Genomic DNA, 115,343 nt, shown 5'->3' on the forward strand with positions numbered 1-115,343 from the left:
GGTGATGCTGGGCGTCAGAGCCGAGTTCAGCTTGGCGTTGGGGAAAGCGAATTGCACAACGTCGGAGCCAGCGTAGATGGCGTCGCCGGTGGCAGCACCGAAGGCGTCATACGTGGCGGTCGTCAGCTTTTGCAGTTCGCCGGCGATCACAGCACCGTTGGCGGTGGGCAGGCCCAGGCCAGCAGCGGCAGCAGCAGCGCTGGTTGCGTCAGCCTGGGTGTAGCCCAGACGTGCGCCGATGGAGTTGGCCACGGTCGACACGAAGGAAGCCTTGTTCAGGATGTCCACGGTCATCACGAACATGCCCTTGATGCCGATGTCGTTGAACGACACGGAACCGCCGGTGGCGTCGGTGTCGGTGTACTTGAACGAACCGATGTTGATGTTCAGGTCACCAGCGATCGACACGCCGTCCTGGCCGCTGACTTGGCTCAGGGCTGCGTCGTCGATGGACGACATGGCGGAAGCAGAAGCGGCCACGGCGGTCAGAGCCAGGGCGATGACGGACAGTTTGAAAGCTTGCATGTAGAACTCCAGGTATGTGTGTATGTGAGTCAATGTCTCTCGCCGGCCTTGTCATGCAACCTGCCAGGTGATCAATCCGTTCGGTTGGCCCGATGCGACGTCTGCATCGAAACCGCGACGACAAGGCTGCGGCGTGGACGAATCATCGGGCTTTGTTACAAGCACCTGACTGGCCCAGCAGGCCAAGCGCATGACCCTTCAAACCACCCTAATGAAGGGCGAGGAAACCCCTTAAGTGACAGCCCTTAGGGAACCGTTCACGACTAGGCTGAAGGCGACAAAAAAGGGGCCTCGGCCCCTTGAAATCGCGTGGAAACCCGCTCATCGGGTTGCGTTCAAGCCGCGCGCAACAGCCTTTTTCGGACCCACCAAAAAACAACGCCCAGCAGAACCACGCATGCGGCCAAGGCCACGTAGCTGCTAGTGCCTGGTGCACGCCAGGCCTCGGCCAGGCGGTCCATGAACAGGGAGATCATCACCGTGCCGGGTAAGAGCCCGAAAAAGGTCCCCAGCACGTAGTCGCGCAGGCGCACGCGCAAGGCCCCGGCCACCATGTTGACCACGATAAAAGGCGCCACCGGCATCACCCGCACCGCCATCATCGTGAGCAGGCCGCGCCGCTGCATGTGGCGAGAGAGCAGCGCCAGGCGCCCCTTGGTCCACCGGTCCATGGTTTGCGCGCCGGTATAGCGGCCAATGCCGTAGGTCACCGTGGCGCCTGCCACCATGCCGAAAAGCGCGTAGGCCATGCCCGGCCAGGGCGTGAACACCAGGGCACCCACCGTGATCAACACGAGCACAGGCATGCCCAGCAGCACCGCCACGACATAACCCCCCATCACGGCCAGCGGCCCCAAAGGCGTGGCCAGCAATTGCCTGCCCTGCTCACTGAGCGACTGAGGATCAAGCCAATGGCGCATATCGGGTTGCCGCCAGAGCAGCGCCAACCCGATCAGGATCGACACATACACCGCCAGCACCAACCAACGCCAGGCCAGCCCTGAGGCTGCAACAGGCTTGTCACTCACAACGAACTCCGTCTCACGTGGGGCGCCTGCCACCCCGTCCTTGCCACAGGCAGCAGCATCTTGAGGCAAGATTTGGCGCAAGTCAGCCGGTGCTTACCTTGGCGTTCGGTGAGATCCCCCGGGACTTGGGGGGTAGCGTGGGCTCAGGAGACGCGCTGGCCCAGCAGCCATCGGCCCACACGCACCGCCACGGCCTCGGCCGTCACGGGCAGGCGCATCACTTCGGCAGACCTGGGCAGCCCACCGCGACGCGCAAGTTCATGCTCGCCGCTGTCGGTCAGCGCCAGGATGCGCATGTTGGCAATGGATTCGCAGCGCTCCAGAGTCCGCAACATCGCCATGCCGTCCATGCCCGGCAATTCCAGGTTCGTGATCAACAAGTCCGGCACCTTCTGCCCGATCTGCAGCAAAGCCAGGTAGCCCGTCTCCGCGAAACGCAGCTTGACCGCCGCCCCATAGGGCTCCATGGCCTGCGCACAGCGGGCCTGCCAATCCTGGTCATCGGCCACCAGCAACACATCCATCGGGGCGCCGGAACGGCCCAGCTCAGGCAGAGAAGGCACCGGCGCGTCGTCCAGCAAGGGGCGCTCGTTGTGCCGGTTGAGCGCACTGCGCGGTACCGGCTCGCCACCCAGGCCGGTGCTCAAGGCCAGGGCCTCCACCGCGTTGTAGGGAATGCGGCGATGCCCGCCTGGCGTGCGCGCAGCAGGCAGGATGTTGGCTTCCACCCAGAGTTGCACGGTGCGCAGCGAAACACCCAGGCGCACGGCGGCCTCACGTGTGGTCAACATGCGGGCAGCGGGGCCCAGAGGGATCACTTGCGACATCTCGCGCCTTTCAGGGACTCAAACGGGCGGTTGAAATGGGGTTGTTATCGGCAGCCATTTCATTTTTGCGAGTTCAAATGCGCTTCGGTACACGCGCTGGCGAACAAAGGCGAGACCCTCGTGAAGAAATGACGCTTTCCCCTCGGTCAGAGGATTGGGCACAATCGCGTTCCATGAGCAAAGCCTTCACCAAGGAAACCGAGAGCGATGACGATGACGATCTGTCATTGCCCCCCCTGCCAGCCGGCGGCAAGAACTACATCACGCCGCAGGGTTACCAACGCCTGCGCACGGAATTGCTCAACCTGATCGACATCGAGCGCCCCAAGATCGTGGAGATCGTGCACTGGGCCGCCTCCAACGGCGACCGCTCGGAAAACGGCGACTACATCTACGGCAAGAAGCGCCTGCGCGAAATCGACCGCCGCATCCGGTTCCTGACCAAACGGCTGGACATCGCCGAAGTGGCCGACCCCTGCCTGCACCATGGTCATGACCAGGTGTTTTTTGGCGCCACCGTCACCTACGAGAACCTGCAAGGGGTGTCACGCACCATCACCATCAAGGGCATCGACGAGGTCGACAATCTGCAAGGTGAAGTCAGCTGGATCTCACCCATTGCACGCGCACTGCTCAAGGCACGTGAAGGTGACGAGGTTCAGCTGATGACCCCCGGCGGCCTGGAGCGCCTGGAGATCATCAAGGTCAGCTACCCGGCCCCGCCCACCAGTCACTGACTGAAGCGTTCGGCCTTGAGCACCACCGAGCAGCGCTTGAGCGTGCGGATCACATCGGCCAGGTGCTCGGCGTCGCGCACGGCCAGCGTGAGCTTGAGTTCGGCCGTTTCGCCCAGGCGCTCGTCACCCATCTCGATATGGGTGATGTCCGTCTCGGCGCTGCTGATGGCCGCAGCCACCTGAGCCAGCACGCCCTTGCCATTGGCCACCAGCACCTTCACCGCGGTTTCGAACAGGCGGGTGGGCTCGTCGGACCAGCTCACGTCGATCCAGCGTTCGCTGTCGCGCTCGAACAGGCGCTTGCCCACCCCGCAAGATTGCGTGTGCACGACAAGGCCTTCGCCACGGCCCAGATAGCCCGCGATCGGGTCGCCCGGCACCGGACAGCAGCATGGCGCCAGTTGCACCGTCGCGCCTTCACTGCCATCGATGATGACCGAACCCTGCGACGGGGTTTCATCCGAGAAGCGACCCAGCGTCAGGGTCAAGGCATCGGGCTTGGAGCCCGACTCGGCCATCAACTGCGCCAGGCGCTTGGCCACCATGGTCGCGATCTTGCGGCCCAGGCCGATGTCGGCCAGGAGTTCGTCTCGGCTGCGGTTGCCGCCCCAGCGGATCAGGCTTTGCCACAGCACACCGGCATTGCCCTCGGTCGTCTCGTTGCCAGCCGGCATCGTGAGGCCTTCAGCGCGCAGCGCCTGCATCAAGAGCTTCTCGCCCAGCTCCAGCGACTCCTCGGCCTCCATGTTCTTGAGGTAGTGGCGAATCTTGGAGCGGGCGCGGCCCGTGCGCACGAAGTTCAACCAGCTCGGGTTGGGCTTGGCGCTCGCGGCCGTGATGATCTCGACCACGTCGCCACTGCGCAATTCGGTGCGCAGGGCCACGGGCTCGCCATTGACCTTGGCCGACACGCAGCGGTCACCCACCCCGGAGTGGATCGCATAAGCAAAGTCCACCAGCGTGGCCCCCTTGGGCAGCGCCACGATGCGTGACTTGGGCGTCAGCACATAAACCGATTCGGGGAACAAATCGATCTTGAGGTGCTCCAGGAACTCGGCGGAATCGCGGGTCTCGTGCTGGATGTCGATGAGCGACTGCAGCCACACGGCGGCCTGCTGCGGCGAGGCGTCGTCGGCCGCATCCTGCTCCTTGTACATCCAGTGCGCGGCAATACCCTTCTCGGCCACCGCATGCATGGCCTGCGAGCGGATCTGGAACTCCACCGCCGTGCCCACCGGGTTGACCAGCGTCGTGTGCAGCGACTGGTAACCGTTGGCCTTGGGGATCGCGATGTAGTCCTTGAAGCGGCCCGGCAGCGGCTTGTAGAGCTGGTGCAGCACGCCCAAGGCGCGATAGCAATCGAGCAGCTCACGCGCGACGATGCGAAAGCCGAAGATGTCGCTGACCTGGGCAAAGCTCAGGTGCTTTTCGATCATCTTGTTGTAGATCGAGAAGATGGTCTTCTCGCGGCCATAGACCTCGACCTGCATGTCGGCATCGCGGAAGGCTTCTTCTACCTCCTTGCGGATGCGGTCCACCAGGTCGCGGCGGTTGCCACGTGTCTTCTTGACGGCCTTGGACAGCACCGAGTGCCGCCAGGGGTTGATGTACTGGAAGGACAGCTCCTGCAGCTCGCGGTAGGTCTGGTTCAGGCCCAGGCGGTGCGCGATGGGCACATAGATGTCCAGCGTCTCGCGGGCGATGCGGGCCCGCTTGTGCGCCACCATCGCTTCCATGGTGCGCATGTTGTGCAGGCGGTCGGCCAGCTTGATCAGGATGACGCGCACATCGCGCGCCATGGCCAGCAGCATCTTGCGGAAGGACTCGGCCTGCGACTCTTCCTTGGTCGAGAACTGCAGCTTGTCCAGCTTGGTCAGGCCATCCACGATCTCGGCCGTGGGGGCGCCAAAACGCTCGATCAGCTCGATCTTGGTGACGCCGCAGTCTTCCATGGCGTCGTGCATGAGCGCGGCCATGATGGCCTGGGCATCGAGCTTCCAGTCGGCGCACAGGCCTGCCACCGCGATGGGGTGCGTGATGTAGGGCTCGCCACTGGCGCGAAACTGGCCCAGGTGGGCCTCGTCGGCGAAGCGGTAGGCGTCACGGACGCGGCGGATGTCCGCCTCGTCCAGGTAGTCGAGTTTGTGGGTCAGCGCAGCAAAGGAAGCCGCCGCAGCATCGTTGGCCAAGGTCATGTGTTGACTGTAGCTTGATTGAGAAAGCCCCGGGGCCGACTGAATCAATCAGGGAAACCAATCGGGAAATCAATCGGAAATCAACGGGGAAATGGCAAAGGCCCGTTCGAGACGGGCCTTTTATGCAAGTTCGGGGCCGCCGTCAGTCAGCAGCGTGAGCCCGACAGGAACACACGACGATCAGGTCGGGACCTTGCGCAGCATTTCCAGGCCAACCTGGCCAGCGGCGATCTCGCGCAGTGCGGTCACGCCAGGCTTGTTGCGCGACTCGATCTTGGGCGTGTGGCCTTGGCTCAGCATGCGGGCACGGTAGGTTGCAGCGAGCACCAGCTGAAAGCGGTTCGGGATCTTTTGCAGGCAGTCTTCAACGGTGATGCGGGCCATGTGGGCGCTCCGGTAGGGTGTCTGAATCAGCCAAAAAGCCGGTCAGACCAGATTGAGGGCACGGAACACGGCAGACTTGTTCCGGCGCTGAGCTGCATATTTTAACCGCTGTGAGTGAACAATGGCTTTTAAATCGAACAAAGCCGATTCAAAAAGTGCATTCACGACGATGAAATCGAAATATTGCGCCTGGCCGACCTCGATGCGGGCATTGGCCATGCGCAGCTCGATGGTCTCGGGGCTGTCCTCGCCACGGCGGTTCAGGCGCTGCGACAGCTCTTCGTAGCTGGGCGGCAGGATGAAGATCAGGATGGCATTGGGGAATATCTTCTTGATCTGCAAGGCACCCTGCCAGTCGATCTCCAGGACCACGTCCTCCCCGCCCTTGATGCGGCTTTCAATGGCGTGGCGCGAGGTGCCGTAATGGTTGCCGTGGACCTCGGCATGCTCGAAGAAGTCGCCCCGCTCAACCATCGCCAGGAAGTCTTCCGTGGTCGTGAAGTGGTACTCGCGGTCTTGCTGCTCCTGCCCGCGCGGGGCCCGCGTGGTGTGCGACACCGACACCTGCAGGCGCGAATCGAGCTCCAGCAGGGCCTTGACCAGGCTGGATTTACCAGTGCCGCTGGGCGCGGACACCACGAAAAGGTTGCCGGGATAGTCCATGACGTTGTCTCCAGAACTCGCCGGCGTCGCGCCCGCGGACATGGTGGAGGTTTGGGAAGGGTTATCGGCCGTCATTCGATGTTCTGAACCTGTTCGCGCATCTGTTCGATCAAAACCTTCATTTCGACCGAAATCTGCGTCAACTCCAGCGCCGCGGCCTTGGAGCCCAGTGTATTGGCCTCGCGGTGCAATTCCTGGATCAGGAAGTCCAGGCGCTTGCCCACTTCGCCGCCCTTTTTCAGCAGGCGGCCAATTTCGTCCAGGTGGGCCTTCAGGCGCTGCAACTCTTCGTCAACATCAATGCGCAGGGCGTAGGCCGCGGCCTCGTTGAGCGCGCGCTCTTGTGCCGCCTCTGGCGTCACCGAGCCACCCACGGCCTGCAGCGCCTCCTGGTATTTTTGGACGAAACGCTCCTGCTGACGCTGCACGGCCAGGGGCACCAGGGGCGTGGCCTGCTCGGCCAGGGCCAGCAGGCCCTTGAGCTTGTCCTTGAGGATGCCCACCAGGCGGGCGCCTTCGCGCTCACGAGCCTCCTTGAGCGCCTCGATGCACTGGCGGGCCGACTCCAAGGCAGCGTCCTCCAGCTTGACCGAGGGTGCTGCCGAACGGCACCAGTTCAGGATCTCGTTGACCGACAGCGGCGTGGCCTTGGGCAACCAGTTCTGCACCGTGCCCTCCAGCCGCGCCAGGGTGTGGAGCTGGTCAGGCTGGGGCGTAGGCCAACCGGCGTCGGCCGCGCGCTGCGGTTGCAGGCGCAACTCGATCTTGCCGCGCTTGAACGACGCGGTGAGCAGGTCACGCAAGGCAGGTTCGAGCGCACGGAACTCGTCAGCCAGCTTGAAGCTCAGATCCAGGAAGCGGCTGTTGACGGAGCGCAGTTCCGCCCCCACGCCGCCCGAGGCGCTCTTGCCACCGCCAGCGCGTGATGCAGTGGACGAATCCCCCTCATCGGTGTTTTCACTGACGTGGTCGGGAGCCGACGCAACCGCGCTGGCAAAGCCGGTCATAGAGTAGACTGACATGGTTACTTGACACCAGACAAAACTAGATTATGTCAAAGCCGAAACCTGCCCCGTTGCCTTCGGGCACCGTCGTGGGCGGCTACCAAGTCGTCAAGAAGCTTGCCGCAGGCGGTTTCGGGGTCGTTTACCTTTGTGAAGACCCCGATAAACGGCTCGTCGCGCTCAAAGAATATCTGCCCGCCTCCCTGGCAGAACGCGCCCCCGGCGAGTTGATTCCCCGCGTCAAGCCCGACAAGCAGCCGCTGTACCGCCTGGGCCTGAAAAGTTTTTTCGAAGAAGGCCGCTCGCTCGCCCAGATCGCCCACCCCAGTGTGGTGTCGGTGCTGAATTTCTTCCGCGAGAACGAAACCGTCTACATGGTGATGAACTACCTGCAAGGGGATACCCTGCAGGATTTCATCGTCACCGCACGCGATCTCAAGCGCGACAAGGTCTTCCGCGAATCCACCATCCGCTCCCTGTTCGATGAGATCCTGCGCGGCCTGCGCATCGTGCACCAGCACAAGATGCTGCACCTGGACATCAAGCCGGCCAACATCTTCATCACCAACGACAACAAGGCGGTGCTGCTGGATTTCGGTGCCGCGCGCGAGGTGCTGTCCAAGGAAGGCAACTTCATCCGCCCGATGTACACGCCCGGCTTTGCCGCGCCCGAGATGTACCGCCGCGACGGCTCGCTGGGCCCCTGGACCGACATCTACGCGATTGGCGCGTGCATTTATGCCTGCATGCAGGGCTACCCCCCCAACGATGCGCCCCAACGCCTGGAAAAAGACCGCTTAGGGCTTTCTCTCTCGCGACTGCGCAACGTGTATTCGGATAACCTCATCGAAGTGACCGAGTGGTGCATGTCACTTGACCCGCTGGCCCGGCCGCAGAGCGTTTTCGCCCTGCAAAAAGAACTGGCCCGCGAGACCGAAAGACGCTACTCCAAGCTCACCTTTGCTGAGCGGGTCAAACTGCAACTTGAAAACCTCAAATCGGGCGCAAAGGCATAAGCGGGGCATGAAGCAGCCATGAGATTCTCCGTCTACCAGATCAGCCGTAAAGGCGGCCGCGAGAAAAATGAAGACCGCATGGGCTATTGCTACACGCGGGATTCGGGCCTGTTTGCGCTCGCAGACGGCATGGGCGGCCACCCCGAAGGCGAGATGGCGTCTCAACTGGCCTTGCAGACCATGGCCGCGCTGTACCAACGCGATGCGCGTCCCACGCTGGCGGACCCCATCCGCTTCCTGCAGGACGCCGTGATGGCCGGGCACCACCAGCTGCTGCGCTATGCGAGCGAAAAAGGCCTGATGGACACGCCGCGCACCACCATCGTCGCCTGCATCCTGCAAGGCAATGCGGCCTACTGGGCCCACTGCGGTGACTCGCGCCTGTATTTCGTCCGTGGCGACAAGCTGATTGCCCGCACGCGTGACCACTCCTATTCCGAACTGCAGCAGACGCTGTCGACCGTGGTGCCGCTCAACGAGCGCTACAACCGCAACGTGCTGTTCACCTGCCTGGGCAGCCCTGGCAAGCCCGTGGTCGACACGGCTGGCCCGCTGATCATGCAGGAAGGCGACCGCATCATGTTGTGCTCTGACGGCATGTGGGGCACCGTCGAGGACGAAGAAATCACCCGCCACCTGTCCACCCGCACCATCTCGGACGCCGTGCCGGAACTGGTCGAAGTGGCCCTGCGCAATGGCGGCGTCAAATGCGACAACGTCACTGTGCTGGCCATGGAGTGGGAGTCCGCCACCAACGACGACCAGCCTAATGTGCACACCGACAACCTGGGCGACGAGGTGTTTGCCTCCACCATCCAGGCCAGCGTCGGCAGCACCGGCACACCGGGCGACAATGTCGAAGCCGACGACCTGGACGAAGCCGAGATCGAACGCTCGATCCGCGAGATCAACGAAGCGATACGCCGCTCGGCCAGCGCCGCCAAGAAAAGCTGAGCTGCCACCGCCCCCGTCTGACTGATCAACCGGCCGCTGTGGCCGGTTGGTTTTTTTACCAGGAACCTCCCCATGGCATACCAGCGCACCCAAGGCCGTGCCGCAGACGCACTGCGCCCCCTGAGCATCACCCGCGGCTACACCAAGCACGCCGAAGGCTCGGTCCTGATCTGCTTTGGCGACACCAAGGTGCTGTGCACCGCCTCGGTCGAAGAAAAGGTGCCCCCGCACAAGCGCGGCAGCGGCGAAGGCTGGGTCACGGCCGAATACGGCATGCTGCCCCGCGCCACCCATTCGCGCAGCGACCGTGAAGCTGCACGCGGCAAACAGACCGGTCGCACGCAGGAGATCCAGCGCCTGATCGGCCGCAGCCTGCGCGCCGTGTTCGACCTGGCCAAGCTGGGCGAGCGCTCCATCATCATCGACTGCGACGTCATCCAGGCCGATGGCGGCACCCGCACCGCGGCCATCACCGGCGCCTATGTCGCGGCGGTGGACGCCGTCACGGGGCTGATCGCCAAAGGCAAGCTCACCGCCAGCCCCATCCTGCACCCGGTGGCCGCCATCAGCGTGGGCATCGTGGACAGCACGCCCCTGCTGGATCTGGAATACACCGAAGACTCGGCCTGCGACACCGACATGAACGTGGTCATGACAGGTGCGGGACACTTCGTGGAAGTGCAAGGCACGGCCGAAGGCGTCGCGTTCACCCGCCAGGAAATGGACCAGTTGCTGGCCCTGGCCGACAAGGGGGTGCGCGAGCTGATCACGGCCCAGGCCGCCGCGCTGGCCAAGCCTTTGACTCTGGCCTGATCTCCGCCTGATCCCTTTTTGAGCGCACCATGAGCAAGCAACTGATCCTCGCCTCCAACAATGCCAAGAAGCTGCGGGAGCTGCAGGCCTTGATCACCCCGCTGGGTGTCGACCTGGTCACGCAGGGCTCGCTGGGCATCCCCGAGGCCGAAGAGCCGCACGTCACCTTCGTCGAGAACGCCCTGGCCAAGGCCCGCCATGCCGCGCGCATCGGTCAAGGCCCGGCCATTGCCGATGACTCCGGCCTGTGCGTGGCCGCCCTGGGGGGCGCACCGGGCGTGCGCTCGGCGCGCTATGCAGTCGACGCCGGCCGCATTGCCGAAGGCCTGCCGCGCGAAGCCATCGACGCGGCCAACAACGCCTGGCTGCTCGATCAGATGCGTGGGCAGGCGCAGCGCCGCGCCCACTTCACCTGCCTGCTGGTGGCCGTGCGCCATGCCGATGACCCCGAGCCGCTGATCGCCGAAGGCCATTGGGAAGGTGAACTGCTGGAAGCTGGCCAGGGCGAACACGGCTTTGGCTATGACCCCCTGCTGTGGCTGCCCGCCTACCAACAAAGCGCGGCCCAGCTGGCGCCCGAGATCAAGAACGGCGTCAGCCACCGCGCCAAGGCCTGCCAGCGCATGCTGCACATGATCGAGGCCCAATGGGGCCTGGCTGGTGTGAACCACGCCGACACCGATGCACGCTGGCCCTGGCAGCGCTGAGTGCACCGTACAAGACCACACACCCCATGATCACGCTGCAACGCCCCGGTGCCCTGCAGGCCTTGCCGCCGCTGTCCCTGTACGTGCACCTGCCCTGGTGCCTCAAGAAGTGCCCCTACTGCGACTTCAACTCGCATGAAGTCACTCGGCTTGGCAAAGCAGGCCCGAGCATCCCCATTGCCCAGGATGCGCCCAGCGCCTCCAGGCAGCTGAACGCCCAGACAGAAAGCCTCTACCTCGACGCCTTGTGCGCCGACCTCGAATCCGCCCTGCCGCAGATCTGGGGCCGCCGCGTGCACACCATCTTCATCGGTGGCGGCACCCCCAGCCTGTTCTCGCCCGACAGCATCGACCGCCTGCTGGCCGACATCCGCGCGCGCCTGCCGCTGGAGCCGCAATGCGAGATCACCATGGAGGCCAACCCCGGCACGTTCGAGAAGGACCGTTTCAAGGCCTTCCGCCAGGCCGGCGTCAACCGCCTGTCCATCGGTGTGCAAAGCTTTGACGATGCCAAGCTCAAGGCCCTGGGCCGCGTGCACGACCGCGCGCAAGCCATCGCCGCCATCGAAGAAGCCCAGCAGCATTTCGAGACCTTCAACCTCGACCTGATGTACGCCCTGCCCGGCCAGAGCCCCGCCGATCTGGACGCCGACATCAGCCAGGCCCTGGCCTTCGAGCCACCGCACCTGTCGCTCTACCACCTCACGCTCGAACCCAACACCGTCTTCGCCACGCAGCCGCCCAAAGGCCTGCCCGATGACGACACCGCCTTCGACATGCTGGACCACCTCATCGAGCGCACCACCGGCGCCGGCCTGCAGCGCTACGAGGTGTCCGCCTATGCCCGCCCAGGCCACCAATGCCAGCACAACCTGAACTACTGGCAGTTCGGCGACTACCTGGGCATTGGCGCCGGTGCGCACAGCAAGATCAGCTTCCCTGACCGCATCGTGCGGCAGGTGCGCTGGCGCGAGCCCGCCACCTACATGGACAAAGCGCGCCAGGGCCTGGCCTGCTCCAACGACACCGAGGTGGACCTGTCCTCGCGCGCCTTCGAGTTCATGATGAACGCCCTGCGCCTGAAGGACGGCTTCGAGCTGCTGCGTTTTGGCGAGCGCACCGGCCTGACCCTGGCCAGCATCCAGCAGCCACTGGCCCAGGCCGAGGCCCAGGGCCTGCTGCAACGCGATCTGGCCCGCGCCTGGCCCACCGCCAGGGGCTTTGATTTCCTGAGCGATCTGCAAGCCCTGTTTCTGAAGGATTGAGGCGCCCCCCGTCGCCACCTACAATCCGGCGACATTCCCGCTTCAGTCTCAGTCGAACAGCAGCATGACACCAGCCTTGCTCAGCGACGGTACCGTGGCCTTCATCCAGCGGGAGGTGGCCATCGATGTTGCCTCGTGCTCATCGGATCTGCGCCCCAGCGCCTGCCGGGGCTTCGCCTGCCGCGTCTCACCCGACCGGCAACGCCTGACCATTTTCGTGCGCCGGGGCGAAGCCAGCCAGGTGCTGCAGGACGTGCTCGGCCAGGACGTCATCGCCGTGGTGTATTGCCTGCCAGAAACCGAAACCGCCATCCAGATCAAGGGGCGCCAGATCAGCCTGTCTGCGGCCAATGCCGACGACGTTGCCTGCGTCGAACGCTACCGCCACGCCTTTGTGGACGGCATCGTGCGCCTGGGCTACGGGCGCGAATTCGGCCTGTCCCACATGGCAATCGAAGCCGGGCAACTGGTGGCCCTGAGCTTCACCCCGGAGCAGGTGTTCGAGCAAACACCGGGGCCCATGGCCGGCAAGCGCATGGGGGGCAGCCAGCCATGAGTGCCGTCGTGAACGCCGTCTGCATCGCCCATCTGCGCAACTGCTTTGAAGGCGGGGTGCCCAGTGCCCTGTCCACCTGCTCGGTGGATGGCACGCCCAATATTGCCTACCTGTCGCAGGTGCAGTACGTGGACCAGAAGCACGTGGCCACCACCTTCCAGTTCTTCAACAAGACGCGGCAGAACATCCTGGCCAACCCCTATGCCTTGCTGAAGGTCGTGGACCCGCTCAACGGCAGTGGCTACAAGCTGCATGTGCGCTACCTGCGCACCGAAACCAGCGGCCCCTTGTTCGAGAGCATGAAGGCCAAGCTGGCCGGCATCGCCTCGCACACCGGCATGACCGAGGTGTTCAAGCTGCTGGGCTCGGACATCTACGAGGTCGAGCGGGTCGAAACCATCGTTCACCCCATGCCCGGCATCCTGCCCGCTGTTCAGGACAGCCTGCCCAAGCTGCGCCACATGAGCGCCATGCTGAACGCCAGCCGCGACCTGGACGAGTTGCTGGACAACACCCTCACCGCACTGCAAACCGTCTGCGGCATCGGCCACATGATGATCCTCAAGCTCGACGAGTGCGGCGAGCGCCTGTTCACCGTGGCCACCCGGGGGTACGACCAGTCCGGCGTGGGCTCCGAGATCCCGATGGGGCACGGCGTGATCGGCGTGGCCGCGCGCGAACGCACGCCCATCCGCATCTCGCACATGACCAGCGAGTACATCTACGGCAAGGCCGTGCGTGACAGCGCCGAGGCGCTGGGCCTGCACCACCAGCTTGAAACGGCCATCCCCATGCCCGGCCTGCCCGAATGCCGCAGCCAGATGGCGGTACCCATCACGGCGGGCGCCACGCTGTATGGCGTGCTGTACGTTGAGAGCCACGAAGACCTGCGCTTCACCTACGACGATGAAGACATGCTGCAGATCGTGGCACAGCAGTTTGGCTGGATGGCGCAGAGCATGGCCTGCGCCGACCCCGCAGAGCCAGCCACGGATACGCCAACCTTGCCGGCATCAACCGCGTCGTTCACTGTCACTGCTGTGTCCGCCCCGCCGATGACAACCATCACACCAGCCCTCGGTGACGAGCGTCCCGTGCTGGTACGGTATTTCAAGGCCGACCACAGCATCTTCCTTGACGAGGACTACCTGATCAAGGGCGTGGCCGGCGCCATCTTCTGGAAGCTGGTGCAAGTGCGCCAGCACGAAGGCCGCGACCAGTTCACCAACCGCGAGCTGCGGCTGGCCCCGGACCTGTCCCTGCCGGATATCGCCGACAACCTCGAAGCCCGTCTGGTGTTGCTGCAACGCCGCCTGGCCGAGCGGACCCGTTGCGTGCGCATGCACAAGACGGGCCGAGGCCGTTTCCAGCTGCAGGTGATGCAACCCCTGAAGCTGCAATCAGCCGACTGATCAGCCTGACTGCCCCATCACATCAGGCCGCAGCCAGCGCCGTGGTCTGCCGACGGGGCGCCGTCTCGGCCACCACCGAGCGCCCGGCATTGCGCCAGACATTGACGGCAAAGGCCAGGAAAGCCAGCGCCACGATCAGCGAGCCACTGCCCACCACTGGCTCGGCCATGGGCAGGTGATGCAGCACCGCATAGATGCCACCAGCCATCAAAGGCAGCCCCAGGTTGTGCAGCCAGAACTGCACCTTGGCCAACACGCTGCCCGCCATGGCCGGGAAGACCTGGTAGGCCATGGCCATCAGTGCCATCGACACCCAGCCCACCAGGTTGATGTGCACGTGCACCCCCTTGTTCGTGAAGTCGCCCGAAGCGGCCATCACGATCCCCATGCCAATACCGAAGAGCGCGTACAGCACCGCGCAGCGCAAAAGGTTCTTAGCCATGGCAAGCCACCTCCGACTTCAGGGCGGCTTGCAGCTTGTGCCAGGCGCGGGCGTTCAACAAGGGGCGGGCCATGTCCAGCTGGGATGCGAACACCTCGGGCGGCATGCCCTGGCGCATGCCACTGAGCATCTCCACGCGCTCGGGGTGCGACAGTTGCGGCAGGATCCAGCGGAAGTGGTGGGCCATTTCATCCGCGGGCACGCTGGCCAGCAGCGCATCGTGGATTTCGATGAGCTCTTCATCGCTGAAGTGACGCCACAGCACGGCATTGTGCTCACGCTCCTCCAACAACATGTGCTCGTAGTTGTCCGCCACAAACAGGCTCAGCAACTGGTACAGGCGCTGCCAGGCTGAAGCCTGCTGCACCTCCGTGGCGGCCAGGGCCTGCCTCAGGCAGCCACTCAGGGCATCGATGTTGGCCACATGCTCGACATGCTCCTGCGCGCAACTGGCGCTGCTGCCCGGGGCACGGCGCTCCATGGCGGTGTGCAGGAAATCGTTCTCGTGCTTGAGGTGCTCGCCGCAGATGTGCAGCAAGGTCCGCACGACATCAGCCGCCTCCTGGCGCTCCTGCGCGTCGGTGTAATCGGTGCTGCCAACACGAACCAGCGTATCGGCCATGAAGGCGCGCAGCCCCTTGTGCACGCCTTGGTACAGGTTGAAGCGCTGGCTGTGATCCAGGGCCTGGTCAACCAACTGCTTGCCGCGTTGTGCCCCGGGTTGCGCCCCGAATTGCTCGACGGGGATCTCTTGCGTGATGTAGCTCATGATGTCACTTCCTGTTGTGGCCCTGCTTGCTGCACCAGGCCGTTGTTGATGATGGAAGTGACTGTAGGGACGCCGCGCTTTCCCGTTTCGTAAATGCTTCTTCAGCAATTCTTAAAGCGCTCTTAACCCCCCATCAGGGCGCCCTCCGCGGGGGGAATGTTTCGGCGAACGAGCGAGCCAAGAGGCAAAAAAAAGGCCGCTGGCTCTACACCAGCGGCGCCATTCGTCAGCTTGAAGCGCTCAACGCAATCAGGCTGCCTTCTTCTCGTCGCGCAACTCGCGGCGCAGGATCTTGCCCACATTGGTCTTGGGCAGATCGTGACGGAACTCGATGTGCTTGGGGCACTTGTAGCCGGTCAGTTGCTCGTGGCAATAGGCCTTCAGGGCAGCCTCGGTCAAGGTTGCATCCTTGCGCACCACGAACAGCTTCACAGCCTCGCCCGACTTGTCATCGGGCACACCCACTGCTGCGCACTCCAGCACGCCGGGGTGCATGTTCACGACCTGCTCGACCTCGTTGGGGTACACGTTGAAGCCCGACACCAGGATCATGTCCTTCTTGCGGTCCACGATCTTGAACAAGCCCGACGGATCCATCACGCCAATGTCGCCCGTGCGGAAGAAGCCATCGGCCGTCATGACCTTGGCCGTCTCATCCGGGCGGTTCCAGTAACCGGCCATCACCTGTGGGCCACGGATGCAGATCTCGCCGACGCCGCCCACATCCAGGTGGTTGCCGTCGTCGTCCAGGATGGCCACTTCGGTCGAGGGAATCGGGTAACCGATGGCCCCGTTGAACTCGGCCAGATCCAGGCGGTTGGCCGTTGCAACGGGTGAGGTCTCGGACAAGCCATAGCCTTCCACGATCGGACAGCCGGTGACCTTCTTCCAGGTTTCAGCCGTGGACTGCTGAACAGCCATGCCGCCGCCATTGGACACCTTCAGGCCAGAGAAGTCGATCTTGGCAAATTCAGGGTGGTTCACCAGCGCATTGAACAGCGTGTTCACGGCGGGGAACTGGTTGACCTTGTACTTCTTGAGCGTCTCGATGAAACCGGGGATGTCACGCGGGTTGGCGATCAGCAGGTTCATGCTGCCCATGCGCGCGCCCATCATGTAGCAGACCGTCAAAGCGAAGATGTGATAGAGCGGCAAGGCGCACACCACGGTCAGGGGCTGGTCACCCAGCTTGGCCAGCTCGGGCTTGAACCAGGCTTCGTTTTGCAGGATGTTGGCCACCACATTGCGATGCAGCAGCGTGGCACCCTTGGACACACCGGTCGTGCCGCCTGTGTATTGCAGGAAGGCCACGTCATCGGGCTTGATGGTCGGGCGGGTGTACTTGGCCGAACGGCCTTGCGACAAGGCATCCTTGAACTTGGTCAGCTTGCACTTGTCGTTGTTGGGCAGCGTGAAAGCCGGCACCATCTTCTTGACGTTGCGCACCACGAAGTTGACGATCAGGCCTTTGGGGAAAGGCAGCATGTCGCCCATCGCCGCCAGCACGATGTGCTTGACCGGTGTGCGCGCCACGACTTCCTGCAGCGTGGTGGCGAAGTTCTCCAACACGATGATGGCTTCGGCGCCCGAGTCCTTGAGCTGATGCTCCAGCTCACGGGGGGTGTACAGCGGGTTGACGTTGACCACCACATAGCCCGCACGCAGCACAGCCGCGATCGCCACCATGTATTGCGGGATGTTGGGCATCATCAAGGCCACGCGCGCGCCCTTGGACAAGCCCTTGGACTGGAGCCAACCCGCCAGCACTCGCGACATCTCGTCGACCTGCTCGAAGGTCCAGTGCACATCCATGAACGCAGCCATGTTGCGCTTGGCGTACTGCTTGAACGAATGATCCAGCAAGTCCATCAGCGAGTCATATTCGCCCGGGTTGATCTCGGTCGGTACACCGGGTTCGTAGCTGGCCAGCCATGGCTTCGAAATCGTCATCGTCATCCTCTTTGATGGATCAGGTTCAGCGGACACCCGGTAATCGGACACCCAGGGAAATCGCGTAAAGCGCTGCATGAATTCTGCAACATTCGTGACCAAGGGTATTCCCTCAAGTCAGAACGCCGCACTTCTTGTTCATTCCTCCGACAGTCCGAAAAAAACAAGCGTCGAGAGGTTAAACGCCTGCGTGCCGGGCTGCACACGCAAGGCACAATCTCCCGGCAATCTGACTCACAACCTTTCCTTATTTGGGAATAGTTACGCACGGAAGCCAAACACATGGTCGACCGATCCATAGATCACCCACTTCAACCCAAGCGACGCTGGTTTCTCAAGACAGCGCTGGCGATCGGGGCCGTAGGCGGCGCGCTTGGCGCACTCGTTTACTGGCACCGCGGCATGAGCAACGGCAAGCTGACTGAACACGGCCGTGATGTCTTTCGAGGCCTGACCATGGGCATCGTGGGCCCGATGCTGCCCAAGGACAAGGCCCAGCGCGAGGCCATCATGGAAGGCCACCTGACACACACCGAGGCCTTCCTCAACGGCATGCCCAATGTGCTGCAGATCGAGGTCAACGCCTTGCTGGGCCTGCTGGGCAACTTCCCCACGCGCAAGATGCTGACCGGCATGGGCGCCTCGTGGAGCGAAGCCACCGAGGACGAACTTGCCCAGGCCATCGAGACCATGCGGCTCAACCCGCTGCCCACCACCCGCCTGACCTACCAGGTCCTGCGCAGCCTGGTCTGCATGTCCTTCTACTCCAACAGTGCCCACTGGCCCCTGACCGGCTACCCCGGCCCCGTCCAAATATGAGCAAACTCCCCGATCCATTCCGCGAAGGCCTGGCGCGTGGCTGGAAGGCCACCAATGGCGAACAAGGCCTGCCCGAGCAGGTTCAATGCGATGTCGTCATCGTGGGCACCGGCGCAGGTGCGGGCATCACCGCCGAGCTGCTGACCAAGGCCGGCCTGGATGTCGTGCTGGTCGAAGAGGGCCCACTGCGCACCAGCACGGACTTCAACCAGAAAGAATCCGAAGCCTACGCCAACCTGTATCAGGACGGCGGCGGCCGCAAGACCATGGACGGCGCCCTGACCCTGCTGCAGGGCCGCTGCGTGGGCGGCACCACCGTCATCAACTGGACCAGCTCCTTCCGCACGCCCGCCTCGACCCTGAAGTACTGGGAAGACAACTTCGGCCTGAAAGACTTCAATGAAGCCTCGATGGCACCCTGGTTTGGTCAGGCCGAAACGCGGCTGAACATGCACAAGTGGGAAGAGGCCCCGCCCAACCCCAACAACGAGCTGCTACGCACAGGCGCCAAGAAGCTGGGCATCTCGGCTGAGGTGATCCCGCGCAACGTCAAAGGCTGCTGGAACCTGGGCTCTTGCGGCATGGGCTGCCCGACCAATGCCAAGCAGTCGATGCTGGTCACCACCATCCCCTCCTCGCTGGAATCCGGCGCGCGCCTGTTCTACCAGACCCGCGCGCAGGAGTTCATCATCAAGGGTGACAAGGTCGAGGGCCTGATCTGCGTGCCCATCCGGGTCAACGGTCAGAAGACCTCCGACAAGGTGCTGCGCATCACCGCCAAGCACTATGTGGTGTCCGGTGGCGCGATCAACTCGCCCGCCCTGCTCAAGCGCTCGAAGGCACCGGACCCGCACGGCCTGCTGGGGACCCGCACCTTCCTGCACCCGGTGGCGTTCTCGGGCGGCGTGTTCGAGCAGCGCATTGAAGGCTGGGCCGGTGCCCCGCAATCGATCTACTCCGACCACTTCGTGCACAACGCCCCGCCAGAAGGCCCCATCGGCTACAAGCTGGAAGCCACCCCCATGCACCCCGGCCTGGCCGCCGTGCTGATGGGCGGCTACGGCAAGGGCCTGGCCGAGCGCTTCCAGAACTACCCCAACACGCAGATGATGCTGGCGCTGCTGCGCGATGGCTTCCACCCGGAATCCAGCGGCGGCACCGTGATCCTGAACGTCGACGGCAGCCCGCTGCTGAACTACGCGATGTCCGACTACGTGCTGGCCGGCTTCAAGCAGGCACTGCTGACCATGGCGGAAGTGCAGTTCGCAGCCGGCGCCAAGAAGGTCATGCCCCTGCACGAGCAGGCGCACTACTACAGCAACTGGGCAGAAGCCAAGGCGGCCATCTCAGCCTACGAGATGAAGCCCTACTACGTGGGTGGCGGCAGCGCGCACATCATGGGCGGCTGCCGCATGGGTGGCACGGAGCAGCAAGGCGTGGTTCGCCCGGATGGCGTGCACTGGCAACTGTCCAACCTGTCGGTGCACGACGGTTCGCTCTTCCCGACCAGCATCGGCGCCAACCCGCAACTGTCCATCTACGGCCTGACCAACCGCCTGGCCACGGCCCTGGCCAAGCGCCTGTCCGGCAAGGACGTCAGCCTGGTCTGACGCGGCTCTCGGCCTCACAAGCACAAAACCCCGCCTTGGCGGGGTTTTGTTTTGCCTGCTCAGGCCGCCCAGGTTGATGGCTCGCTGCGATCAGGCAAAACAAAAGGCCCCGAAGGGCCTTTTGTGTCAGTGGCGTGAGCCGACCAATTACTTGGTGCGGGTGCCGACCACTTCGATTTCAACGCGACGGTTCTTGGCGCGGCCAGCGTCCGTCTTGTTGTCGGCGACGGGCTGAGACTTGCCCTTGCCTTCGGTGTAGATGCGCGAGGCTTCGATGCCCTTGTCGCCCAGGTACTTCTTGACGGCTTCAGCGCGACGCACCGACAGCTTCTGGTTGTAGGCGTCGCTACCCTTGGCGTCGGTGTGACCCACGGCGATCACGACTTCCAGCGTCAGACCCTTGACCTTGTCAGCCAGGTCGTCCAACTTGGCCTTGCCTTCCTTCTTCAGGTCAGCCTTGTCGAAGTCGAAGAAGGCGTCAGCGGCGAAGCTCACCTTTTCGGTAGCGGGGGCAGCAGGCACCACGGCAGGAGCGGGAGCCGGGGCAGGAGCCGGGGCTGCAGCAGGTGCAGGCGCAGGAGCGGGTGCGGGAGCAGGCGCTGGAGCCGGCACGCCGTCGCAACCTTGCACGCCGGTTTCAGGCGTCCAAGGGTTGTCACGCCAGCAGTGTTCGCTGGAGCCGTTCTTCCAGACGGTGCCGTCGGTACCACGCCAGTTGTCAACAGCCTGCGCAAAAGCGGAGCCAGCCAGAGCTGCGGTGACGAACAGGGCGGCAACTTTGTTGAGTTTGTTCATGCAAATCCTCACGATAAAGACGCAGCATTCCACTGCGGACGCCCTGACAGGGCAACCTCCCCTGATGGGGGTGGGGACGTACCCACAAGGTTAACCCTAGGGCACATAACGAAAACGATTGTGCCATAGCCATTTTCCCGCTCAAGCAAGACAGGGCTTGGTCACGGAGAAGCTGGTCGATTGTTGCGCGTGGACGACATTGGCGGCCAATTACAATCCTCTCTTTGTTCGCTCGCGCGCCCGTGAACCGTCAGGACAGGGGGCGCTGGCGCCAGTGGAAGCCCCTGACGGCCTCAAGCCCTCGCGGCCGAGCCGTCTCTTCTCACCGCTTTAGCCCGCATGACGCAATTCGCCAAGGAAACCCTGCCCATCAGCCTCGAAGAGGAGATGCGGCGTTCGTACCTCGATTACGCGATGAGCGTGATCGTCGGCCGGGCCCTGCCTGATGCCCGTGATGGTCTGAAACCCGTGCACCGCCGCGCCTTGTACGCGATGCACGAGCAGAACAACGACTGGAACCGCCCCTTCAAGAAGAGCGCGCGTATCGTCGGTGACGTGATGGGTAAGTACCACCCGCACGGTGACTCTGCGATTTACGACACCATCGTCCGCATGGCCCAGCCCTTCTCGCTGCGCCACATGCTGGTCGACGGCCAGGGCAACTTCGGCTCGGTTGACGGCGACAACGCCGCCGCCATGCGTTACACCGAAATCCGCCTGACGAAGATCGCCCATGAAATGCTGGCCGACATCGACAAGGAAACCGTCGATTTCGGGCCCAACTACGACGGCTCGCTGCAAGAGCCGCTGGTGCTGCCCACGCGCCTGCCCAATCTGCTGATCAACGGCTCGGCTGGTATCGCGGTGGGCATGGCCACCAACATCCCGCCGCACAACCTCAATGAGGTGGTCGACGCCTGCCTGCATGCGCTGAAGAACCCCGGCTGCTCGATCGACGAGCTGATGGAGATCATCCCCGCGCCCGACTTCCCCACCGCCGGCATCATCTACGGCCTGTCGGGTGTGCGCGAAGGCTACCGCACCGGTCGTGGCCGTGTGGTCATGCGCGCCCGCGTGCACTTCGAAGACATCGGCAAGGGCGACCGCCAGGCGATCATCGTTGACGAGATCCCCTACCAGGTCAACAAGAAGACCCTGCTGGAGCGCATCGCCGAGCTGGTCAACGAAAAGAAGATCGAAGGCATCAGCCACCTGCAGGACGAGTCCGACAAGTCCGGCATGCGTGTGGTGATCGAGCTCAAGCGCGGGGAAGTGCCCGAGGTCGTGCTCAACAACCTGTACAAGCAGACGCAGTTGCAGGACACCTTCGGCATGAACATGGTGGCCCTGATCGACGGCCAGCCCAAGCTGTGCAACCTGAAGGACCTGATCACGGTCTTCCTGGAGCACCGTCGTGAAGTGGTGACCCGCCGCACCGTGTTCGAGCTGCGCAAGGCGCGCGAACGCGGCCACGTGCTGGAAGGCCTGGCCGTCGCGCTGGCCAACATCGACGAGTTCATCGAGACCATCAAGACCTCGCCGACGCCCCCGGTGGCCAAGGCCGCCCTGATGAGCAAGGGCTGGGATTCGTCCATGGTGCGCGAAATGCTGGCACGCGTGGGCACCGACACGCCTGGCGGCGCCGCAGCGTACCGCCCAGAAGGCCTGCCCATGAGCTATGGCCTGCAGCCTGACGGCATGTACCGTCTGTCGGATTCGCAAGCCAGCGAAATCCTGCAGATGCGCCTGCAACGCCTGACCGGCCTGGAGCAGGACAAGATCATCGGCGAGTACCGCGATGTCATGACCGAGATCGCCGACCTGCTGGACATCCTGTCCAAGCCCGAGCGCGTGTCCGTCATCATCGGCGACGAGCTGGCCGCCATCCGCCAGGAATTCGGTCAGACCAAGGTCGGCGAGCGCCGCTCCACCATCGAGCACAACGCGCAAGAGCTGGGCACCGAAGACCTGATCACCCCGACCGACATGGTGGTGACGCTCTCGCACACCGGCTACATCAAGAGCCAGCCTTTGAGCGAATACCGCGCCCAAAAGCGCGGCGGGCGAGGCAAGCAAGCCGCTGCAACGAAGGAAGACGACTGGATCGACCAGCTCTTCATCGCCAACACGCACGACTACATCCTGTGCTTCAGCAACCGTGGTCGCGTGTACTGGCTCAAGGTCTGGGAAGTGCCGCAGGGCTCGCGCAACTCGCGCGGCCGCCCCATCGTGAACATGTTCCCGCTGGAAAAGGACGAGAAGGTCAATGTGGTGCTGCCGCTGACCGGCGAGTTCCGTACCTTCCCCGAAGACCACTACATCTTCATGTCGACCCGCCTGGGCACCGTCAAGAAGACCCCGCTGACCGACTTCAGCAACCCCCGCAAGGCCGGCATCATCGCCGTGGGCCTGGACGAGGGTGACGTGCTGGTTGGCGCCGCACTGACCGACGGCAAGCACGATGTGATGCTGTTCAGTGATGGCGGCAAGGCCGTGCGCTTCGACGAAGAAGACGTGCGTCCGATGGGCCGCAGCGCCCGCGGTGTGCGCGGCATGATGCTGGAAGAAGGCCAGTCGGTCATCGCCATGCTGGTGGCCGAAGACGAAACCCAATCGGTGCTGACCGCCACCGAGAACGGCTACGGCAAGCGCACCAGCATCGTCGAGTACACACGCCATGGTCGCGGCACCAAGGGCATGATCGCCATCCAGCAATCCGAGCGCAACGGCAAGGTGGTCGCGGCCACCCTGGTGCGTCCGGAAGACGAAATCATGCTGATCACGGACAAGGGCGTGCTGGTGCGCACCCGCGTCAGCGAGATCCGCGAACTGGGCCGCGCCACACAAGGCGTGACCCTGATCTCCCTGGATGAAGGCGCCAAGCTGATCGGCCTGCAGCGCATCGTGGAAAACGACGCCAACCCGGCGGCCGAGGGCGACGGTGAAGAAACCCCTGGTGACAGCACTGACGCGGGCTCCGCCGATACTGAAGGCGGCACCGAGAACTGATCCCGACGACTCGACCTTCAGGCCGAGCAAACCCAAAGGACTGACGATGACATTGAGCAAAACAGCATGGGCGACGGCAGTGGCCGCGACATTGGCGCTGACCACCCTGTCTGCACATGCCGACAAGAAGGAGTTGGTCCAGAAGGTCCTGACGCTGCAGCAAAGCGTCTTTGACGATGTGTCGCGCTCCATTGCCGAGCAGCCCGCTCGTCAACTGGTCGCCGGCGTGCGCCCGATCATGGTCCAGGCCGTGCCCGAGGACAAACGCGACGCCACGGCCAAGCAGATCGACGTCGAGATCAAGAAGTACATCGAAGCGGCCACCCCCATCTTCCGCGCTTCGGCCACCAAGCTGGCACCCAGCGTGGTGGGTCCCGTCCTGGAGGAAAAGTTCTCCGAGGACGAGCTCAAGCAACTGGCCGCCTTGCTGGAATCGCCCGCTTTCAAGAAGTACCAGGGCGTGATGCCTGAAGCCACCCAGGCCCTGATGGAAAAGGTCGTCAACGACGCCCGTCCGCAAATCACGACCAAGCTGCAACAGCTTGACGCCAATGTGCGCAAGATCCTGGATACGGCCACGGGCGGCAAGCTCAGCGGCGGCGCTTCGGCCCCTGCGCCAGCGCCCGCCCCGGCAGCCAAACCAGCCGCCAAAAAGTAATTTCGGTTTCCGCCCTTGATCCGCCTCTGAGCCGCTCATGACCCGCCCATTCAATTTCTCCCCCGGTCCGGCCGCGCTGCCGGGCGAAGTCCTGCAACAGGCCGCCAGCGAGATGCTGGATTGGCATGGCTCGGGCATGAGCGTCATGGAGATGAGCCACCGCGGCAAGGAGTTCATCTCCATTGCCGAACAGGCTGAAGCCGATCTGCGCGAGATCCTGGCCATCCCGGCCAACTTCAAGGTCCTGTTCATGCAGGGTGGCGCGATCGCCGAGAACGCCATCGTGCCGATGAACCTCTCGCGTGGCGGCCGGGCCGACTACGTCATCACCGGTTCCTGGTCGGTCAAGTCGGCCAAGGAGGCGCGCAAGTACTGCGAAGTGCATGTGTCGGCCACCAACGAGGCAGACCACCACACCACCCTGCCCGCCTATGGCAGCTGGAAGATCAGCGACAACGCAGCCTATGTGCACGTGTGCAGCAACGAGACCATCCACGGTGTCGAGATGCACGAGTTGCCCGACCTGGCGGCATTGGGCAGCAAGGCCCCGCTGGTGATCGACTGCTCCTCGCACATCGTCTCGCGCCCTGTGGACTGGTCGCGCGTGGGCCTGGCTTATGCCGGGGCACAAAAGAACATCGGCCCCTCGGGTTTGACGCTGGTGATCGTGCGTGAAGACCTGATCGGGCATGCGCTGCCCATCACGCCTTCGGCTTTCGATTACCGGGTCGTGGCCGACAACGGCTCCATGTACAACACGCCGCCCACCTACCCCTGGTACCTGGCTGGCCTGGTGTTCCAGTGGATCAAGCGCCAGCGTGAAGGTGACTTGACCGGCCTGGCAGCCATCGAGGCACGCAACATCACCAAGGCCAACCTGCTGTACGACTACATCGATGCCTCGGGCTTCTATGCGAACAAGGTAGCGGCCAACTGCCGCTCGCGCATGAACGTGCCCTTCTTCCTGCCCAAGGATGAACTCAACGACGCCTTCCTGGCGGGTGCCAAGGCGGCTGGCCTGGTTCAGCTCAAGGGCCACAAGAGCGTGGGTGGCATGCGCGCCTCGATCTACAACCCCATGCCGGTTGCCGGTGTGCAGGCCCTGGTCGCCTACATGAAGGACTTTGCAGCAAGCCATGGCTGATCACGCCCCCGATCATTTCAAGCCCGACGGCCGGCCTGTTGACGAGCAACTGGCCGATCTGCGCGTGCGCATCGACGTGGTCGACCAGCAGTTGCTCAAGCTGCTCAATGAGCGCGCCAAGCTGGCACAGGCCGTGGGCGAGGTCAAGAAGATCGACGGCTCGCCCGTGTTTCGCCCGGACCGCGAAGCCCAGGTCATCGACCGCGTCAAGAACCGCAACCCCGGCCCCATCCTGGCTGACAGCATCGCCCCCATCTGGCGCGAGATCATGTCGGCCTGCCGCTCGCTCGAAGCGCGCCAGCGCGTGGCCTTCCTGGGCCCCGTCGGCACCTTCAGCGAACAGGCCACCCTGAACTACTTTGGCTCGTCCATCGAGCCCATGGCCTGCCCCTCGATCGACGAGGTGTTCCGCGCGACCTCGGCCCGCTCGGCCGACTTCGGTGTGGTGCCCATCGAAAACTCGACCGAAGGCGTCGTGGCCCGCTCGCTCGACCTGCTGCTGCAATCGCCCCTGACCATCGTGGGTGAGACCAGCCTGCTGGTCACGCACAACCTGTTGCGCAAGGAGCTGAGCCGCGATGGCATCAAGGTGGTGGCCGCCCACCCGCAGGCCCTGGCCCAATGCCAGGGCTGGTTGAGCCAGAACCTGCCCGGCGTGGAGCGCCGCGCCGTGTCCAGCAATGCCGAGGGCGCCCGCATGGCCGGCGAAGACGACAGCATCGCAGCCCTGGCCAGCGAACGCGCCGCCTCCCAATACGGCCTGCACGTGGTGCAGCGTGCCGTGCAGGACGAGGCCAGCAACCGCACCCGCTTTGTCGTGGTGACCCACGCCGACGCCCACACGCCCGCCGCGCCTACCGGCCATGACTGCACCAGCCTGGCCGTGTCGGTGGACAACCGCCCTGGTGCAGTGCACGATCTGCTCGTCCCCTTGAAGCACCACGGCGTGTCCATGACCCGTTTTGAATCGCGTCCGGCGCGTTCGGGCCAATGGGAATACGTGTTCTTCATCGACCTGGCCGGCCACCCGGCACAGGACAATGTGGCTGCCGCGCTGGATGCGCTGCGCGCCCAATGCTCTCTCTTCAAAGTGCTCGGCAGCTTCCCGCTGGACGTGCACTGATCGCTTCTTCAGGACTTTCGCATCATGTTCAACCAACTCGGCCTGATCGGTTGCGGCCTCATGGGCGGCTCGTTCGCGCTGGCGCTCAAGAAGGCAGGCCTGGTCAAGCGGGTCGTGGGCTATAGCAAATCGCCGTCAACGGTCGAGAAAGCCCGCCGGCTGGGCGTGATCGACGTGGCCGCCGAATCGGCCCTGCTGGCCGTGTCCGGCTCCGACATCGTGCTGATCGCCGTGCCCGTGGCAGCCAGTGAAGGCACCTTCAAGGCCATCCGCCATCTGGTGGACCCCGGCGTGCTGTTCATGGACGTGGGCTCGACCAAGCGCGATGTGGTGGACGCTGCCCGCCGGGTGCTCAAAGAGCGCCTGCCCTCCTTCGTGCCTGCGCACCCGATCGCAGGCCGTGAAGTGGCCGGCATCGAGCACGCGGACGCCGCCCTTTACCAGGGCCGCAAGGTCATCCTGACACCCCTGCAGCAAACCGATCCCGTGCTGATCCAGAAGGCCACCGATGTGTGGGCTGCCGTCGGCTGCCAGGTGCTCAAAATGACGCCGGAGAACCACGACGCCGCCTTTGCCGCCGTGAGCCACCTGCCCCACCTGCTGGCCTTCGCCTACATGAACGCCATGGGGGAGCAGCCCCTGGGCCAGGAATACCTGTCGCTGGCCGGTCCAGGCTTCCGCGATTTCACCCGCATTGCCGCGGGCGACCCCACGATCTGGCGCGACATCCTGCTGTCCAACCGCGAAGAAGTGCTCAAGCAATCGGAGGCCTTCCGCCATTCGCTGGAGCAAATGGAGCGGCAGATGCGCGACTGGAACGGCCCCGCACTCGAAGAACAGATTCAAACCGCGTCCGATGCCCGCAGCCAGTGGCAACTGGGCACCAAGCCCCCTGTCACGCGCCAATAAGCCTGTCTCGCGAACTGCCCTGCATGTACACCACCGCTTTCCTTGATCTCCCCCCGCTGCTGTCCGCAGGCGGCACCGTGCGCCTGCCCGGCTCCAAGAGCATCTCCAACCGCGTGCTGTTGCTGGCGGGCTTGAGCGAGGGCACCACGGTCGTGCACGACCTGCTGGCATCCGACGACACCCGCGTGATGCTCGAATCCCTGCGCGCGCTGGGTTGCGATCTGGATCAGGATGGCGACACGGTGCGCATCACCGGGCTGGCCGGCAAGCTGTCCGTGAAGCAGGCCGACCTGTTCTTGGGCAATGCCGGCACCGCCATGCGCCCGCTGACTGCGGCGCTGGCCCTGTTGTCGGCCACGCAAGGCGGCGTGTTCACGCTGTCGGGCGTGCCGCGCATGCACGAGCGCCCGATTGGCGACCTGGTCGATGCGCTGCGCCCCCTGGGCTGCCACATTGAATGCACGGGCAATGAAGGCTACCCACCGCTGCGTCTGGCGGGCGGCCAGCTCAAGCTGTCGGCCCCGATCAAGGTGCGCGGTGACGTCTCCAGCCAGTTCCTCACGGCCTTGCTGCTGGCCCTGCCCCTGGTCTCGCAAGATCAAGCGCTGACGATCGAGGTCGTCGGCGAGCTGATCTCCAAGCCCTATATCGAGATCACCCTGAACCTGCTGGCGCGCTTTGGCATCCAGGTTGAACGCCAGGGCTGGGAACGTTTTGTCATCCCGCAAGGCAGCCGCTATCAGTCGCCTGGTGAGATCCACGTCGAGGCCGATGCCTCTTCGGCGTCCTACTTCATCGCGGCAGGCGCCATCGCAGGGCGTGCCATGGCCGTTCGCGTCGAAGGCGTGGGCGAAGACTCCATCCAGGGTGACATCCGCTTCATCGAAGCCGCCCAGGCCATGGGCGCCCAGGTCACCAGCGGCCCGAACTGGCTGGAAGTGCGCCGAGGCGATTGGCCACTGCAGGCCGTGGACATGGACTGCAACCACATCCCCGACGCGGCCATGACCCTGGCCGTGATGGCACTGTACGCCCAGGGCACGACCCGCCTGCGCAACATCGCCAGCTGGCGCGTCAAGGAAACTGACCGCATCGCCGCCATGGCGTGTGAGCTGCGCAAACTGGGTGCCACGGTGGTCGAGGGCCAGGACTTCATCGAGGTCACGCCGCCAGCACCGGGCCAGTGGCAGCACGCCAGCATCCACACCTACGACGACCACCGCATGGCCATGTGCTTTTCGCTGGCCGCCTTCAACCCGCTGGCCCCCACGGCTACGGACGGTAAACCCGTCTCGGTGCGCATTGATGATCCGCGCTGTGTCGGCAAGACTTTCCCGGACTACTTCGAGTCTCTGTTCCAGGTGGCGCAAACCAACCCGGACCTGATCCCCGTGATCACCGTTGATGGCCCCACCGCCTCCGGCAAGGGCACGCTGGCCAGCGCCCTGGCCACCCGCCTGGGCTACCAGTTCCTGGATTCTGGCTCGCTCTACCGCGTCACCGGCCTGCTGGCTCTGGAGCGCGGCATCAGCCTGGACGACGCCGAAGGCCTGGAGGCCCTGGCCCGCCAGTTGGGTTATGCCATCTCCCTGCGTTTTGATCGGGAACACATCTGGGTGGACCAGCGCGATGTCGGCGAAGCCGTGCGCCGCGAGGAAATCGGGCAGGCCGCCTCCCGCGTGTCGGTTTTCCCAGGCGTGCGCCAGGCCCTGGTCGAGTTGCAGAAGGCTTTCCGTGGCCTGCCCGGCCTCGTGGCAGACGGCCGCGACATGGGCACGGTGATCTTTCCCGACGCCGCGCTGAAGGTGTTTTTGACGGCATCCGTCAAAGAACGCGCGGAACGCCGTTATAACCAATTGATTTCAAAAGGGATTTCTGCTAACCTCGATGAAATCTGTGCAGACCTAGAAGCGCGCGACCTGCGGGACCGTACCCGCGCCGTATCGCCCCTGGTGCCTGCCCCGGATGCCCAGAAGATCGACAACTCCGCCTGGACCATCGAGCAATCGGTGGAAACGGTGCTGGGATTGTGGGTCGAGGGCTGGCCTCACGTGATCGTTCGTCACTGACTGAAGTCATTGACACGCCACGGGGGTCTTTACCAAAAGGCTGTGACTTCCGGCGCATGCTGCCAGGCAGGCGCTTGAGTGATCGGGGCTGCTGCAAAGCGGCCCGGACGTCATGTTCTTCAACCCAACCCGTTCTGGTCGTTCCTGTCGACCCGAGCGTTACCGCTGGCACCCGCCGGCACAGGAAATTCCATGTCTGAATCTTTTGCCGCCCTTTTTGAAGAGTCGCTGCAACGTGCCAATATGCGCACGGGCGAAGTCATCACCGCTGAGGTGGTGGCCGTCGAACACAACTTCGTGGTGGTTAACGCCGGCCTGAAGTCCGAGGCTTATGTGCCTATCGACGAGTTCCGCAACGACCAGGGCGAGATCGAAGTCCAAGTGGGCGACTTCGTGTCGGTGGCAGTTGACGCCATCGAAAACGGCTACGGCGACACCATCCTGTCGCGCGACAAGGCCAAGCGTCTGGCCTCGTGGCTGTCTCTGGAAACCGCACTGGAGTCTGGCGACTTCGTGACCGGTACCGTCAATGGCAAGGTCAAGGGCGGCCTGACCGTGCTGGTCAACGGCATCCGTGCCTTCCTGCCTGGTTCTTTGCTCGATACGCGCCCTGTCAAGGACATGTCGCCGTTCGAAGGCAAGACCATGGAGTTCAAGGTCATCAAGCTGGACCGCAAGCGCAACAACGTCGTGCTGTCGCGCCGTGCTGTGGTCGAAGCTTCGATGGGCGAAGAGCGCGCCAAGCTGATGGAAACGCTGCGCGAAGGCGCGATCGTTCAAGGCGTGGTCAAGAACATCACCGAATACGGTGCCTTCGTGGACCTGGGCGGTATCGACGGCCTGCTGCACATCACCGACATGGCATGGCGCCGTGTCCGTCACCCCTCCGAAGTGGTGACGGTTGGTCAGGAACTGACCGCCAAGGTCCTGAAGTTCGACGCCGAGAAGAACCGCGTCTCGCTGGGCCTGAAGCAAATGGGCGACGATCCCTGGGTTGGCGTTGCACGCCGTTACCCTGCCGGCACCCGTCTGTTCGGCAAGGTCACCAACATCGCTGACTACGGCGCTTTCGTCGAGATCGAACCCGGCATCGAAGGCCTGGTGCACGTCTCCGAAATGGACTGGACCAACAAGAACATCGCTCCCAACAAGATCGTCAACCTGGGCGACGAAGTGGAAGTCATGGTCCTGGAAATCGACGAAGACAAGCGTCGCATCTCCCTGGGCATGAAGCAGTGCAAGCCGAACCCATGGGACGACTTCGCTCAGAACTTCAACCGTGGTGACAAGGTCAAGGGCCCCGTCAAGTCGATCACCGACTTCGGCGTGTTCGTTGGTCTGGCCGCTGGTATCGACGGCCTGGTGCACCTGTCCGACCTGTCCTGGAACGAGCCTGGCGAAGCCGCCGTGCGCAACTACAAGAAGGGCCAGGAAGTTGAAGCCATCGTTCTGGCCATCGACGTCGAGCGTGAGCGCATCTCCCTGGGCATCAAGCAGCTGGACAGCGACCCCTTCACCAACTTCACGACCCTGAACGACCGTGGCGCCACCGTCACCGGCACCGTCAAGACCGTGGATGCCAAGGGTGCCGAAATCACCCTGGGTGAAGACATCATCGGCTACCTGCGCGCTTCGGAAATCAGCCGTGACCGCGTTGAAGACGCTCGCAACGTGCTGAAGGAAGGCGACGAAGTCACCGCCCTGATCATCAACGTGGACCGCAAGACCCGTTCGATTCAACTGTCGATCAAGGCCAAGGACAACGTCGAGCAGCAAGAAGCCATGCAGTCCCTGCGCAGCGAAACCACCAAGGAAGGCGCCGGCACCACCAGCCTGGGCGCCCTGCTGAAGGCCAAGCTGGACCAGAACAACGGTTAATCCGTTTGTTCAGCAACACCCGTGCAAACGGCCCTCAAGGCCTGATGCATCGGGGGTTGTGATGAGCGTGGCAAAGCCCTGGATCCTGGTCCTGCCAGGTTGAAGGGGCTTTTTGCTGATGCTCATCACAGCCTCACGAATTCCCGCCGTCCCCCTATGACCCGTTCCGATCTCGTGGCCAGACTGGCCGAGCGCTTTGGGCAACTCACCCAACGCGACGCCGAATTCGCCGTCAAGACCATCCTGGACGCGATGTCCGAAGCGCTGGCCAAAGGCCATCGCATCGAGATCCGTGGTTTCGGCAGTTTTTCGATCAACCGCCGCCCGCCCCGCATGGGCCGTAACCCGCGCTCGGGCGAGCAGGTGTTGATCCCCGAAAAACTGGTGCCGCACTTCAAACCTGGCAAGGCCCTGCGCGAAGGCGTGGATAAGGTGGATACTCTCGTCCAACAAGACACACTCAAGAGCTGAACACCCTCATGCGAGCATTGAACTGGTTGTGGCGCGGCCTGTTGTTCTTCATCCTGTTCGCGTTCGCGCTGAACAACCAGCATGTGGTGGAGTTGAAATGGCTGCTGGGCTACAGCTGGCAGGCACCCATGGTGTTCGTCGTGCTGGGCGTGTTTGCACTGGGTTGCGTGACCGGCGTGCTGGCCATGTTGCCCAGCTGGTGGCGCCACCGCCGCGAGGCCCGCAACCGCCAGTTGCTCTTGCCCGAGCCAGTCAGCAAGCAGGCCGCCCCCACGCCGTTCGACAGTGGCCCGACGACCCGCTCCGGCCCACCCACCCTGCCCGCAGAACTGCCCTTCCCGCCCGACATGCCCGCGCCGCGCAAGCCGGCGAAGTGATGGACCTTGTGATCGGCAAAGCGACCCCCGATGGAATTTGACCTCTACTGGCTGCTGCTGGCCTTCCCCATTGTTTTCCTGCTGGGCTGGAGCGCCTCGCGCCTGGACCTGAGGCAACTCAAGCGGGAAGACCGCGCCTCGCCACAAGCCTACTTCAAGGGCCTGAACCTGCTGCTCAACGAACAGCAGGACAAGGCGATCGACGCCTTCATCGAAGCCGTCCAGCATGATCCGGACACCTCCGACCTGCACTTCGCACTGGGCAACCTGTTCCGCCGCCGCGGCGAGTACGAGCGCGCCATCCGCGTGCACCAGCACCTGCTGGCGCGCGCCGACCTCAAGCGCGACGAGCGCGAACGTGCGCAGCATGCGCTGGCCCATGACTTCATGAAAGCGGGCCTGTTCGACCGTGCCGAAGAAGCCTTCAAGGCGCTGGAGGGCACCGCCTTCTCCACGGACGCCCGACTGGCCCTGCTCTCGCTCAACGAGCGTTCGCGCAACTGGCACCCGGCCATTGAAGTGGCCCGCCAGCTGGAGGCCGCCGGCACCGGCTCCTTCTCGCAGCGCATGGCCCATCACTGGTGTGAAATCGCCCAGGAGGCCGATGCGCGTGGCCGCGTTGAAGAGGCCGACCAGGCTTTGATGCGTGCACGAGAAGCCGCACCACAGTCCGCTCGCCCATTGGTCATCCAGGGCCAACGCATGGTTCGGCAAGGACAACACGACAAGGCCTTGCGCGCATGGGACGAGCTGATGGCCAAGCAGCCACAGGCCTTCTCGCTGATCGCCATGGACTACGCCAAATCGGCGCTGGCCTGCGGTGAAGACAAGGCCGCCCTGGACAAGCTGCAAAGCCTGTATGCCCAGGTGCCTTCGGTGGATGTGCTGCTCGCGCTCAACAGCCTGCAGCCCGACCCGGTTGCGCGTCGCAAGGCCCTGATGGCCCACATGAGTGCACAGCCTTCGCTGTCAGCGGCACAAGGCCTCATCCGCGAGCGCCTGAGCACGCATGTGGCGCTGGACGAGCCCGAGATCGAGCGCATGCAGGTGGCCATGGCCACGGCCGCCAAGCCGCTGCAACGCTACCGCTGCGCCGCCTGCGGCTTCGAGAGCCAGCACTACTTCTGGCAATGCCCGGGCTGCCAGGGCTGGGACACCTACCCGCCCCGGCGCCTGGAAGATCAGTGAGCCTCGTGCATCGGGCTCTGGTGCATGTGGTTGTGCTTCATGCCGGGCTGCGCAGCTGAGGCCCCACTGGCTGCGGGTGCCATCGTCATCGAACCCGACTTGACTGGCACCTTGACTTCCTGCGTCAGGGGCTTGCCATCGGCGGCGCGCAGCTTGAGCGTGAGCGCCACTTCATCACCTTCCTTGAGTTGCCGCTTGAGGCCCATCAGCATGAGGTGATGGCCGTCCATGCCGGGGCGCAACTCGACGGCCTGGCCTGCAGGCAAAGGCAGTGATGGCACGGCGTGCATGCGCATCACATTGCCGTCCATGGCCATTTCATGCAGTTCGCTTTCGGCGGCCACGCTGGTGCTGAAGCCCACCAGCGTCAGCGGCTGGGTCGCGGTCAGGCTCATGAACCCCCCCGTGCCGCTTTGCCCTTTGACGGTGGCGCGGATCCAGGCCCCCTCCACCTTCACCAAGGCTTCAGCTGGCTTGACGGCAGCAGCAGGCTTGCCGGCCGCCAGCGCGTGCTGCGGAGCGGCCATCACAGCCAGAGCCGCGAGCGCAAGGGCGCGCATGAACGAAGGGAAACGAGAAGGCGAGCGGCGATGCATCTGAAGTGCTCCTGGTTGCCAAGTGACAAGGGGTGACGCCAGAGTCTAGCGGTAACGCGTGGGCATCCCTCGCACATAGGCATCCCACAATTCACGATAGTCCTGCGTCTGCTTGAACGCTTTCATCGCCCGGTCGAAGTCGCCCGACTGCCCGGCCAGACGCCCCGCCTTGGGAAAGGCCACATACGCCAGCGTTCTGTTCAAGGGAGGGGCCAGCAAGACGACATCATCCAGATGCCCCAACTCGCGCAACTCGTGCACGGCGGTCATCTCATTTTCGATGGCAGCATCAAAACGCCCGGCCAGCAACTTCATCAGGTTCAAGCGTGCATCGCTGGCCTCATCCACATGAGCCCATGGCGCGCGCCGCAGCACCTCGAAGCGTTCATCCACCGCCTTGTCGCGGTACAGGCCCACACTGTGTTGCCGCATGAAGGCTTCCAGGTTGCCGTCATATTGAATGCCACGCCCCTTCAGCACCACCAGCACATTGGCACGCATTTGCACCGGCTCTTGCGGAAAGACAAGAAAGGTCTCGTAGTCTGCACGCTTGAGCACGGTGTAGACCAGATCGCAGTCGCCACGCTTGGCCTGATCCACCACCCGCACCCACGGCATGTATCGGATGTCGAGTGCCCACCCCAGCCTCAAGGCCACGGCTTGCAAAATCTCTGTGGCATGCCCCGAGGGCTTGCCGCGTGCATCCGGCATGGTGTGTGGCGCCAGGGGCAAACTGCACGCGACAAAATGCGCTGGCGCCGGATTGGGGGCGGTCTTCGAGGGCAAGGCCTGCGCAGACGACATCGGCGTGAAACCGATCAGCGCCAGGAGGCAAGCAGCAAGTCGGCCATCACGCGACAGACCTGCCATGTTCACCCGTGATTCACCCACATTGCCACCCCACGCATCTCGCGCATTCAACGGCCCGATGCAGGGCACTATATCAACAGTCAGGGCAGGTGAAGTACACGCCGGTACTGGATGGCCTCGGCCATGTGCGCCTGCAAGATGGCCTCCGAGCCGGCCAGGTCCGCGATGGTGCGCGCCAGCTTGAGCACGCGGTGGAAGGCGCGGCCAGACCACCCCAGGCGCGCGCACGCTGCCTGCAGGAAGGCCGAGGCAGCAGGTGCTGGCTGCGCGTGCTCGTCCAGCAAGCTGCCGGTGAGGTCCACATTGAGCACGCCTTGCCGCGCACGCTGGCGTTCACGCGCCTGCGACACGCGTTTTGCAACCTCGGTGCTGGCTTCGCCGTCCGGGCTGTTGGCCAGGACATCGGGCGCCACGGCAGGCACCTCGATCTGCACGTCCACGCGGTCCAGCAAGGGGCCACTGAGCCGCGCCTGATAGCGCGCCACCTGGTCGGGCGTGCAACGACAGGCTTTGAGCGGGTTGCCGAAATGGCCGCAAGGGCAAGGGTTCATCGCACCGAGCAACTGGAAGCGCGCCGGGAAGTCGTGCCGGCGCGCGGCGCGGGCAATCGTGATGTGGCCAGTTTCCAGCGGCTCACGCAGGGCCTCCAGGGCGGCACGAGGGAATTCGGGCAACTCATCCAGGAAGAGGATGCCGTGGTGGGCCAGCGAAATCTCACCCGGGCGTGGCGGCGAGCCCCCACCCACCAGGGCCACGGATGACGCCGTGTGGTGCGGGCTGCGCACCAGGCGCTGGCGCCAGCGCTGGGCGTCAAAGCAGCCAGCCAGGCTGAGCACGGCCGCTGACTCCAGCGCCTCGTCATCGGTCAAGGAGGGCAGCAAACCAGCAAAGCGCTGGGCCAGCATGGATTTGCCGGTGCCTGGGGGCCCGACCATCAGCAGGCTGTGCCCACCGGCCGCAGCCACCTCCAGCGCCCTTTTGGCCGCGGTCTGGCCCTTGACCTCTTTGAGATCAGGCACGATCACGGTCGACGCTGTGGGCTCATTGGCCCTGGCCCGCACCAGATCGGCGCCATTGCCTTGGCCATCCGGGCGCAAGGCCTCGACCACGTCCATCAAATGCGCTGCACCGTAAAGCCGCACGCCATCCACCAGGGCCGCCTCGGCCGCGCTGGCCTGTGGCAACACCAGGCCCCGTGGTCGCGGGCCCCCGGCGGCGCGGCGCAAGGCCAGCGCCATGGGCAAGGCACCCCGCACCGGGCGCAACTCGCCACCCAGCGACAACTCGCCGGCAAACTCCAGCTCGGCCAGCCTGGCCGCGTCCACATGCCCCATGGCGGCCAGAATGCCCAGCGCGATCGGCAAATCAAAACGCCCGGATTCCTTGGGCAGGTCCGCTGGGGCCAGGTTGACGGTGATCCGCTTGTTGAACGGGAATTCCAGCCCTGAATTGCTCAGTGCCGCCCGAACCCGCTCGCGCGCCTCCTTGACCTCCGTGTCAGCCAGGCCCACCAGGGTGAACGAGGGTAGCCCATTGGCCAGATGCACCTCAACGGTGACTTCGGGCGCCTTCAGGCCGTCAAGCGCGCGACTGTGAACGATTGCCAGTGACATGGGATGGATGCGTCATATCGGTGAACCGCCGAATTGTCCTGACCCAGGACTGACGCAAAGCCCCCCTGATGGGCCCCACTGAAGAGCGATTGGTCGGAAACCGGACACAGGCAAAAGCACCAATGTTGTGCACAATTTTTAAGCAGGTGTGGAATGCACACGTGGCTGCACAAAATTCGTGCGAAACGAGGTTCGCCATGCCATATCGGTGCATGGCCCGCGGTACGACCCGAGCCATTCCCCGATTTGGAGCGCTGGCACAGATCATGCAGACCACACCTTGTCTGAATTTTTTGCCAACCTCACCGGAGAACCAACCATGAAAATGGTGACCGCCATCGTCAAGCCCTTCAAGCTTGATGAAGTGCGTGAGGCCTTGTCTGCCATCGGCGTGCAAGGCATCACCGTGACCGAAGTCAAAGGCTTCGGCCGCCAGAAGGGCCACACCGAGCTGTACCGTGGCGCGGAATACGTGGTCGACTTCCTGCCCAAAGTCAAGATCGAAGCTGCTGTCGACGAAGCCATTCTCGACCGCGTGATCGAAGCCATCGAGTCGTCTGCCCGTACCGGCAAGATCGGCGACGGCAAGATCTTCGTGACGTCGCTGGAGCAGGTGATCCGCATCCGTACCGGTGAAACCGGGCAGGACGCGCTGTGATCCCCAGGCCTCACGCCTGACCCCCATTCCCCTTTTTGTGGCCCACACCTGATAGGTGTGTGTGCTGTGCTCACCTATCTGATTCCAAGAGGCATCTTCATGAGAAAGCTCATTGCGTCCATCGCGCTGGGGCTGGCCGCCTTCGGTCTACTGGGCGTCTCGCACGCTCAGGACGCCGCTGCGTCCGCGCCCGTCGCCGCTTCGGCGGCCGCTGAAGCCACCGCACCTGCGTCGGCCCCCGTTGCAGCTCCTGCTGCTGCACCCGCTGCGTCCGAAGCAGCGTCGGCCGCCGCCGCACCTGCCCCCGTGCCCAACAAGGGCGACACGATCTGGATGATGGTCTCCACGCTGCTGGTGATCCTGATGACGGTTCCCGGCCTGGCCCTGTTCTACGGCGGCCTGGTGCGCAGCAAGAACATGCTGTCCGTGCTGATGCAGGTGATGGTGACCTTCTCGCTGATCGTCGTGTTGTGGTTCGTTTACGGCTACAGCCTGGCCTTCACCGAAGGTAACGCCTTCATCGGTGGCATGGATCGCCTGTTCATGAAGGGCATCTGGGACAACGTCGCTGGTACGTTCGCACCTGCCGCCACCTTCAGCAAGGGTGTCTACATCCCCGAGATCGTGTTCGCTGCCTTCCAGGCCACGTTCGCCGGCATCACCTGCTGCCTGATCGTCGGCGCATTCGCTGAACGCATCAAATTCTCGGCCGTGCTGCTGTTCATGGTGCTGTGGTTCACCTTCAGCTACGCCCCGATCGCGCACATGGTCTGGTTCTGGATGGGCCCTGACGCTTACGCCTCCAAGGACGTGGTCGACGCCATGAACGGCAAGGCCGGCCTGATCTGGCAATGGGGCGCGCTGGACTTCGCCGGCGGTACCGTGGTGCACATCAACGCCGCTGTGGCTGGCCTGGTGGGTGCCTATATGGTTGGCAAGCGCATTGGTTACGGCAAGGAATCCTTCACGCCTCACTCGCTGACGCTGACCATGGTTGGTGCCTCGCTGCTGTGGGTGGGCTGGTTCGGCTTCAACGCCGGCTCCGCACTGGAAGCCAACGGTTTCGCCGCCCTGGCCTTCATCAACACCTTTGTCGCCACCGCTGCCGCTGTGCTGGGCTGGTGCCTGGGTGAGAGCCTGCTCAAGGGCAAGGCTTCGATGCTGGGTGCTGCTTCGGGTGCTGTGGCCGGTCTGGTCGCCATCACGCCGGCAGCCGGTAACGTCGGTATCGGCGGCGCCGTGATCATCGGCTTGCTGGCTGGACTGATCTGCCTGTGGGGCGTGACAGGCCTGAAGAAGCTGCTGGGTGCAGACGACTCCCTGGACGTGTTCGGCGTGCACGGCGTCGGCGGTATCTTCGGTGCGCTGGCAACCGGCGTGTTCAACTCGCCCAACCTGGGTGGCCCCTCCACGGTGGCTGACTGGGTCACGGTGACCATGACCACCCCGACCGAGTTCTCGATCTCGAGCCAGTTGCTGGTTCAAGCCAAGGCCGTCGGCCTGACCATCGTGTGGTCGGCTGTCGTCTCCCTGATCGCCTACAAGATCGTTGACCTGGTGATCGGCCTGCGTGTTCCTGAAGAGGAAGAGCGCGAAGGCCTGGACATCACCTCGCACGGCGAAACGGCGTATCACAAGTGATCACCCGCCGAGGTGGCCAGAAAGGGCTGCCTCCGGTGGTGCAACAAGGGGCTGCCTTCGGGCAGCCTTTTTGTTTTGGGGACCGCTCAGGGGCTGCCACGAATCGCCCCGCGCCGCTCACCCGGCACAAAATGGCCAGAACCAATGCGCTCAGGCCTTGAATAAGCGCATACCCGCCCCGAACTTGCTACGATCCCTCATAAACACAGCCACAACGCCCCGCTCCACCATGGTCCCACACCTGATCACCGCGCTCACCGGCCCCATCAATGAACTGGAGCAGCGCATGCTCGAGTCCATGCCCGCCATCGAGCGCTGGTTTCGCCTGGAATGGATGGAGCACACGCCTCCCTTCTACACCTCGGTCGATTTGCGCAATGCGGGCTTCAAGCTCGCCCCGGTGGACACCAACCTCTACCCGGGCGGCTTCAACAACCTGACCCACGAGATGCTGCCGCTGGCCGTGCAGGCCGCCATGGCCGCCATCGAAAAGATCTGCCCCGAGGCCAAGAACCTGTTGCTCATCCCAGAGAAGCACACGCGCAACAGCTTTTACCTGTCCAACGTCCAGCGCCTGATCCAGATCTTCACCTCTGCCGGGCTCAATGTCCGCCTGGGTACGCTGGACGACACCATCACCGAACCCACCGACCTGACGCTGGCCGATGGCTCCACCCTGACGCTCGAGCCCCTGGTGCGCACCAAGCGCCGCCTGGGTCTCAAGCATTTCGACCCTTGTACGATCCTGCTCAACAACGACCTGTCGGCCGGCATCCCCGATGTGTTGAAAGACCTGCACGAGCAGTACCTGTTGCCCCCGCTGCATGCGGGCTGGGCTGTGCGCCGCAAGAGCCAGCATTTCGAGGCCTATGAAGAAGTCGCCAAGAAGTTCTCCAAGCTGCTGGGCATGGACCCTTGGCTGATCAACCCCATGTACGCCGTGTGCGACGAGGTCAACTTCCAGGAAGGCACGGGCGCCGAATGCCTGCAATCGCAGGTGGATGCGCTGCTAAACAAGATCCGCCGCAAGTACAAGGAATACGGCATCAACGAAAAGCCGTTTGCCATCGTCAAGGCCGACAACGGCACCTACGGCATGGGCATCATGACGGTGCGCGACGCCAAGGAGTTGACCGAACTCAACCGCCGCACCCGCAACAAGATGTCGGTGGTCAAGGACGGCCAGGAGGTCAACCGCGTGATCATCCAGGAGGGCGTGCCCACCTATGAGCAGATCAACGATGCCGTGGCCGAACCCGTGGTCTACATGATCGACCGCTACGTGGTGGGCGGTTTTTACCGCGTGCACGCCGAGCGGGGCATCGACGAGAACCTCAATGCGCCGGGCTCAAGCTTCGCGCCCCTGGCTTTCGCCGAGCCCACCCAATTGCCCCGTCCTGGCGTCAAACCCGGTGTCAGCGCCCCCAACCGCTTCTATATGTATGGGGTTATCGGACGTTTGGCGATGTTGGCGGCCAGTTACGAGCTGGAAGCCACCGATCCGAACGCCGAGGTCTACAACTAATGCGTTCTGTCAATCGCCGCATAGCGACAGGCTTCACGTCATATCGCTACTGCAGCGCAGCAAAAACCGTGTGAAGAAAGGCAAAATGGACGCTCTGTTGATTCGTGCCCACTTTCCGTGCCACACAGCTCCAACGCCAAGCTCAGCGGTTCCCAGCTGGCAGCCCTGACCCTGGGTGCCATCGGCATCGTCTATGGCGACATCGGCACCAGCCCGCTGTACGCCCTCAAGGAAGTCTTCGCCCACGGGCATTTGCAGCTCACGCCAGAAAACATCTACGGCATCCTGTCGATGATGTTCTGGACGCTGACCGTGGTCGTGACCTTGAAGTACGTCACGCTGATCCTGCGGGCAGACAACAACGGCGAAGGCGGGCTGATTGCCATGCTGGCGCTGGCGTCCACGGCGGTGAAGGATCGGCCCGCGCTGCGCGGCCGTTTGCTGGCCATCGGCATCTTCGGCACCGCGATCTTCTTTGGCGACGGGGTCATCACCCCCGCCATCTCCGTGCTCTCGGCTGTCGAGGGCATGGAGGTGGCCGCGCCAGGGCTGGAGAAGGCCGTCGTCCCGGTGACCCTGATCGTGCTGACCCTGCTGTTCATGGTGCAAAAGCACGGCACGGGTGGCATTGGCAAGTTCTTCGGCCCGATCACCATGCTGTGGTTCGGTGTGCTGGCGGTGCTCGGGCTGCAGCACATCGCCGAGAACCCGGCCGTGCTGGCCGCCATGAGCCCGCACCACGCGCTGGGCTTCATGTACAAGCATCCCCACCTGGCCTTTGTCGCCCTGGGTGCCGTCATCCTGTGCGCCACGGGTGCCGAGGCGCTGTACGCCGACATGGGCCACTTTGGCAAGCGCCCCATCCGCCTGGCCTGGTTCGGGCTGGTGATGCCCTCGCTGGTGCTGAACTACTTCGGCCAGGGCGCGATGCTGCTGCAGCACCCCGAGAACGTCGAGAACCCCTTCTTCGAGATGGCCCCGCAATGGGCGCTGTACCCGCTGGTTGGCCTGGCCACCTGCGCCACGGTGATCGCGTCGCAGGCCTTGATCTCGGCGGCCTTCTCGGTCACCAAGCAGGTGATCCAGCTGGGCTACCTGCCCCGCCTGCGCATCCTGCACACCTCGGAAAACGAAACCGGCCAGATCTACATCCCCTTCGTGAACTGGGCGCTGTACGGCTGCATCGTGATGGCCGTGATCTTCTTTGGCTCCAGCGGCAAGCTGGCGGCGGCCTATGGCATCACCGTGACGATCGACATGTTGATCACCACCGTGATGACCTTCTTCGTGATCCGCTTTGCCTGGAAGCTGTCGCTGCCGCTGTGCATCTTCGCCACCGGCTTCTTCTTCACGATCGACCTGGTGTACTTCGGTGCCAATGTGATCAAGGTGATCGACGGTGGTTGGTTCCCCCTGCTGATCGGCTTCATCATGTTCAGCCTGATGATGACCTGGAAGGATGGCCGCCACCTGCTCAGCGAGCGCCTGCGCTCCGATGCCATCGACCTGCACCCCTTCCTGGAAGCCGTGTTCTCCAGCCCGCCGCTGCGTGTGGCCGGCACGGCCGTGTTCCTCAATGCGGACGCGGGCACCACGCCCAATGCGCTGCTGCACAACCTCAAGCACAACAAGGTGCTGCACCAGCAGAACCTGTTTGTCACCGTCAAGTCGCATGAGGTGCCCTGGATCAAGCAAAGCGAGCAGCTCGAGATCGAGTCCCTGGGCAATGACTGCTGGCAGGTGATGCTGCATCTGGGCTTCAAGAACGAGCCTGATGTGCCCGCGGCGCTCACGCACCTGAAAGAGCACGGCGTGGAGCTCAATGACATGGAAACCAGCTATTTCCTGTCACGTGACATCGTGATCCCGACCATTGGCAGCGGCATGGCGCCATGGCGTGAAAAGCTGTTTGCCAGCATGCACCGCAATGCCGCCGGGGCCGCTGACTTCCTGAGCCTGCCAACCAACCGCGTGGTCGAGCTGGGCTCCAAGGTCGAGATCTGAACCGGCCCGCTTCACCCGGCCCACACGTGCTGCGCGACCTGTCACCCGCAGCCGTATCGGCCGGTTTTGTCGCGACGCTGGTGGGCTTCACCAGCACCATCGCGCTGATCTTCCATGCGGCCCGCTCGCTGGGTGCCACACCCGACCAGGTGAGCTCCTGGGTGCTGGCACTGGGCATCGGCATGGGCCTGACCACCATCGGCCTGTCGTTGTGGACGCGCGCACCCATCCTGATCACCTGGTCCACACCCGGCGCCGCCGTGATCGCCAGCGCCGCCACCGGTGTCTCGCTGGGTGAGGCCACCGGGGCGTTTCTGGTCTGCGGCGTGCTGATGCTGCTGTGCGGCGTCACGCGCTGGTTCGAGCGCATCATGGACCGCATCCCGGTGGCACTGGCTTCGGCCTTGCTGGCGGGCATCCTGGCCAAGTTCGCCTTGATGGCGTTTGCCGGCGCCACCACCCATCCCTCCTTGGTCGTGGCCATGCTGCTGACCTACCTGGTCGGCAAACGCTGGTGGCCTCGTTATGCGGTGCTGGGCGTGCTGATGCTGGGCACCGCCCTGGCTGCCTCACAGGGCCTGCTCAATACCCAGGTGCTCACACTGAGCTGGGCCAGGCCGGTGTGGGTCACGCCGCAATGGTCCTGGCATGCGGTCATCGGCATGGGGCTGCCCTTGTTCATCGTCACCATGGCTTCGCAAGCGGTGCCGGGTGTATCGGCCATCCGGGTGTCGGGTTATGCGGCGCCGGTGTCCCCGCTGATGAGCTGGTCTGGCGTGGCCACCCTCTTGCTGGCGCCTTTCGGGGGCTATACCTTCAACCTGGCCGCGATCACGGCCGCCATCGTGCTGAACCCGCACGCCCATGCCGACCAGGCCAAGCGCTACACGGCTGCCGTGATGGCCGGGCTGTTCTACATCGCCATGGGCCTGCTGGGCGGCGCGGTGGCCGGCTTGCTCAATGCCTTTCCGGCAGCCTTGATCATGGGCGTGGCCGGCCTGGCCTTGCTGGGCACCATTGGCAGCGGGCTGGCCGCCTCCTTGCGCGAAGACCGCTTCCGTGAGGCGGCGCTTATCACGTTTCTGGTGACGCTGTCAGGCGTGACCATATTGGGCGTGGGCTCGGCCTTCTGGGGGCTGGTGGCTGGCACGCTCACGCTGTTCGTGGAAAACTTCCACCATCGCCCCGCCAACGACACGGACACACCATGAAGCTCCTCTTCGTCGCCGACCCGCTGCACACCTTCAAGACCTACAAGGACAGCACCTTCGCGATGATGCGCGAGGCGGCCGGGCGCGGCCACGAGTTGTGGGCCTGCGAGCCGCAGGACATCGTGTGGCAGCGCGGTGGCCGGGTGCAGGCGCAATCGCGCCGCATCAGCCTGACAGGCGACGAGCATGACTGGTTCGAAGAGCTGGAAGCCGCCGAGCTCGCGCTGGCCAGCGTGGACGCGGTGCTGATGCGCAAGGACCCGCCCTTCGATGCGGAGTACATCTACACCACGCACCTGCTCACGCAGGCCGAACGCGAAGGCGCCAAGGTGTTTAACAAGCCGCAGGCCCTGCGCGAGCACCCTGAGAAGCTGGCGATCCTCGAATTCCCGCTCTACATCGCACCCACCCTGGTCACCCGCAGCATCGAGGCCGTGCGGGCCTTTCATGCCACCCACACGGACATCATCCTCAAGCCCCTGGATGGCATGGGCGGCATGGGCATCTTCCGCGTGAAGGAAGACGGCCTGAACCTGGGCAGCATCGCCGAGACCCTGACCAAGGACGGCCAGCAGACCATCATGGTCCAGAAGTTCCTGCCGGCCATCGCGCAGGGCGACAAGCGCGTGCTGGTGATCGACGGCGAACCGGTGCCTTACGCGCTGGCCCGCATCCCGCAAGGCGGCGAGGTGCGAGGCAACCTGGCCGCTGGCGGCAAAGGCGTGGCCCAGCCGCTGAGCGAGTCGGATTGGGCCATTGCGCGCCACCTGGGCCCCATCCTGGCGGCACGGGGGCTGCTGCTGGTGGGCCTGGACATCATCGGGGAGCAGTTGACCGAGATCAACGTGACCAGCCCGACCTGCTTCCAGGAGATCACACAGCAAACGGGCTGGGATGTGGCCAAGCGTTTCATCGACGCGCTGGAAGCACGTGTTCAGGCCTGAGGTTTGAACTGGCTGCCGAAGTTGTTGAGCAAGCCCAGGCGATTGGCCTCGTACACGGCCTCGCTGCGCGAGTGCACCGCCAGCTTGCCGTAGAGCTTCTTGATGTAGGTCTGCACCGTGTGCACGGTGATGCCTTGCTGGCGTGCGATCTCGGCGTAAGAAAAACCACGCGCGATGAACTCCAGCACCTCCTGCTCGCGGCGGCTGAGCACAATGGGCGAGTCCACCTCGGTGCCAAGGGGGGCCACCTCCACCACGGCAGGCTCGACAGGCCTGAGCGCCTGCTGAGCAGGCTGCATGCGGCGCAAGAGATGCCGCGCGATCATGGGTGAGATGGGCGAGGCGCCGCGCTTGACCGCCAGCAAGGTGTCGGCGATGTCGGCGGCCTCGTCGTCCTTGTGCACATAACCCACGGCACCGGCTTCGATGCTGGCCAGCACGTTTTCCTCGTCACCGAACATCGAGACCACCAGCATGTCGCATTGCGGCCAGTGCTGGCGCACGTCCCGCATCAGGTCCAGGCCACTGCCATCGGGCAAGCCCAGGTCCACCAGCAGCAGGTCGGCACCCTGCTCGGCAAACCAGGCGCGCGCTGGCGCCAGGGTCGCAAAGGACGCGGCCAGCCTCAACTGGGCATGCCCCTTGACGCAAGTTTCGAGGAAGGTGCGTGTGGCCTGGTTGTCTTCAACCAGCACCACGCGCCAGACTTCTTGTGCTGCCAATGAACTCATGCTGCAGAGGATAAATCAAGCTCGGCATCAGCCTTCAAAGGCAGGCTCACGCGCAACTCCGCGCCCCCCTCAGGGCGGGCCAGAAACGCAATGCGCGCACCGATCACACTGGCCCTGGCCCTCATGGCCTGCAGGCCCTGGCCTTCACCCTCGCCGCTCCAGCCTCGCCCGTTGTCGATCAGGCTCACCTCCAGGCAATCAGCCTTGGCATGGGCAGACAAGGTCAGGCGCGTGGCCCCGGAGTGCTGCAGCACATTGGACAAGCCCTCGAACAGGATGTACTGAAGCTGGCGCAGCGCCGGCGCATGGCCTTGCGGCCAGGGTGGCAGATCGGCCACATCCCACACCAGCTCCAACCCGACCGCCTTCAGCCGTGGGGTGATGCGAAAGCGCAAGCTGGCCAGCAGGCCCACCACATCGCCCGGCTGCAGGGACAAGGCGTCAATGGAGAGCTTGAGCTGGTCCAGTGAATCGCGCAGGGTCTGGGTCACCAGGCCCAGGTCCACCTTGTTTTCTTGCGGCGACTGCAACTGTCTCAAGGCCGATGTCAGGTGCGCCCCCACGCCATCGTGCATGTCGCGCAGGATGCGGCTGCGCTCGGCCGACACCGCCTGTGCACGCTCAAGCTCGGCCAGGCGCGCAAAGCTTTCACGCAAGGCGGCTTCACGCTGGGCCAGCGTCTCGGCCAGGTTGCCGTTGAGCCTGTTGAGCGCGCGGCGCGAGCGGGCATAGTCACCAGCCAGCACGTAGAAAATGCACGACATCATGATCGGGCTCACAAAGGGCAGCGTGTAGATGGCGTCAAACGGCAGCAAGTTGACCTGAAAGGCCACATCATGAGCCGCCGCGGGCACCAGCAAGGCACAACCGCCCAGCAGCCAGACGCCATCACGGCGATCGGACTTGATCACGCCATGGATCGCCTGAACCATGCAGACCATGAAGATCACGTAGGCCACGCCATAGCCGAATACGATCAGATGGACAGAGGCGCTCAACCAGGCCCACAAGGGGGTCACCAGCATCAGCCCCAGGACGCCCCGCTCGACCAACCGAGAACGCCGGCCGACAAAACGCCGAAAGAACAGCGCCATGGCCAGCGCCGACCAGACCATGGCGGTCACCGACAAAGGTGCCCAGACCGCGTCACCGAAAAAGGGGTGGGCCGCGAGGTAGGCCGAATTGCCCACGCCCCACAACACGGCGGAGGCCCCTTGAAAACCGATGGCGACCTGATCACGGTCACGCATCCAGGCGATCATCATGAAGACACCCAGTGCGAGCACGGCCGTGTTGGCAAAGTAGGCACCATCCACTTGCAAGAACAGGCGCGTCTTGTAAGGCGCCTCCAGCAGCGTCAAGGGGCCGACCTGAACGGGGGCCAGGCCATCCCGGCTCATGAAGCCACTCACCACCTTGATGTGGATGACGTTGTCGCCATCACGCCAGGCGCCGGTTGGCACCTGCACCAGCAAAGGCACATACCAGTTGCGCGTCACGGGCGCGCTCATGGAGCCGGTGTAGGCCATGGGCACCCCATTGACCCAGACTTGCGCGTTCATCACGGCACGAGGCAGGTAGATGGCCCAGAGTGCATCGGGCGCATGTGCCATGGTCACGCGAAAGCGGTACCACATGGCACCCTGTTCGTCAGCGTGCGTCTCGCGCCAGATATGGGGCAGCGTGACGTGGCGCCATGCGGCCTGCGGCCCGGGCGGCATCGCGCTGCCGGGCAGGATGCAGGCCGCCTCCAGTGTGGTGACCTCGTGGTCCGCCACGGGAACCGGTGGCAAGGTGTTGGCATCCACCACCGCGTGAACAGGGCCTGGCAAGGAGGCGGCACCAGCCAGGCCAGGCAAGAGCAACACGCTCGCCAGCCACAGCCAAGATGCCGAACGCAGCGCCCAACGCAGGTACTTCCAAGCCAACATGCGCGCATTGTCACCCGAGCGGCGACAATAGCGGGTTGCCCCCTGACTGGATTTCACATGGCTGTTTTGACTCTGAGCGACGCCTGCCTGGCTTTTGGCCACGTCGCCCTGCTCGACCACACTGCGTTCTCGCTGGAAACCGGCGAGCGTGTCGGCCTGATCGGCCGCAATGGCACGGGCAAGTCCTCCCTGCTCAAGATCATGGCCGGCCTGGAAAAACCCGACGACGGGCAGCTGCAGATCCAGAGTGGCATCGAGGTGTCCTACGTGCCGCAGGAGCCAAGCTTTTCAGATGGTGCGACGGTGTTCAGCACCGTCAGCGAGGGCCTGGCCGAGGTCAAGGCCGCGCGCGAGCGTTTCGAGGCCCACGCCGAGGGTGACGATCTGGATGCGCTGATGACCCTCATCGAGTCGCGCAATGGCTGGAACTGGGAGCAACGCGTCGACGAGACCTTGCAGCGCCTGCGCCTGGACGCCGACCTGCCCATCGATGGCCTGTCGGGCGGCACCAAGAAGCGTGTGGCCCTGGCCCGCTCCCTGGTGGCCAGCCCCGACGTGCTGTTGCTGGACGAACCCACCAACCACCTGGACCTGGACGCCATCACCTGGCTGGAAGAGCTGCTGGTGGCCTTCAAGGGCAGCATCGTGCTGATCTCCCACGACCGCGCCTTCCTGGACAACGTTTGCACGCGCATCGTCGAACTCGACCGCGGCATCCTGCGCTCCTACCCCGGCAACTTCGCGGCCTACGAGATGCTCAAAGAGCAGCAACTGGCCGACGAGGCCCTGGCCAATGCCCGCTTCGACAAGCTGCTGGCGCAAGAAGAGGTCTGGATCCGCAAGGGCGTGGAGGCGCGCCGCACCCGCTCGGTGGCCCGCATCAAGCGCCTGGAAGACCTGCGCAGCGCCCGTGCATCCCGCCGCGACACGGTGGGCCGCGCCAAGATGGAAGTCTCACAAGGCGACCGCAGCGGCAAGATCGTGGCCGAACTCGACAACGTCAGCAAGACCTACAACGGCCGCGCGGTCGTCAAGGGCTTCTCGGGCACCATCCTGCGTGGCGACAAGGTGGGCCTGGTCGGCCCCAACGGCGCGGGCAAGACCACGCTGCTGAAGATGATCCTGGGCGAGCTGCAACCCGACAGCGGCACGGTCAAGCAAGGCGCCAACCTGAACGTCGCCTACTTCGACCAGATGCGCGACAACCTCAACCTGGACGCCACCCTGGCCGACTTCATCAGCCCGGGCAGCGAGTGGATCGAGATCAATGGCTCGCGCAAGCACGTGATGGGCTATCTGCAGGACTTCCTGTTCTCGCCCGCCCGCGCCAACTCGCCCGTGCGCACGCTCAGCGGCGGCGAGCGCAACCGTCTGCTGCTGGCGCGCCTGTTTGCCAAACCCTCCAATGTGCTGGTGCTGGACGAACCCACCAACGACCTGGACATCGACACCCTGGACCTGCTGGAAGACCTGCTGGATGAGTACCCCGGCACCGTCTTCCTGGTCAGCCACGACCGGCGCTTCCTGGACAACGTGGTCACCAGCACGCTGGTCGCCGAAGGCGACGGCGCCTGGCGCGAATACGAAGGCGGCGTGGAAGACTGGCTGATCCAGTCGCGCCGCGCCAAGGCCATCTCGGCCGGCAAGCCCGGTGCGGCCACCATCGCCACCTCGGCCAAGCAGGCGCCGGAAGCCAGCACCCGCACACCCGTGACCGTGGCAGCAGACACCGCTGCGCCCGCTGCACCGGCGGCCCCCGTGGTCGCACAGCCCAAGCGCAAGCTCAGCTACAAGGAGCAGCGCGAGTTGGACGAACTGCCCGCCCGCATCGAGGCGCTGGAGACCGAGCAGGCCGAACTCAACAAGCAACTGGCCGACCCGGACATCTACCGCAAGGAGGGTGCCAACGTGGCCACCATGCACGCGCGCGTCGAAGTCATCGACGAAGAGTTGATGGGCTTGCTGGAACGCTGGGAGCTGCTCTCTGCCTGATCGCCCAAACACCCAAACAGGGGATTGCGTCAAATCAAATCACTGATCTCGTGATGTCAATCGCGTAGTTTCCCCAGACTACCTCTCCTTACGTTTAACCGCCATGATGCGGCTTACCGCACTGCACAAATTGCTTGTGCATGCGGATATCAATTGCCACAGCCATGCGGGTTCACCCGCTGCGTGGCACATAAGCGGAGAGGAACCTGTCGCATGTCTGCTCGATCTCCACGCTTGGCCGCCTGGGTGCTGCTGCCCTGTGCCGCCCTGTTCCTTGGTGGCTGTGCTTCTCTCAAGCCCACGCCCCTCACTCCCGCCGAAATCGCCCAGGCCAGTGCCGCCGACCGCGCGCAGCTGCAAAAGGATGTGGCGCCCCTGCAAGGCCCGCTCTCGCTGGACGAGGCCATCGCCAGGGCCATCAAGTACAACCTGAACCGGCGCGTGCAGATCATGGCCGAGGCCGTGGCGCAAGGCCAGCTTGATGTCAGCCAGTTCGACATGCTGCCCAAGCTGGTGGCCCAGGCAGGCTACCGCGACCGTGACAAGGACCTGATCACCCGCAGCACCGACTCGGTCACCGGGCTGCCCTCGCTGGCCAACCCCTATATCTCCAGCGAACGCAAGGTCACCACCACGGACCTGAGCTTCACCTGGAGCCTGCTGGACTTCGGCCAGAGCTATTACGCCTCCAGGCAAAACGCCGACCGCGTGCTGCTGGCCGGCGAGCAGCGCCGCAAGGCCCTGCACAACCTGATGCAGGATGTGCGCACCGCCTTCTGGCGCACCGCTGGCGCCCAGAAGCTGCGTGAGACCGTGCACAACGCCATCTCGGAAGGCGAAGACGCGTTGACCGACGCCCGCAAGGCCAGTGGCGAACGCGTGCGTGGCCCCCTGGAGCCACTGCGCTACCAACGCCAGTTGCTGGAGAACCTGCGCCTGCTCGAGGCCATCGAGCAAGAGCTGTCGACCGCCCAGATTGAGCTGGCCTCGCTCACCAACCTGCCGCTTGGTCAGGCCATCAAGGTGGTCGAACCGTCCGAAACGGCTGGCCAGGAACTGCGTGGCCTGAGCATCGAACAGATGGAAGATCAGGCCATGGCCCGCAATGCCGATCTGCGCACCGCCCTCTACAACAGCCGCATCGCCCGCCTTGAAACGCGGCGCGCCATGCTCAAGCTGTTTCCGGGCATCTCGTTCAGCTACAGCGTCAATGGCAGCAACGACAACTACCTGGTCAACCGCAGTTGGTCGGAAGCCGCAGCGCAGATCTCCTTCAACCTGCTGGGCCTGCTGTCGGCTCCTGCGCAGATGCGCCTGGCCGATGCCGGCGTGACCCTGGCAGATCAACAGCGCATGGCCACGCAGATGGCCCTGCTGACGCAAGTGCACGTGGCGCGGCTGCAGTTCAACAACGCGGTGCACCAGTTCGAACGCGCCGATGCGATCTGGAAGGTGGACCAGGACATCGCCGGGCAGGTGGCCATGCGCGAGCAGGCGCAGACCCAGACCAAACTCGATCGCATCAGCAACAACACGGCGGCCATCCTGAGCCAGCTCAGGCGATATCAAGCCCTCGCGCAGATGCAGGCCGCAGCCGGCAAGCTGCAAGCCACACTGGGCATGGAGCCTGCCCTGCCCGATGGCCACCAGCTCTCGCTGGGCGAGTTGACGAAATTGGTGGCGGCCTCGCTGACCCCAACCGAGAACGTGGCCCACGCCGATACGCAACCTTGAACATCGCACGGCCATGACGACCAACCGTCTGTTGCCCCGTACAGCCCGGCTCGCCATGATCTTGGTCATGGTGGCCACCATGGCCCTGCCCGGCGCCCATGCGGCCGAGCCGGGGCGTGGCACCCCGGGTGCCGCCCCGAACATCATCCCGGCATCGCTGCCCCCCTCCAGCATGCCAGCGCTCGACCGGCGCGAGATCCGTGCGCAGCTGCTGCCCAGGCGCTACACCACGCTGGCTTCAGAGATTGGCGCCAAGGTGAGCCGCCTGCCTTTTGAAGAAGGCGCGCGCTTCAAGGCGGGCGACACCCTCATCGGCCTGGACTGCTCGCTGCAACAGGCGCAACTGAGCAAGGCCGAAGCCACGCTGGATGCCGCCGACAAGACCTGGAAGGCCAACCAGCGGCTTGAAGAGATGAACGCCGTTGGCAAGGTGGAGTTGGCCGTGTCGCAAGCCGAGGTGGCCAAGGCACGTGCCGACGTGGCCGCTGGCAAGGTGGTGCTGTCCAAGTGCACCGTGACAGCGCCCTTCCCCGGCCGCGTCGTCGAGCAAAAAGCGCGCGAGCAGCAGTTCGTGCAGGCGGGCCAGCCCCTCCTGGAAATCCTCGATGACTCGGCCCTGGAGCTGGAGTTCATCGTGCCCAGCAAGTGGCTGGCCTGGCTCAAGCCGCGCCAGGGCTTTCAGGTTCAGATCGATGAAACCGGCAAGACCTACCCGGCTCGCGTGCAGCGCATCGGCGCCAAGGTGGACCCGGTCAGCCAGTCGGTGAAGCTGTCGGCCGTGGTCGATGGCCGCTTCAATGAACTCATGGCGGGCATGAGCGGGCGCGTGCTGATGGCACCGCCTGCGCCCTGATCACGCTCACCACATTCATGCGCCCGGCCCAAGCTCGCGGCAAGGCCATGCAACGCAGTAAAGCCCATCGTCACCACCACGATTCAATCAGGAGCCACACATGAAGCCATCCTCCACTTTGAAGGTCGCCCAGGCATGGGCCTTGGGCAGCGCATGCGCCTTGATCAGCCTGAACGTTCAGGCCTGCTCCAGTGAACCCATCATGGCTTCGATCTGCGTGATGGCCGTGCCCTGGACCAACCTCAACGGCTTCCAACAAGCCAATGGTGCGCTCCTCGCCGTCAGCAGCAACCAGGCGCTGTTCTCGTTGATTGGCACCACCTACGGCGGCAATGGCGTGCAGAACTTCCAACTGCCGGATCTGCGTGGCCGCGTCATCGTGGGTGCAGGCCAGGGCAATGGCTTGCCGATGTACACCCCAGGCCAGGTGGGCGGCGCCAACAGCGTCACGCTCACCACCGCCAACGTGCCCTTGCCCGCCCACATCCACGGCCTGAATGCAGGCGTGCACACGGTGGTCACGCTGGGCACGCTTGCGGCTGCCACCACCCCCACGGGCCTCACCGCCACCACCACCATGACGGGCGTCTCGGCCACGGCATCCGCCTCGGGACTGAGCCTCAAGGGCTCCAGCGGCAATGCCAGCAGTGCATCGGCCAGTGGCGGCTCTTTGGCCACGCCACAAAGCCCGGCCAACCGCATCTACGCCAGCAGCGCACCAGATGTGACCATGGCCAGCGGCAGCATCAGTGGCTCGGCAACGGTGACGTTCACGGGCAACCCCACCACGACGCTGACTGGCAACCTCACGACGACCTTGTCGGGCCAACCCGCCGTGACGGTCAATGGCAACACGGACATGAACACGCCCACCGGCGCCATGGCCCCCGTCAGCACCATGCCGCCCTACCTGGCCATGAACGTGTTCATCGCCACGCAAGGCATCTACCCTCAACGCAACTGAGCGCGGCCCGATCATGACAAGCTGGCGCATGGCCTGCATGGTGCTGCTGAGCGCGATGGCGGCGGCGCCAGCGTGGGCCCAAGGCCGGCCCGCGTCACTGGATCAAACCCTGGCCTCGGCACAAGCCGCCTTGGCGGCCGGCCAGTTCGACAAGGCCTGGCGGCTCTACCAGCGTCAGGCCCCACACAACCCGCTCGCCCAGTTCGTGATCGGCCAGTTCTACCAGCAAGGCTGGGGCCGCCCGGTTGATCAGACCACCGCCTGCCACTGGTTCGAAAAGGCGGCCATGGGCCATGTCCCCTATGCCGAGCACCTGTGGGGAGATTGCCTGGCCCAAGGCCTGACTGGCAAGGCGGATGCAGCCCAGGCCCTGCAGTGGTACCGCCGCGCCGGTGAGGACGGCCACTGGCTCTCGCTGTGCAGCGCGGCGGAGCTGCTGATTCGAGGTCAGGGTGCGCCCCGCGATGTGAACGAAGGCCTCGCCTTGTGCGCGCGTGCGGCCCAGTCTGACTCGGCGCCTGCCATGCTGAGGCTAGCGCGCTACCTCGACCAGGATACCGACGTGCCCGCCAACCCGATGGTTGCGCGGCAGTGGTACCTGGAAGCGGCCAAACGCCAGATACCGGAGGCGCAGTACCGGCTGGGCGTGATGCTGGCCCAGGCAGAAGGTGGTGAGCCCGATGCCCAAGCCGCACGCTATTGGCTGGAGACCGCCGCCAGCGCGGGCTACCTGCCAGCCTACCTGCCCACCGCCGTGATGTACGGCAACGCCAGCCCGCAAGCTGACACGGGGGCCCTGGCGCCGGGTGATCTGGCCAAGGTCTACCTCTGGTCGGCCGCCGCCAGCGTGCGCGAGCCCAATGCCACCCGGCGTGAACGCGCCAATGAGGTCAAGGCGCAGGCACTGGCCGTCATGCCCGCGACCTGGCAAGCCGATCTGGACAAGAAAGTGGCCGAGCACCTGAGCCGCTTCCCCTCTGCCCCCTGAGCCTCACAGGCATTCGAAGGAATCCCCATGCGCACCAAGTTCACGCCTCGGCCCACGGTTCACCCACTCAGCCAGCATGACCTGACGCATGCGGATGCGCCCCGGCCAGGCAGCCAGAAGATGCTGCGAAGCGCCTTGCAGCCCCGCGCACTGGAGCAGCGATTCATGTTCGATGGTGCCGCCGTGGCCGACGCGAGCCATGCCGCCGCGCAAGCCGCCTCCGAGGCCGCCGCGCTCAAGGCCTTGGTAGACGCCCCCTCAGCCGTGGAGGTGCGCGCTGCCGCACCCTCCCGCGATGTGACGCGCAAAGAAGCCGTGCTGGTGGACACCACGCTGACGGACTACAAGGTGCTGGAGCAAGGCATCGACGCGGGCAAGGCCATCATCGAGTTCAATGGCACGCAAGACGGGCTCGCACAGATCGCGAAGTGGGCCAGCGTGCAAACGGGTTATGACGCGCTGCACATCCTCTCGCACGGCGTGCAGGGGCGCGTGCTGCTGGGCAAAACAGATCTGGATGCCACCACTTTGGCCAGCGACGCGGTGAAAGGCGAGCTGGCGATCATTGGCCAGGCCATGCACACGGGCGGCGACATTCTCTTTTATGGTTGCGATGTGGGTGCAGGCATCGAAGGCCAACGCCTGATCACCACCCTGGCCGAGGCCACAGGCACCGACGTCGCCGCGTCGACCGACGCCACTGGCGCGGCCCGGCTAGGCGGCGACTGGGCGCTTGAAGCCCAAACCGGCACGATCGATGCACGCGCCTTGTCGATCGACAGCTATGCGCAAGTGCTGGCGGTGACCTCCTTCTCCAGCGCCGACCCGGACATGGGCTATACGACCACCTCGGTCACACGCACATCGGGCGGGCAGACCTTCACGTTCTCGGGGGGCGTTGGCATTGGCGGGCTGGGTATCGACACCACTTACAACGGCGTTGAAGCCGTGTATGCCTACGAAGGCACCGCCGGCGGCAACGACGTCAAGCTGACCATCGCCGCCCCCAATGGCTATACCTTCGATCTCTCGTCCTTCAAGGCAGGCGCTGCCACGGGGAGCGTCTCCATCGCCCTGACTTATGGCAACAACTCAACCACGTCCTTCAGCAGCAGCGTGAGCACAAGCAGCCTGTCGACGCTGACGAGTTTCAGTACGGCCATCAACGACGTCAAACAAGTCGTGCTCACGTCCACAAACTTCGCAGACTTCAACGACTTCGACATCACCGACGTCAAGCTCTACGTGCCACCACCTACGGTCAGCGATGGCTACATCAGCATCACCAGCTCGGGCAGTGGTAGCGGCGGCGCCTACAAAATTGGCGACACCGTCACCGCAAGCTGGAACAACACCGCCGGTGGACAAAATCAGTCCGGCATCACCGGCGTAACGATGGACTTCAGCCAGTTCGGCGGCGGCTCGGCGGTCACGGCCACGAACTCCGGCGGTACCTGGACGGCCTCCTACCTCATCGCCGCGGGCAGCGTCGACGCGAGCAACCGCAACGTGTCGGTCAGCGCATCCAACAGTGGCGGCACCACCACCACAGCCGACACCACCAACGCCACGGTGGACAGCATCGCGCCCACCGTGACCGACGCCAAGGTCAGCATCAGTGGCGCCAGCGGCCCAGGCGGCGCCTTCAAGATCGGCGACACCGTCACCGCCACCTGGAACAACACTGTGGCCACGGGCGACAACAACGCCGACACCATCAGCAGCGCCACGGTGGACTTCAGCGCGTTCGGCGGAGGCTCGGCGGTCTCCGCATCCAACTCAAGCGGCACCTGGACGGCCACCTACACCATCACCTCCGGGGCCATTGACGCCACCAGCCGCAATGTGTCGGTCACCGCCACCGACAACGCCGGCAACACCACCACAACCGCCGACACCACCAACGCCACGGTGGACAGCATCGCGCCCACGATCACCGATGCCAGGATCAGCATCAGTGGTGCCAGCGGCAATGGCGGCGTCTACAAGATTGGTGACACCGTCACCGCCACCTGGAACAACACCGCCGGCGGCGACAACAATGCCGACACCATCAGCGGCGCGACGGTGGACTTCAGCGCGTTTGGCGGTGGCTCGGCCGTGTCCGCGTCCAACTCCAGCGGCACCTGGACAGCCACCTACACCATCGTGGCGGGCGCGATCAACAACACCAGCAACCGCAATGTGAGCGTGACCGCGACAGACAACGCGGGCAACACCACCACCACCGCCGACACCACCAACGCCACGGTCGACAACGTCGCACCCACCACGACCGTCAGCACGGCCAGCTTTTCGAACGACACGGGCAGCAGCAGCACCGACTTCATCACCAGCACCGCCGCGCAAACCATCTCGGGCACGCTGTCCGCCAATTTGCAGACGGGTGAAACGGTACAGGTCTCGCTGGATAACGGCAGCACCTGGGCCAACGCCTCGGCCGCCGTGGGCCAGAACACCTGGTCGCTCTCCGGCCAGACCTTGAGCGCCAGCAACACGCTGCGCGTTCGCCTGCAAGACGCCGCCGGCAACACAGGCACGGCCTCTTCACAGGCCTACACACTTGACACCAGCGCGCCTGCGGCAACCTCAACGCCGAACATGACAGCTGGCACCGACTCCGGCACATCCAACAGCGACGACCTCACCAGCAACACCACACCCACGTTCACTGGCACGGCCGAAGCGGGCAGCACCGTCACGCTCTACGACACCGATGGCAGCACGGTGCTGGGCACGGCCACCGCCACCGGGGGCAACTGGTCGATCAGCTCATCCGCATTGAGCGAAGGTTCTCACACCGTCACGGCCAAGGCCACTGACGCGGCAGGCAATGTCTCATCGGCCTCGTCGGGCCTGAGCGTCGCCATCGACACCTCGGCCCCCACCAGTACCGCGCTCAACACCACCACCGTCACCACCAGCAGCGCCACGTCTACTGCCACCATCGCAACCTTGTCGGCCACGGACACGCACGCCATCACCTACAGCCTGTCCGTGGGCAACGGCACCAATGATGCCGACAACGGCAGCTTCACCATCACCGGCACTTCGCTGAAGGTGGGCGGTGCATCTCTCACGGCCGGCACCTACAAGATCTATGTCGCGGCCACGGATGCTGCGGGCAACGCGGCTTATCAAGCCTTCACCTTCACGGTGGTCGATGCACCCGGTGTCAGCAGCATCGTGCGCACCGGCGGGGCTGCGGCCACGGTCGCAGCCTCAGGCACATCGGTCAGCTACACCGTCACATTCGATCAGGCCGTCACTGGCGTCGATACCAGCGACTTCAGCCTCACCGCCACCGGCACGGCCTCAGGCAGCGTGGCCAGCGTCACGGGCAGCGGCACCACCTATACGGTGACGGTCAACACACTGAGCGGCGACGGCACCTTGCGGCTGGACCTCAACAGCAGCGGCACGGGCATCCAGAACGGCGGCAGCGTGGCCATTCTCTCTGGCTACACCTCGGGGTCGACCTACACACTCGATCACACCGCCCCCAATGCGCCCTCTACACCCGACATGACAACGGGCACAGACAGCGGCACCTCCAGCAGCGACAACATCACCGCCAACACCACCCCCACCTTCACCGGCACGGCCGAGTCAGGCAGCACTGTCACGCTGTATGACACGGATGGCAGCACCGTGCTCGGCACGGCCACCGCCACCGGGGGCAACTGGTCCGTCACCTCATCGGCGCTGAGCGCGGGCTCGCACACGGTCACGGCCAAGACCACCGATGCGGCAGGCAATGTGTCGTCGGCTTCGTCAGGCCTGAGCGCCACCATCGACACCAGCGGGCCCGCCGTGACCTCGGTTGCCGTGCCTGCCAATGGGGCCTACAAAGCGGGCAACACCTTGAGCTTCACGGTCAACACCGATGAGGCTGTGTTGGTCGACACCTCTGGCGGTACGCCCCGACTCTCGCTCACGCTGGGCAACACCACGGTGTATGCCAGCTATGCCTCCGGGTCGGGCACCTCGGCGCTGGTCTTCACCTACACCGTACAGGCAGGCGACACCGATAGCGACGGCATGGCCGTGGGCGCACTGCAAACCAATGGCGGCACGCTCACCGACACCGCCGGCAACGCCATGACACTGACGCTCAACAGCGTGGGCTCGACCACCAACGTGCTGGTCGACACCACCGCTCCTGTCGTCAACTCGGTGGCGGTACCGGCCAACGCCACCTACTACGATGGTCAAAACCTCGACTTCACCGTGAACCTCAGCGAGGCCGTCACGGTGGACGCCACAGGCGGCACACCTCGCATCGCCTTGACGATCGGCAGCACCACCGTTTACGCCAGCTACCTCTCGGGCTCGGGCACCGACGCGCTCACCTTCCGCACGACGATACTGAGCGGCCAGCAAGACAGCGATGGCATTGCCATGAGTGGCTCGCTGCAACTCAATGGCGGCACGATGCTGGACGCCGCAGGCAACAGCCTGACCACCACGCTCAACAGCGTGGGCAGCACCGCCGCCGTGCTGGTGGATGCGATCGCACCCGATGTGACCAGCGTCAGTGCCTCCACGGCCAATGGCGGCTACAAGGCCGGCGACACCGTCGACATCACCGTGACCTTCAGCAAGGCTGTGACCGTCAACACCACGGGTGGCATGCCCACCCTCGTGCTCAATGATGGCGGCGTGGCCACCTATACCAGCGGCTCAGGCAGCAACACGCTGGTGTTCAGCTACACCGTGGGCAATGGCGAGAACACCGCCGACCTCGATTACGCCAGCACGGGCGCCCTCACCCTCCAAGGCGGCACCATCACCGACGTCAACGGCTCGCACCAGAGCGCCGCCCTCACGCTGGCCACGCCAGGCGCCGCAAACTCGCTGGGCGCCAACAAGGCCATCGTCATCGACACCACGGCACCCACCATCACGTTCAGCGGCCTCACGCTCTCAGCCGACACCGGCACCAGCAGCACCGACTTCATCACCAGGACCGCCTCGCAAACCGTCAGCGCCATGCTCAGCGCCGGCCTGGGCGCGGGTGACGTCGTCTATGGCTCGCTCGACAACGGCGCCACCTGGAGCGACATCACCAACCAGGTTTCTGGCACCACCTTGAGCTGGAGCGGCGTCACCCTCGCGGGCAGCGACACACTCAAGCTCAAAGTCACTGACAGCGTGGGCAACGATGGCGCCGCCACCAGCCAGGCCTATGTGCTCGACACCACCGCGCCCACGATCACCTTCAGCAATCTTGGACTCTCGGCGGACGCGGGCAACAGCGCCACCGACTTCATCACGAACACGGCAGCACAAACCATCAGTGGCACGCTGAGCGCCAGCCTGGGCGCGGGCGACATCGTGTACGGCTCGCTGGACAACGGTGCCACCTGGACGAACATCACCAGCCATGTCAGTGGCACCACGCTGACATGGAACGGCGTGACACTTTCTGCCAGCAACACGCTCAAGCTCAAGGTCACCGACAGCGCCGGTAACGACGGCTCGGTTACCAGCCAGGCCTATGTGCTTGACACCTCGGCACCCACCATCACCTTCAGCGGCATCACCCTTTCGGCCGACACCGGCACCAGCAGCACCGACTTCATCACCAAGACCGCCGCGCAAACCGTGGGCGCCACGCTCAGCGCCGGCCTGGGCGCAGGCGATGCTGTCTACGGCTCGCTCGACAACGGTGCGACCTGGAGCAACATCACCAGCAAGGTCAGCGGCACCACACTCACGTGGGATGGCGTCACCCTCACGGCATCCAGTACCCTGCGGCTCAAGGTTCAAGACAACGCGGGCAACGATGGCCCCATCAGCAGCCAGGCCTACGTGTTCGACAACGTGGCCCCCACGCCGGCCACAGTCACGGCCCTGAGCACCACCAGCACCACACCCACGCTGACCGGCACGGCCACGTTGGCCGGCGGCGACACCATGACCGTCACCGTGGGCGGCGCCACCTACGACGTCACACCATCAAACGGCGTCTGGAGCCTCGACCTCGCCACCGCCACCCCAACCAGCGGCACGCTCGCGCTACAGATTGGCCAGTCCTACACGGTCAGCACAGCCATCACGGACATCGCCGGCAACACGGGCAGCAATGCCGGTTCACTGTCCCTGGCGCCTCCACCCAACCCCACGCCAACGCCATCGCCCCTTCCGGTGAGCACGCCGATCGTCCCTCTGCCGCCGGAACAAGCCCCTTCCCCTCCCCCGTCACCAGCGCCGACCTTCCTTTCACCCGGCACACAAACCTTGCTGAGCGCCAACAGCCTGGACTCCGGGCCTGGCACCGTACTGGGCAACACACGCCCCGTGAACCCGCCAGCCCCCCGCAGCACCGACATCGGCACCCCATCGACCAGCCCTCTGACTGCCACGCCCACGCTCACCCAAGGGGGCGAGGGGCACTTCCAGGTGATCGTGGTCGACAGGGCCGGTACCCAGGCTGACGCGGGTCTGGTCTTGATGCGCGGCATGAGCGATCAAGCCGTGGACGGCGCGGGCCGCACCACCATCACGGTCCCGGCCGATGCCTTTGCCTCAACCGACCCGAACGCCGTCATCCAGCTGAGTGCGCAGCAAGCCAACGGCCGGCCGCTGCCCAACTGGATCAGCTTCAACGCGCGCACCGGCCAGTTCGTCATGCAGGCGCCACCGGGTGTCAATGGTGAATTGGCCATCAAGGTCGTCGCACGCGACGCCCAAGGCCATGAGGTCTCATCGGTGTTCAAGGTCCGGATCAAGGCGAACCGCCCCGGCCAGACCCTGCTCGATGCGCCTGACGGGCACAGCGGGCGAGCAAGCCTGAGCGAACAGTTGCGCCAGGCGAGCAAGCCCGTACGACACCTGGCCAAGACACCCACCACGCCTGAGCGAGTAAGCTGATGAGCGCCATGCTGCAACACTCGGCCGTCCAGCCGGTCGACCCGCTCCTGACCCTGCTGGAGTTGGCCCGCAAGGCCCGCTTGGCACGCGGCACCGACGAGTTGGCCTTCATCGCCGTCAACGACACGCACGCGCTGTGGCCCTACCGACAAGCCGCCTTGTGGATGCGTGAAAGCCGCATCCAGGCGCTTTCCGGCGTGGTCGACGTGGAGGCCAACGCGCCCTATGCCCTGTGGCTAGCGCGCCTGTGCAAGCATTTGCATGCCACGCTGAGTGAGGCCAGCGCCATCTCGGCCGTCGAGCTGCCTTCGGAGCTGGCGAGCGAATGGGCGGAGTGGCTGCCGCCCCATGGCTTGTGGTTACCCCTGCATGCCCCCGATCAAGGCGTATCCGGTCAGGGGCCAGCGGCAGGTGGCCTGCTGCTCGCCGCCGACACCCCCTGGCCCGACAACATCCTCCCGGCCCTGACCGAATGGACTGACATCTGGCTGCACGCCTGGCAAGCCCTCGAAGCCGGCCAGACCGGATGGCTGGCTCGCTGGCCCGTCGCATCGCCAGGTACGCCAGCAAAGCCGCTTTGGCAGCGACGCACGCTGATCGCGGCCATCGCTGCAGCGGTGTGCGTCATCCCCGTGAAACTCTCCGTGCTGGCCCCCGGGGAACTCGTGCCCGTGAACCCGGCCGTGGTCCGCGCCCCACTGGACGGTGTGGTGACCCAATTCCATGTGCAACCCAATCAACGGGTCAAGGCCGGTCAGCCCTTGTTCAGCTTCGATCAAGTTGCCCTGGCCGCCCACCGTGACGTGGCCACACAGACCCTGGCCACGGCCCAAGCCGAATACCGTCAATTCGCGCAACAAGCCGTCTCCGACGCAAGATCAAAAGCGCAACTGGCCGGGCTGCTCGGCCGCATCGAAGAAAAACAGGCAGAGGCCAGCTACCTGCAAGACCAGTTGCAGCGCGCCAGCGTGAGCGCGCCCCAAGATGGCATCGCGCTGTTCGACGACCCCACCGAATGGATAGGCAAGCCCGTGCAAACTGGTGAACGCGTGCTGCGCATCGCCGCGCCCGATGACATCGAGGTGGAGGCCTGGCTGCCCATGGGTGACGCCATCCCGCTCGCCGAACACGCCCAGGTGGAGTTGTTCCTGGCTGCATCGCCCTTGCACCCAGTGAAGGCCGAGTTGCGCTACATCGCCCACGACGCGACCTTGCGCCCGGACGGCCAATACGCCTACCGCGTGCGCGCCCGACTCCAGCAACCCGCCGCTGCCGACACAGGCAAGGCCCAACGCATCGGCCTGAAGGGCACAGCCAAGCTCAGCGGTGAGTCCGTGCCACTGATCTACTGGGTGCTACGCCGCCCACTGGCCACCGTGCGCCAGACCCTGGGGTGGTGACGCACATGCAAACCTGGCCTTCATTGCGCGAGGAACTGGCCCTGCTCCCCGGCCCCGTACTGGCCGACGGGCAACCCAGCCACACCCTGCACGACCCGGTACGCAACCAGTTCTTCCAGCTCGACTGGCCCACCTTCGAGGTACTTCGACGCTGGCACATGGGCTCGGCCGCCGGCATCGCACGTGACATCACCCGCCACACCCCCCTGCAACTCGCCGTGCAAGACGTGCTGCAGGTGCTCGACTTCTTCAAGCGCAACCAGTTGCTGCAAGTGCCACCGGGCGAAGCCGCCAGCCTGGCCCAGGCCCGCCAGCAAGGCCAGGGCAGCGTGTTCAAGCAGTTGCTGCACCACTACCTGTTCTTCCGCATCCCCCTGGTGCGCCCAGATGCCTGGCTCTCCGCCTGGGCACCCAGGCTGGCCTGGCTCTTCACGACCTGGTTCGCCTGCCTGACCTGCGCCGCGCTGGGCTGGGGTCTGCTGGAGGTCTATCGCCAATGGTCAAGCTTCACCACCACCCTGGTGGACACGCTGAGCTGGTCCGGCCTGCTGAGCTATGGCGTGGCCATCACCATCGTCAAGGTGCTGCATGAGCTGGGCCATGCCTTCACCGCCAAGCGGCTTGGCTGCAAGGTACCCACCATGGGCGTGGCCTTTCTGGTGCTCTGGCCCGTGGCCTACACGGACACCAACGAAGTCTGGAAGCTCACACAACGACGGCAACGCGTGGCCGTGTGCGCAGCGGGCGTGCTCACCGAAATGGCCGTGGCCGCCTGGGCCACCCTGGCCTGGGCCCTGCTGCCCGCAGGCACCCCAAAAGCACTGGCCTTCGTGCTCGCCACCACCTCCCTGGCCAGCACCTTGCTGATCAACACCAGCCCCTTCATGCGCTTCGATGGCTACTTCCTGCTGTCCGACTGGCTGAGCATGCCCAATCTGCATGACCGCGCCTTTGCACTGGCCCGATGGCGCCTGCGCGAATGGCTCTTCAAACTCGGTGCCACGCCGCCTGAATACCTGCCCACCCGGCGCCGCATGGGCCTGATCTGTTTCGCCTTTGCCACCTGGGCCTACCGCCTGGGTGTGTTCCTGGGCATTGCCGTGCTGGTCTACGCCTTCTTCATCAAGGCCGTGGGGATCATGTTGTTCGCAGTTGAGATTGGCTGGTTCGTGCTCAAGCCGCTGTGGCAAGAGCTGCGCGTCTGGCGCATGGCCTGGCCTGGCTTGCGCCAACACAAGCGCACCTGGTTCAGCATGAGCCTGCTGGGCGCGGCCTTCGCGCTGCTGTTCGCACCATGGCCCACGCGCCCCTCCGGCAGTGCCCTTCTGCGCCCCGCCGAGCAACTGGTGATCTACGCCCCGCCACACGCCCAACTGCTCGACATGCCGGTGCGCGAAGGCCAGCACGTGCCAGCAGGCACCTTGCTGATGCGCATGGGTTCACCCGAACTCGCCAACCGCCTGCGCGCAGCCGACGCCCGTGCCGAGCAACTCGCCTGGCAATCCTCTGCCAGCGGCTTTGACAACGAGCAACGCGCCCGCTGGCAAGTGCTGCAAGCGCAAGCCAGCGCCGCCCAAGCAGACCAGGCCGCTGTGCAAGCCGATGCCCAGCGCTACGCGCCCAAAGCGCCCTTTGCCGGCGTACTGCGCGACGTGCCGCCCGAGCTCCAGCCCGGCGAATGGCTGGGGCACGACGAACCCGTCGCGCGCCTGGTGGCCGATCAAGGCCAGACCGTGATGGCCTACTTCGATGAAGACGACCTTGCCCGCATCCAGGCGGGTGACGTCGCTCACTTCTACGCGGACGACCCTGCCGGCCCCGTTGTGCGGCTGTCGCTGGCCAGCATCGAACCCGATGCACGCCGCACCTTGAACGAACCCGAGTTGGTGCACCTCTTCGGCGGCGGCGTGCTCGTGCGCGAGAAGAACAACCAGTTTTACCCCGAGCGGCCGGTTTACCTGGTCAGCTTCAAGGTCTTGCAGGACGAGCCCGCCGCGTCACAGCACACCTGGCGCGGCAAGGTCGTGGTGCAGGGGGCATGGTCGGTGCCTGGGTGGCGCTACCTGCGCCATGCGGCCGCGGTAATCCGGCGTGAAGCGGGTTTTTGACGCGCCGGACTGATCAGCCCGCAGACATCAAGCGGGGCGCGGCATGCGCCGTGCTGGAGTGAGCGAAAGCCTCCATGCACGTGGCTTCAGGGTCCTCGCTTTGCAGCACCCCCGCCACCAGCGGCGCCAGCCGGCGCGTGTCAGCGCGCAGCACGCGCTGCTTGACCGAGGCGATCTGTGACGGGTGCATCGAGAAGCTGCGCAAGCCCATGGCCAGCAGCAGCTCGGTGAACGCCGGGTCGCCGGCCATTTCGCCGCACACGCTCACGCCCTTGCCCGCCGCGCGCGCCTGCGTGATCGTGGACTGGATCAGTTGCAGCACGGCCGGATGCCAGGGGTCATACAGATGGGCCACGGCCTCGTCAGACCGGTCGATGGCCAGCGTGTACTGGATCAGGTCATTCGTGCCGATCGACACGAAATCAAAGTAGCGCAGGAAGACAGGCAGGGTCAAGGCGGCCGCCGGCACCTCGATCATGGCGCCCAGCTCGACCTCACCAAAGGGCTTGCCGGACTCGGTCAACTGGCGCTTGGCATGCGCGATGTTGTCCAGCGTCTGGTGGATCTCGCGCTGGCTGGCCAGCATCGGGATCATGATCTTGACCGGCCCATGTGCCGCGGCGCGGTACAGGGCACGCAACTGGCGGCGGAACATGCTGGGCTCGGCCAGGCTCCAGCGGATGGCCCGCAGGCCCAGCGCCGGGTTCAGCACAGATTCGTGACGCAATTCACTGGCTGACATGCCTTCCAGCGGCTTGTCGGCGCCGATGTCCACCGTGCGGATCACCACAGGCAGGCCCTTCATGGCCTCCACCGCGCGGCGATAGGCGCCGTATTGCTCTTCTTCATCGGGCAGGTCGCTGCCGCGGTTCATGAACAGGAACTCGCTGCGGAACAGGCCCACGCCCACCGAGCCAGCTTCCAGCGCCCCGGGGCCGTCTTCCGGCATCTCGATGTTGGCCAGCAGCTCCACGCGCTCGCCATCAAGCGTGACGGCCGGCGTATGGCGCAAACGGGCCAGGCGGCTGCGCTCCAGCTCGCTCTGGCGCTGGCGGAAGCGGTATTCCTCCAGCACGATCGGGGAAGGGTCGACGATCACCAGGCCGGCGTCGCCGTCGATGATGATGCAGTCGTCCTGGCGGATCAGGTTGCTGGCCTGGCGGGCACCCACCACGGCCGGGATGTCCATGCTGCGGGCCACGATGGCCGTGTGCGAGGTCTTGCCGCCCACATCGGTCACGAAACCCTTGAACACGCTGCGCTTGAACGACAGCATGTCGGCTGGCGCGATGTCATTGGCCACCAGCACCAGCGGCTCGTCGCCGCCAAAGTCCTGGGCATTGGCCCGGCTGGCATCCGGCACCGCCGAAGGCTCACCGCGGCTCAGGCTGCGCAGCAAGCGCTCCACCACCTGCTCCAGGTCGGCCTTGCGCTCGCGGATGTAGGCGTCTTCCATTTCGTCGAACTGGCGCGCCAGCACTTCCAACTGGGCCGACACCGCCCATTCGGCGTTGTAGTGCCGCTGGCGGATCCAGTCCGCAGCCGCCCCCATCAAGGCCTCGTCCTGCAGCAGCATCTGGTGCACATCCAGCAGGGCGGCCAGCTCGGCCGGGGCATCGGCAGGCAGGTCGCGCTTGAGGTTGTCGAACTCGTCGGCCACCACATCCCGCGCTTTGAACAGGCGCGCCACTTCCTCGTCAATCAGGGACTGATCGATGAAAACGTGGGGCACGTCCACCCGGCTGGATGCCACCAGCACGGCGCGACCAATGGCCACACCCCGGGAGACTGGCAAACCGAAAATCTGGATGCTCATACACCCGATCCTAGCAGCGCATGCATGAATCGTGTTTCAGGATTTGTCATGAGGATTAACGCGGATCAAATGATGCGAACCGGTCAGACCACGCGTCATGCAACTGTCATGACAAGTTCACGGCAGCGTCACCGCGCCAGCCAACACTGCGGACTCATGTCCACGGAGTGAAACGACTGGAGATGACGATGCGTGACCTGCCCCTGCCCACCCTGCCCATGGCAGACCTGTCCTCGCTTTCGGCCGAGTCCCGTGCCGCCCGGAGGTCACTTCACCCAAGCTCTGAGCCTCAACAAGCCAGCAGCACCCGGCAACGGCAAGCCCTGGAGGTCGTTTGGGCTCGCACTGAAGAAGATGTTCGCGCTGCGCAGCGCCTGAGGTACGACATCTTCGCGGGCGAAATGGGTGCCCGCCTGAGCGTGCCCCCCGGCAGCCCCGAGGGCCACGACATCGACCTGTTCGACAGCTATTGCGAGCACCTGCTGGTGCGCCTGAGTACAGGCAACGGCGAGCCCGGCGAGGTCATCGGCACCTACCGCGTGATGACGCCGGACGCGGCCAAGCGCGTAGGCGGCCTCTACAGCGAAACTGAGTTCGACCTGACCCGCCTGCGCCCCCTGCGCAGCAAGATGGTGGAACTGGGCCGCTCCTGCGTGCACCCCGATCACCGCAACGGCGGCGCCATCATGGCCTTGTGGGGCGCCCTGGCTGAGTTCATGGTCCGCAACGACCTGGACACCATGATCGGCTGCGCCAGCATCAGCATGCGCGACGGTGGCCACGTGGCCGCCAGCCTGTGGGAGCAGCTGCGCCAGACCCATCTGGCCCCGATCGACCTGCAAGTGCGCCCCCGCCTGCCCCTGCCGGTTGAAGAGCTGGACCGCCACCTGCAGGTGGACCCGCCCGCGCTGATCAAGGGCTACCTGCGCTGCGGCGCCAAGATCCTGGGCGCCCCCGCCTGGGACCCCGACTTCAACACGGCCGACCTGCCCATGCTCATGCGCATTGACGACCTGCCTGCGCGTTATCGCCGCCATTTCCTGGGCGCTTGATTTCACGCTTTTCCGGCATCCCGAAAGCGCCTGGGAGGGCTGGACACCACGGCAACGCATAGACTGCGCGCCATGAGTCGTCCAGCCCGCCCTTCTCGCCCGCCCTCTTCACCCTCTGATCAAGCGTCATCCCCCCCGCCTGGCAGCTTGCCCCTGTGGCAGTTGCTGAGCGGCTGTGCCGACGCCGTGGCCGCCGTGCGCCAGGGCCATTCGCTGACCGATGTACTGGCCGAGCGCCGCCCGCAAGAGCGCCCCGGCGTACAGGCCCTGTCCTTCGCCGTGCTGCGGCGCCTGGGCATGGCCCAAGCCCTGCGGCAAAAACTGGTACCCAAGGCGCCTCAGGCCTGGGTCGACGCCCTGCTGCTGAGCGCCCTGGCCCTGGCCTGCGGCAGCGAGTACAACGAACACACCCTGGTCGACCAGGCCGTGGAAGCGGCCAAACGCCGCGCCAAGCCCGCCAGCGGCCTGGTCAATGCCGTGCTGCGCCGCTTCCTGCGTGAACGCGCCGAGTTGCTGGCCACCGTTGAGCAAGACCCGGTCGCCCGTTTCAACCACCCGGCCTGGTGGATCAACCGGCTCAAGAAAGACTGGCCCGAACACTGGCAAGCCATCCTGATGGCCAACCAGGAGCAGCCCCCCATGACCCTGCGCGCCAACCAGCGCCATGGCACGGTGGCCGCCTACCGCCAACGCCTGGTCGAGGCAGGTTTGCTGCCCGAATCAGACTTGTCAGCCGAGCAGCCGCCCGTCAACCAGCCTGACCCGATCGCCCTGCCGCACGGCGTGCCCGTTGGCAAGCTGCCCGGCTTTGAGCAGGGTGACGTGTCCGTGCAAGACGCCGCCGCGCAGATCGCCGCCCCCCTGCTGATCCATGCGGGCGGCCATCCCTTGCCCGCAGGCGCCCGCGTGCTGGACGCCTGCGCCGCACCAGGGGGCAAAACTGCACACCTGCTGGAATTGGCCGACCTGGACGTGACCGCCCTGGACGCCGACCCGCAGCGCCTGACCCGCGTCAACGAGACCCTGTCCCGCCTGGGGCTGAAAGCCACCACCCTGGCCGCCGACGCCAGCCAGCCCGCCTGGTGGGACGGCAAGCCCTTCGACGCCATCTTGCTGGACGCGCCCTGCAGCGCCTCCGGCATCGTGCGCCGCCACCCCGACGTGCGCTGGCTGCGCCGCGAATCCGACATCGCCGCCCTGGCCCAAACCCAGGACGCCATCCTCCAGGCCCTGTGGCCCCTGCTCAAGCCAGGTGGCCACCTGCTGTACTGCACCTGCTCCGTCTTCAAAACAGAGGGCCAGGACCGCATCGACGCGTTTTTGCAACGCAACACGGACGCCCAGGCCTGCCCCTCGCCCGGCCACCTGCTGCCTGTGGTCGAATACCTTGACCCCGCCCGGCACAACCGTGGTGATGGCTTTTTCTACGCCCTGCTGTCCAAAACAACCCAAGGTGCGTGATGTCCTTGATGCGCCGCCGAGAACTGCTTGCCCGCAGTGCCTCAGCCTTGCTCGCTGCCACACTGGCGCCGGCAGGGCGGCTCGCGCACGCCGACACCCCGGGGCACCGCAGCCTGGAGCTGGACAAGCTCACCGTCCAGCGCAGCGACGAGGGCACCCTGCTGAGTTACAGCGTCCGCTTCGATCTGCCTCGTGACCTGGAGCAAGCCCTGATCAAAGGCGTGGCCGTGGTCTTCGTGGCCGAGGCCGAGGTCTTTCGCAGCCGCTGGTACTGGACCGACGAACTGATTGGCTCGGCCACGCGCCGCTGGCGTCTGGCCTACCAGCCCCTGACCCGCCGCTGGCGGCTCAGCCTGGAAGGCCTCAGCCGCCACTACAACACCCTGCCCGAAGCGCTGGGCGCCTTGCGCAGCACCGACAGCTGGCGCATCGCCGACCCCATCCCCGCCTCCAGCGACCAGGACCACTATGTGGACTTCCGCTTTCGCCTGGACACCGATGAATTGCCGCGCCCACTGCAGATCGGCCTGGGCGGCCTGTCGACCTGGAACATGGATGTGCGCCGCCGCGTGGCCGTCGGGCCCGCACGCTGAGCCATCAGCCCCCACACAGGCATGAGCACCATCAAAGCCAACCGCTGGGCCTGGATCGTGGCCTCGGCCGCCATGGGCGGCGCCGGCCTGATCATGTCCTTCCTGCTGGCCTTTGCCACGCAGAACAGCGAACGCTACGAGCCACACTACCAATGGCTGCTGTGGGCCAATGTGGCCCTGGCCGCCATCCTCATCCTCGTCATCCTGATTGCGGTGGCGCGGCTGGCCCTGCGCCTGCGTGCCCGCAAGTTCGGCAGCAAGCTGCTGCTCAAACTGGCCGGCATCTTCGGCCTGGTCAGCCTGTTGCCTGGCTTGCTGATCTACACCGTCTCCTACCAGTTCGTCTCGCGCAGCATCGAGACCTGGTTCGACGTGCGGGTTGAAGGCGCGCTGGAGGCCGGCCTCAACCTCGGCCGCAGCACGCTGGACAACCTCACCACCGACCTGGGCAACAAGACCCGGCTGGCCGCCGAACGCATGAGCGCCCCGCAGACCACCACCAGCCTGGTCGGCCCCGCACCCGCCACCGGGGTGCTGGAGCTGGAGCGCCTGCGCGAACAACTGGGCGCGCAGGTGGTGACCGTGCTCAGCGAAAACGGCCAGGTCGAGATGACCGCCGGTGGCGACGGCACACGCATCCTGGCGGCCGAACGCTTGCCCAACAGCTGGCGACAGGAGGCCCGCAGCAAAGGCGTGATGGCCCTGGTCGAGGGGCTGGACGACCGCACCGAGGACAAGGCCGAGCGGCCCCGAGATGGCGCACCGCCCAGCGTGGCACGCGTCGTGGCCCTGGCCTGGATGCCCGATCACAGTTTCAGCCTGCTGGCACGCGGGCGCTACCTGATGGTCACGCAAAAGCTGCAGCCCGAACTGGTGCGCAACGCGCTGGACGTGCAGACCGCTTACCGCGAATACCAGCAACGCTCCTTGGGCCGCGTGGGCCTCAAGCGCATGTACATCGGCACGCTCACGCTGGCACTCATCCTCGCGGTATTCGGCGCCTTCCTGCTGGCGGCCATCCTCGGTCAACAACTGGCTCGCCCGCTGCTGCTGCTGGCCGAAGGCGTGGGCGAGGTCGCGCGCGGCGACCTGCGCCCCAAAGCCATCTTCACATCGACCGATGAACTCGGCGGCCTGACGCGCTCGTTCGCGGCCATGACCCAGCAACTGGCCGATGCCCGCACCCTCGTTGACCGCAGCGTGCAGGAACTCGACAGCGCACGCGCCCACCTGCAGACCATCCTGGACAACCTCACGGCCGGGGTGATCGTGTTCGACGCCACGGGCCGCATCGACATGGTCAACCCGGGGGCCACCCGCATCCTGCGTCTGCCCTTGTCGGTCTACAAAGGCCGCTACCTGTCCGACGTCGCCGGCCTGGAGCCCTTTGCCGAGAACATCCGCCAGCGCTTCGAACTCTATGCCACCGACCCCACACCCGGCGAGCGCCAGCAATGGCAGGAGTCCTACGAGCTCAGCCTGCCCTCCAACCCCGAGCCCTTGACCCTGCTGGTGCGCGGGGCCGAGCTGCCGCCCAACGAACGCCTCATCGTGTTCGATGACCTCACCGAGATCGTCTCCGCGCAGCGCGCCGAAGCCTGGAGCGAAGTGGCTCGCCGCGTCGCGCACGAGATCAAGAACCCGCTCACCCCCATCCAGCTGTCGGCCGAGCGCATGCAGATGAAGCTGGAGGACAAGCTCGAAGACCCCGTTGCGCGCCAGTTGCTGGCCCGATCGGTCAACACCATCGTCACGCAGGTGCAGGCACTCAAGACCCTGATCAACGAGTTCCGCGACTTCGCCCGCCTGCCCACGGCCAAGCTGGTGCCCATCGACATCAACGAACTGGTGCACGATGTGATGGCCCTGTATGGCCATGCACTGGAACATGGCACGCTGCAGGTCGAGCTCGGTGAAGGCCTGCCCGAGATCCTGGGCGATGCCACGCTGCTGCGCCAGGTGATCCACAACCTGGTGCAAAACGCACTGGATGCGACCAGCGAACACCCATCACCTGATGAACCGCCTCGCGTGCTGATCCGCACCGATGCCCCCCGCAAGGAAGACGGCAGCATCCGCGCGGTGCGGCTGCTCGTGCGCGACAACGGCCCAGGCTTTCCAGACAAGATCCTCAAACGCGCTTTCGAGCCCTATCTGACCACCAAAGCCAAAGGCACAGGACTCGGATTGGCGGTCGTCAAAAAGATCGCCGATGAACACGGCGCCCTGGTTCGGCTGCGCAATCTCGGTGACAGCAACGATTCGATACCCAAAAACGTGCCCGAACTAGGGTATCCCTCACAGGTCCATACTGTGAGAGGGGCCCAAGTTTCGTTATCATTTTCAAAGCTGTCATCTAAAACCACCCAAGCTGGGTCACACTAGTCATAGTTCCCATCTAAGGGGTCAAACAAATTCATGGCCACCATTCTTGTTGTTGACGACGAACTGGGCATCCGTGCCCTGCTGTCAGAAATCCTGAGCGACGAAGGACACTCCGTCGAAGTCGCTGAAAGCGCCGCCAAAGCACGCATCCTGCGTGAACAGTGCAAGCCCGATCTGGTCTTGCTCGACATCTGGATGCCCGATGTGGATGGCGTCACCTTGCTCAAAGAGTGGTCTGCCAGCGGGCAGCTGACCATGCCCGTGATCATGATGTCGGGCCACGGCACGATCGACACGGCTGTTGAAGCCACCAAGTTCGGTGCACAGTCCTTCCTAGAAAAGCCCATCACCATGCAGAAGCTGCTGCGTGCCGTTGAACAGGGCCTGACCAAACCCGCCCCCCGCGCTGCCACGCCAACGCCACCCGTGCACCTGGCCACTGTCACGCCCATCACGGCGGCCTCGTCGTACGCCGGCATCAACAGCGTGGTCTCGCCTGTTCGCAGCGAACTCGTTGGCGGTGACACGCACCACCACACCAGCCCGGTGGCCTACAGCGCCGTGCAACCGACACCCGCCATGAACGGCCATGTACCCAGCGGCCCCTCGCACGAACAAAGCTTCGAGCTGGACCGCCCCTTGCGTGAAGCCCGTGATGACTTCGAACGCGCCTACTTCGAGTTCCACCTGGCTCGTGAAGGCGGCAGCATGACCCGCGTGGCTGAAAAGACCGGCCTGGAGCGCACCCACCTGTATCGCAAGCTCAAACAACTTGGCGTTGATTTGGGTCGCAGCAAAAAAGCAGCTGCAAATTGATGTATACTGAGAGTCTTCGCTGATCACTGCAACGCAGTTTGATGTGAAGAGATGGCCTGGTAGCTCAGTTGGTAGAGCAGCGGATTGAAAATCCGCGTGTCGGTGGTTCGATTCCGCCCCAGGCCACCAAAATTCCGAACCCCGCACAGCTCGCTTTGCGGGGTTTTTTATTGCCTGCTCGCTGGCAGAATTCGCAAGATGCCCATGCCCACACCATCGCTGCGTCGCCCATTGGTCGTTCGGCTGTGCAATATGGTCGGTGACGTGGTTCTGGGCCTGCCCGCGCTGCAGTTGCTGCAAGTGCATGGCTATGACTTGCACCTGTATGGCAAGGGTTGGGCCAAAGCGCTGCTCGGCGGCCATCTTGGCGAACAAGGCTGGCACGTCACACCGCGTGCAGGCAAGTTGAGTAGCCGCATCACGCAACTGCGCGAACTCAAGCAACATTGCATGCAACTGGACCCCGGCTTCAACAGCCGCGTCAACACGCTGCTCATGCCCAACTCGTTTTCCAGCGCCTTCGAGCCACGCATGGCGGGCCTGAAGCCGGCAGGCTTTGCGCGTGATGGGCGCAGCCTCTTGCTCAAAGAAGCGTGGCAAGCCCGGCACCCCAGCCCACCCGCACACGCACTGGAGGGCTTCTGGGAGCTGGCCTGCAGGCTCGTCGGCACAGACCTGCCACCACCCGCTCAGATCGAGCTGCAAGTCGCGCAACAGGCACAAGGCAAGGCCGATGAACTGCTCGCTGCGCATGGCATCCAGCCCGGCTTCACCTGCATCGTGCCATATGCGGCCGGCGATGTGGATGGCAAAGACAAGCGCTGGCCCGAGTTCGCAGCGTTCACGCACCAACTCGCCGCACGCAAGGATCGCCAGATCGTCACCTGCCCCGGCCCCGGCGAAGAAGACATCGCGCTGCAGGACCACCCCGATGCCATCTGCCTGCCTGGCGTTGCTCTGGATGTCTACCTGGGGCTCCTCAAACGGGCCAGCCTCGTCATCTCCAATGACACCGGCCCGGCCCACATGGCAGCAGCCGTGGGTACTACCGTGCTGAGCGTGCTGGGCCCGACCAAGCCAGAGCAATGGCGCCCATGGGGCCCGCAAAACCGCATGGCCCAAGGCCCGAACCACCAATGGCCATCACTTGCGGACGTCATGCAGAAGGTGGACGCATGAGCAGCAAGGGGCCCCTGATCATCAGGTTGTGCAACTGGGTTGGCGAAGCCGTGCTGTCGCTGCCTACGTTGACCATGCTGGCCGAACAAGGCTATGAGCTGCATCTGATCGGCAAGCGCTGGGCGATCAACCTGTTTGAAGGCCATGGCTGGGCTGTGCATGTCCGCCCCGCCAAGCGCAGCGAAGCCATCCAGCAGCTCAAAGTCCTGCGACAGCAACTGAGCAAGCAGCACCCGGCCTTCACGCGCAGGCCCAATATGGTGCTGTTCACCAGCTCCTTTTCCAGCGCACTGGAAGCCCGCCTGGCTGGCCTCAAACCCATTGGCTACCAGAAGGAAGGTCGCAGCCTGCTGCTGGGCCACGGCGTGCCCTACGAGCCGGGCTTGCATGCGGCCGACAACTACTGGCGCATCGGCAGCCACTTTGCAGGCGTCCGACAGGCACGCCCACGCCATCTGGGGCTCAAGCCCTCTGCGGCGCATCAGGCCAAGGCCGCGCAGCTGATGCAAGCACACGGTCTGCAACCAGGCTTCATCATCCTGTGCCCGTTCTCGGGTGCGGCCGACACCACAGGCAAGAAGCTCTGGCCTGCGTTCCCGGAACTGGCACGCCAGCTGACAGGCCAAGGCCATCAGGTGGTGCTCTGCCCCGGCCCAGGCGAAGAGGCCCAAGCCCAGGCTGACTACCCGGCCGCACAGATCCTCACAGGCGTGGACCTGGGCACCTACGCCGCACTGAGCCAGCAAGCCGCTTGCACCGTGTCCAACGACACCGGCCCGGGTCACCTGGCCGCCGCAGCTGGTGGCCGCGTCGTCAGCGTGCTGGGCCCTGATGCGGCGCCAATGTGGTGGGTGCAGGGTAACAAGGTCACCGTGCTGAGGCCCGATCAGGGGTGGCCTGCCTTGCAGGATGCACTTCAGGCGATCAACCAGGCGCGGCAACCATGACGCTTGCGCCCCGCCACATCGCGCTGCAATTCGGCCACATCAAGCACTTCAACGAAGGGCTGGCTGAGTTCTCTCGCCAACTGGCCATGCAGTATGCACAGCAGGCTGGCACGCTGAAGGCCGAGCGCAACTGGCACTTTCATTTCATCATGCCCAAACAATGGCATGGCATGTTCGGGCACGAGGTTCAGTACCACGACCTGCATGACGGCATGCGGCTGCGCCATCGTTTCCCGGTTGACCTGGACGTCTGGCATGGGCTGCATCAGCACATGCGCTTTCGCCCACCGGTCAACAGCCGCCGCAACATCATCACGGTGCATGACCTCAACCATGTCTACGCCAAGAAGGGTTTGAGCCTGTGGTGGCAGAACATGCGCCTGACTCGGCACCTGCGGCGCGCGCATCAGCTCGTTGCCATCAGCCAATACGCGGCCGACGACCTGGCAAGGCACCTGCCATGGGCGCCGCCAGCCACTGTCATCCACAACGGTGCCGCAGACCTGACCACGGCTTCTCAAGACCCCATCGTGGCACTCCAAGGCAAGGCCTTCCTGCTGCACATCAGCCGCATGTCTGCGTCCAAGAATGTCGGCGCCCTGATCGACATGGCGGCCGCGTGGCCTGAACAAATGCTGGTCCTCGCCGGCCCTGACAGCCCGGAAGTTCAGGCCCATCGCGCCCGCGTGCAGGCGCTCGGGCTGCGCAACGTCCACTTCTGCACCGACGTCAGCGAAGCCCAGAAAACATGGCTGTACGCACACTGCCTGGCCTTCCTCTTCCCATCGCTGCAAGAAGGCTTTGGCCTGCCGCCCATCGAAGCGATGTTCTTTGGCAAGCCGGTGATCGTGGCACGGCGCACCAGCCTGCCTGAAGTTTGCAGTGACGCCGCCGCGTACTGGCAGGACTTCGAGCCTCGCAGCATGCGCCAGATCACCGAGGCCTGGCTGCTTGCACATCAGCAAGATCCGGCGCGGGCTGATCGCGTGCGTCAGCAGGCTCTGCGCTACACGTGGCCTCGTGCTGCCGCCCAATACCAGGCCCTTTACGAAACGGGCGCATCAACATGCTGAAACTACCCGGCGTCACACTGTGCTGCGTTGATACACGCCTGCCCCGATTGGCCCTGGATGCCATGAACATCTGCATGGGCAAGGTCGAGTTCGGTGACGCCGTGCTCTTCACCTGCCCCAACCATGGGTTGGTGGACGTGCCCGGCAATGTACGGGTCATAGAACTGAGCGACATCAACTCGATCGAAGCCTACTCGCACTTCCTGCTCAAAGGCATGGGGCCCTATCTGCACACCCCGCACATGTTGATCGTGCAGTGGGACGGCTACGTGATCGACCCCGGCATGTGGCGCGATGACTTCCTGAAGATGGACTACATCGGCGCTGTGTGGCCCCAATTCAAAGATCAGCATCGTGTAGGTAATGGCGGGTTCTCGCTGCGATCACGCAAGCTGCTGGACGCGCTGGCGAACGACGAGATTGTTCCTCACCATCCTGAGGACGTTTGCATCGCCAGGACCTATCGCGAATTGCTGGAGCGACGCTGGGGTATCCAATTCGCGGAGGAACCCATGGCCAATCAGTTCGCATTCGAACGAGAGCGCGTCTCACCCTCCAGCTTCGGTTTTCATGGGCTGTCCAACATGGCGCTCATATTGCGTAAGACAGAAATCGAACAATTTGTCCAATCTGCCCCCGTTGGGCTGTTCACCAGTGTTGAAGCCAGGCTCTTCATCAAAAGGTTGATCTCGGCGGGAGACAAAACGCAGGCTCGCCTCGCGTTGAAAAAGCGAATAATCGGTGCCGGCTGGACCCTCGCTGATGCACGCTTGTGGCTCAGGCTTCTTGTCAAGTAAGTTCAGATTGCCTCTCCCCTATACGTGGCAGACAAAAGCATGATCATCAAACAGCTCAAGACGTGGAACCGACGAAGGCTTGAAGCACGCAAGCGTCAGAAATGCGGCATCCCGCATCTGGAGATACAGGTTCAAGAACTACAGAACGTTCTCTCCCCCCCCAATCCAACGACGGCAGCTCAAATTGCCATTGGTCTGCTGGCGCAAAGCGCATCCCCGGCTCAGATTCACGCCAGCTTGCAGGCCATCAGGCAGGCATGCCTGGCGCTAAGCGCCAACTCGCAAGGGGTCATCTATATCGCCAGCACGAGGACCGGAGATTGGCTTGACGAGCAACTCTCTCCCGCCCCGTTTCAGATGCGATGCGTACAGATACCTGACAACACGAAAAGATCCACGGCAGAGAACTTTCTGTTGAAAGAGGCCGCAGCAACCGGCTTTACTCACTACATCAGCATGAGTGCAGATGGCCTGCCAGAACCTGGCGCCATCAAGAATTTGGTGCAGATGTCCATCGCCGCCAACGATGGCGCGCTCATTGAAGCGGTTCTCTTTCCAGACGAGTTGCCCAAGTACTTCAACCCTCAAACCCTTGACACAGACTGGGTGTCGATGACATGCCTGCTGATCCCTGCCCAGATCTACCAGACGATCGGCGGCTTCGATGAAGACTTTCATCACCTTGGGGCGGACATTGATTACTCGTGGCGAGCAAGATCCATGGGCTTCAAGACGAAAACCTGCCCAACGGCACTTTATTTCCAGTCGCCTGGCTCAGAGAGTCGCCTTGAAATGGCGTGCGCAATTGACAAAGCGCAATGTGCCAGCCTGTTGGCAAGCAAATGGCAAGGCCCCACGAAGCGCAAAACAGGTGATGCATTTGACGCTCAGAGAAGCCCGGAGATTGCAAGCTTCAAGTTCGAAAATCAGTATGCGCTGAACAGGTGGTAGTTCATGCAACAGCTCACCACTTATGCCCAGACTCGCTTGTCAGTGATCATCAGGTTTCACGATGATCGGAAGTTGCCTGAACTCAAGCGCTGCATGTTCTCCATCTATAACAGCAGCTACCCAGATATCCAAGTCATCGTAGCCTGTCAAACCTCTGCACTGGACACCTTCAAGCAAATTGAAAGCTACGCCGCGCAGATTGACCGACAACAAGGAAGGCTCCTGACCATCCTGAACCCGACCGTTGCGCCGGGAAAAGACAGTCGATCCCTTTTGTTGAACGTCGGCATGGCTGAAGCGAGTGGGCGGTACATCGCTTTTCTTGATTATGACGATTGCATCTACCCTGACGCCTACACACGCTTGATTCAGAGGCTGACATCCAGCCGCAGCGCCATTTCCTTCGGTGACATAGCGCTCAAACGTGCTTTCGTGCACGAGGACATCACGATCGTAAGGAGCAAATCCAAAGGCTGGGGCGCACGTACCCTGGCGGATTTGCTTGTAGACAATTGCTGCCCGATTCATAGCTATGTGTTCGACAGAGCCTTGATCTCACCGCCTCACCCTACTTTTGACGAGGCACTTGCAAAATATGAGGACTACGACTTCCTGCTCAAGATCTGCATGCAACATCGATCAGATTTTGAAGATTCAGGGGTACTGGTGGGCGACTATTACATCAAGGAAGACGGGTCCAACACCGTCATTACTTCGTCGTCGTATTCACCTGAAGCTCGTGCAGAGTGGGAAAAAAGCAAAGCGATCGTAATGAATCGAAGAGACAACGGTGAAGTGAGCGAAGTCGTTTATGGCCAACTTCAAGCACTTGCGGATGCAATACACAAACCTTTTCATCCCGCAAGCCTGAAAGGACACGACATCATCGTCGCCAGCAAGGCCCTGCGCAAACTCAGGGCGTAATCGACAACGCGTCGGGATCTATGCAATTGCATTGATCCCAGCGAAGAGACAACAAGCACCAGCCATACAGATGCAAGCAACAGACCAATCAGGAAATTCGGAAGCAGCAACACGTGCCGCCGACAGCATATCCTTCCTGGTTGCGACCTATCGAATGGCGCCTTACATCACCGGAATGCTCGACAGCATTCGGTCAGCCATGCAGCCAGGCGATGAACTCATCATCGTGGATGATGGCAGCCCAGACGACACTATCTCCCGCTGCAAAGACTGGCTTGAAAGGAGTCTGCCGACTGCACGCCTGATTGCGCAAACCAACCAAGGTGTTTGCGCCAGCCGAAACAATGCGCTTGGTCTGGCGAACTGCAGTTACGTCCTCTTCCTAGATGGCGATGATGAGGTGGTTGCCTCCACCATTCAAGATGCCCGCGAGGTGTTGACCCAACTGCAACCAGACATCGTGGAGTTTGACTTCGACTATTGGCATCCCGATAGCCCCACACCGCTCACACGCTCTAATAGCAAGAGCCACCGGCCACGGGAGCTCCTCGACGACAAAGAGGAACTCCTTTGTGCCACGCTGGCAGACCGTGCATGGGCACTATGGGGCAGGCTGATAAGCAGATCCGTATTGACGCAATCCAACGCCCCGCTATTCGACCAGGCTCTGGTCATTGATGATGTCCCAACAACACCCTATATCGTCAGCTGTGCGAACAGCCTCTACTATCTGCCTGAGCCCATCATCAAATACAGATCAACGCCGCACAGCCTGAGCAAACAACGGTCAGCCAAACTGTGTCTGGACATCGCGGCCTCGCCAGCTGAAGCGCTTCGTCGAATGTCGCCGACACAATGCAGCCCACGGCTGCAGCGCACTGTTCACTTGTGGATCGCGCGCATGTTCTACGAAGGTGTGAGGCTGGCACTGTATTCGCCCGAGTGCAACGCTGCACTGTTCAGAACCATGTACCAACGCTCGATAGGGGAGCTTTTCCCGAACCCCTCCGAACTCATTCGAAGCCTGCAGGCTACCGACATCCAGCTAGATCGAAAAATCGCTCGAGAGATTCGGCGCTTCGCACAGTTTCCGAGGATGCAAAGCCAACTGAGAGCCATCTCGGCCAGAGTCAAGCGCGCTCGATAAAACTCCGTATCACCATGCGACTTAGCCATCTACTTCGACCACGCCATGTTGTGGTGTCCAGTCTTGCAGGAGGCTTGGGCAATCAATTGTTCCAGTATGCCTTTGGACGTGCCGTAGCACTACAGCACCATTGCGATCTGGTCCTCGACACTCGCATTCTCCAGATCAAGGGCGGTCAGACCCCACGCGAACTTGGGCTGAGCGATTTCAATATTCAGGCGTCGATTGACACACTCAGTCGCCGGCAACTGGATCGTTGCATCGCGATCAAGGAATCAATTTCAAACCACGACGCAGGCATCATGCAAAAGACAGCGCCCGGCTGTCGACTGGCAGGCTACTGGCAGACTGAAAAGTATTTCGGGCATATTCGCCCAACACTCCTCACCGAACTGACACTTCGCGCGCCCGTCTCTCCCTACATTCAGCGCATTGCAGATCAAATCGCAAGCGCACCGCAATCAGCCAGCGTGCACTTTCGGCGCGGAGACTACGTCAGCGACCCCAAGGTGGCTGCCTTTCATGGCGTATGCAGCGTGGACTACTACACACACGCCATCCAGTCATTGAGAAAGCAGGTTCACGACTCACCGCATTTTTTCCTGTTCTCGGATGACCCGGACTGGCTGGCAGCCAACATCCCTGCCGAAGTTGAGTCTTACACCATCGTGGATGCAAGACAATCAAGCGCTCGTGAAGATCTGTGGCTGATGAGCCTATGCCGACACCACGTCATAGCCAACAGCAGCTTCAGTTGGTGGGGTGCCTGGTTAAGTAAACAACAGGGTTTGAACTTTGCGCCCGCAAAGTGGTTCACAAGCGCCGAATTCAACGACTGCGATGTTGCCCCCCCTACATGGCATAAAGTCTGAACACCATGAACATGATGAAATCCGCCCTTCTCCAGCTAAGCGCACTGCGACTGGCACTCGTACAAAAGCCTGTTAAAAAGAGAACATTTCTATCGGCAAAACGCTATCTCCAGGACAGGCAGGCGTTCCTGGCTGCAGGAGGGAGCATTGCGCTGGATCGCCCCATGCTACAGGACCTGTCAGATCAGGCTGGATCAGCGTCTGGGCATTATTTTCACCAAGATCTGTTGGTGGCAACCAAGATAAACCAAGCGCATCCGCAAAAGCATGTGGATGTTGGAAGTCGCATAGACGGCTTTGTTGCACATGTCGCCGCCTTCAGAGAAATCGAAGTATTTGATATTCGCCCATTGAACCCAACAGCGCACCCTCGGATCAAATTTATCCAGGGTGATCTGATGTCCGACAACGGCGCACCATCTGATTACTGTGATTCTTTGAGTTGCCTCCATGCACTAGAGCATTTCGGCTTGGGCAGATATGGTGACCCTATCGATCCAGACGGACACAGAAAAGGCTTCCGAAATCTCACCCGCATGCTGAAGGATGGTGGCATTCTCTATATCAGCTTTCCCATAGGTTCCAGCGGCACACACTTCAATGCTCACAGGGTTTTTGATCCAACTGAAATTCTTGAATGGGGGAAGGAAGACTTTCAACTGATCGACTATCACTATGTCGACGATCAAGGCAGCTTGCAAAAATGCGTCACGCCTTCGGCCACACCCCAACTCCATTATGGTTGCGGCATCTACACCCTACGAAAAACAAAGCGCGACGCGTAAGCCGCCCCCATCATGAAATTCCATATACGCTTCGCAGCGCCGCTCTTTGCTGTCATTGTCATTATTGCGACGTATTGGCCGACAATGCACTTTTTCTCCAATCAATACGACGACTCCTACATCACATACAGATATGCCATTAACTTGGCGGAGGGCCACGGCCTGACGTTCAATGCAGGAGAGAGAACAGACGCCGCCTCTTCGTTTTTGTACACCATTGCACTTTCCATTTTCTGGCTATTGGGTATCAAGAATCTCGAATTCGTGGGTGGACTTCTTGGACTAATTTCGCTAGCAGTTATTTGCCTCTACGTTTACAAAACCGCAAAACACCTTAAAGCAAACGAGGCTTCATCCATCATTGTTTCTGCGGCATGTGGCCTAAACGGCTTCCTTTCTGGATGGGCACTCAGCGGCATGGAGACAATGCCTTGGGCAGCCCTCGTACTGGTATCTATTTATCTAATCCTCAGCGAAGCGAATTCGCTGGTCACCGCACTCACCATCGCGGCGGCAGCATTTACTCGATTCGAAGGCATTCTCCTGATTGCGCCCTATGGATTTCAGTTGCTTCGTCAGAAAAAGCCCCTTTCATCCTACCTGCCGTTGATCACTGTCATATTTGCATTTGGTGGATTCTACGCAATCAAGCATGCCTATTATGGGGTGTGGATTTCTCATGCCTTCAAAATGAAAGAAATCGCCACCTATTATCAAGCAGCCCCAGGCGAGTTACTAAAAAACTGGCGATCGATGGGAGCAATTCCTTTAATGATCGGCACATTAGGACTGATAGGCAGATCTCATCTGCCAATTATCTCCTACATGCTACTAAGCGCTTTATCTGTGATCTTGGGCCCAAAGTCGGATTGGTCGCGTTATTCGGTGCACCTGTTACCAATTTTTTATGTATACACCGCCGTTTGCGTCAGTCAATTTCAATTGACATTGAGCAAAAAAGCAAGTTCGATAACACTTGCAATAGTTGCCACGCTCATGCTGGCCCAATCTGCGAAGGGCTACGCATTCAATTGGAAGAACATGACGGAACTCGCCAGACATCAAGTTTGCAGAAGGCATCTTGGCGAATTCATTCACACGCACATCCCGCAAACTGATTACATTGCATCATCAGACCTCGGCATCATATCTTACGCCGCAATCAATCATCGATTTGTGGATCTCATTGCATTGACATCTAGTGATGTGCTCGAAAAATATTCTCAAGGGGAAACCGCAGATGCCGTCCTCACTCAAAAACAAGTTAAATATCTGGCAGATACTTTCCCTGCTGACGAAAAAAATCGATTCAACACGCTGCTAGCACAATTCCCAAACATTCTCGAACGCTCGCACTTCCGCATCCTAGATGAAGAACCGATGTACAGGTGCTCTGCAAATGGGAAACTTGATTTCAGACTGACCAAGATATTGAACCCTGACGCCACCCCCAACCAAATTCGCTAGATTAAATTCTGATCAACACTTACTGAAAACCAAAGCAGGTCGATTCGCATGAACAACATCAGAAGCGCTTTATACAAGTATGAACGGCGAGGCGTGCTTGCTGGGAAACGAGCGAAGAAGAGCTACGCTCAATGCGGGGAGGATCTGATCATAGATTTCGTTTTAAACGCTATAGGCATTCAGTTCCCCTCATACCTAGACCTGGGTGCTCACCACCCAAGCTACCTGAACAACACGTACATCTTTTATCAGCGAGGTTGCAGAGGCATCAATGTGGAAGCAAATCCAAACTTAATGCCTGACTTCTTTCAAAAGCGAAAGCGAGACGTCAACCTGAATATCGGGATCACCGACACTCCAGGCAATGAGGCTCTTGACTTCTATATCATGACCGCACCAACGATGAGCACGTTTTCCGAAGCCGAGGCGCGCCGCCTGGAACGTGAAAGCAGCATCAGAATCAGCCAAGTCATCAAAATCCCCACCGTCACCTTGGTGGACTTGGTGCATCAACATGCAGGCGACACCTTCCCTGATATTCTGACGTGTGACTTAGAGGGGCTCGATGAAATGGTTATTGAAAGCTTGAAGGCATTCAAGCAGCCTCAATTGCCAAAGATCATTTGCCTCGAAACAGCAACATTTCGCGAACATGGTTTTGGTTCGAAAAAAACACCGCTAATTGAAAAGGTGTGCGCCATGGGTTACACCGTCCACGCCGATACGTTCATCAACACAATATTTTGTCGTCAGGACGTCGTCAACTAAGTCACCGTAGCTTGAAGCCCCCGTTCGCACCAGCGGAACAAGGTGCACCCACAGATCCGCGTCGATGGCCGTTGCACCCCGATAATGCACAGCTTTCGCCATCACTCGATACCAAGGACCGTGCCCCATGAGCATGCTGAGCAACCTGGGTGAGCAAGTCAGCCGCCTTCACGACACCACGCTGAACGAAGCCGGGGGGCCTCCCGTCGCCACGCCCGTGGCTACGACGTCAAGCGACCGGTCATCCCTCCTGTGGCACTGGATCGGCACCAATCACTTCTTCAACAGCAGCTTGTGGGCCGAAGAGGACTTAGCCCGCCGCACGACGGTGAGCGACAGTGAGATTGCGCTGAACAAGCGTGCAATCGACAAGTACAACCAGGCCCGCAACGACGCCACCGAACGGGTCGACGAAATCCTGCTGACCGAACTCGGCTTGGTTGATGCGGCATCCGCTCAGACCGACGCACCCGTTTCCAAGGTTCCAGCCAACGCCCAACTGAACAGCGAAACCGCCGGCAGCATCATCGACCGCATGTCCATCATGGCGCTCAAGATCCACGCCATGCGCGCCCAGACCACGCGCACGGACGTGGACGACGCGCACCGCAGCAGCAGTCAGGTCAAGCTCGACAAGCTACTGCAACAGCGGCAGGACCTGGCATCCTGCCTGGATGCACTGATCACGGACACCCAGGCCGGTCGAGCCTATTTCAAGGTGTATCGCCAGTTCAAGATGTACAACGACCCACGCTTCAATCCGGCGTTGGTGGCGGAACAGGCCAAGGCCAAAGGCTGATGCGGGTCCTGATCGTCAAGACCAGCTCCATGGGTGATGTGGTTCATGCGCTGCCAGCTGTCAGCGACATGGCCAAAGCCATACCCGGCATCGAGATCGACTGGCTGGTGGAGCGTGGCTTCGCAGCCATGCCCAGCCAACATCGGGCGGTCCGGCGCGTCATCACGCTGCAATGGCGCAAATGGCGCAAATCCCTGCGCTCACCGGAAACGCGGTCTGCCCTGCGCGCATGGCGAAACGACATGGGCCGTGACCAATACGACCTGATCATCGATATGCAAGGGCTGCTCAAAAGTGCTGCCTTTGCCTGCTTCGCTCGAGGCCCGCGCGCAGGTTATGACTGGCACAGCATTCGCGAGCCCGTGGCGTCACTCTTCTACACACGCAAGGCACACGTTTCTCGCGGACAGCATGCCGTCGATCGCTGCCGCCAACTTGCCGCACAGGTACTCGGCTACCCCTTGCCCACGTCCCAGCCCGACTTCGGGCTCAAGGCCGCCCCCGAGGCCTGGACGCCGGGCCCCGGGCCCTTTGCTGTATTGATCCCCTGCGCCAGTCGCCCAGAGAAGCTTTGGCCTATGGGCAACTGGGTTCAGATCGGGCGGCAATTGAAAGCGCGAGGCTGGAACGTCGCCATCATGTGGGGAAGCCCGGAAGAGCTCCAGTTGGCGCAAAGCATTGCCAGCGAGGTTCAGGGCGCCGTGCCACCGTTCCTGACCGTACAGCAAGCAGCCGACACCCTTGCACAAGCTCAGGTGGTGGTGGGCCTTGATACTGGCATGAGCCACCTGGCAGCCGCGCATGGTCGCCCCACCGTCGGCATCTATTGCGACCATGAGCCTGGTCTCGCCGGCCTCGTAGGTTCGGGCCCTGTAGCCAGCCTTGGCGGCAAAGGGCAAACACCGACAGTCGAGCAGGTTCAGGTCGCTTTACAGCAGGTTCTCCTTCCTCAACCTCACTGAGTCTCTACAGCAGAGGGTGTCACAATCCCGCGCTTGGCACACGAGTTGCGCCAGGTGCATTACCAATCAACGCCATGGATTTCACTGACACCCGCAATCGACTGCTGAGCTATGTGCGCCCCCAATGGCGCATGCTGACACTGGCTGTTGCGTTCTTCCTGCTCAGCTCGGCCGTGGAGCCTGTTGTTCCCGCGTTGTTCAAGAAGCTCATCGATTCAGGCTTCAAGGAAGGCCTCAAGTACCCCCTGTGGGTTATCCCGTTGGTCGTCATTGGGCTCTTCGTGATTCGAGGCACCTTCAACTTCGCGGGCACCTTCGCCATGAATTCGGCGACCTCACTTGTTGTGCTCAACCTGCGGCGGGATTTGATGCACGCGTTGTTACGCGCAGACTCCAAGCTCTTTACTACCATCAGCCCAGGTGTTGCAGTCAGCAAAGTCATTAGCGACCCGCACGCAGCATCGGCCGCGATGAGCAGTTCGCTGATTTCAATTGTCAGAGATGCTTCGACTCTGATCTTTCTTGTGGCCTATCTGCTGTACGTCAATAGTCAGCTGACACTGCTTGCCTTCATATCCATGCCACTGCTCGCAGTGAGCGTCAAGCGCATTCGCAAGCGCTTGGATCAAGTCAGCTTGGCGCAATATCAAGCCGGACAGCGATTGGTCAACACCGTTGATGACAACGCTCGAGCCTGGCGCGTAGTTAGAACATTCGATGCCATGGATTTCGAGCAAGATCGCTTTGTGGCCGCAGCGACACATTACCGTCGAATGACGATGAAACAGGTGGCCACAAGCGCGTTGGTCACACCCATTACACAGGTTCTGGCAGCTATTGGTGTCTCCATCATCCTGACGCTGGCAATTTGGCAAGCCAGCAAAGGCGCCGCATCCATCGGTGAATTCGTATCCTTCATCACAGCCTTGCTGATGACCATTTCACCAATGCGCCATCTGACGGACATCTACACCCCCATCAGCGGCGCACTGGTCACACTCAAGGGTGCGTTTGAGCTGGCCGACGCGCCCCCCGAGCCCGACAACGGCACCGCCACCCTCCCCACCTGCAAAGGCCACATCGCCTTCCACAACGTCCGCCTGCAATACGAAGGTGCCAACCACCCGGCTCTCGACGGGCTCAACCTCGACATCCAGGCTGGGCAAACCATTGCACTGGTGGGCTCCTCAGGTGCCGGCAAGAGCACGGTGGTCAGCACCCTGCTGCGCTTTGCCTACCCCAACTCGGGCGACATCACACTGGACGACACCCCCATCGACACCCTGAAGCTGGCCAGCCTGCGCCGCCACTTCGCCGTGGTCTCGCAGGACATCGTACTGTTCGAAGGTTCGATTGCCGAAAACATCGCCTACGCCAGCCCCAACGGCGTGGACCGCGACAAGGTCGAGCGTTGCCTGCGCGCCGCCAACCTGTGGACCCACGTTCAGACCATGCCCGGCGGCATGGACGCCGACATCGGCACCAATGGCAGCAAGCTCTCCGGCGGCCAGCGCCAGCGCCTGGCCATCGCCCGAGCCCTGTATCGGGATGCCGCCGTCTGGATTTTTGACGAGGCTACCTCCGCACTGGACTCCGAATCCGAAGCCGTGGTGCAGCGCTCCATCGAAGACCTGCGCGGCAGCAAGACCCTGATCCTGATCGCGCACCGCCTGAGCACCATCCGCAACGCCGATTGCATTTACGTGATGGCGGAAGGCAAGGTGGCCGAGCAAGGCACCCACGCGGAACTCATGGCACAAGGTGGGCTCTATGCGGGCATGGTCAAGATTCAATCTGCCCACTAAAGCCCTTTTCAACCCCGAATTTGCGCCCTTAACCGGGCATTAATACGGTTTACAGGCTCGCTTGAATAGGTAATGATTTACCTTTGATATTCAAGAATTGCCATTCCTGCAGTGAATTTACATGGCTGATCCGACACTGGCTGAAGCACCTGGATCCCTGTCTGGCGTAGCCCGCGTGCTGGTCAATGCCGGCAAGCTGGACGCCAAGGCAGCAGAATCCATCACCCGCGCCGCGCGCGAGCAAAAACGCAGCTTTGTGACCATGCTGGTCAACAGCGGCGCCATCAGCCCTGACGATCTGGCTCAAACGCTGTCCAAGGCGCTGGCCGTGCCCGTGATGGACCTGGCTGCGGTGGACGTTCAGCGGCTGCCCAAGGGCATCATCGACAACAAGCTGTCAGCCCAATACCAGGTGCTGGTGTTGTCCAAACGCGGCAACCGCCTGTTCGTTGCCGGTGCAGACCCCACCGACCAGGAAGCCATCGAGCGCATCAAGTTCGCCACCCAACTCACGCCAGAGTGGGTCATCGTGGAGCAGGACAAGCTCAGCAAGCTGCTGGAAGGCATCACCGCCACCACGGAAGAGCAACTTGGCGCCCTGGCCTCGTCCGATTTTGAATTCGACGTCACCGACGACACCAGCACCCAGACACCCGAGGCAGACGCCGGCGCCACCGATGTCGAAGACGCCCCCGTTGTGCGCTTCCTGCAGAAGATGCTGATCGACGCCATCAACGCCCGCGCGTCCGACCTGCACTTCGAGCCCTACGAATACAACTACCGCGTACGCTTCCGTGTTGACGGCGAATTGCGCGAAATCACCCAACCGCCGGTGGCCATCAAGGACAAACTGGCCTCGCGTATCAAGGTCATTTCCAAACTCGATATCGCCGAAAAGCGCGTGCCGCAAGACGGCCGCATGAAACTGAAATTCGGCAACAAGGCCATCGATTTCCGGGTCAGCACCTTGCCCACGCTGTTCGGCGAGAAAATCGTGATCCGTATTCTCGACCCGTCCAGCGCCAAACTGGGCATCGAGGCCCTGGGTTACGAGCCCGAGGAAAAAGAGCGCCTGATGAAGTGCATCCAGCGGCCCTATGGCATGGTGCTGGTCACAGGCCCTACCGGCTCGGGCAAGACGGTGTCGCTCTACACCTGCCTGAACATCCTGAATCAGCCAGGTGTGAACATCTCGACCGTCGAAGACCCGGCCGAAATCAACTTGCCCGGCATCAACCAGGTCAACGTCAACGACCGGGCGGGCATGAACTTCGCCACGGCGCTCAAAGCCTTCCTGCGTCAGGATCCTGACGTGATCATGGTGGGTGAAATCCGTGACCTGGAAACGGCCGACATCGCGATCAAGGCCGCCCAGACCGGCCACATGGTGATGTCGACGCTGCACACCAACGACGCCCCCACCACGCTGACGCGGATGATGAACATGGGCGTGGCCCCCTTCAACATCGCTTCCAGCGTCATCCTGATCACGGCCCAGCGTCTGGCCCGCCGATTGTGCGAAAACTGCAAGGCCCCGGCCGACTATCCACGCGAAGCCATGCTCCGCGCCGGGTTCAAGGAAGAAGACCTCGACGGCCGCTGGAAACCATATAAAGCAATCGGTTGCTCAGCCTGTAACAACGGTTACAAAGGTCGCGTGGGCATTTACCAAGTTATGCCCATCAGTGAAGAAATACAACGCATCATTCTCACTCAGGGCACAGCTATGGATATTGCTGCCCAGGCCAAACGCGAAGGCGTGCGAGACTTGCGCGAGTCCGGTCTGGTCAAAGTCAAGGCAGGCCAGACTTCACTGGAAGAAGTCATCGCGGTGACCAACGAGTAAGTAGCGACGCATCGTCACGGAGTTCCGACACATGGCCACGGCAGCAGCCAACAAACCGCAAGAATTTGTCTACGAATGGGAAGGCAAGGACCGCAACGGCAAGCTCGTTCGCGGTGAAATGCGCGCGGGTGGCGAAGCCATGGTCGGTGCGACCCTGCGCCGCCAGGGCATCCTGGTGCAGAAGGTCAAGAAGCGCCGCGTCAGTGGCGGCAGCTCGATCAAGCCCAAGGACATCGCCATCTTCACGCGCCAGCTGGCCACCATGATGAAGGCAGGCGTCCCCTTGCTGCAGTCCTTTGACATCGTGGCACGGGGCTCGACCAACCCCCGCGTGACCAAGCTGCTCAATGACATCCGAGGCGATGTCGAGACCGGTACCAGCCTGTCGGCTTCGTTCCGCAAGCACCCGATGTACTTTGATGCGCTTTACTGCAACCTGGTGGAAGCCGGTGAAGCCGCTGGTATTTTGGAAACACTGCTCGATCGCCTGGCCACGTACCAGGAAAAGACGATTGCCATCAAGCAGAAGATCAAATCTGCGCTGACCTACCCGATCGCGGTGCTGGTTGTCGCCTTTGTGGTGGTGGCGGTCATCATGATCTACGTGATCCCGGCCTTCAAGGACGTGTTCACGTCTTTCGGTGCAGACCTCCCAGCCCCCACCTTGTTCGTGATGGGCATGTCCGACTTCTTCGTGAAGTTCTGGTGGGCCATTTTTGGCTCCATCGGTGGCGGTCTGTATTTCTTCTTCCAGACCTGGAAACGCTCCGAGGCCATGCAAAAACGCATGGACCGCCTGTTGCTGAAGATGCCCGTGTTCGGTGACTTGCTGTTCAAGTCCGCCGTGGCCCGCTGGACGCGCACACTGTCCACCATGTTTGCTGCGGGTGTACCCCTGGTCGAGGCGCTCGACTCCGTGGGCGGCGCGGCTGGCAATGCGGTGTTCGCCGAAGCCACCGAGCAAATCCAGAAAGACGTCTCCACCGGCACCAGCCTGACCACAGCCATGCAGTCCACCAACCTCTTCCCGGTGATGGTGTTGCAGATGTCCGCCATCGGTGAGGAATCCGGCTCGCTGGACCAGATGCTGGGCAAGTCCGCCGACTTCTACGAAGAAGAAGTTGACGAAGCCGTCAAGGCCCTGTCCAGCCTGATGGAGCCATTCATCATCGTGATCCTGGGCTCGATCATTGGCGGCATCGTGGTGTCCATGTACCTGCCCATCTTCAAGCTCGGCCAGGTCGTCTGAGCAAGACTGCCATCCAGCGTTCAGCGACGCCGCCTTCATGTTTGACAATTTGCTGCCGGTTCTGACCGACATCGTGCTCACGCCCTGGGGCCTGGCTGTGCTGGGCTTGTGCGTGGGCAGCTTCCTCAATGTGGTCATTCACCGCATGCCTTTGATGCTGGAGCGCCAGTGGCAGACGGATGCGCGGGCCATGCTGGAGCTGCCCGAGGCTTCGGTAGACAAAGCCCCGGAGCCACTCACCCTGTCCAAACCAGCGTCCCGTTGCCCGAAATGCGGCCACCAGATCCGCTGGTACGAGAACATCCCCCTGGTCAGCTGGCTGGTACTGCGCGGCAAATGCTCGGCGTGCGGCACCCCCATCTCGGTGCGATACCCGCTGGTTGAACTGGCCACGGCAGCCCTGTTCGCCGCCTGCAGCTGGCGCTTTGGCGCACAACCGACCACCTTGCTGTGGTGCGGCTTTGTGGCCGTGCTGGTCGCAGCCGCCCTGATCGACTGGGATACCACCTTGCTGCCTGATGACCTCACCTTGCCCCTGATGTGGGCAGGATTGGTGGCCGCCGCGCTGGGCTGGAACCTGCCCCTCAAAGACGCCCTGTGGGGCACCGTGGTCGGCTACCTTTCCCTGTGGTCTGTCTACTGGCTGTTCAAGCTGACCACCGGCAAGGAAGGCATGGGCTATGGTGACTTCAAACTGCTGGCTGCCCTGGGTGCCTGGCTGGGTTGGTCCATGGTCCTGCCCATCGTGCTGGCCTCATCGGTCATCGGTGCGGTCATTGGCATCGGCATGAAGCTCAGCGGGCAATTGCGCGAAGGCGTCTACGTCCCTTACGGCCCCTTCCTGGCCGGCGCCGGCCTGGTGGTGACCATGGCTGGCTCTCAACGCGTTCTGCAATGGCTGGGCTGGGCCTGACCCCACCCCGGCAGCGCCTGACCATCGGCCTGACGGGGGGCATCGGCAGTGGCAAATCCACTGCCAGCCAGATGCTGGTTGACCTGGGCGCCCATCTGGTCGATACCGACGCCATCTCCCGCTCGCTGACGGCACCCGGCGGCGCCGCGATTGATGCCATTGCCCAACACTTTGGCCCACACCTGATCGACGCGTCCGGCGCCATGGACCGCACCCGCATGCGCGAGCTCGCCTTTGCGGATCCCGGTGCCTTGACCCGGCTGGAGGCCATCCTGCACCCGCTGATCGGCCAGCAGGCGGATGCCCATGCAGGCCTGGCCCTCCCCGACCAACACATCGTCTACGACGTGCCTTTGCTGGCGGAATCAGGCCGCAAATGGAAGGACAAGGTCGACCGCGTGCTCGTGGTGGACTGCGAACCTGAGACCCAGATCGCCCGCGTCATGGTGCGATCCGGCTGGCCCCGCGAAGCCGTCGAAAAGGTGCTGGCCAAACAGGCACAACGCGAAATACGGCTGGCGCTGGCCGATCACGTGATCCTCAACGAAGGCCTCAGCCTGGAAGAGTTGCGCGCCGAGGTCCAGAAGCTCTGGCGTCTGTGGAACAATGGTGCCTGATCGCGTTTGAACGGCTTTCTTCAGGTGGCGCATTGATCCTCTACGAATACCCCTTCGGCGAAAGCATCCGCACGATGCTGCGGTTGGAACACCTCTTCAACCGCCTTGGCATCCTGATGTGGCGCGAAGCCCCTGTGGATCACCACTACGCCTTGTCGACCATTTTCGAGATCATGGATGTCGCCTCGCGCGCCGATCTCAAAAGCGACCTGCTGCGTGATCTGGATCGCTACAAGCTCCAGTTCCAGAGTTACCGCGGCAACCCGGCCATCCAGGAAAGCGCACTTGATGACGTGCTCTCGCGCATCGATCGCGTCTACAACAACCTGAACCAGTTGCCCGGCAAGGCAGGCCAGTCTCTCTCCAGCAACGATTGGCTGATGAGCATCCGCAGCCGCATCAGCATCCCTGGCGGCACCTGCGAATTCGACCTGCCCTCTTACTACGCATGGCAACAAGAGCCCCCCGCCAGGCGGCAAGCCGACCTGCAACAGTGGGTCAGCACCCTCACCCCGCTGGCCGAGGCCCTCAACGTGATGTTGGGCCTGCTGCGTGATGCCGGGCACCCACACATGGTGGCGGCACCCTGCGGCCAGTACCAGCAGAACCTGAAAGACAACCGCAGCTACCTGCTGCTTCGCCTGCGCATCGACCCGGCGTTGGGCCTGATCCCCGAAATCAGCTGCAACCGCCTGATGGTGTCCATTCGCTTGATGCGATCCGACAGCGACGGTAAGCTCAAGATCGCGTCTGATCTGGACGCGGGATTTGAATTGACGCTTTGCGCGTAAGCGGAGGTCTTTTCGATGAGCACCGAGCGCGACGCTTCTTCGCCTGCGACAGGCAAAAAGAACCTGCAAGTGCGCTGCCCCTCATGCGGTGTGATGCACACCTACAGCACCGACAACCCCTATCGCCCCTTCTGCAGCAAGGGTTGCAAGGCAATTGACCTGGGTGCCTGGGCCAGTGAGCAGTATCGGGTGGAGGCCAAACCGACGACGGAGGATCTGACCGATGCCCCGGATGCATGATGCTGCGCTGCATCAACAAGGCTGCGTTAAGCCCACACGTGCAGGACATTCTCAGCTTGCGTGATTGACTGAAAGCACTACGATGTACCCATGCTGCAGCGCAATAACTTCGCCCTCTTTTTTGCCCCCGGTATCGCCCATTAACCCTATTTTTCGCCCTTACACTGGCATCAAGAACGCCAGAGTGTCTGCGTAAGGCCAAGGCGCAACAAATAACGGGAGTGATCGTGTCCACAATGCTGACATGGCGGCTGGCGTCCATATTTGCTGGCAGTTTCATGGTGTGCGCCCTGCTTGTGCTCACGCAACGCTGGCATGGCAGGCACTCACTTGACCATGACCTTGCCGGCGTCCAGAAAATCCATGCAAAACCGGTGCCCCGCATTGGCGGCATTGGCTTGGCTTTCGGGTTGATCATCGCCGTCATTGCAGGCTACCTGACAGGTGGCGCGACATACCCAACCACCCTGCTGCTGCTTGCTTGTGCCACGCCCGTATTCCTTACCGGGCTCGCAGAAGACCTGACCAAGAAGGTTCGTGTTCGCACACGGCTTCTGGCATCGTTCGTCTCAGCGGCCATTGCCATCTGGGTGCTGGACGTCCGTTACACGGATCTGGACACGGTCGTTCTTGATTCCTTGATCCAATACCCGGTGCTTTCGGTTCTGTTCACCGTTTTCGCTGTGGGTGGCGTGACCCACTCCATCAATATCGTGGACGGTTTGAACGGCTTGGCTGCCGGGGCGGTGTCCATCATGCTGGCGGGGTTGGCAACCCTGGCCTGGTTGCACGGTGACATGCTGGTCATGAAGTTGTGCCTGTGGGGCATCGCAGCCATGGGTGGGTTTCTGCTGTTGAACTACCCGTTTGGCCGAATCTTCCTGGGTGACGGTGGCGCCTACCTCGCTGGTTTCTGGCTGGCCCAGTGCGGGGTGATGCTCGTCGAAAGAAACCCCCGCATATCAGCCTGGGCCTTGATGCTGGTGTGGATATACCCGGTGTGGGAAACGGTGTTCTCCATGTACCGGCGCCGCGTTAGGGATGGGGTCGAAACTGGTCAGGCAGACCTGGGGCACATGCATCAACTGCTGTATCGGCGCCTGCGCGGCAAGGCTCAAACCCAAGCCCGACCTGGCCCCGAATGGCGTGCACACGGCTTAGCCAGTGCAGTCATATGGGGAATAACCGGCGCCTGTCAAATCTTTGCAGTTATAGCCAACGAGAAGACCCTCTATTCTTTCAGCTTCGTCCTTATTTTCATATTCGTTTATTGCTGGTTTTATCAACTCCTAAGCCCTGATACGACCCGACAGCACCCCTCCCCCATTCAAGCAGCCAATTTCTGAAAAGTCATCACAATAGACTTTCATGCACCGAGCAAAAACAACGAAGGCACACTTAGGCTCACCTTCAGACGAAGCAAATGATGCTGCGGCTCAAGATGCATTGCCACCGTCGCGTACCGTCGTCATGATTGTGGCCAATATCAAGCAATTTCGCTTTGCATTTTACGAGCAGATTGAAAAGGAACTCCGATCCACGGGCATCAGGCTTCATGTTGTTTACAGCGCTTCCGCGCCCAGCGAGCAAAGCAAAGGGGATTCGAGGGATTTACCTGAACCACTCGGGGTCAAGACACCCAGAAGTTATTGGCTCAAGGAACGCATTCTTTTCCAATATCTCCCTATTTCACTGCTGTGGCGAGCTGACTTGGTGATCATGGTTCAATCCAATGGCTACATGTCAAACTTGGCACTTCATTTGGCAAGGCTGATGGGATGGAGACGCTTGGCCTACTGGGGACACGGCTATAACCATCAAGGCGATGCATCGAGTGCGGCCGAAAAGATCAAACGCAGGCTTGCATGCCATGTGGACTGGTGGTTCACCTACACTCATCAGACTGGCAAGTACCTGCAACAACTGGGATTTCCCGGCAACAAGACGACGGTGATCGAGAACGCAGTTGACACATCGCTCTTTGGCAATGAAGTAACCAATGCGCCACCTGCCTTGCAGACTGCGCTCAAATCAAGGTTGCAAATCCCGGAAGATGCCTGCGTGGGGATGTTTTGTGGCTCGCTGTACGCAGACAAACAATTGGCATTCCTGCTGGATGTCGCCAGACAGATTCATCTGGAACAACCAAACTTCCGCTTGATCATCATCGGTGATGGCCCGCAGCGTCAATGGCTCTTGAACAGCATAGTCGATCAAAACTGGATTCACTATGCTGGAGCGCAGTTCGGACGAGACAAAGCCATTTATTTCTCTATTTCCGATTTCTTTCTGAATCCAGGCCTGGTTGGGCTGGCTATTCTCGATAGCTTTGCAGCAGGGCTGCCTTTCATCACATCCCAATATCCAGGGCACTCCCCAGAGATCGCGTATCTGGAGCATCAGGTCAATGGCCTGATGCTCCCCTTTGACAGACAGGTTTATGCTCAGTCTGTCTTGGATCTGATCCGTAATCCTGCACGCCTTTCCCAACTCCGTACTGGCGCGCTGATGTCTGCACGTCGATATACCGTTGAGAACATGGTCAGTAACGTGGCAAACGGGATCCGTCAATTCCTGCAGAGCAGATTGGTAAACAGCGGAGTAAACGGGTGAAGGTGCTACTCGTTCACAATTGGTATGGATCAAGTGCGCCCAGCGGTGAAAATGCCGTTGTGCTGGCCGAGAAACAATTGCTTCAAGCAAATGGTATTGATGTCATTGAATACTTCAAGTTCAGCGATGGCATCCGAAGCATCGGCCTCCTCGGAAAGATACTTGGTGGACTAGCCACGCCTTTCAATCCATTCACCTATTTCCAATTTCGCGCCTTGTTACGGCGAGAGCGGCCGGACGTGGTTCACGTCCACAACTTCTTTCCTTTGATTTCACCCGCGGTTTTCTACGCTGCCCACCATCAAGGGGTGGCCAGTGTCATGACGCTGCACAACTACCGCATTGGCTGTGGCGCCGGGTTGCCGTTCAGGGAACAGGAGACTTGCCTACGCTGTTTAGAAGGACAGTCCGTACGTCCTCTTCTAAAGTTCCGATGCTATCGAAACAGCTTGGCAGCGTCTTTACCCATGGCTGCGATGATTGCCTTGCATCGTCGCCTAGGCACTTGGAGCCGTCGTGTTGACCTGTTCATCACGCTGACCGACTTTTACTCACAGATCATGCGCGTTACCGACCTCATTCCCGGGAACAGCATGCGCAAGAAGCCCCAGTTCATGGCGAACCCACCTGACCCGGCACACTTCTCGACTCGTCCGATCAAAGCGCTATACGTTGGACGGATCAGCATGGAGAAAGGCGTTTCAACTTTGCTTGAAGCCTGGCGGCAATGGGGAGCGGATGCGCCCAGGTTGCACATCGTGGGGGATGGACCCGACCTCGACAAGCTCAAGTCGACTTATGCGGACGTCAATGTGCATTGGCACGGGAAACTGCCCGCAGATCAAACGCTGGAAGTCATTCGCTCGGCGCAGCTTCTGATCATCCCTTCGATCTGTTTTGAGGGCTTCCCAATGGTAGTCCGCGAAGCCCTGGCTTGCGCCGTCCCAATCTTGGCATCCAACATCGGGCCGATGGAAGAGTTCGTTCTCCCAGCCTTTGGTGAGTTGTTCAAACCCGGGGACTCGGCACAGTTGCTTGACAAAGCACGGCGACTGTTGCGTGAAGCCACTCCACGGCTTTTGGAGATGAGCCAGCAGGCCCGGATCGAGTTTGATGCCAAATACACCGCCGACATCAACTATGAGCGGTTGATGAGCATCTATCAGGAAGCTATATCCATTCACAAGCACAAGCGCTTGAGGTGCGGTTGATTACGTACCGCGCTTAGGCAGGACGCACCGCAACTCAAAGCGCCCGAATGACCTTGGCTGGATTCCCGGCGGCCAAGACATTAGCAGGGATGTCCGCGACAACCATGGACCCCGCGCCAATCACGCTATTGCAACCAATCGACACCCCCTTGAGTACGATGCTACGTGCACCGATGAAAACGTTGTCTTCAATCGTGATCGGAGCGGTCCTGATCGCTTGAGCCAAGTCGTTGAATCGGCGCCCCTCAGGTGGCAAGGCATGAAAATCCGTATCGCAAATCAAGACGTCAGCACCGATCAGACATTCCTTGCCAATGCTGATGGACTGCGCAGCACAGACAGTTGTGCCACTGAGCCCGCAGTCCCGACCAATCTTGATACGTGCTTGCGGCCTAAGCGTGCGCAGAATCACTGGCCGGCTGACGCCCAGAGCAGTCATCTCCGAGACTGAGCATAGGACTGCGTCGGCATCGACCTCTATTTCGGAGCCCTGCACCATCGAGACGATGGGCATGCCAAAAAATTGCACTTTTCCATTTAGCCTCACACCACTGGCTTTCATCTTCACGGGCACAGTCAACCGCCACCAGTTCAGCTTGACGTACCGAACGAGTTTGCTCAGGAACAGGTAAGGCTCACTCATCACGACAATCCATTCCCACCCATCGGTACCAGACTGATGCCCAGCCGGGCCAAGAGGGGTGGATAGAAGAAGATTCGGCAATCGGAAACCTGAAAGAGGAAAGCCGTTTGAGACGCCTCTCAGCAAACAACACAAAAACCTCTCAGTCTTATATGTACGCAGACTTCATGTAAGCCCACAAAGACCAGGCGGGATCAAACAATAGAGATTGTATTGGCGCGTACGCCCATCTACCATGCGACACCTTATAGAAAAACAGAGGCAAAGCAAATAGGGCCAAGCCGTACACCCCCCATCGAACGAGAAGCCATCTCGCCATCCAAAACGCCAAAGCCAGGCCCAATAAAAAATACAAGTAGAAAAAATAGCGCAAAGCAATCTCAGACAAACTGGGCTGCACACTGGCCAACACCACCGCAACACTGACCACCACGATACACAGCAATACACTCCACCCTTTGACGCGTGGCACAAATGCACCTCCACGAATCAAATCCAACAGGGACATGAAAAGCATGGAAGCCGCAAATATCAAAGCCGTAAGATCCAATGCATCGAGTTGCGCACCCTCGCCATTTGCCAGGCGATTAAACACAATACCGATCAGCGGCACCCCTAACAATAGTGGCGCAACTTTTGAAACCAGGGCATAAAAAGATAGCAGGACAAATGCATGGAACAGCACACTCACGCCAGAAGAGAAGCGACGAAGTGGGCGCACAAAACATAGCAAGAGCAAAGGCAGGGCCGAATAATGCATCATTACACCCAAAAGCCCGATTCCCCAACGGCGCCGACCCGAAATGGAATAATCCACCAAAAAGACCATGACCAGAGACGAAGCCAAAAACTGACGACACAAATGCGCCGACAAGCTAAATAACTGCCCAAAGAAAAGCAGGAAAACCAACAGAGACAGTATAGCCCGCCGCTCCAAATGAAGCGCCACCCCTAATCGAAGCACCGCCGAACCCAACAAAAAATAAGGGAAAAAGGTCGACATGAAAATGTACAACCGGCCATCCACATTGGGCAAATTAGCCAGACCATAAAGCGAAACGTAGTATAGCGGCTCTCTCGCATTGAGGAGCAAATAGGACGTCAAGTCAAGTTGTTGAGCGTTATCGAATACTTCCAGATAGTTAACCATGTCACTCTCTGGCAATTTCGTCAGATTTACAAGCGACAGATATAGAGCACCAACAATTATTACAACCAGTAAGCCCCGATCATTTCTATCCTTTGACAGCAAAGCCAGCAACAAGACCACGATAAAAGTCAAGAACGGCTGGGCCAAGAATCCAAGCCCCACGACGAGCGTCAGCCCGATTTTTGTAACGCACTGGAGAGGCGGAACCTTCGTCAGAAGATCGCTGTGCTGAGAAAAGCGCATACGTGACACCATTATCCGCAGCTTGGCAACTTGGTCGCTTCTGGAAAAGAAGCGCAACGACAATCACCCGATTCGCGGCAAGCGCATATGGCAGGCCAGCGTACGCGAGCCACCCAAAATTTGCAAAGAATGGCGGTGTGAAGCGGCATCAGATACCCTGCATATCAGTCTTTTTTTAGTGACAAAAGCATGTGATCAGGACCCAGCGAAGGCAGCCCATCGTACCCCCCCTTCAATAATATCTTGCGGATGAATTGAAACCATTGCATTATTCTCGAGCGCTCATACCCGGCAGAGGCGTACGTGGCATCTTTCGTCAACAACTGGAAGCCTGGCACTTTGCGGAAATACTTGTCGGAAGGAAACACGATGTGCTCCGGGGCCTTCAGATACCACCAGTTCTGACGGGACTTTTCGGCACTGAGGCAGTGCCGGTCTCCCGTCAGCAGAATCAATACGCCGTCTGGCGCCAAGAGTTGGTGAGCGCGACGCAGGAATACAGGGATGTCGTACAGATGCTCGACCAAGTCGAAGGCTGTGATGACATCGAACGTTCCACTCACGTCTTCTAGCCGAGCAAAGGTCTGGTGGCCCTTGCGGGTGAGAACCTCACGGCTCGCCCTTGAGGGCTCTGCGCCGGACGTCTCCGCCCCAAGCGAGCGTACGTGGTCGAGCAACTCGCCTGTATTGGCGCCCACGTCCAGCACTTTCTTGCCTGCCTTGATGTGCTGACTCAATCTGTCAACGATGTTGCGGGACTTGCCTTCGACGAAGGCCGGCGTATCCGCCCATTTTTCGCTGGAGGCACCGGTTTCGTAGAGCAAGAAGGCTGTGGCCTGCGGGACGATGCGCTGCGTGAACCAAGAGTCACATCCGCGGCATTCGAACAGCATTGGCGTATGCGCCAACGCAATCTCGCGCGTGGAGAATCTGATCGGCTGCCGATAGGTGATTGGCCCAATCTCATGCACATCGCCCCCCCCGCACAGCGGACACGCATCCCACTGGAAAGGATTCATCGCGAAGCTTCCGATGGTCTAGGCATTGGCTTGTGCACCGCATAGACAACGTTGAAACCTTGTCCGGGCTCAATGCCCAGAATCAGTTTGTCCACATCCAAGATCTCATCAAAAGTCGCCTCTGCAAAGCATCGGTAGCCCATTTCTCGCAGCTGCCGGGCAATGGCAAGACATGAGTCCCCCCGCATCTCGACCCAGGCCGGTGCCAGCTCCATGATGATCACTGGCTTGAAACGGCTCAGCGTTTCGCTGGCCCCTCGTATGACCTTTCCCTCAAAGCCATCGACGTCCAGCTTGATCAAGGCTATGCGCTGGATGCTGTGCTCAGCCACGTAGGAGTCCAATGTCTGCATCTTTGTGCTGACACGGTCGCATTCCTGCCACCAGCCATTGTCAATCTGACCTTTGTCATCCACACCTTTGGCGGAGCCAATCTTGAAGCTGGCCCGAAACTCCATATCTACATGCCCAAGGTTTTCGTCACTCAAGGCCAATTGCTCGGTCACAATATTGCTGAAACCGTTCAAGCTCGCATTGCGCTTGAGCTTGTCCATGGCCCATGGCACCGGCTCGAACGCGTACACGCGCCCAGATGGACCAACCAGCTTGGCCATGGGCAGTGCATGGCTTCCCACATTGGCCCCAATGTCGATGACGATGTCGGAGGCATTGCAGATCAACTCTAGTGTGCGGGATGTCTGCGGTTCTCGAGAACCACAATAAAACATCTCACTGTCGATCACTTCTCGAAGGTCCAACTCGAAGTTGATTCCATCAATGTTTTTGTGAACCACGCTTGCGCCCTGCCCAGTATTGAGCACGTTGAAATAGAGCTTGCTGAGAAGAGGTGCAAACGGCTTGACCGGCGATTTCTTATAGAGGCTTGCCATATAGGCTGTGGCACCAACAAGATAGCTTCCAAGGTTCATGGCTGATCGTCCTTCAGATCTGGAGTGGTCATCGCAATTTGAACTTCATGAGCACGGCCCTGCTCGGATGCGGATACATGATGACCAGCAGGACTGCTGTGCAGGCCGCAGCCATTAGCAGGTACAGCAACAGCGGGGCTTGGTTTATCCAGTAATTGGAAACAAGGGATAGGACAGCACCCGCGAGGAGCAATGGCAGTAAACGCTGAGGAATGAGAAACGTGGGCCAATTCAGGCCCAGTTGCCGCATGTGCGTGATCAAGAGAAAGATGCCTCCGCCCAACAAGCCTAGCGTTACACCGGCAGCCACACCAGCGCCGCCGAAACGAATCCCCAATACCAGGCCGCTCAAGCCACTGATGACTGACGTCAATATATGACTGATCATGTTCTCCCGCAGCCTGCCAGACCCAAGATTACTGAAATACGACGGACCGATAATAGTATTGCCAAACCACCCCAGGCTCAACAGCAGTGCAAACAGCACGAACGCCTTTTGCAGATGACCGAGCCATAAGATGGAGATCACGCTCATCGAGACACCAAGCAGGCTATAGAAAAGCACGGAGACGTAGAAATTGAGGCTGTAGGCCGTTGTGAAAATACGCCTGATTTGGTCTGTGTTGCAATTCTGTAAAGCAGCAATCGTAGGGACAAGCACCCGACTGGCTTCGATGATAAGACCGCGGCATTGCAAAACTAGACGGTTCGCCATTTCATAAAAGCCTAGTGTTTCCACCCCACCAAATTTACTCATCATCACTTTGACCATGGGATCGAACAACATGCTCATGATCGTGATGACCTGAAAGCGCACACCATAACCGAACATCTCTTTCAGATATTGCAGGCGCCAACGGTGCGGAATCAAAGGCAGGCATTTGATTTGTCTGCACAGCAGCAGCCACATCCCGAGCATGAGTGCCACGTATTGAATCAATTGGGCCCATGCAATACCCTTCAACCCAAATTTCGGCACCAGGACAACCGCCAAACCCAGATAGAGCAAATGGGAGACAGCAGTCAATGCGCTACGGAGATCCATACGCAGACAACCGTCCAAGGCGCCACTGAACACACTTGTTAGCACCATTAACCAGATGGAGACCAGCGCCATCGGCAGAATCTGCAAGGCAACAGGCACGCTGGCAGTGGGCAGCAGCATGGGCAGCGTGTATCCAATGAAGGGCAGCCCAACCAGCAGCAGCAGGCCGACACCCAGACCCAAGGTGATGGTCGTGGTCTGAATGACGTCAGCGGCACGTGCCGCATCCTGCTGCCCCAGCGCTTGAGCTACGAAGCGAACAACCCCTGCGGACAGCCCGAGTTCCCCGATGCGAGATACAGATGAAGCGGCCATGACCAATGACCAGACACCGATTTGCGCAACGCCGAGTTCGTCGTAAAGGAATCGATAAAGGACAAAGAGCACAACGCCGCTGATCAGCACCTGCGCGATCGGGGCCGCAATGTTGCGCGAGAGACGTTTCGATTCAGCCGAGGACATGCCGTAGAGCTCTCGTCAACGGGTTAGGTGGGCGCTACTTTTTCCACTCCACAACTCTGCTGAAGACCTATGCATGTGAACGCCTGGAAAACGCCGCCTTCAACTGGGCCAGCTTCTCGACCATGTCGGGCGACGCCAGTTCCGCACTGAAAACTTCCTTTAGCAAGAGGAAGAAGGTGAGCAGAACAAAGGAGACAACAATCGCCAAACCGGCCAACTTGCTCTTCCTCATATTGCTTTTGTTTTCAGGCACGAGGGCCTCGTCCACTACCTGGATGAACGCGCCTTCCCGCAACTCATCAATCTTGGCCAACTCATACTGCCGAGAAAACAGCTCGAACAAGGTCTCCTGGTATTTGAAGTCCCGGTATCTCTCAATGTAGTCACCCTTTTCGCCGGAGACATCCTGGGTCTCCGCTTTCTGAAGCTGCTCCTTCAAAGCAGCCAGATTCGACTGGGCCATCTTGAACTCTGGTGAGTTTTCCGTCGCGTAGGACCGCATGGACATCAAACGGACCTCCGCCGCCGTGACCTGCGCCTTCAGCGCCGCATAACTGTCAACTGCCGCCTTGGGCTCCATCCTCAACACACCTGAGCTGACACCACTGCCTTGCAGGCTCTTTTGTGCCGCAGCCAAGCGCTCGCGTGTCTGCGACAGCTGCTTCTCGAAAAACACGCGCCGCTGCTGGGCTTCCGTCAAGGCCAGCTCGGAGGTCAATCGGCGCAGTTCGTACACGAAACGATTGGCGATGGCGGCGGCACGCTTGGGATCTTCATCATCAACACTCAAGCTGAGCAGACTGTCTTTCTTACCTACATCAACCTTGATGGCCGCGAGAAGCAAGTCGCGGGTCGTTTCCTTATCCGACGTGCCATACACCTTCTGCAAATCGAAAGCATCAATCACACGATTCAGCACGGTGGTCGACTGCACCAAGGAAACGTATTGGTCCGCGGGATTCTTCACCACCGAAGCCGAGCCGGCAAAATTGGCCAAGACCCCCAATGACTGCATCAATCCCGCCGCCGCGCCTTGCTGTTGCTGAGGAGGAAGGATGACCGTCTTGGCCGTGTAGATAGGTTTGACAAACAGGTAGGCCCCGGCCACCACCAGTGCGCCAACCAGGAGAGGCCCCAGAACCAACAACCTGATTCGTTCCGCCATGAGAATGAACAGATCGATCAAGGTTATCCCGCCTGCGCCATCGTCTCGAGGATGTGTCACGAAAAATACTTTCTGAACGGGGAACAAGCGACCACTTGCCGCGCGAGGCGATCGTTCCTGAGCAGCAGGCAGCCAGACTGCGTCACATTGTAGAGCCGCCGCAAGGCCATTCTGCTGGGCGGCGCGAGCGCTTCAAGCCTGCCGATGCGGCGTTGAGACAGGCACAGGATGCCGCGAACAGTCTACGAAGACGTCAGCCAGTCATTGCGACCTACAATGACGCCACGACACCACGGCCGACACCTGCAACATGCCCAAGACGGTATGCGCGATCATCGCTTGCCACAATAGACGGGCAAAGACCATTGCATGCCTTGATGCCCTCAAGCATCAGGCCATCAACGAGCAGAGCGTTTCGCTGCGGGTTCTGTTGGTCGACGATGGCAGCACCGACGGCACTGCGGACGCGGTGAGGGCCCAATTCCCCGAGGTGGAAATCATTTCTGGCGATGGTGGGCTCTATTGGAATGGCGCCATGCGACTGGCCTTGAGCCACGCCGTCAAGCGCTCGCCGGACTACGTCCTCCTGCTCAACGATGACACGGTTCTGTGTCATCACGCCGTGCAAACGTTGCTGACAACAGCATGCCGCGTAGAGAACAACCACGGCTCCCAAGCCATCATCGTGGGGGCCACGCGGGGTAGCGCCCACGACGGCATCAGCTATGGCGGGCTCATCCGGGGCCCCTGGTGGATCCCCCTGAGAATGCGCAAGGTTCCCTTGTCGGACCAGGCTCAGCGGTGCGACACCTTCAATGCCAACTGCGCCTTGATACCAAGCGCCGTCATCGACGTTGTGGGCAACCTGGATGCTGCCTTTACCCACGCCATGGGGGACTTTGACTATGGCCTGCGCGCGCGAAACCTTGGATGCGAACTGTGGGTTGCGCCCGGCATTGCAGGCGAATGCGAGGCCAACCTTGGGCAAGGTTTGTGGACCGACAAGTCATTGCCCTTGAGCACGCGCTGGCAACGCCTGAAGGGCCCCAAAGGCCTGCCTCCAAGGGAGTGGCTGGTGTTCACCCGGCGCCATAGCGGCCCATTTTGGCCCCTTTACTGGCTCAACCCTTACGTGAAATTCTGGCTGAACTCCATCATGGAAGCATGGACCACACAACGCCCAGCAAGAGGGGCGAGATGAACCGAGCCTGTGAATGCGGCGCCCCCACCTCAGCGCGAAGGGCTGCCTTCTCCGATGGTGAGGTCGATTTCCGTCAGTGCACTCAATGCGACCTGCTTTTTCGGGAAGTGTTCCCCACGCCAGACGAACTCCACGCGATATACCAGCAGGCCTACGAGGAAGAAAAAATTGCCTCGGGCGGCACCAACCAGGAGTCCGGCGCCTTCGCCACGCAGTCTTATGCTGACTTCATCCAGGATCTTGCCCGTCAGCCAGCCCATGCGAGAGTCCTGGATTTTGGTGCTGGCAGCGGCGAACTCGTTGCAGCACTTCGTGACCGATCGATTGAAGCCGAGGGTCTGGAGTTTGCAGAGGAGGCGCGCCGCTTCTGCCTTGAACACCGGGGCATCTCGCTCCTGTCGGACCTCAAGGCGCTGCCATCGGCGCGTTATGGCGTGATCACGATGGTCGAGGTCATCGAGCACCTCACAGAACTGCAACCGACCTTGCGCGAATTATGTCGCCTCATGGAACCCGGTGGCACCCTCCTTGTGACCACGCCCAATCGATTAGGCCTGCGTGCCCGCAGTGAGAAAGGCCATTGGCGAGAGGCCACCAAAAAATTCCACCTGTTCCTGTTCGATCGCCGCAGCCTGCGCCGACACCTTGAAAAGGCCGGCTTCACCCACGTCAAACAGGTACGCTTCAGCCCGCTACAGCGCCCCGGCTTCAAGTTCTGGCTGGCTGCACGACTGCCGCAGATGCTGGGGGTGGGAGGCACCCTGTGCATGACGGCGACCAAGGAGCGCACACCTTGAACGCCGCCACGATGCTGGTTTCGGTTGCGCGCCGATACAAGCACCTGACCAATCCAGTGGGCTTCGTCGCACGCGCCTTCATCAAGCAATCTGGCCTGCAACTGGGCAATGGCAGCGCCGTTACGCGCTCCTGTCTGGACATCGGCGCGGGTACAGCGCCCTATGCCAAGGCCCTGCGGCAGCACATGGGCGTCGAACCCTATATCGCGGTGGACATCGCGCCATCCGAGTCCACATCCATCGTGGCCGATTGCGCCCAACTGCCGTTCCAGTCTGCATCGATCGATCTACTTGTCTCCTTCGACGTCATCCAGCATGTCCCAAGCCCGCAAGCCATGCTTGGGGAAGCCCATCGCGTACTCAAAGAGGGTGGCCACATCCTTCTGACATACCCTTTTCTATACCCCGAGTGTGACGTCAGGGACTTTCACCGCTGGACCTTAGAGGGCATGCACAACATGCTTGTCGCCCATGGCTTTGAGATCGTGCGCGCTCAGCGTCGAGGCGGCGCCCTTTTTGCCTGGACTTGCTGGGTTATCTGGATGATCCAGCATCTCGTGCCTGGACAGCGGCAAAGCTGGAGAGCGAGGCGCAACTGGGCCAGCTTTCTTCGCGCGGGTGTCTTGGCTGCTTTGACGCTGCCCGCTGAACTATTCGGCTGGATCGCGCTCGGCCTCGACAAGGTCCTGCCATCGCAGGGGGTGTACATGGGTGCCTGCGTCCTGGCTCGCAAAGCCCTCGACACGCAGGTAGAGGGAGCACCAAGGTGATCTTCGTCAGCTCATGGGACGATGGTCATCCATTGGATGCCCGCCTGGGGGAGCTGCTGGAGCGCCATGGCTTGAACGGCACGTTCTATGTACCCATCCGCAATCGCGAAGGCCATGCCGTCATGTCGCACGCCGACATGCGCAACCTGGATCGGCTGTTTGAAGTGGCCAGCCACACCCTGGACCACTGCTACCTGACAAGCCTCAGCCACACTGATTGCGAACATCAGGTCAGAGAGGGCAAGCAGCAACTGGAGTCGATTCTGGGGCACAGCGTGCCCGGCTTCTGCTATCCCGGGGGCAAATGGAATGCAAGGGTCCGCCAGACGGTCATTGATGCCGGTTTTGAGCACGCCCGCACGGTGGGTAATTTATGGCTTGGCATCACACGTGATGCCTTCAGCATCCCCACCACAGCGCAGTTCTACCCCCATCGAGCAAAGGTATTGTGGCGAAACTACCTGACGGGCGGACACTATGGCAAGCGGCTGCATGCACTGAGAACCCTGACAGCAAGTGGGGACTGGCTGACCGCCATGAAGCATCTGGCAGACAACTGCGCGGCCCGTGATGGCGTGATGCATATCTGGGGGCACAGTTGGGAAATTGAACAGCATGGCCTGTGGCCCCAGCTTGACGCCCTCTTGACCCACGTCGCGTCATTGCGCCCGCGGGCGCTGACCGTTGGTGAACTGGCAAGCATGAAGTCGGGATTCGACGCGCCTCAACAAAATGAAGGAAGGAGCCGACCTTGAAGCCCGTCACGGACAAAGCAATGCACGAATCCATCCTGGGCTTTGATGTCTGGGCCGGCGGCCTTTCCTCCTGCCTCGACGACATCGTGACGGGCCTGCATCCTCAACGCCCAGCCCCTTCGTGCCGTTGGCTGGCATGCATCAACCCCCACTCCTATGTACAGGCCAAGCGCAGCGAGAAATTTGCTCGTGCCTTGAGGGCTGCCGACTGGCTGATACCCGATGGGGTCGGTATTGTGTTGGCATCCAGGCACCAAGGGGGCACCATCAGAGACCGCGTAACAGGCAGTGACATCTTCCTGGGGCTGATGCCCAAATTGAATCAGCACGCCAGTCGTGTCTTCTTTCTTGGCTCAAGTCAGGACACGCTTGACGCGATCCGCGCACGAGTGGCGTTGGACTTCCCCTCAGTGCAGATTGCCGGCATGTACTCGCCGCCTTACACGGAATCATTCAGCCAGGAAGAGACAGACACCATGATCACCATGGTCAATGCCTCTCGCCCGGATGTGCTGTGGGTTGGGTTGACATCCCCCAAGCAGGATCTCTGGCTTCATGAGAATCACCAGCGCCTGCAGGTGGGATTTGCCGCTGGAATTGGCGCCGTATTCGACTTTTATGCAAACACAGTAAGGCGCTCCGCCCCGATCTTTCAGCGACTTGGTCTGGAGTGGCTGCCCCGCCTGCTGCGCGAACCCCGTCGCTTGTGGCGCCGAATGCTTGTCTCAGCGCCACTGTTCATGTGGGATGTGCTCATGACATCCCAGAAACTTCACTCGCGAGGTAAGCCTTGAGCAGTCCTCAGGCGACATCTCGCGTCGATTGGCTCATGCTCACTGCCTCAGCGTCTTGATCGCCGCCGCACCAAGACTGAATTGATACACGATCTGCGTGATGTCCTTCGCATTGCGCGTGAACACACTCCAGGCACTTTCGTGGTCGGTCTTTTCAGGCAGCACGATCACATCGCCTGGCAATACCGTTGCCCCCCTGACACTGCTGAACCAGCGCCCTGTATTGGTCAACACGCTACCATCTGCACGCAGCACAAAAATCTCGTCGATGTCTGCACCGCTGGTCAGACCCGATTGGTCCAGATACTGCTGCACCGATGCACCTTGCCGCCAGATCAAGGAAGACTCGGTGTTGACCGACCCCAGCACGTACACAAAGTCTGGGCGGGCGGGCACAACGAGACGATCCTGGTTCTCCAGGCGCAATGCTGGCAGCTTGTTTGGCTGCACCTGGTCGTTGTTCAGTCCGAGCATGATCCGGCCAGAGGGCTTCAGGTTACGCAAACGCTCCAAGGCCTGCTTTTGCGCCTGTGCCTCGGCCTGTACGCGGATCTGCGCCACACCGGCGTCGGATGACGACACGCTGGCCGCCGCCGCGCTCAAGCGCGTATCAACCTGCGCCTCCAACCGGCGCACCAATTGCTCCAGGTTCTGCGTCTGGGCGCGCTTGACTTCTTCACGGAAGAAACCCGATCCAAAAAGATAAGCGTCAGGCGTCAGGCCACCGGCCTTCTCGATCAGTTGGGGTAAGCCATCGCCAGGCTGCATCTGGTAGATGCCCGGTCGCTGGACCTCGCCCTCTACGCGCACAAAAACCTGGCGTTTGGCTTGGGGGACGCGCACGTCGTTGACGGAGAACACCGTGACGATGTCACCAGGCTGCAGCGCCAGGTTGTCAGGGCTGTTGGCGTCTTCCAGGGCCTTGCCCAGGCTGAATGGCAACAACTTGACCGACACGTTGACCGCGTCCACGCGCTCGATCACGGCGTAGTCCAGGTTGATTTCATCGACCAGGTTGCCGATGCGGTCTGCCAGGGTGTCAGCGTTGTCCCTCACCTCTTTGGAGGTACGAACGTAAGCGCCACGATTTTGTCCTCGTTGAAGCGGTTGCCCTCCTTGAGCCACTGCCCCATCTTGAGGCAGATACCTTGGCTGGGATGCCGATGCGTCGTCGGGGAAACCATCGGCGTTCGCCGCAAGCCGATCCTCGTCACTGAGCATGACCTCGTTCTGACGCTTGATTGACGCACGCGACATCAAATAAGCCTTGTCAGGGATGAGATCACGGATCTTCATGCCGCTGCGCCATGGGCTGCGGATCGGCTGCGCCACATTGCCGCGCAAAGTCACCGCGTTGCCAAATTCAGGTACCAATGCCGACACCGTCAACAGGTCACCGCTGCGCAGTTTCTTGGACAAACCTTGCGCATCCAGCGCGAAGGCCTCCACCGTGCGGGCGGGCTTCTTGTTGGGATCCAGTCGCTCAAGCTGCGCGCGCTTGGGGTCTGCCACCACAGGCAGTCCACCGGCCACGGCCAGCATGCTGCCAATGGTTTCACCGTCGCCAGCCAGTTCGTACACAGCCGAGTTGGCCACCTTGCCAGACAGCGCCACGAAGCCCTTGGCTGCCGGGATCACGATGGTGTCGCCATCTTGCAGCTTGATGTCAGCGGACTTGTCGCCCTTGGCCAGAAAGGCATAGAGGTCCAGATCGGTCACGGTCTTCTCGGCCCGCTTGACCTGCACATGACGCATGCTGCCGTTCTGGTTGGGGCCACCGCTGGCAAACAGGGCCGATACCAGCGTGCTGCTGCTGCTCAGGGTGTAGGAGCCGGGTTTGCGCGCCTGCCCCACCACGTACACCGTGATGCCACGCAACTGGCCCATGGTGACACTCAACTGGAAGTCACGGTAGTACTTGCCAATGGCCGCGCGGATCACATCTTCAGCCTGCGCACTGCGGATGCCGTTCAGGCTGACGGCGCCAATACGCGGAATGTGGATCATGCCGTCGCGATCAACCACGGCCCGCACATCAATGTCCACCGCACCCCAGCCGCGGATTTGCATTTCATCACCCGGCCCGACACGGTAATCAGGGGACACCGGTGCATTGCTTTGGGGAACGTAGGCCGCAGAAGCCTGAGAAAAGAAGCTGGTTCCGAACAGCGGCAAAGCCTGCCCGGAGGTTTCCAGGACAAAGCGCTGGAACTCATTGGGCGGCAAAGGTTTGCTTGGTATCTGTTGAGCAGACTGCGGCGTAACGGCCGTGGCCCCTTGTGGCGCGTTATTGCTGTCCAGGCCATTGCTTTGCCTGGAGTACAAGCCCGGCAAGCCGGGCAATCGGCCATCCAGGCGCAAGCTGGCGTCGCTTGACTGGGAGCCCATCAAGGCGCCTCGTGCTGCAGTGCCATTGCCATCGGACAGCGACCCGTCGTCTATGGAAGCACTGCCCTGCCGATAAGACGAACCCGAAGACACAGTCGACTGCCCATAAGAGGGCGGCACAAACACGGATACAGACAACAACAAGACGAGGATTCGGCTGACCGGATGCAAACGACGCTGTGTCATGACCCCAATTCTTTCATCTGAAAAGCTCGCCGCATTGTAGAGGTCGCTCCTCCCGTGAATCGGGGCGTTGCGCTGACGCGACCGCACCCCGGTTTCCACCCAATCCGATTTTCAGACATGTCGATAGTCAAAGTTTATTAATGACATCAAATCGATTGACTTCCAAAATCAGCACCACAGACCTAAAGTGACCCCATCGCAGTCGCAAACGTCTTACGACACCCTAAGGAGCCACAACATGAGCACCCCCTTCCACGATCCCAAGTCGGTCACCATCCAGAACCTGGAGGCCGCTTTCGCGGGTGAGTCGATGGCCCACATCAAGTACCGTTACTTCGCCAAGCTCTGCCGCGAGATGGGCGACGAAGAAACCGCCAAGCACTTCGAGCACACCGCCGACCAGGAAATCTTGCACGCCTTCGGCCACCTGGACCTGCTCTTCCCCAAGGGCAACATGACGCCGGCCAAGGCCCTGCAGTTCGCCATCGAAGGCGAAACCTACGAGTACACGACCATGTACCCGAGCTTCAGAAATGCCGCAGTTGAGGAAGGCCGCACGGATGCCGTCAAGGAAATCGACGAGCAGATCGCCGAGTCCAAGGAGCACGCGGCACAATTCAAGGCTGTGCTCGAAAAGGCGGCCAAGCGCTTTGCCGCGCTGGCCAAGGTCGAGGAAAAGCACGCGAACGCCTACCAGGCGGTGCTGGACAAGATCACGGCCTGATTGCCTGGCGAGCGCGCCTCAAGGCGCCCACGTTAAACGCCGACATCGTTGTGCGTGGCGCCGAAACCCCCTTTTTGACGCTTGCAAGCCCGGGGCGCAGCCTTAACTTGCATCAGAATCCACCCCCGTTTTTGGAAGATATTGCTCATGAAAACCTATCAATGCGTTGTTTGCGGTTTTGTGTATGACGAAGCCAAGGGCATGCCTGAAGACGGCATCGCGCCCGGCACCAAATGGGAAGACGTGCCCGCCACGTGGGAATGCCCGGACTGCGGCGTGGGCAAGTCCGACTTCGAAATGATCGAGATCTGATATGAGCGAAGCGGTCGTCATCATCGGCTCTGGCCTGGCTGGCTACAACGTGGCCCGCGAGTTGCGCAAGGCCGACGCCAATGTGCCCATCGTCGTCGTCAGCCGGGACCATGCGGGCTTTTATTCCAAGCCCATGTTGTCCAACGCGCTGGCAGGCAAGAAGACAGCGGCCACGCTGGTGATGAAGCCCGCCGAGAAGATGTCCGAGGACATCAAGGGCCGCGTGATCGCCAACAGCGCGGTCACCGGCATCGACACCCAGGCGCGCACCGTGACGCTGGCCAGCGGCGAAGTGCTGGCCTACCGTGACCTGGTGCTGGCCTTGGGTGCCGACCCGATCCGGCTGCCCCTGCAAGGGGATGCGGCCGACACGGTGCTGTCGGTCAATGACCTGGATGATTTTGCGAAGTTCGCCGAGGCGCTGGACACGGCCGCCGGCGGCCAGCCCGTCAAGCGCGTGGCCATTCTGGGCGCAGGCCTGATCGGCTGTGAATTCGCCAATGACCTGCTGCATCGGGGCATCGAGCCCACGGTGCTGGACCTGGCAGACCGCGCCCTGGCCCGCCTGCTGCCCACCGAGGCCAGTGCCCGCCTGCAGGACAAGCTGCAAGCTGGTGGCACGATCTTCCGCTTCGGTGTGGGCGTGCGCAGCGTGGACAAGGCCGATGCTGGCCTCAAGCTCACGCTCAGCGATGGCAGCACGATGCAGGCTGACCTGGTGCTGTCGGCCATTGGCCTCAAGCCCCGCACACACCTGGCAACCGAAGCGGGCGTGCTCACGGGCCGTGGCGTGATGGTCAACCGCGAGCTGGCCACCAATGTGCCACACGTCTATGCCGTAGGTGATTGCGCTGAAGTGCAAGGCCACCTGCTGCCCTATGTGCTGCCGCTGATGGCGCAGGCACGCGCCCTGGCCGCCACCTTGGCTGGCAAACCGACCCCGGTGTCCTACCCGGCCATGCCTGTGGTGGTGAAGACACCGGCCTGGCCCACCGTGGTGTGCCCCCCACCGCCCCATGCCGCGGGCACCTGGACGGTCAAGGCCGATGAAGAGTCGATCGAAGCGCGCTTTACCGCTGCCGACAACCCAGAACAACTGCTGGGCTTCGCCCTGCAAGGCAAGGCCGTGACGCAACGTCAGGCCATGGCCGCCCTGGTGCCTGCCGTCCTGGCCTGAGCACCCTGCATGTTGCAAACCGGCCTGTCGCCGTGAGGCGATCAGCGCCCGGTTTGGACTCTCACGCGGATTGCGTTAACCTTGAGCCCCTTTTTGGCCAGCACCTCGATCAGGCGCGGCTGAAGCTGACGCAACTTGGCTGACACGGCCGAGTTGGCCGCCAGCAGCGTCCAGCCCTCGTCATCCACCGGGCCCGCCTTCACATAGGCGGCCATGGCGGGCGGCAGGCTGGGCTTGATGGCCTCCAGGCAGTCTTGAGACAACTGCAGCCGCTTGAGCAGGCTACCCAGTTGATTCGAGCGTCCCATGGCCTGCGTCACCTGAGGAACATCAGGTGTCATCGGCTTGTAGGTAGAGGTGCGGGTGTAGCGGCTCGCGCTCATGGCAAAGTGCTCAAGACGTCAGGTTTGATGCGGAAGGTTCTTGCATGCAGATTTTGATCACAACCGGCGTCCTGTCGCGAACCCGGGTGGTGCAGTTTACGCCCCTCACCCTGATGCTGGCGCTGGTGGCCATGGCCCTGCCCATGATGGTGCTCAGCCTGATGCTCTACCACGCGGTGGTGCTCAAGGCCGCGCACGAGCACTGGCCCATCATCTCGCAAGCGGTGCGCTATGTAGAGAAGCAAGAGCTGGCCCAGCGTGATCGCTACATGCGCGAGAACCTGGACGCCATGGCCGAGAAGGTGGGCGACCTGCAAGCCAAGCTGATGCGCCTGGAAGCCGTCAGTGAGCGCGTGGCGGGCATGGCGGGCATGAAGCCCGATGAGCTCAAGAAGATCGAGGCCGAGCCCAAAGGCGCCAGTGGCGGCCCGTTGGTCAGCATGCTGGAAACACGCCCCTCTGCCCGCACCCTGGACGAGCTCAACAACCAGATGGGCAACCTGCAGGCCATGAGCGAACGCGACAGCGACCTCTTCACGCTGATCGAGTCCCACCTCTTCGAGAAGCGCCTGGAAGCCTTGATGGTGCCCAGCAGTGCGCCGGTGGAAGGCCCGATCGGCTCGGGCTTTGGCTTCCGCACCGACCCCTTCACCCACCGCCCGGCCCTGCACACCGGGCTGGATTTCCCGGCCGACCCGGGCACGTCCATCCTGGCCGCCGCCGGTGGGGTGGTCTTGTCTGCGGGGCCGCATCCCCAATATGGCCAGTTGGTTGAACTCGACCACGGCAATGGCCTGGTGACGCGCTATGCGCACACCTCGCGCATGCTGGTCAAGCAGGGCGACCTGGTCAAACGCGGCCAGAAGATCGCCGAAGTTGGCAACACTGGCCGCTCCACCGGGCCCCACCTGCACTTTGAAGTGCTGGTGGAAGGCGTGCAGCAGAACCCGGCCAAGTTCCTGGCCAGCCAAGGGGCTGTTTCGACGGCTTCACAAAAGAGCAACACGGTTTCGCTAAAGTAAGCGCCCATGCAGGGTCGTACACACCGCCGTACCAACTACCTTATGGGCTGGCACCTGCTGCTGGCCCTGGTCATGCTGCTCATGCAGCAGGCCGGGCTGCGGCACGCCCTGCAACACGCCGCGCGTGATGACGGTGCCCCCACCCACACGGTCTGTGTGGAGTGCCTGGCCCACCATGCCAGCGACAGCGGTGTGGCGCCCACCGTGCCCACCCTGGCCCAGGCCACCTTTGAGCATGTGCTGACTGCGGATGCCGCACAGCCGCAATGTGCTCAAGGCGTGGCCTGCGTTTACCTGTCCCGCGCCCCGCCCCTGGTCCTTGCTGCCTGATTCACCTTGTGCCTTGCCGGCCTGACGCTGCCTTGTGGCGGTGACTCGGCAAGCGCTGACAACTGAACCACTCGGCCTGCGCCCATGCGCGCATGGCCCGCAAGAGACCATCATCATGCTGAATTTTCCGTCCGGCCAGGCAGGCCTGGGCGCACGCCGTGCTGGCTGCGCCATCGCCCCATCCTCCACCTTCATCACCCGCCCTCGGCTGCTCACACTGAGCCTGCTGATGGCGATGGGCGCCAGCTCGCCATCCGCCCATGCAGCAGCCAAGGCACCCCAGGCCACGCTGAGCGAGATGCGCAAGCAAATCGACGACCTGCGCGCGCAATACGAAGCCCGCCTCAAGGCGCTTGAAAACAAGCTGGCGCAAATGCAGCAGGAGCGCCAGGCTCAGCAAGGGCAGCAAGCTCAACAGGCGTCAGCATCAACACCGGCTGCGACAGCATCGGCATCGCCTGCCACCAACAGTGCAGCACCAGCCCCATTGGCCGCAACGCCACCCGACGCGCCCGCCATGGCCGCCACAGCGCCAGCAGCGGCAACTGCCGACACCCAGGCCAGCGCCAACGGCTTCAACCCCGCCGTGTCGGTGATCCTGAGCGGCACCTATGCCAGCCTGTCCAAAGACCCAGGCACCTGGAAGCTCAGTGGCTTCGTGCCCAGTGGTGACGAGATTGGCCCAGGCGGCCGAGGCTTCCGCCTGGGTGAATCCGAGTTCGGCCTGAGCGCCAACATCGATCCCTGGTTCTACGGCGCCTTGACCTTGTCGGTCGCCCCTGACGACAAGATCTCTGCAGAAGAAGCCTTTGTGCAAACCACCGCCCTGCCCGATGGCCTGAAGATCAAGGCCGGGCGCTTCTTCTCGGGCCTGGGCTACCTCAATGAGCAGCACGCCCACACCTGGGACTTTGTCGATGCGCCGCTGGCCTATCAGGCCTTCCTGGGTGGCCAGTACAAGCAGGAAGGGCTGCAGGCCAAATGGCTCTTGCCCACCGACCAGTTCATCGAGCTGGGTGCGGAGCTGGGCAATGGCCACGGCTTCCCGGGCAATGACCGCAACCGCAACGCGGCAGGCTCGATGGCCTTGTTTGCCCACACGGGCGGCGACATCGGTGACAGCCACAGCTGGCGTGCCGGCGCATCCTGGCTTCGCACCCAGGCCACCAACCGCAGTTGGGACGACACCAACAGCGCCGACCAGAACGTGACCAACGCCTTCAGCGGCCAGAGCCGCATCTGGGCATTGGATGGCGTGTGGAAATGGGCCCCGCACGGCAACGGCACCCGCACCAACTTCAAGCTGCAAGGCGAGTACTTCCGCAGGACCGAGACCGGCCAGTTGACCTATGCGTACGCTGACCCCGACAACCTGGGCCTGAGCGCCAACACGGACGCCTACCGCAGCGCCCAGTCAGGCTGGTACCTGCAAGGCATCTACCAGTTCATGCCCGCCTGGCGCGTCGGCCTGCGTCATGACCGCTTGGACAGCGGCAAGGTGGACTACGCCAGCAATGCGGCCAACTTCATCGCCACGGGCACCAAGCCCCAGCGCGACAGCGTGATGCTGGACTGGTCGCCCAGCGAGTTCAGCCGCGTGAGGCTGCAGCTGAACAACGACCGCTCGCGGGAAGGCGTCAATGACAGGCAGCTCTTCCTGCAGTACCAGATGAGCCTGGGCGCCCACGGCGCGCACAGCTACTGATCGGCCAGATCAAGGAGCCCCACCATGAACACCACCAAGTTGCGTTTCATCACCCTGCCTGCCTTGACGATGCTGTGTGCACTGAGCACACCGGCCCATGCGCTCAAGGTCTTTGCATGCGAGCCCGA

General features: G+C 62.2%; 99 protein-coding genes and 1 tRNA gene (1 of these 100 running past the window's edge). 75 read left to right on the top strand and 25 right to left on the bottom strand.

From position 1 onward, the window contains the following. The 3 genes from HY019_RS12375 to HY019_RS12385 all read right to left on the bottom strand — a co-directional run. Positions 1 to 525 (bottom strand): DUF6160 family protein (locus tag HY019_RS12375; protein WP_290692498.1); only part of this gene is annotated, 525 nt, incomplete at its 3' end. A 335-nt stretch (positions 526 to 860) separates the two neighbouring features. Continuing rightward, entirely contained in the window at positions 861 to 1,553 is a 693-nt protein-coding gene (locus HY019_RS12380) for a VTT domain-containing protein (protein WP_290692500.1), read from the bottom strand. Between the two features lie 143 nt (positions 1,554 to 1,696). Further along, a complete protein-coding gene (locus tag HY019_RS12385; RefSeq protein ID WP_290692502.1) occupies positions 1,697 to 2,380 on the bottom strand; it encodes an excisionase family DNA-binding protein in 684 nt (227 codons plus the stop codon). A 173-nt stretch (positions 2,381 to 2,553) separates the two neighbouring features. Here HY019_RS12385 and greB point away from each other — a divergent pair, with 173 nt between their 5' ends. Then, entirely contained in the window at positions 2,554 to 3,117 is a 564-nt protein-coding gene (gene greB, locus HY019_RS12390; RefSeq protein WP_290692504.1) for a transcription elongation factor GreB, read from the top strand. Here the strand turns inward: greB and HY019_RS12395 are convergent. The 4 genes from HY019_RS12395 to HY019_RS12410 form a co-directional block, all read right to left on the bottom strand. After that, positions 3,111 to 5,312, bottom strand: a complete 2,202-nt coding sequence (locus HY019_RS12395; protein WP_290692506.1) for a bifunctional (p)ppGpp synthetase/guanosine-3',5'-bis(diphosphate) 3'-pyrophosphohydrolase — start codon at positions 5,310 to 5,312, stop codon at positions 3,111 to 3,113. The two genes, greB and HY019_RS12395, sit on opposite strands and share 7 nt — an antisense overlap. Before the next feature lie 180 nt (positions 5,313 to 5,492). Beyond that, positions 5,493 to 5,696 carry a DNA-directed RNA polymerase subunit omega gene (gene rpoZ, locus HY019_RS12400; RefSeq protein WP_035039139.1) on the bottom strand — a complete coding sequence of 68 codons (204 nt, stop codon included), beginning with the start codon at positions 5,694 to 5,696 and terminating at the stop codon, positions 5,493 to 5,495. A 42-nt stretch (positions 5,697 to 5,738) separates the two neighbouring features. Beyond that, positions 5,739 to 6,359 carry a guanylate kinase gene (gene gmk, locus HY019_RS12405; protein WP_290692508.1) on the bottom strand — a complete coding sequence of 207 codons (621 nt, stop codon included), beginning with the start codon at positions 6,357 to 6,359 and terminating at the stop codon, positions 5,739 to 5,741. Positions 6,360 to 6,430: 71 nt separating this feature from the next. Then, complete coding sequence (locus HY019_RS12410; protein WP_290692510.1) at positions 6,431 to 7,381, bottom strand: YicC/YloC family endoribonuclease; 951 nt, start codon at positions 7,379 to 7,381, stop codon at positions 6,431 to 6,433. A 29-nt stretch (positions 7,382 to 7,410) separates the two neighbouring features. On the opposite strand from HY019_RS12410, the gene HY019_RS12415 reads away from it, so the two are divergent. From HY019_RS12415 to HY019_RS12445, 7 genes are all read left to right on the top strand, one after another. Next, positions 7,411 to 8,379: a serine/threonine-protein kinase gene (locus HY019_RS12415; protein WP_035039133.1), complete on the top strand. Its 969-nt coding sequence runs from the start codon at positions 7,411 to 7,413 to the stop codon at positions 8,377 to 8,379. 18 nt (positions 8,380 to 8,397) lie between these two features. Then, entirely contained in the window at positions 8,398 to 9,333 is a 936-nt protein-coding gene (locus HY019_RS12420; RefSeq protein ID WP_290692512.1) for a PP2C family serine/threonine-protein phosphatase, read from the top strand. Between the two features lie 72 nt (positions 9,334 to 9,405). After that, on the top strand, positions 9,406 to 10,146 hold the full coding sequence (rph, locus tag HY019_RS12425) for a ribonuclease PH (RefSeq protein ID WP_290692514.1): 741 nt from the start codon (positions 9,406 to 9,408) through the stop codon (positions 10,144 to 10,146). Positions 10,147 to 10,175: 29 nt separating this feature from the next. Next, positions 10,176 to 10,853 carry an RdgB/HAM1 family non-canonical purine NTP pyrophosphatase gene (gene rdgB / locus HY019_RS12430; RefSeq protein WP_290692516.1) on the top strand — a complete coding sequence of 226 codons (678 nt, stop codon included), beginning with the start codon at positions 10,176 to 10,178 and terminating at the stop codon, positions 10,851 to 10,853. Positions 10,854 to 10,879: 26 nt separating this feature from the next. Further along, on the top strand, positions 10,880 to 12,118 hold the full coding sequence (gene hemW / locus HY019_RS12435; RefSeq protein ID WP_290692518.1) for a radical SAM family heme chaperone HemW: 1,239 nt from the start codon (positions 10,880 to 10,882) through the stop codon (positions 12,116 to 12,118). Positions 12,119 to 12,182: 64 nt separating this feature from the next. After that, positions 12,183 to 12,674, top strand: coding sequence for a hypothetical protein (locus HY019_RS12440; RefSeq protein ID WP_290692520.1), 492 nt, complete (start codon positions 12,183 to 12,185; stop codon positions 12,672 to 12,674). Further along, positions 12,671 to 14,086, top strand: a complete 1,416-nt coding sequence (locus tag HY019_RS12445) for a GAF domain-containing protein (protein WP_290692522.1) — start codon at positions 12,671 to 12,673, stop codon at positions 14,084 to 14,086. The genes HY019_RS12440 and HY019_RS12445 overlap by 4 nt, the downstream gene beginning before the upstream one ends. 22 nt (positions 14,087 to 14,108) lie before the next feature. On the opposite strand, the gene HY019_RS12450 is transcribed toward HY019_RS12445, so the two are convergent. The 3 genes from HY019_RS12450 to HY019_RS12460 all read right to left on the bottom strand — a co-directional run bounded on the left by HY019_RS12450 (position 14,109) and on the right by HY019_RS12460 (position 17,241). Then, entirely contained in the window at positions 14,109 to 14,528 is a 420-nt protein-coding gene (locus HY019_RS12450; RefSeq protein WP_290692524.1) for a hypothetical protein, read from the bottom strand. Further along, on the bottom strand, positions 14,521 to 15,297 hold the full coding sequence (locus HY019_RS12455) for a hemerythrin domain-containing protein (protein ID WP_290692525.1): 777 nt from the start codon (positions 15,295 to 15,297) through the stop codon (positions 14,521 to 14,523). Before HY019_RS12455 ends, HY019_RS12450 begins: the two co-directional genes overlap by 8 nt. Positions 15,298 to 15,546: 249 nt before the next feature. Continuing rightward, the gene (locus HY019_RS12460; RefSeq protein WP_290692879.1) at positions 15,547 to 17,241 is read right to left on the bottom strand and encodes a long-chain-fatty-acid--CoA ligase; all 1,695 of its coding nucleotides are present in this window, start codon (positions 17,239 to 17,241) and stop codon (positions 15,547 to 15,549) included. A gap of 288 nt (positions 17,242 to 17,529) precedes the next feature. Here HY019_RS12460 and HY019_RS12465 point away from each other — a divergent pair, with 288 nt between their 5' ends. Both HY019_RS12465 and HY019_RS12470 read left to right on the top strand, forming a co-directional pair. Continuing rightward, positions 17,530 to 18,066: a hypothetical protein gene (locus HY019_RS12465; protein ID WP_290692527.1), complete on the top strand. Its 537-nt coding sequence runs from the start codon at positions 17,530 to 17,532 to the stop codon at positions 18,064 to 18,066. Next, on the top strand, positions 18,063 to 19,676 hold the full coding sequence (locus HY019_RS12470; protein WP_290692529.1) for a GMC family oxidoreductase: 1,614 nt from the start codon (positions 18,063 to 18,065) through the stop codon (positions 19,674 to 19,676). Before HY019_RS12465 ends, HY019_RS12470 begins: the two co-directional genes overlap by 4 nt. Positions 19,677 to 19,823: 147 nt before the next feature. Here the strand turns inward: HY019_RS12470 and ompA are convergent, their stop codons facing one another. Further along, on the bottom strand, positions 19,824 to 20,471 hold the full coding sequence (gene ompA / locus HY019_RS12475; protein ID WP_290692531.1) for an outer membrane protein OmpA: 648 nt from the start codon (positions 20,469 to 20,471) through the stop codon (positions 19,824 to 19,826). Positions 20,472 to 20,810: 339 nt separating this feature from the next. On the opposite strand from ompA, the gene gyrA reads away from it, so the two are divergent. The 10 genes from gyrA (at position 20,811) to lapB (ending at position 33,297) form a co-directional block, all read left to right on the top strand. Then, positions 20,811 to 23,480, top strand: coding sequence for a DNA gyrase subunit A (gyrA, locus tag HY019_RS12480; RefSeq protein WP_290692533.1), 2,670 nt, complete (start codon positions 20,811 to 20,813; stop codon positions 23,478 to 23,480). A 46-nt stretch (positions 23,481 to 23,526) separates the two neighbouring features. Beyond that, a complete protein-coding gene (locus HY019_RS12485) occupies positions 23,527 to 24,138 on the top strand; it encodes a DUF2059 domain-containing protein (protein ID WP_290692535.1) in 612 nt (203 codons plus the stop codon). A 37-nt stretch (positions 24,139 to 24,175) separates the two neighbouring features. Beyond that, positions 24,176 to 25,282 carry a 3-phosphoserine/phosphohydroxythreonine transaminase gene (gene serC, locus HY019_RS12490; protein ID WP_290692537.1) on the top strand — a complete coding sequence of 369 codons (1,107 nt, stop codon included), beginning with the start codon at positions 24,176 to 24,178 and terminating at the stop codon, positions 25,280 to 25,282. Then, a complete protein-coding gene (pheA, locus tag HY019_RS12495; protein ID WP_290692540.1) occupies positions 25,275 to 26,405 on the top strand; it encodes a prephenate dehydratase in 1,131 nt (376 codons plus the stop codon). The genes serC and pheA overlap by 8 nt, the downstream gene beginning before the upstream one ends. Positions 26,406 to 26,429: 24 nt before the next feature. Further along, entirely contained in the window at positions 26,430 to 27,314 is an 885-nt protein-coding gene (locus HY019_RS12500) for a prephenate dehydrogenase/arogenate dehydrogenase family protein (protein ID WP_290692542.1), read from the top strand. A 23-nt stretch (positions 27,315 to 27,337) separates the two neighbouring features. After that, the gene (locus tag HY019_RS12505) at positions 27,338 to 29,383 is read left to right on the top strand and encodes a bifunctional 3-phosphoshikimate 1-carboxyvinyltransferase/cytidylate kinase (RefSeq protein WP_290692544.1); all 2,046 of its coding nucleotides are present in this window, start codon (positions 27,338 to 27,340) and stop codon (positions 29,381 to 29,383) included. Positions 29,384 to 29,575: 192 nt separating this feature from the next. Continuing rightward, a complete protein-coding gene (gene rpsA, locus HY019_RS12510) occupies positions 29,576 to 31,261 on the top strand; it encodes a 30S ribosomal protein S1 (protein WP_290692546.1) in 1,686 nt (561 codons plus the stop codon). A 156-nt stretch (positions 31,262 to 31,417) separates the two neighbouring features. Continuing rightward, positions 31,418 to 31,732 (top strand): integration host factor subunit beta, encoded by a 315-nt coding sequence (locus HY019_RS12515; RefSeq protein ID WP_290692548.1) that lies wholly within the window; start codon positions 31,418 to 31,420, stop codon positions 31,730 to 31,732. 8 nt (positions 31,733 to 31,740) lie between these two features. Beyond that, positions 31,741 to 32,109, top strand: coding sequence for a LapA family protein (locus tag HY019_RS12520; protein WP_290692550.1), 369 nt, complete (start codon positions 31,741 to 31,743; stop codon positions 32,107 to 32,109). Positions 32,110 to 32,139: 30 nt separating this feature from the next. Beyond that, positions 32,140 to 33,297, top strand: coding sequence for a lipopolysaccharide assembly protein LapB (gene lapB, locus HY019_RS12525; protein ID WP_290692552.1), 1,158 nt, complete (start codon positions 32,140 to 32,142; stop codon positions 33,295 to 33,297). Here the strand turns inward: lapB and HY019_RS12530 are convergent. The 3 genes from HY019_RS12530 to HY019_RS12540 all read right to left on the bottom strand — a co-directional run bounded on the left by HY019_RS12530 (position 33,291) and on the right by HY019_RS12540 (position 36,376). Next, positions 33,291 to 33,893: a copper chaperone PCu(A)C gene (locus HY019_RS12530; RefSeq protein WP_290692554.1), complete on the bottom strand. Its 603-nt coding sequence runs from the start codon at positions 33,891 to 33,893 to the stop codon at positions 33,291 to 33,293. The genes lapB and HY019_RS12530 overlap by 7 nt on opposite strands. Before the next feature lie 45 nt (positions 33,894 to 33,938). Continuing rightward, positions 33,939 to 34,763, bottom strand: coding sequence for a transporter substrate-binding domain-containing protein (locus HY019_RS12535; protein ID WP_290692556.1), 825 nt, complete (start codon positions 34,761 to 34,763; stop codon positions 33,939 to 33,941). Between the two features lie 80 nt (positions 34,764 to 34,843). Next, entirely contained in the window at positions 34,844 to 36,376 is a 1,533-nt protein-coding gene (locus tag HY019_RS12540) for a YifB family Mg chelatase-like AAA ATPase (RefSeq protein ID WP_290692558.1), read from the bottom strand. A 319-nt stretch (positions 36,377 to 36,695) separates the two neighbouring features. Here HY019_RS12540 and HY019_RS12545 point away from each other — a divergent pair, with 319 nt between their 5' ends. The 6 genes from HY019_RS12545 to gshB all read left to right on the top strand — a co-directional run bounded on the left by HY019_RS12545 (position 36,696) and on the right by gshB (position 44,359). Then, entirely contained in the window at positions 36,696 to 37,034 is a 339-nt protein-coding gene (locus tag HY019_RS12545; protein WP_035039077.1) for a P-II family nitrogen regulator, read from the top strand. Positions 37,035 to 37,133: 99 nt separating this feature from the next. Next, positions 37,134 to 38,675 carry an ammonium transporter gene (amt, locus tag HY019_RS12550; RefSeq protein ID WP_290692562.1) on the top strand — a complete coding sequence of 514 codons (1,542 nt, stop codon included), beginning with the start codon at positions 37,134 to 37,136 and terminating at the stop codon, positions 38,673 to 38,675. A gap of 229 nt (positions 38,676 to 38,904) precedes the next feature. Continuing rightward, entirely contained in the window at positions 38,905 to 40,200 is a 1,296-nt protein-coding gene (gshA, locus tag HY019_RS12555) for a glutamate--cysteine ligase (protein WP_290692564.1), read from the top strand. Between the two features lie 117 nt (positions 40,201 to 40,317). Then, positions 40,318 to 42,204, top strand: a complete 1,887-nt coding sequence (locus HY019_RS12560) for a potassium transporter Kup (protein ID WP_290692566.1) — start codon at positions 40,318 to 40,320, stop codon at positions 42,202 to 42,204. A 26-nt stretch (positions 42,205 to 42,230) separates the two neighbouring features. After that, positions 42,231 to 43,415, top strand: a complete 1,185-nt coding sequence (locus HY019_RS12565; RefSeq protein WP_290692568.1) for a benzoate/H(+) symporter BenE family transporter — start codon at positions 42,231 to 42,233, stop codon at positions 43,413 to 43,415. Beyond that, a complete protein-coding gene (gene gshB / locus HY019_RS12570) occupies positions 43,412 to 44,359 on the top strand; it encodes a glutathione synthase (protein ID WP_290692570.1) in 948 nt (315 codons plus the stop codon). Before HY019_RS12565 ends, gshB begins: the two co-directional genes overlap by 4 nt. On the opposite strand, the gene HY019_RS12575 is transcribed toward gshB, so the two are convergent. Both HY019_RS12575 and HY019_RS12580 read right to left on the bottom strand, forming a co-directional pair. Next, positions 44,350 to 45,090: a response regulator transcription factor gene (locus tag HY019_RS12575; RefSeq protein ID WP_290692573.1), complete on the bottom strand. Its 741-nt coding sequence runs from the start codon at positions 45,088 to 45,090 to the stop codon at positions 44,350 to 44,352. The two genes, gshB and HY019_RS12575, sit on opposite strands and share 10 nt — an antisense overlap. After that, positions 45,087 to 47,021, bottom strand: a complete 1,935-nt coding sequence (locus tag HY019_RS12580; RefSeq protein ID WP_290692575.1) for an ATP-binding protein — start codon at positions 47,019 to 47,021, stop codon at positions 45,087 to 45,089. The genes HY019_RS12575 and HY019_RS12580 overlap by 4 nt, the downstream gene beginning before the upstream one ends. Before the next feature lie 57 nt (positions 47,022 to 47,078). On the opposite strand from HY019_RS12580, the gene HY019_RS12585 reads away from it, so the two are divergent. The 8 genes from HY019_RS12585 to HY019_RS12620 all read left to right on the top strand — a co-directional run bounded on the left by HY019_RS12585 (position 47,079) and on the right by HY019_RS12620 (position 63,936). Further along, positions 47,079 to 49,013: an ATP-binding cassette domain-containing protein gene (locus HY019_RS12585; protein ID WP_290692577.1), complete on the top strand. Its 1,935-nt coding sequence runs from the start codon at positions 47,079 to 47,081 to the stop codon at positions 49,011 to 49,013. A gap of 213 nt (positions 49,014 to 49,226) precedes the next feature. Further along, the gene (locus HY019_RS12590; protein WP_290692579.1) at positions 49,227 to 50,747 is read left to right on the top strand and encodes a TolC family protein; all 1,521 of its coding nucleotides are present in this window, start codon (positions 49,227 to 49,229) and stop codon (positions 50,745 to 50,747) included. A 13-nt stretch (positions 50,748 to 50,760) separates the two neighbouring features. Beyond that, positions 50,761 to 51,600 carry an efflux RND transporter periplasmic adaptor subunit gene (locus tag HY019_RS12595; protein WP_290692582.1) on the top strand — a complete coding sequence of 280 codons (840 nt, stop codon included), beginning with the start codon at positions 50,761 to 50,763 and terminating at the stop codon, positions 51,598 to 51,600. A gap of 100 nt (positions 51,601 to 51,700) precedes the next feature. Next, positions 51,701 to 52,564, top strand: coding sequence for a tail fiber protein (locus HY019_RS12600; RefSeq protein WP_290692585.1), 864 nt, complete (start codon positions 51,701 to 51,703; stop codon positions 52,562 to 52,564). 13 nt (positions 52,565 to 52,577) lie between these two features. After that, positions 52,578 to 53,552, top strand: a complete 975-nt coding sequence (locus HY019_RS12605) for a tetratricopeptide repeat protein (protein ID WP_290692587.1) — start codon at positions 52,578 to 52,580, stop codon at positions 53,550 to 53,552. A gap of 27 nt (positions 53,553 to 53,579) precedes the next feature. Continuing rightward, the gene (locus tag HY019_RS12610; RefSeq protein ID WP_290692589.1) at positions 53,580 to 60,428 is read left to right on the top strand and encodes an Ig-like domain-containing protein; all 6,849 of its coding nucleotides are present in this window, start codon (positions 53,580 to 53,582) and stop codon (positions 60,426 to 60,428) included. Then, entirely contained in the window at positions 60,428 to 61,828 is a 1,401-nt protein-coding gene (locus HY019_RS12615) for an HlyD family efflux transporter periplasmic adaptor subunit (RefSeq protein WP_290692591.1), read from the top strand. Before HY019_RS12610 ends, HY019_RS12615 begins: the two co-directional genes overlap by 1 nt. A gap of 5 nt (positions 61,829 to 61,833) precedes the next feature. Next, positions 61,834 to 63,936, top strand: coding sequence for an HlyD family efflux transporter periplasmic adaptor subunit (locus tag HY019_RS12620; protein ID WP_290692593.1), 2,103 nt, complete (start codon positions 61,834 to 61,836; stop codon positions 63,934 to 63,936). 13 nt (positions 63,937 to 63,949) lie between these two features. Here HY019_RS12620 and ptsP read toward each other — a convergent pair whose 3' ends face one another. Continuing rightward, complete coding sequence (gene ptsP / locus HY019_RS12625; protein WP_290692595.1) at positions 63,950 to 65,752, bottom strand: phosphoenolpyruvate--protein phosphotransferase; 1,803 nt, start codon at positions 65,750 to 65,752, stop codon at positions 63,950 to 63,952. A 188-nt stretch (positions 65,753 to 65,940) separates the two neighbouring features. Between ptsP and HY019_RS12630 the strand changes: the two genes are divergently transcribed. The 29 genes from HY019_RS12630 (at position 65,941) to HY019_RS12770 (ending at position 96,015) form a co-directional block, all read left to right on the top strand. Further along, positions 65,941 to 66,804, top strand: a complete 864-nt coding sequence (locus HY019_RS12630; RefSeq protein WP_290692597.1) for a GNAT family N-acyltransferase — start codon at positions 65,941 to 65,943, stop codon at positions 66,802 to 66,804. 72 nt (positions 66,805 to 66,876) lie between these two features. Next, positions 66,877 to 68,265 carry a 16S rRNA (cytosine(967)-C(5))-methyltransferase RsmB gene (rsmB, locus tag HY019_RS12635; RefSeq protein ID WP_290692599.1) on the top strand — a complete coding sequence of 463 codons (1,389 nt, stop codon included), beginning with the start codon at positions 66,877 to 66,879 and terminating at the stop codon, positions 68,263 to 68,265. Then, on the top strand, positions 68,265 to 68,858 hold the full coding sequence (locus HY019_RS12640; RefSeq protein ID WP_290692601.1) for a DUF4390 domain-containing protein: 594 nt from the start codon (positions 68,265 to 68,267) through the stop codon (positions 68,856 to 68,858). Before rsmB ends, HY019_RS12640 begins: the two co-directional genes overlap by 1 nt. 21 nt (positions 68,859 to 68,879) lie before the next feature. Further along, positions 68,880 to 71,243: an ATP-binding protein gene (locus tag HY019_RS12645; RefSeq protein ID WP_290692603.1), complete on the top strand. Its 2,364-nt coding sequence runs from the start codon at positions 68,880 to 68,882 to the stop codon at positions 71,241 to 71,243. 33 nt (positions 71,244 to 71,276) lie between these two features. After that, complete coding sequence (locus HY019_RS12650) at positions 71,277 to 72,059, top strand: response regulator (RefSeq protein WP_290692605.1); 783 nt, start codon at positions 71,277 to 71,279, stop codon at positions 72,057 to 72,059. 53 nt (positions 72,060 to 72,112) lie between these two features. After that, positions 72,113 to 72,188, top strand: a tRNA-Phe gene (locus tag HY019_RS12655). 75 nt (positions 72,189 to 72,263) lie between these two features. Then, positions 72,264 to 73,238, top strand: a complete 975-nt coding sequence (locus HY019_RS12660) for a glycosyltransferase family 9 protein (RefSeq protein ID WP_290692607.1) — start codon at positions 72,264 to 72,266, stop codon at positions 73,236 to 73,238. Continuing rightward, positions 73,235 to 74,185, top strand: a complete 951-nt coding sequence (locus HY019_RS12665) for a glycosyltransferase family 9 protein (protein WP_290692609.1) — start codon at positions 73,235 to 73,237, stop codon at positions 74,183 to 74,185. The genes HY019_RS12660 and HY019_RS12665 overlap by 4 nt, the downstream gene beginning before the upstream one ends. After that, complete coding sequence (locus tag HY019_RS12670; protein WP_290692611.1) at positions 74,182 to 75,258, top strand: glycosyltransferase family 1 protein; 1,077 nt, start codon at positions 74,182 to 74,184, stop codon at positions 75,256 to 75,258. Before HY019_RS12665 ends, HY019_RS12670 begins: the two co-directional genes overlap by 4 nt. Then, positions 75,252 to 76,055 carry a DUF5672 family protein gene (locus tag HY019_RS12675; RefSeq protein ID WP_290692613.1) on the top strand — a complete coding sequence of 268 codons (804 nt, stop codon included), beginning with the start codon at positions 75,252 to 75,254 and terminating at the stop codon, positions 76,053 to 76,055. The genes HY019_RS12670 and HY019_RS12675 overlap by 7 nt, the downstream gene beginning before the upstream one ends. A gap of 39 nt (positions 76,056 to 76,094) precedes the next feature. Next, complete coding sequence (locus HY019_RS12680) at positions 76,095 to 77,006, top strand: hypothetical protein (RefSeq protein ID WP_290692615.1); 912 nt, start codon at positions 76,095 to 76,097, stop codon at positions 77,004 to 77,006. Between the two features lie 3 nt (positions 77,007 to 77,009). Next, the gene (locus HY019_RS12685; protein WP_290692617.1) at positions 77,010 to 77,930 is read left to right on the top strand and encodes a glycosyltransferase family A protein; all 921 of its coding nucleotides are present in this window, start codon (positions 77,010 to 77,012) and stop codon (positions 77,928 to 77,930) included. A gap of 70 nt (positions 77,931 to 78,000) precedes the next feature. Continuing rightward, complete coding sequence (locus tag HY019_RS12690; RefSeq protein ID WP_290692619.1) at positions 78,001 to 79,077, top strand: glycosyltransferase; 1,077 nt, start codon at positions 78,001 to 78,003, stop codon at positions 79,075 to 79,077. A gap of 74 nt (positions 79,078 to 79,151) precedes the next feature. After that, on the top strand, positions 79,152 to 79,949 hold the full coding sequence (locus HY019_RS12695) for an alpha-1,2-fucosyltransferase (RefSeq protein WP_290692621.1): 798 nt from the start codon (positions 79,152 to 79,154) through the stop codon (positions 79,947 to 79,949). Positions 79,950 to 79,954: 5 nt separating this feature from the next. Further along, a complete protein-coding gene (locus HY019_RS12700; protein ID WP_290692623.1) occupies positions 79,955 to 80,734 on the top strand; it encodes a DUF268 domain-containing protein in 780 nt (259 codons plus the stop codon). 12 nt (positions 80,735 to 80,746) lie between these two features. Next, a complete protein-coding gene (locus tag HY019_RS12705) occupies positions 80,747 to 82,201 on the top strand; it encodes a hypothetical protein (RefSeq protein ID WP_290692625.1) in 1,455 nt (484 codons plus the stop codon). A gap of 48 nt (positions 82,202 to 82,249) precedes the next feature. Next, positions 82,250 to 82,969 carry an FkbM family methyltransferase gene (locus HY019_RS12710; protein ID WP_290692627.1) on the top strand — a complete coding sequence of 240 codons (720 nt, stop codon included), beginning with the start codon at positions 82,250 to 82,252 and terminating at the stop codon, positions 82,967 to 82,969. A gap of 127 nt (positions 82,970 to 83,096) precedes the next feature. Beyond that, positions 83,097 to 83,768, top strand: coding sequence for a DUF4254 domain-containing protein (locus HY019_RS12715; protein ID WP_290692629.1), 672 nt, complete (start codon positions 83,097 to 83,099; stop codon positions 83,766 to 83,768). Beyond that, positions 83,768 to 84,730 (top strand): lipopolysaccharide heptosyltransferase I, encoded by a 963-nt coding sequence (gene waaC, locus HY019_RS12720; protein WP_290692631.1) that lies wholly within the window; start codon positions 83,768 to 83,770, stop codon positions 84,728 to 84,730. Before HY019_RS12715 ends, waaC begins: the two co-directional genes overlap by 1 nt. Positions 84,731 to 84,804: 74 nt before the next feature. Then, positions 84,805 to 86,535, top strand: coding sequence for an ABC transporter transmembrane domain-containing protein (locus HY019_RS12725; protein WP_290692633.1), 1,731 nt, complete (start codon positions 84,805 to 84,807; stop codon positions 86,533 to 86,535). Positions 86,536 to 86,656: 121 nt separating this feature from the next. Next, positions 86,657 to 88,381, top strand: coding sequence for a type IV-A pilus assembly ATPase PilB (gene pilB / locus HY019_RS12730; protein ID WP_290692635.1), 1,725 nt, complete (start codon positions 86,657 to 86,659; stop codon positions 88,379 to 88,381). Between the two features lie 31 nt (positions 88,382 to 88,412). Next, positions 88,413 to 89,630 carry a type II secretion system F family protein gene (locus HY019_RS12735; protein WP_290692637.1) on the top strand — a complete coding sequence of 406 codons (1,218 nt, stop codon included), beginning with the start codon at positions 88,413 to 88,415 and terminating at the stop codon, positions 89,628 to 89,630. Between the two features lie 37 nt (positions 89,631 to 89,667). Beyond that, on the top strand, positions 89,668 to 90,543 hold the full coding sequence (locus tag HY019_RS12740; RefSeq protein ID WP_290692639.1) for an A24 family peptidase: 876 nt from the start codon (positions 89,668 to 89,670) through the stop codon (positions 90,541 to 90,543). After that, positions 90,525 to 91,160, top strand: coding sequence for a dephospho-CoA kinase (gene coaE / locus HY019_RS12745; RefSeq protein WP_290692641.1), 636 nt, complete (start codon positions 90,525 to 90,527; stop codon positions 91,158 to 91,160). The genes HY019_RS12740 and coaE overlap by 19 nt, the downstream gene beginning before the upstream one ends. A 32-nt stretch (positions 91,161 to 91,192) precedes the next feature. Further along, entirely contained in the window at positions 91,193 to 91,951 is a 759-nt protein-coding gene (gene zapD, locus HY019_RS12750; protein ID WP_290692643.1) for a cell division protein ZapD, read from the top strand. A 15-nt stretch (positions 91,952 to 91,966) separates the two neighbouring features. Then, positions 91,967 to 92,191: a DNA gyrase inhibitor YacG gene (locus tag HY019_RS12755; RefSeq protein ID WP_290692645.1), complete on the top strand. Its 225-nt coding sequence runs from the start codon at positions 91,967 to 91,969 to the stop codon at positions 92,189 to 92,191. Between the two features lie 236 nt (positions 92,192 to 92,427). After that, positions 92,428 to 93,537, top strand: coding sequence for a glycosyltransferase (locus tag HY019_RS12760; protein WP_290692881.1), 1,110 nt, complete (start codon positions 92,428 to 92,430; stop codon positions 93,535 to 93,537). 22 nt (positions 93,538 to 93,559) lie between these two features. Continuing rightward, on the top strand, positions 93,560 to 94,804 hold the full coding sequence (locus tag HY019_RS12765; protein ID WP_290692647.1) for a glycosyltransferase family 4 protein: 1,245 nt from the start codon (positions 93,560 to 93,562) through the stop codon (positions 94,802 to 94,804). After that, positions 94,801 to 96,015, top strand: coding sequence for a glycosyltransferase family 4 protein (locus HY019_RS12770; RefSeq protein ID WP_290692649.1), 1,215 nt, complete (start codon positions 94,801 to 94,803; stop codon positions 96,013 to 96,015). The genes HY019_RS12765 and HY019_RS12770 overlap by 4 nt, the downstream gene beginning before the upstream one ends. Before the next feature lie 34 nt (positions 96,016 to 96,049). Here the strand turns inward: HY019_RS12770 and HY019_RS12775 are convergent, their stop codons facing one another. The 6 genes from HY019_RS12775 to HY019_RS12800 all read right to left on the bottom strand — a co-directional run bounded on the left by HY019_RS12775 (position 96,050) and on the right by HY019_RS12800 (position 102,692). Continuing rightward, on the bottom strand, positions 96,050 to 96,658 hold the full coding sequence (locus HY019_RS12775; RefSeq protein ID WP_290692651.1) for an acyltransferase: 609 nt from the start codon (positions 96,656 to 96,658) through the stop codon (positions 96,050 to 96,052). A 148-nt stretch (positions 96,659 to 96,806) separates the two neighbouring features. Further along, on the bottom strand, positions 96,807 to 98,051 hold the full coding sequence (locus tag HY019_RS12780; protein ID WP_290692653.1) for a hypothetical protein: 1,245 nt from the start codon (positions 98,049 to 98,051) through the stop codon (positions 96,807 to 96,809). A gap of 164 nt (positions 98,052 to 98,215) precedes the next feature. Continuing rightward, a complete protein-coding gene (locus tag HY019_RS12785) occupies positions 98,216 to 99,070 on the bottom strand; it encodes a class I SAM-dependent methyltransferase (RefSeq protein ID WP_290692655.1) in 855 nt (284 codons plus the stop codon). Continuing rightward, entirely contained in the window at positions 99,067 to 99,999 is a 933-nt protein-coding gene (locus tag HY019_RS12790; protein ID WP_290692656.1) for an FkbM family methyltransferase, read from the bottom strand. Before HY019_RS12790 ends, HY019_RS12785 begins: the two co-directional genes overlap by 4 nt. Positions 100,000 to 100,027: 28 nt before the next feature. Beyond that, on the bottom strand, positions 100,028 to 101,506 hold the full coding sequence (locus tag HY019_RS12795) for an oligosaccharide flippase family protein (protein WP_290692658.1): 1,479 nt from the start codon (positions 101,504 to 101,506) through the stop codon (positions 100,028 to 100,030). 67 nt (positions 101,507 to 101,573) lie between these two features. Further along, entirely contained in the window at positions 101,574 to 102,692 is a 1,119-nt protein-coding gene (locus HY019_RS12800) for a Wzz/FepE/Etk N-terminal domain-containing protein (protein WP_290692660.1), read from the bottom strand. A gap of 289 nt (positions 102,693 to 102,981) precedes the next feature. Here HY019_RS12800 and HY019_RS12805 point away from each other — a divergent pair, with 289 nt between their 5' ends. Genes HY019_RS12805 through HY019_RS12825 form a run of 5 tightly spaced genes read left to right on the top strand, consistent with a single transcriptional unit; the run spans position 102,982 to position 106,988 of the window. Then, a complete protein-coding gene (locus HY019_RS12805; protein WP_290692662.1) occupies positions 102,982 to 103,872 on the top strand; it encodes a glycosyltransferase family 2 protein in 891 nt (296 codons plus the stop codon). Then, positions 103,836 to 104,669 (top strand): class I SAM-dependent methyltransferase, encoded by an 834-nt coding sequence (locus HY019_RS12810; RefSeq protein WP_290692664.1) that lies wholly within the window; start codon positions 103,836 to 103,838, stop codon positions 104,667 to 104,669. The genes HY019_RS12805 and HY019_RS12810 overlap by 37 nt, the downstream gene beginning before the upstream one ends. Continuing rightward, positions 104,666 to 105,439: a class I SAM-dependent methyltransferase gene (locus HY019_RS12815; RefSeq protein WP_290692666.1), complete on the top strand. Its 774-nt coding sequence runs from the start codon at positions 104,666 to 104,668 to the stop codon at positions 105,437 to 105,439. Before HY019_RS12810 ends, HY019_RS12815 begins: the two co-directional genes overlap by 4 nt. Beyond that, positions 105,436 to 106,194 carry a polysaccharide deacetylase family protein gene (locus HY019_RS12820; protein ID WP_290692668.1) on the top strand — a complete coding sequence of 253 codons (759 nt, stop codon included), beginning with the start codon at positions 105,436 to 105,438 and terminating at the stop codon, positions 106,192 to 106,194. The genes HY019_RS12815 and HY019_RS12820 overlap by 4 nt, the downstream gene beginning before the upstream one ends. Then, positions 106,191 to 106,988 carry a WecB/TagA/CpsF family glycosyltransferase gene (locus HY019_RS12825; protein WP_290692670.1) on the top strand — a complete coding sequence of 266 codons (798 nt, stop codon included), beginning with the start codon at positions 106,191 to 106,193 and terminating at the stop codon, positions 106,986 to 106,988. The genes HY019_RS12820 and HY019_RS12825 overlap by 4 nt, the downstream gene beginning before the upstream one ends. Before the next feature lie 39 nt (positions 106,989 to 107,027). On the opposite strand, the gene HY019_RS12830 is transcribed toward HY019_RS12825, so the two are convergent. Further along, positions 107,028 to 109,376 carry an SLBB domain-containing protein gene (locus HY019_RS12830; protein WP_290692672.1) on the bottom strand — a complete coding sequence of 783 codons (2,349 nt, stop codon included), beginning with the start codon at positions 109,374 to 109,376 and terminating at the stop codon, positions 107,028 to 107,030. A gap of 424 nt (positions 109,377 to 109,800) precedes the next feature. Between HY019_RS12830 and HY019_RS12835 the strand changes: the two genes are divergently transcribed. The 3 genes from HY019_RS12835 to HY019_RS12845 all read left to right on the top strand — a co-directional run bounded on the left by HY019_RS12835 (position 109,801) and on the right by HY019_RS12845 (position 111,775). Continuing rightward, positions 109,801 to 110,286, top strand: coding sequence for a rubrerythrin family protein (locus HY019_RS12835; RefSeq protein WP_290692674.1), 486 nt, complete (start codon positions 109,801 to 109,803; stop codon positions 110,284 to 110,286). 147 nt (positions 110,287 to 110,433) lie between these two features. Next, a complete protein-coding gene (locus tag HY019_RS12840) occupies positions 110,434 to 110,598 on the top strand; it encodes a rubredoxin (protein WP_290692676.1) in 165 nt (54 codons plus the stop codon). A gap of 1 nt (position 110,599) precedes the next feature. Continuing rightward, entirely contained in the window at positions 110,600 to 111,775 is a 1,176-nt protein-coding gene (locus tag HY019_RS12845) for an FAD-dependent oxidoreductase (protein ID WP_290692678.1), read from the top strand. Positions 111,776 to 111,816: 41 nt separating this feature from the next. On the opposite strand, the gene HY019_RS12850 is transcribed toward HY019_RS12845, so the two are convergent. Beyond that, the gene (locus HY019_RS12850; protein WP_290692680.1) at positions 111,817 to 112,158 is read right to left on the bottom strand and encodes a DciA family protein; all 342 of its coding nucleotides are present in this window, start codon (positions 112,156 to 112,158) and stop codon (positions 111,817 to 111,819) included. 44 nt (positions 112,159 to 112,202) lie between these two features. On the opposite strand from HY019_RS12850, the gene HY019_RS12855 reads away from it, so the two are divergent. From HY019_RS12855 to HY019_RS12870, 4 genes are all read left to right on the top strand, one after another. Then, complete coding sequence (locus HY019_RS12855; protein WP_290692682.1) at positions 112,203 to 113,180, top strand: M23 family metallopeptidase; 978 nt, start codon at positions 112,203 to 112,205, stop codon at positions 113,178 to 113,180. A 6-nt stretch (positions 113,181 to 113,186) separates the two neighbouring features. Further along, positions 113,187 to 113,510, top strand: a complete 324-nt coding sequence (locus HY019_RS12860; RefSeq protein ID WP_290692684.1) for a hypothetical protein — start codon at positions 113,187 to 113,189, stop codon at positions 113,508 to 113,510. A gap of 115 nt (positions 113,511 to 113,625) precedes the next feature. Then, positions 113,626 to 115,215, top strand: a complete 1,590-nt coding sequence (locus HY019_RS12865; protein WP_290692686.1) for a TonB-dependent receptor — start codon at positions 113,626 to 113,628, stop codon at positions 115,213 to 115,215. Positions 115,216 to 115,239: 24 nt separating this feature from the next. Next, positions 115,240 to 115,343, top strand: partial view of a zinc ABC transporter substrate-binding protein gene (locus HY019_RS12870; RefSeq protein WP_290692689.1) — the beginning only. It continues 811 nt past the right edge of the window; 104 of the gene's 915 nt are visible here — the first part of the coding sequence; its start codon is at positions 115,240 to 115,242; its stop codon lies beyond the right edge, outside the window.

Source organism: Aquabacterium sp. (assembly GCF_016195855.1).
In the GTDB taxonomy this organism is placed as follows: Bacteria; Pseudomonadota; Gammaproteobacteria; order Burkholderiales; family Burkholderiaceae_C; genus Aquabacterium.

Coding starts and splice junctions, on each gene's coding strand:
- HY019_RS12385 (WP_290692502.1), bottom strand. CDS start 2,380: ATGTCGCAAGTGATCCCTCTGGGCCCCGCTGCCCGCATGTTGACCACA.
- greB (WP_290692504.1), top strand. CDS start 2,554: ATGAGCAAAGCCTTCACCAAGGAAACCGAGAGCGATGACGATGACGAT.
- HY019_RS12395 (WP_290692506.1), bottom strand. CDS start 5,312: ATGACCTTGGCCAACGATGCTGCGGCGGCTTCCTTTGCTGCGCTGACC.
- rpoZ (WP_035039139.1), bottom strand. CDS start 5,696: ATGGCCCGCATCACCGTTGAAGACTGCCTGCAAAAGATCCCGAACCGC.
- gmk (WP_290692508.1), bottom strand. CDS start 6,359: ATGGACTATCCCGGCAACCTTTTCGTGGTGTCCGCGCCCAGCGGCACT.
- HY019_RS12410 (WP_290692510.1), bottom strand. CDS start 7,381: ATGTCAGTCTACTCTATGACCGGCTTTGCCAGCGCGGTTGCGTCGGCT.
- HY019_RS12415 (WP_035039133.1), top strand. CDS start 7,411: ATGTCAAAGCCGAAACCTGCCCCGTTGCCTTCGGGCACCGTCGTGGGC.
- HY019_RS12420 (WP_290692512.1), top strand. CDS start 8,398: ATGAGATTCTCCGTCTACCAGATCAGCCGTAAAGGCGGCCGCGAGAAA.
- rph (WP_290692514.1), top strand. CDS start 9,406: ATGGCATACCAGCGCACCCAAGGCCGTGCCGCAGACGCACTGCGCCCC.
- rdgB (WP_290692516.1), top strand. CDS start 10,176: ATGAGCAAGCAACTGATCCTCGCCTCCAACAATGCCAAGAAGCTGCGG.
- hemW (WP_290692518.1), top strand. CDS start 10,880: ATGATCACGCTGCAACGCCCCGGTGCCCTGCAGGCCTTGCCGCCGCTG.
- HY019_RS12440 (WP_290692520.1), top strand. CDS start 12,183: ATGACACCAGCCTTGCTCAGCGACGGTACCGTGGCCTTCATCCAGCGG.
- HY019_RS12445 (WP_290692522.1), top strand. CDS start 12,671: ATGAGTGCCGTCGTGAACGCCGTCTGCATCGCCCATCTGCGCAACTGC.
- HY019_RS12450 (WP_290692524.1), bottom strand. CDS start 14,528: ATGGCTAAGAACCTTTTGCGCTGCGCGGTGCTGTACGCGCTCTTCGGT.
- HY019_RS12455 (WP_290692525.1), bottom strand. CDS start 15,297: ATGAGCTACATCACGCAAGAGATCCCCGTCGAGCAATTCGGGGCGCAA.
- HY019_RS12465 (WP_290692527.1), top strand. CDS start 17,530: ATGGTCGACCGATCCATAGATCACCCACTTCAACCCAAGCGACGCTGG.
- HY019_RS12470 (WP_290692529.1), top strand. CDS start 18,063: ATGAGCAAACTCCCCGATCCATTCCGCGAAGGCCTGGCGCGTGGCTGG.
- ompA (WP_290692531.1), bottom strand. CDS start 20,471: ATGAACAAACTCAACAAAGTTGCCGCCCTGTTCGTCACCGCAGCTCTG.
- gyrA (WP_290692533.1), top strand. CDS start 20,811: ATGACGCAATTCGCCAAGGAAACCCTGCCCATCAGCCTCGAAGAGGAG.
- HY019_RS12485 (WP_290692535.1), top strand. CDS start 23,527: ATGACATTGAGCAAAACAGCATGGGCGACGGCAGTGGCCGCGACATTG.
- serC (WP_290692537.1), top strand. CDS start 24,176: ATGACCCGCCCATTCAATTTCTCCCCCGGTCCGGCCGCGCTGCCGGGC.
- pheA (WP_290692540.1), top strand. CDS start 25,275: ATGGCTGATCACGCCCCCGATCATTTCAAGCCCGACGGCCGGCCTGTT.
- HY019_RS12500 (WP_290692542.1), top strand. CDS start 26,430: ATGTTCAACCAACTCGGCCTGATCGGTTGCGGCCTCATGGGCGGCTCG.
- HY019_RS12505 (WP_290692544.1), top strand. CDS start 27,338: ATGTACACCACCGCTTTCCTTGATCTCCCCCCGCTGCTGTCCGCAGGC.
- rpsA (WP_290692546.1), top strand. CDS start 29,576: ATGTCTGAATCTTTTGCCGCCCTTTTTGAAGAGTCGCTGCAACGTGCC.
- HY019_RS12515 (WP_290692548.1), top strand. CDS start 31,418: ATGACCCGTTCCGATCTCGTGGCCAGACTGGCCGAGCGCTTTGGGCAA.
- HY019_RS12520 (WP_290692550.1), top strand. CDS start 31,741: ATGCGAGCATTGAACTGGTTGTGGCGCGGCCTGTTGTTCTTCATCCTG.
- lapB (WP_290692552.1), top strand. CDS start 32,140: ATGGAATTTGACCTCTACTGGCTGCTGCTGGCCTTCCCCATTGTTTTC.
- HY019_RS12530 (WP_290692554.1), bottom strand. CDS start 33,893: ATGCATCGCCGCTCGCCTTCTCGTTTCCCTTCGTTCATGCGCGCCCTT.
- HY019_RS12535 (WP_290692556.1), bottom strand. CDS start 34,763: ATGGCAGGTCTGTCGCGTGATGGCCGACTTGCTGCTTGCCTCCTGGCG.
- HY019_RS12540 (WP_290692558.1), bottom strand. CDS start 36,376: ATGTCACTGGCAATCGTTCACAGTCGCGCGCTTGACGGCCTGAAGGCG.
- HY019_RS12545 (WP_035039077.1), top strand. CDS start 36,696: ATGAAAATGGTGACCGCCATCGTCAAGCCCTTCAAGCTTGATGAAGTG.
- amt (WP_290692562.1), top strand. CDS start 37,134: ATGAGAAAGCTCATTGCGTCCATCGCGCTGGGGCTGGCCGCCTTCGGT.
- gshA (WP_290692564.1), top strand. CDS start 38,905: ATGGTCCCACACCTGATCACCGCGCTCACCGGCCCCATCAATGAACTG.
- gshB (WP_290692570.1), top strand. CDS start 43,412: ATGAAGCTCCTCTTCGTCGCCGACCCGCTGCACACCTTCAAGACCTAC.
- HY019_RS12575 (WP_290692573.1), bottom strand. CDS start 45,090: ATGAGTTCATTGGCAGCACAAGAAGTCTGGCGCGTGGTGCTGGTTGAA.
- HY019_RS12580 (WP_290692575.1), bottom strand. CDS start 47,021: ATGTTGGCTTGGAAGTACCTGCGTTGGGCGCTGCGTTCGGCATCTTGG.
- HY019_RS12585 (WP_290692577.1), top strand. CDS start 47,079: ATGGCTGTTTTGACTCTGAGCGACGCCTGCCTGGCTTTTGGCCACGTC.
- HY019_RS12590 (WP_290692579.1), top strand. CDS start 49,227: ATGTCTGCTCGATCTCCACGCTTGGCCGCCTGGGTGCTGCTGCCCTGT.
- HY019_RS12595 (WP_290692582.1), top strand. CDS start 50,761: ATGACGACCAACCGTCTGTTGCCCCGTACAGCCCGGCTCGCCATGATC.
- HY019_RS12600 (WP_290692585.1), top strand. CDS start 51,701: ATGAAGCCATCCTCCACTTTGAAGGTCGCCCAGGCATGGGCCTTGGGC.
- HY019_RS12605 (WP_290692587.1), top strand. CDS start 52,578: ATGACAAGCTGGCGCATGGCCTGCATGGTGCTGCTGAGCGCGATGGCG.
- HY019_RS12610 (WP_290692589.1), top strand. CDS start 53,580: ATGCGCACCAAGTTCACGCCTCGGCCCACGGTTCACCCACTCAGCCAG.
- HY019_RS12615 (WP_290692591.1), top strand. CDS start 60,428: ATGAGCGCCATGCTGCAACACTCGGCCGTCCAGCCGGTCGACCCGCTC.
- HY019_RS12620 (WP_290692593.1), top strand. CDS start 61,834: ATGCAAACCTGGCCTTCATTGCGCGAGGAACTGGCCCTGCTCCCCGGC.
- ptsP (WP_290692595.1), bottom strand. CDS start 65,752: ATGAGCATCCAGATTTTCGGTTTGCCAGTCTCCCGGGGTGTGGCCATT.
- HY019_RS12630 (WP_290692597.1), top strand. CDS start 65,941: ATGCGTGACCTGCCCCTGCCCACCCTGCCCATGGCAGACCTGTCCTCG.
- rsmB (WP_290692599.1), top strand. CDS start 66,877: ATGAGTCGTCCAGCCCGCCCTTCTCGCCCGCCCTCTTCACCCTCTGAT.
- HY019_RS12640 (WP_290692601.1), top strand. CDS start 68,265: ATGTCCTTGATGCGCCGCCGAGAACTGCTTGCCCGCAGTGCCTCAGCC.
- HY019_RS12645 (WP_290692603.1), top strand. CDS start 68,880: ATGAGCACCATCAAAGCCAACCGCTGGGCCTGGATCGTGGCCTCGGCC.
- HY019_RS12650 (WP_290692605.1), top strand. CDS start 71,277: ATGGCCACCATTCTTGTTGTTGACGACGAACTGGGCATCCGTGCCCTG.
- HY019_RS12660 (WP_290692607.1), top strand. CDS start 72,264: ATGCCCACACCATCGCTGCGTCGCCCATTGGTCGTTCGGCTGTGCAAT.
- HY019_RS12665 (WP_290692609.1), top strand. CDS start 73,235: ATGAGCAGCAAGGGGCCCCTGATCATCAGGTTGTGCAACTGGGTTGGC.
- HY019_RS12670 (WP_290692611.1), top strand. CDS start 74,182: ATGACGCTTGCGCCCCGCCACATCGCGCTGCAATTCGGCCACATCAAG.
- HY019_RS12675 (WP_290692613.1), top strand. CDS start 75,252: ATGCTGAAACTACCCGGCGTCACACTGTGCTGCGTTGATACACGCCTG.
- HY019_RS12680 (WP_290692615.1), top strand. CDS start 76,095: ATGATCATCAAACAGCTCAAGACGTGGAACCGACGAAGGCTTGAAGCA.
- HY019_RS12685 (WP_290692617.1), top strand. CDS start 77,010: ATGCAACAGCTCACCACTTATGCCCAGACTCGCTTGTCAGTGATCATC.
- HY019_RS12690 (WP_290692619.1), top strand. CDS start 78,001: ATGCAAGCAACAGACCAATCAGGAAATTCGGAAGCAGCAACACGTGCC.
- HY019_RS12700 (WP_290692623.1), top strand. CDS start 79,955: ATGAACATGATGAAATCCGCCCTTCTCCAGCTAAGCGCACTGCGACTG.
- HY019_RS12705 (WP_290692625.1), top strand. CDS start 80,747: ATGAAATTCCATATACGCTTCGCAGCGCCGCTCTTTGCTGTCATTGTC.
- HY019_RS12710 (WP_290692627.1), top strand. CDS start 82,250: ATGAACAACATCAGAAGCGCTTTATACAAGTATGAACGGCGAGGCGTG.
- HY019_RS12715 (WP_290692629.1), top strand. CDS start 83,097: ATGAGCATGCTGAGCAACCTGGGTGAGCAAGTCAGCCGCCTTCACGAC.
- waaC (WP_290692631.1), top strand. CDS start 83,768: ATGCGGGTCCTGATCGTCAAGACCAGCTCCATGGGTGATGTGGTTCAT.
- HY019_RS12725 (WP_290692633.1), top strand. CDS start 84,805: ATGGATTTCACTGACACCCGCAATCGACTGCTGAGCTATGTGCGCCCC.
- pilB (WP_290692635.1), top strand. CDS start 86,657: ATGGCTGATCCGACACTGGCTGAAGCACCTGGATCCCTGTCTGGCGTA.
- HY019_RS12735 (WP_290692637.1), top strand. CDS start 88,413: ATGGCCACGGCAGCAGCCAACAAACCGCAAGAATTTGTCTACGAATGG.
- HY019_RS12740 (WP_290692639.1), top strand. CDS start 89,668: ATGTTTGACAATTTGCTGCCGGTTCTGACCGACATCGTGCTCACGCCC.
- coaE (WP_290692641.1), top strand. CDS start 90,525: ATGGCTGGGCTGGGCCTGACCCCACCCCGGCAGCGCCTGACCATCGGC.
- HY019_RS12755 (WP_290692645.1), top strand. CDS start 91,967: ATGAGCACCGAGCGCGACGCTTCTTCGCCTGCGACAGGCAAAAAGAAC.
- HY019_RS12760 (WP_290692881.1), top strand. CDS start 92,428: ATGCTGACATGGCGGCTGGCGTCCATATTTGCTGGCAGTTTCATGGTG.
- HY019_RS12765 (WP_290692647.1), top strand. CDS start 93,560: ATGCACCGAGCAAAAACAACGAAGGCACACTTAGGCTCACCTTCAGAC.
- HY019_RS12775 (WP_290692651.1), bottom strand. CDS start 96,658: ATGAGTGAGCCTTACCTGTTCCTGAGCAAACTCGTTCGGTACGTCAAG.
- HY019_RS12780 (WP_290692653.1), bottom strand. CDS start 98,051: ATGCGCTTTTCTCAGCACAGCGATCTTCTGACGAAGGTTCCGCCTCTC.
- HY019_RS12785 (WP_290692655.1), bottom strand. CDS start 99,070: ATGAATCCTTTCCAGTGGGATGCGTGTCCGCTGTGCGGGGGGGGCGAT.
- HY019_RS12790 (WP_290692656.1), bottom strand. CDS start 99,999: ATGAACCTTGGAAGCTATCTTGTTGGTGCCACAGCCTATATGGCAAGC.
- HY019_RS12795 (WP_290692658.1), bottom strand. CDS start 101,506: ATGTCCTCGGCTGAATCGAAACGTCTCTCGCGCAACATTGCGGCCCCG.
- HY019_RS12805 (WP_290692662.1), top strand. CDS start 102,982: ATGCCCAAGACGGTATGCGCGATCATCGCTTGCCACAATAGACGGGCA.
- HY019_RS12810 (WP_290692664.1), top strand. CDS start 103,836: ATGGACCACACAACGCCCAGCAAGAGGGGCGAGATGAACCGAGCCTGT.
- HY019_RS12830 (WP_290692672.1), bottom strand. CDS start 109,376: ATGGGCTCCCAGTCAAGCGACGCCAGCTTGCGCCTGGATGGCCGATTG.
- HY019_RS12835 (WP_290692674.1), top strand. CDS start 109,801: ATGAGCACCCCCTTCCACGATCCCAAGTCGGTCACCATCCAGAACCTG.
- HY019_RS12840 (WP_290692676.1), top strand. CDS start 110,434: ATGAAAACCTATCAATGCGTTGTTTGCGGTTTTGTGTATGACGAAGCC.
- HY019_RS12845 (WP_290692678.1), top strand. CDS start 110,600: ATGAGCGAAGCGGTCGTCATCATCGGCTCTGGCCTGGCTGGCTACAAC.
- HY019_RS12850 (WP_290692680.1), bottom strand. CDS start 112,158: ATGAGCGCGAGCCGCTACACCCGCACCTCTACCTACAAGCCGATGACA.
- HY019_RS12855 (WP_290692682.1), top strand. CDS start 112,203: ATGCAGATTTTGATCACAACCGGCGTCCTGTCGCGAACCCGGGTGGTG.
- HY019_RS12860 (WP_290692684.1), top strand. CDS start 113,187: ATGCAGGGTCGTACACACCGCCGTACCAACTACCTTATGGGCTGGCAC.
- HY019_RS12865 (WP_290692686.1), top strand. CDS start 113,626: ATGCTGAATTTTCCGTCCGGCCAGGCAGGCCTGGGCGCACGCCGTGCT.